105 protein-coding genes, 4 tRNA genes and 5 pseudogenes (2 of these 114 only partly in view) are annotated in these 113,748 nt (G+C 69.8%); 51 read left to right on the top strand and 63 right to left on the bottom strand.

All coding sequences use genetic code 11. The annotated features are described in order from the left end of the window. Together cutA and OG966_RS13185 are read left to right on the top strand one after the other, a co-directional pair. On the top strand, positions 1-124 hold the 3' end of the coding sequence (gene cutA, locus OG966_RS13190; RefSeq protein WP_326649775.1) for a divalent-cation tolerance protein CutA. It extends 209 nt beyond the left edge of the window; 124 of the gene's 333 nt are visible here — the last part of the coding sequence; its start codon lies beyond the left edge, outside the window; its stop codon occupies positions 122-124. Beyond that, on the top strand, positions 121-600 hold the full coding sequence (locus tag OG966_RS13185) for a gamma-glutamylcyclotransferase family protein (protein ID WP_442806694.1): 480 nt from the start codon (positions 121-123) through the stop codon (positions 598-600). The genes cutA and OG966_RS13185 overlap by 4 nt, the downstream gene beginning before the upstream one ends. A gap of 7 nt (positions 601-607) precedes the next feature. Here the strand turns inward: OG966_RS13185 and OG966_RS13180 are convergent, their stop codons facing one another. The 3 genes from OG966_RS13180 to OG966_RS13170 form a co-directional block, all read right to left on the bottom strand. Further along, positions 608-2,803, bottom strand: a complete 2,196-nt coding sequence (locus tag OG966_RS13180) for a molybdopterin oxidoreductase family protein (RefSeq protein ID WP_326649774.1) — start codon at positions 2,801-2,803, stop codon at positions 608-610. Between the two features lie 229 nt (positions 2,804-3,032). Then, positions 3,033-3,614: a TIGR03086 family metal-binding protein gene (locus OG966_RS13175; protein ID WP_326649773.1), complete on the bottom strand. Its 582-nt coding sequence runs from the start codon at positions 3,612-3,614 to the stop codon at positions 3,033-3,035. Between the two features lie 72 nt (positions 3,615-3,686). Then, positions 3,687-4,364 (bottom strand): SanA/YdcF family protein, encoded by a 678-nt coding sequence (locus OG966_RS13170; RefSeq protein ID WP_326655179.1) that lies wholly within the window; start codon positions 4,362-4,364, stop codon positions 3,687-3,689. Positions 4,365-4,687: 323 nt separating this feature from the next. Between OG966_RS13170 and OG966_RS13165 the strand changes: the two genes are divergently transcribed. The 5 genes and pseudogenes from OG966_RS13165 to OG966_RS13145 all read left to right on the top strand — a co-directional run bounded on the left by OG966_RS13165 (position 4,688) and on the right by OG966_RS13145 (position 11,767). Further along, complete coding sequence (locus OG966_RS13165) at positions 4,688-5,683, top strand: sirohydrochlorin chelatase (RefSeq protein WP_326649772.1); 996 nt, start codon at positions 4,688-4,690, stop codon at positions 5,681-5,683. A 47-nt stretch (positions 5,684-5,730) separates the two neighbouring features. Continuing rightward, complete coding sequence (locus tag OG966_RS13160; RefSeq protein WP_326649771.1) at positions 5,731-7,071, top strand: deoxyguanosinetriphosphate triphosphohydrolase; 1,341 nt, start codon at positions 5,731-5,733, stop codon at positions 7,069-7,071. A gap of 139 nt (positions 7,072-7,210) precedes the next feature. Further along, positions 7,211-8,473: an NAD(P)/FAD-dependent oxidoreductase gene (locus OG966_RS13155; protein ID WP_326649770.1), complete on the top strand. Its 1,263-nt coding sequence runs from the start codon at positions 7,211-7,213 to the stop codon at positions 8,471-8,473. A gap of 34 nt (positions 8,474-8,507) precedes the next feature. Further along, on the top strand, positions 8,508-10,412 hold the full coding sequence (gene dnaG, locus OG966_RS13150) for a DNA primase (RefSeq protein ID WP_326649769.1): 1,905 nt from the start codon (positions 8,508-8,510) through the stop codon (positions 10,410-10,412). A 105-nt stretch (positions 10,413-10,517) separates the two neighbouring features. After that, a pseudogene (locus OG966_RS13145) lies at positions 10,518-11,767 on the top strand (RNA polymerase sigma factor). A gap of 21 nt (positions 11,768-11,788) precedes the next feature. Here OG966_RS13145 and OG966_RS13140 read toward each other — a convergent pair. The 4 genes from OG966_RS13140 to OG966_RS13125 all read right to left on the bottom strand — a co-directional run bounded on the left by OG966_RS13140 (position 11,789) and on the right by OG966_RS13125 (position 17,314). Continuing rightward, positions 11,789-13,711: an ABC transporter ATP-binding protein gene (locus tag OG966_RS13140; RefSeq protein ID WP_326649768.1), complete on the bottom strand. Its 1,923-nt coding sequence runs from the start codon at positions 13,709-13,711 to the stop codon at positions 11,789-11,791. After that, complete coding sequence (locus OG966_RS13135) at positions 13,708-15,441, bottom strand: ABC transporter ATP-binding protein (RefSeq protein ID WP_326649767.1); 1,734 nt, start codon at positions 15,439-15,441, stop codon at positions 13,708-13,710. Before OG966_RS13135 ends, OG966_RS13140 begins: the two co-directional genes overlap by 4 nt. Positions 15,442-15,532: 91 nt before the next feature. Further along, positions 15,533-16,978: an FGGY family carbohydrate kinase gene (locus OG966_RS13130; RefSeq protein ID WP_326649766.1), complete on the bottom strand. Its 1,446-nt coding sequence runs from the start codon at positions 16,976-16,978 to the stop codon at positions 15,533-15,535. A 36-nt stretch (positions 16,979-17,014) separates the two neighbouring features. Then, positions 17,015-17,314, bottom strand: a complete 300-nt coding sequence (locus tag OG966_RS13125; RefSeq protein ID WP_326649765.1) for a YtxH domain-containing protein — start codon at positions 17,312-17,314, stop codon at positions 17,015-17,017. A gap of 173 nt (positions 17,315-17,487) precedes the next feature. On the opposite strand from OG966_RS13125, the gene OG966_RS13120 reads away from it, so the two are divergent. The 3 genes from OG966_RS13120 to OG966_RS13110 all read left to right on the top strand — a co-directional run bounded on the left by OG966_RS13120 (position 17,488) and on the right by OG966_RS13110 (position 17,902). Further along, positions 17,488-17,560, top strand: a tRNA-Asn gene (locus OG966_RS13120). 5 nt (positions 17,561-17,565) lie between these two features. Then, positions 17,566-17,638: transfer RNA gene (locus tag OG966_RS13115), tRNA-Asn, on the top strand. 190 nt (positions 17,639-17,828) lie between these two features. Continuing rightward, positions 17,829-17,902 (top strand) — tRNA-Ile (locus tag OG966_RS13110). A gap of 693 nt (positions 17,903-18,595) precedes the next feature. On the opposite strand, the gene OG966_RS13105 is transcribed toward OG966_RS13110, so the two are convergent. Further along, positions 18,596-19,504 carry a GlxA family transcriptional regulator gene (locus OG966_RS13105; protein ID WP_326655178.1) on the bottom strand — a complete coding sequence of 303 codons (909 nt, stop codon included), beginning with the start codon at positions 19,502-19,504 and terminating at the stop codon, positions 18,596-18,598. A 140-nt stretch (positions 19,505-19,644) separates the two neighbouring features. Between OG966_RS13105 and OG966_RS13100 the strand changes: the two genes are divergently transcribed. After that, complete coding sequence (locus tag OG966_RS13100) at positions 19,645-20,238, top strand: MBL fold metallo-hydrolase (protein ID WP_326649764.1); 594 nt, start codon at positions 19,645-19,647, stop codon at positions 20,236-20,238. A 198-nt stretch (positions 20,239-20,436) separates the two neighbouring features. Here OG966_RS13100 and OG966_RS40795 read toward each other — a convergent pair. Together OG966_RS40795 and OG966_RS13095 are read right to left on the bottom strand one after the other, a co-directional pair. Then, positions 20,437-20,523: pseudogene (locus tag OG966_RS40795) on the bottom strand (Arm DNA-binding domain-containing protein); the annotation flags it as partial. A gap of 99 nt (positions 20,524-20,622) precedes the next feature. After that, on the bottom strand, positions 20,623-21,807 hold the full coding sequence (locus OG966_RS13095) for an alpha/beta hydrolase family protein (protein ID WP_326649763.1): 1,185 nt from the start codon (positions 21,805-21,807) through the stop codon (positions 20,623-20,625). Between the two features lie 150 nt (positions 21,808-21,957). Here OG966_RS13095 and OG966_RS13090 point away from each other — a divergent pair, with 150 nt between their 5' ends. After that, positions 21,958-22,569, top strand: a complete 612-nt coding sequence (locus OG966_RS13090; RefSeq protein ID WP_326649762.1) for a TetR/AcrR family transcriptional regulator — start codon at positions 21,958-21,960, stop codon at positions 22,567-22,569. Between the two features lie 169 nt (positions 22,570-22,738). Here the strand turns inward: OG966_RS13090 and OG966_RS13085 are convergent, their stop codons facing one another. Further along, positions 22,739-23,131 carry a nuclear transport factor 2 family protein gene (locus OG966_RS13085; protein ID WP_326649761.1) on the bottom strand — a complete coding sequence of 131 codons (393 nt, stop codon included), beginning with the start codon at positions 23,129-23,131 and terminating at the stop codon, positions 22,739-22,741. A 99-nt stretch (positions 23,132-23,230) separates the two neighbouring features. Here OG966_RS13085 and OG966_RS13080 point away from each other — a divergent pair, with 99 nt between their 5' ends. Further along, positions 23,231-23,674: a MarR family winged helix-turn-helix transcriptional regulator gene (locus OG966_RS13080; RefSeq protein ID WP_326649760.1), complete on the top strand. Its 444-nt coding sequence runs from the start codon at positions 23,231-23,233 to the stop codon at positions 23,672-23,674. Positions 23,675-23,982: 308 nt separating this feature from the next. On the opposite strand, the gene OG966_RS13075 is transcribed toward OG966_RS13080, so the two are convergent. Then, positions 23,983-25,221 carry a heparan-alpha-glucosaminide N-acetyltransferase domain-containing protein gene (locus OG966_RS13075; protein ID WP_326649759.1) on the bottom strand — a complete coding sequence of 413 codons (1,239 nt, stop codon included), beginning with the start codon at positions 25,219-25,221 and terminating at the stop codon, positions 23,983-23,985. A gap of 45 nt (positions 25,222-25,266) precedes the next feature. Continuing rightward, positions 25,267-25,935 carry a DoxX family protein gene (locus OG966_RS13070; RefSeq protein ID WP_326649758.1) on the bottom strand — a complete coding sequence of 223 codons (669 nt, stop codon included), beginning with the start codon at positions 25,933-25,935 and terminating at the stop codon, positions 25,267-25,269. A gap of 50 nt (positions 25,936-25,985) precedes the next feature. On the opposite strand from OG966_RS13070, the gene OG966_RS13065 reads away from it, so the two are divergent. Then, the gene (locus OG966_RS13065) at positions 25,986-26,648 is read left to right on the top strand and encodes a TetR/AcrR family transcriptional regulator (RefSeq protein WP_326649756.1); all 663 of its coding nucleotides are present in this window, start codon (positions 25,986-25,988) and stop codon (positions 26,646-26,648) included. A gap of 66 nt (positions 26,649-26,714) precedes the next feature. On the opposite strand, the gene OG966_RS13060 is transcribed toward OG966_RS13065, so the two are convergent. From OG966_RS13060 to OG966_RS13045, 4 genes are all read right to left on the bottom strand, one after another. Then, a complete protein-coding gene (locus OG966_RS13060; protein WP_326649755.1) occupies positions 26,715-27,518 on the bottom strand; it encodes an SDR family NAD(P)-dependent oxidoreductase in 804 nt (267 codons plus the stop codon). After that, positions 27,511-28,152 carry a carboxymuconolactone decarboxylase family protein gene (locus OG966_RS13055; RefSeq protein ID WP_326649754.1) on the bottom strand — a complete coding sequence of 214 codons (642 nt, stop codon included), beginning with the start codon at positions 28,150-28,152 and terminating at the stop codon, positions 27,511-27,513. The genes OG966_RS13060 and OG966_RS13055 overlap by 8 nt, the downstream gene beginning before the upstream one ends. 181 nt (positions 28,153-28,333) lie before the next feature. After that, positions 28,334-28,750 (bottom strand): VOC family protein, encoded by a 417-nt coding sequence (locus OG966_RS13050; RefSeq protein WP_326649753.1) that lies wholly within the window; start codon positions 28,748-28,750, stop codon positions 28,334-28,336. 484 nt (positions 28,751-29,234) lie between these two features. Beyond that, complete coding sequence (locus tag OG966_RS13045) at positions 29,235-30,680, bottom strand: glyceraldehyde-3-phosphate dehydrogenase (RefSeq protein WP_326649752.1); 1,446 nt, start codon at positions 30,678-30,680, stop codon at positions 29,235-29,237. A gap of 249 nt (positions 30,681-30,929) precedes the next feature. Between OG966_RS13045 and OG966_RS13040 the strand changes: the two are divergent. Continuing rightward, positions 30,930-31,016, top strand: a pseudogene (locus tag OG966_RS13040) (MerR family transcriptional regulator); the annotation flags it as partial. Positions 31,017-31,064: 48 nt separating this feature from the next. On the opposite strand, the gene OG966_RS13035 reads toward OG966_RS13040, so the two are convergent. Beyond that, entirely contained in the window at positions 31,065-31,484 is a 420-nt protein-coding gene (locus OG966_RS13035) for a TOBE domain-containing protein (RefSeq protein ID WP_326649750.1), read from the bottom strand. A 135-nt stretch (positions 31,485-31,619) separates the two neighbouring features. On the opposite strand from OG966_RS13035, the gene OG966_RS13030 reads away from it, so the two are divergent. The 4 genes from OG966_RS13030 to OG966_RS13015 all read left to right on the top strand — a co-directional run bounded on the left by OG966_RS13030 (position 31,620) and on the right by OG966_RS13015 (position 37,490). Then, positions 31,620-32,015 carry a TOBE domain-containing protein gene (locus OG966_RS13030; protein WP_326655177.1) on the top strand — a complete coding sequence of 132 codons (396 nt, stop codon included), beginning with the start codon at positions 31,620-31,622 and terminating at the stop codon, positions 32,013-32,015. Between the two features lie 84 nt (positions 32,016-32,099). Beyond that, entirely contained in the window at positions 32,100-32,909 is an 810-nt protein-coding gene (modA, locus tag OG966_RS13025; RefSeq protein WP_326649749.1) for a molybdate ABC transporter substrate-binding protein, read from the top strand. 108 nt (positions 32,910-33,017) lie between these two features. Next, a complete protein-coding gene (locus OG966_RS13020) occupies positions 33,018-34,946 on the top strand; it encodes an ABC transporter permease (RefSeq protein WP_326649748.1) in 1,929 nt (642 codons plus the stop codon). Between the two features lie 546 nt (positions 34,947-35,492). Then, positions 35,493-37,490 carry an RICIN domain-containing protein gene (locus OG966_RS13015; RefSeq protein ID WP_326649747.1) on the top strand — a complete coding sequence of 666 codons (1,998 nt, stop codon included), beginning with the start codon at positions 35,493-35,495 and terminating at the stop codon, positions 37,488-37,490. Positions 37,491-37,525: 35 nt separating this feature from the next. On the opposite strand, the gene OG966_RS13010 is transcribed toward OG966_RS13015, so the two are convergent. Beyond that, positions 37,526-38,314 carry a VOC family protein gene (locus OG966_RS13010; RefSeq protein WP_326649746.1) on the bottom strand — a complete coding sequence of 263 codons (789 nt, stop codon included), beginning with the start codon at positions 38,312-38,314 and terminating at the stop codon, positions 37,526-37,528. Positions 38,315-38,437: 123 nt separating this feature from the next. Continuing rightward, the gene (locus OG966_RS13005) at positions 38,438-38,647 is read right to left on the bottom strand and encodes a hypothetical protein (protein ID WP_326649745.1); all 210 of its coding nucleotides are present in this window, start codon (positions 38,645-38,647) and stop codon (positions 38,438-38,440) included. 361 nt (positions 38,648-39,008) lie between these two features. On the opposite strand from OG966_RS13005, the gene OG966_RS13000 reads away from it, so the two are divergent. Then, positions 39,009-40,262: an MFS transporter gene (locus tag OG966_RS13000; protein ID WP_326649744.1), complete on the top strand. Its 1,254-nt coding sequence runs from the start codon at positions 39,009-39,011 to the stop codon at positions 40,260-40,262. An 83-nt stretch (positions 40,263-40,345) separates the two neighbouring features. Here OG966_RS13000 and OG966_RS12995 read toward each other — a convergent pair whose 3' ends face one another. The 3 genes from OG966_RS12995 to OG966_RS12985 all read right to left on the bottom strand — a co-directional run bounded on the left by OG966_RS12995 (position 40,346) and on the right by OG966_RS12985 (position 44,098). Next, positions 40,346-41,824, bottom strand: coding sequence for a carboxyl transferase domain-containing protein (locus tag OG966_RS12995; protein ID WP_326649743.1), 1,479 nt, complete (start codon positions 41,822-41,824; stop codon positions 40,346-40,348). After that, positions 41,817-43,226 (bottom strand): acyl-CoA synthetase, encoded by a 1,410-nt coding sequence (locus OG966_RS12990; protein WP_326649742.1) that lies wholly within the window; start codon positions 43,224-43,226, stop codon positions 41,817-41,819. The genes OG966_RS12995 and OG966_RS12990 overlap by 8 nt, the downstream gene beginning before the upstream one ends. A 248-nt stretch (positions 43,227-43,474) precedes the next feature. Continuing rightward, positions 43,475-44,098, bottom strand: a complete 624-nt coding sequence (locus OG966_RS12985) for a LysE family transporter (RefSeq protein ID WP_326649741.1) — start codon at positions 44,096-44,098, stop codon at positions 43,475-43,477. Positions 44,099-44,168: 70 nt separating this feature from the next. Between OG966_RS12985 and OG966_RS12980 the strand changes: the two genes are divergently transcribed. Further along, the gene (locus tag OG966_RS12980) at positions 44,169-44,594 is read left to right on the top strand and encodes an Lrp/AsnC family transcriptional regulator (RefSeq protein WP_326649740.1); all 426 of its coding nucleotides are present in this window, start codon (positions 44,169-44,171) and stop codon (positions 44,592-44,594) included. 168 nt (positions 44,595-44,762) lie between these two features. On the opposite strand, the gene OG966_RS12975 is transcribed toward OG966_RS12980, so the two are convergent. Both OG966_RS12975 and OG966_RS12970 read right to left on the bottom strand, forming a co-directional pair. Further along, complete coding sequence (locus OG966_RS12975; RefSeq protein WP_326649739.1) at positions 44,763-45,806, bottom strand: rod shape-determining protein; 1,044 nt, start codon at positions 45,804-45,806, stop codon at positions 44,763-44,765. A gap of 124 nt (positions 45,807-45,930) precedes the next feature. Further along, positions 45,931-46,503, bottom strand: a complete 573-nt coding sequence (locus tag OG966_RS12970) for a hypothetical protein (RefSeq protein WP_442806693.1) — start codon at positions 46,501-46,503, stop codon at positions 45,931-45,933. A gap of 133 nt (positions 46,504-46,636) precedes the next feature. Here OG966_RS12970 and OG966_RS12965 point away from each other — a divergent pair, with 133 nt between their 5' ends. Beyond that, complete coding sequence (locus tag OG966_RS12965) at positions 46,637-47,353, top strand: SCO2400 family protein (RefSeq protein ID WP_326649737.1); 717 nt, start codon at positions 46,637-46,639, stop codon at positions 47,351-47,353. A gap of 8 nt (positions 47,354-47,361) precedes the next feature. Here the strand turns inward: OG966_RS12965 and OG966_RS12960 are convergent, their stop codons facing one another. After that, positions 47,362-47,802 (bottom strand): MarR family winged helix-turn-helix transcriptional regulator, encoded by a 441-nt coding sequence (locus OG966_RS12960; RefSeq protein WP_326649736.1) that lies wholly within the window; start codon positions 47,800-47,802, stop codon positions 47,362-47,364. Positions 47,803-47,893: 91 nt separating this feature from the next. Here OG966_RS12960 and OG966_RS12955 point away from each other — a divergent pair, with 91 nt between their 5' ends. Then, a complete protein-coding gene (locus OG966_RS12955) occupies positions 47,894-48,913 on the top strand; it encodes an NADP-dependent oxidoreductase (RefSeq protein WP_326649735.1) in 1,020 nt (339 codons plus the stop codon). 67 nt (positions 48,914-48,980) lie between these two features. Then, positions 48,981-49,409, top strand: a complete 429-nt coding sequence (locus OG966_RS12950) for an organic hydroperoxide resistance protein (protein ID WP_326649734.1) — start codon at positions 48,981-48,983, stop codon at positions 49,407-49,409. An 82-nt stretch (positions 49,410-49,491) separates the two neighbouring features. Here OG966_RS12950 and OG966_RS12945 read toward each other — a convergent pair whose 3' ends face one another. Continuing rightward, positions 49,492-52,032, bottom strand: a complete 2,541-nt coding sequence (locus OG966_RS12945; protein WP_326649733.1) for a M14 family zinc carboxypeptidase — start codon at positions 52,030-52,032, stop codon at positions 49,492-49,494. A gap of 215 nt (positions 52,033-52,247) precedes the next feature. Between OG966_RS12945 and OG966_RS12940 the strand changes: the two genes are divergently transcribed. Next, the gene (locus tag OG966_RS12940) at positions 52,248-53,048 is read left to right on the top strand and encodes an EI24 domain-containing protein (protein ID WP_326649732.1); all 801 of its coding nucleotides are present in this window, start codon (positions 52,248-52,250) and stop codon (positions 53,046-53,048) included. Here the strand turns inward: OG966_RS12940 and OG966_RS12935 are convergent. After that, on the bottom strand, positions 53,045-53,761 hold the full coding sequence (locus OG966_RS12935) for a carbon-nitrogen hydrolase family protein (RefSeq protein WP_326649731.1): 717 nt from the start codon (positions 53,759-53,761) through the stop codon (positions 53,045-53,047). The two genes, OG966_RS12940 and OG966_RS12935, sit on opposite strands and share 4 nt — an antisense overlap. Positions 53,762-53,844: 83 nt before the next feature. On the opposite strand from OG966_RS12935, the gene OG966_RS12930 reads away from it, so the two are divergent. Continuing rightward, positions 53,845-54,453: a LysE family translocator gene (locus OG966_RS12930; protein WP_326649730.1), complete on the top strand. Its 609-nt coding sequence runs from the start codon at positions 53,845-53,847 to the stop codon at positions 54,451-54,453. A 70-nt stretch (positions 54,454-54,523) separates the two neighbouring features. On the opposite strand, the gene OG966_RS12925 is transcribed toward OG966_RS12930, so the two are convergent. Next, complete coding sequence (locus OG966_RS12925) at positions 54,524-55,975, bottom strand: hydrolase (protein ID WP_326649729.1); 1,452 nt, start codon at positions 55,973-55,975, stop codon at positions 54,524-54,526. Positions 55,976-56,385: 410 nt separating this feature from the next. Then, the gene (locus OG966_RS12920) at positions 56,386-57,651 is read right to left on the bottom strand and encodes a pyroglutamyl peptidase (protein WP_326649728.1); all 1,266 of its coding nucleotides are present in this window, start codon (positions 57,649-57,651) and stop codon (positions 56,386-56,388) included. A 436-nt stretch (positions 57,652-58,087) separates the two neighbouring features. Between OG966_RS12920 and OG966_RS12915 the strand changes: the two genes are divergently transcribed. Next, positions 58,088-58,366: a hypothetical protein gene (locus OG966_RS12915; RefSeq protein ID WP_326649727.1), complete on the top strand. Its 279-nt coding sequence runs from the start codon at positions 58,088-58,090 to the stop codon at positions 58,364-58,366. Positions 58,367-58,413: 47 nt separating this feature from the next. Here the strand turns inward: OG966_RS12915 and OG966_RS12910 are convergent, their stop codons facing one another. Beyond that, entirely contained in the window at positions 58,414-59,334 is a 921-nt protein-coding gene (locus OG966_RS12910; RefSeq protein ID WP_326649726.1) for an SGNH/GDSL hydrolase family protein, read from the bottom strand. Between the two features lie 262 nt (positions 59,335-59,596). On the opposite strand from OG966_RS12910, the gene OG966_RS12905 reads away from it, so the two are divergent. Then, positions 59,597-60,091 carry a DUF3145 domain-containing protein gene (locus tag OG966_RS12905; RefSeq protein ID WP_326649724.1) on the top strand — a complete coding sequence of 165 codons (495 nt, stop codon included), beginning with the start codon at positions 59,597-59,599 and terminating at the stop codon, positions 60,089-60,091. A gap of 81 nt (positions 60,092-60,172) precedes the next feature. Here the strand turns inward: OG966_RS12905 and fabF are convergent, their stop codons facing one another. The 5 genes from fabF to OG966_RS12880 all read right to left on the bottom strand — a co-directional run bounded on the left by fabF (position 60,173) and on the right by OG966_RS12880 (position 65,030). After that, a complete protein-coding gene (gene fabF / locus OG966_RS12900) occupies positions 60,173-61,435 on the bottom strand; it encodes a beta-ketoacyl-ACP synthase II (RefSeq protein WP_326649723.1) in 1,263 nt (420 codons plus the stop codon). 78 nt (positions 61,436-61,513) lie between these two features. Continuing rightward, positions 61,514-61,762 (bottom strand): acyl carrier protein, encoded by a 249-nt coding sequence (locus OG966_RS12895; protein WP_078077492.1) that lies wholly within the window; start codon positions 61,760-61,762, stop codon positions 61,514-61,516. A 55-nt stretch (positions 61,763-61,817) separates the two neighbouring features. Continuing rightward, positions 61,818-62,819, bottom strand: a complete 1,002-nt coding sequence (locus OG966_RS12890) for a ketoacyl-ACP synthase III (RefSeq protein ID WP_326649722.1) — start codon at positions 62,817-62,819, stop codon at positions 61,818-61,820. A 16-nt stretch (positions 62,820-62,835) separates the two neighbouring features. Then, positions 62,836-63,756, bottom strand: a complete 921-nt coding sequence (locus OG966_RS12885; RefSeq protein ID WP_326649721.1) for an ACP S-malonyltransferase — start codon at positions 63,754-63,756, stop codon at positions 62,836-62,838. A gap of 89 nt (positions 63,757-63,845) precedes the next feature. After that, on the bottom strand, positions 63,846-65,030 hold the full coding sequence (locus tag OG966_RS12880; RefSeq protein WP_326649720.1) for a PucR family transcriptional regulator: 1,185 nt from the start codon (positions 65,028-65,030) through the stop codon (positions 63,846-63,848). Between the two features lie 91 nt (positions 65,031-65,121). Here OG966_RS12880 and OG966_RS12875 point away from each other — a divergent pair, with 91 nt between their 5' ends. After that, entirely contained in the window at positions 65,122-65,802 is a 681-nt protein-coding gene (locus OG966_RS12875; RefSeq protein ID WP_326649719.1) for a pirin family protein, read from the top strand. 28 nt (positions 65,803-65,830) lie between these two features. On the opposite strand, the gene OG966_RS12870 is transcribed toward OG966_RS12875, so the two are convergent. Further along, entirely contained in the window at positions 65,831-66,649 is an 819-nt protein-coding gene (locus OG966_RS12870; RefSeq protein ID WP_326649718.1) for a serine hydrolase domain-containing protein, read from the bottom strand. Positions 66,650-66,659: 10 nt separating this feature from the next. Next, positions 66,660-67,158 (bottom strand): annotated as a pseudogene (locus OG966_RS12865) (GNAT family N-acetyltransferase). 86 nt (positions 67,159-67,244) lie between these two features. On the opposite strand from OG966_RS12865, the gene OG966_RS12860 reads away from it, so the two are divergent. Next, positions 67,245-67,700, top strand: coding sequence for a MerR family transcriptional regulator (locus OG966_RS12860; protein ID WP_326649717.1), 456 nt, complete (start codon positions 67,245-67,247; stop codon positions 67,698-67,700). 6 nt (positions 67,701-67,706) lie between these two features. After that, on the top strand, positions 67,707-68,723 hold the full coding sequence (locus tag OG966_RS12855; RefSeq protein WP_326649716.1) for an aldo/keto reductase: 1,017 nt from the start codon (positions 67,707-67,709) through the stop codon (positions 68,721-68,723). 172 nt (positions 68,724-68,895) lie between these two features. Here OG966_RS12855 and OG966_RS12850 read toward each other — a convergent pair whose 3' ends face one another. Then, positions 68,896-69,765 carry a DUF4429 domain-containing protein gene (locus OG966_RS12850; RefSeq protein WP_326649715.1) on the bottom strand — a complete coding sequence of 290 codons (870 nt, stop codon included), beginning with the start codon at positions 69,763-69,765 and terminating at the stop codon, positions 68,896-68,898. Between the two features lie 75 nt (positions 69,766-69,840). Continuing rightward, on the bottom strand, positions 69,841-71,052 hold the full coding sequence (locus tag OG966_RS12845) for an alpha/beta hydrolase (RefSeq protein ID WP_326649714.1): 1,212 nt from the start codon (positions 71,050-71,052) through the stop codon (positions 69,841-69,843). 140 nt (positions 71,053-71,192) lie between these two features. Between OG966_RS12845 and OG966_RS12840 the strand changes: the two genes are divergently transcribed. The 3 genes from OG966_RS12840 to OG966_RS12830 are packed head-to-tail and all read left to right on the top strand — an operon-like array spanning position 71,193 to position 72,289. Next, on the top strand, positions 71,193-71,540 hold the full coding sequence (locus OG966_RS12840; protein ID WP_326655574.1) for a hypothetical protein: 348 nt from the start codon (positions 71,193-71,195) through the stop codon (positions 71,538-71,540). Between the two features lie 26 nt (positions 71,541-71,566). Then, positions 71,567-71,932 (top strand): peptidase inhibitor family I36 protein, encoded by a 366-nt coding sequence (locus OG966_RS12835; RefSeq protein ID WP_326649713.1) that lies wholly within the window; start codon positions 71,567-71,569, stop codon positions 71,930-71,932. Between the two features lie 48 nt (positions 71,933-71,980). Then, positions 71,981-72,289 (top strand): small hydrophobic protein, encoded by a 309-nt coding sequence (locus tag OG966_RS12830; protein ID WP_326649712.1) that lies wholly within the window; start codon positions 71,981-71,983, stop codon positions 72,287-72,289. 98 nt (positions 72,290-72,387) lie between these two features. Here OG966_RS12830 and OG966_RS12825 read toward each other — a convergent pair whose 3' ends face one another. Together OG966_RS12825 and aceE are read right to left on the bottom strand one after the other, a co-directional pair. Next, complete coding sequence (locus tag OG966_RS12825; protein WP_442806692.1) at positions 72,388-73,194, bottom strand: potassium channel family protein; 807 nt, start codon at positions 73,192-73,194, stop codon at positions 72,388-72,390. Positions 73,195-73,292: 98 nt separating this feature from the next. Continuing rightward, entirely contained in the window at positions 73,293-76,025 is a 2,733-nt protein-coding gene (aceE, locus tag OG966_RS12820; RefSeq protein ID WP_326649709.1) for a pyruvate dehydrogenase (acetyl-transferring), homodimeric type, read from the bottom strand. Between the two features lie 457 nt (positions 76,026-76,482). Here aceE and OG966_RS12815 point away from each other — a divergent pair, with 457 nt between their 5' ends. The 6 genes from OG966_RS12815 (at position 76,483) to OG966_RS12790 (ending at position 80,995) form a co-directional block, all read left to right on the top strand. Continuing rightward, the gene (locus OG966_RS12815) at positions 76,483-76,911 is read left to right on the top strand and encodes a DUF3052 domain-containing protein (RefSeq protein WP_326649708.1); all 429 of its coding nucleotides are present in this window, start codon (positions 76,483-76,485) and stop codon (positions 76,909-76,911) included. A 111-nt stretch (positions 76,912-77,022) separates the two neighbouring features. Continuing rightward, positions 77,023-77,481: a peroxiredoxin gene (locus OG966_RS12810; RefSeq protein WP_326649707.1), complete on the top strand. Its 459-nt coding sequence runs from the start codon at positions 77,023-77,025 to the stop codon at positions 77,479-77,481. A 119-nt stretch (positions 77,482-77,600) separates the two neighbouring features. After that, a complete protein-coding gene (locus OG966_RS12805) occupies positions 77,601-78,176 on the top strand; it encodes a TerD family protein (RefSeq protein ID WP_326649706.1) in 576 nt (191 codons plus the stop codon). A 211-nt stretch (positions 78,177-78,387) separates the two neighbouring features. Continuing rightward, on the top strand, positions 78,388-78,963 hold the full coding sequence (locus tag OG966_RS12800) for a TerD family protein (RefSeq protein WP_326649705.1): 576 nt from the start codon (positions 78,388-78,390) through the stop codon (positions 78,961-78,963). Between the two features lie 69 nt (positions 78,964-79,032). Then, on the top strand, positions 79,033-80,160 hold the full coding sequence (locus OG966_RS12795) for a DUF475 domain-containing protein (protein WP_326649704.1): 1,128 nt from the start codon (positions 79,033-79,035) through the stop codon (positions 80,158-80,160). A gap of 97 nt (positions 80,161-80,257) precedes the next feature. Then, complete coding sequence (locus OG966_RS12790; RefSeq protein WP_326649703.1) at positions 80,258-80,995, top strand: TerD family protein; 738 nt, start codon at positions 80,258-80,260, stop codon at positions 80,993-80,995. Positions 80,996-81,025: 30 nt separating this feature from the next. On the opposite strand, the gene OG966_RS12785 is transcribed toward OG966_RS12790, so the two are convergent. Beyond that, a complete protein-coding gene (locus tag OG966_RS12785) occupies positions 81,026-81,811 on the bottom strand; it encodes a TerD family protein (protein WP_326649701.1) in 786 nt (261 codons plus the stop codon). 177 nt (positions 81,812-81,988) lie between these two features. Here OG966_RS12785 and OG966_RS12780 point away from each other — a divergent pair, with 177 nt between their 5' ends. Genes OG966_RS12780 through OG966_RS12770 form a run of 3 tightly spaced genes read left to right on the top strand, consistent with a single transcriptional unit; the run spans position 81,989 to position 86,545 of the window. Further along, positions 81,989-83,152 (top strand): HpcH/HpaI aldolase/citrate lyase family protein, encoded by a 1,164-nt coding sequence (locus OG966_RS12780; RefSeq protein ID WP_326649699.1) that lies wholly within the window; start codon positions 81,989-81,991, stop codon positions 83,150-83,152. Position 83,153: 1 nt separating this feature from the next. Beyond that, complete coding sequence (locus OG966_RS12775) at positions 83,154-85,721, top strand: phosphoribosyltransferase (protein WP_326649698.1); 2,568 nt, start codon at positions 83,154-83,156, stop codon at positions 85,719-85,721. After that, positions 85,718-86,545, top strand: coding sequence for an HAD family hydrolase (locus OG966_RS12770; RefSeq protein ID WP_326649697.1), 828 nt, complete (start codon positions 85,718-85,720; stop codon positions 86,543-86,545). Before OG966_RS12775 ends, OG966_RS12770 begins: the two co-directional genes overlap by 4 nt. 104 nt (positions 86,546-86,649) lie before the next feature. Here OG966_RS12770 and OG966_RS12765 read toward each other — a convergent pair whose 3' ends face one another. The 5 genes from OG966_RS12765 to OG966_RS12745 form a co-directional block, all read right to left on the bottom strand. Next, the gene (locus OG966_RS12765) at positions 86,650-86,874 is read right to left on the bottom strand and encodes an FmdB family zinc ribbon protein (protein WP_326649696.1); all 225 of its coding nucleotides are present in this window, start codon (positions 86,872-86,874) and stop codon (positions 86,650-86,652) included. A gap of 47 nt (positions 86,875-86,921) precedes the next feature. Beyond that, positions 86,922-87,620 carry a FadR/GntR family transcriptional regulator gene (locus tag OG966_RS12760; protein WP_326649695.1) on the bottom strand — a complete coding sequence of 233 codons (699 nt, stop codon included), beginning with the start codon at positions 87,618-87,620 and terminating at the stop codon, positions 86,922-86,924. Then, entirely contained in the window at positions 87,617-88,201 is a 585-nt protein-coding gene (locus OG966_RS12755) for a DUF4383 domain-containing protein (RefSeq protein WP_326649694.1), read from the bottom strand. Before OG966_RS12755 ends, OG966_RS12760 begins: the two co-directional genes overlap by 4 nt. A 337-nt stretch (positions 88,202-88,538) precedes the next feature. Beyond that, positions 88,539-89,912, bottom strand: coding sequence for a hypothetical protein (locus OG966_RS12750; RefSeq protein ID WP_326649693.1), 1,374 nt, complete (start codon positions 89,910-89,912; stop codon positions 88,539-88,541). A 71-nt stretch (positions 89,913-89,983) separates the two neighbouring features. Further along, positions 89,984-90,748 (bottom strand): DUF4097 family beta strand repeat-containing protein, encoded by a 765-nt coding sequence (locus OG966_RS12745; protein ID WP_326649692.1) that lies wholly within the window; start codon positions 90,746-90,748, stop codon positions 89,984-89,986. Positions 90,749-90,947: 199 nt separating this feature from the next. Between OG966_RS12745 and OG966_RS12740 the strand changes: the two genes are divergently transcribed. After that, positions 90,948-91,022: transfer RNA gene (locus OG966_RS12740), tRNA-Val, on the top strand. 111 nt (positions 91,023-91,133) lie between these two features. Here OG966_RS12740 and OG966_RS12735 read toward each other — a convergent pair. The 3 genes and pseudogenes from OG966_RS12735 to OG966_RS12725 form a co-directional block, all read right to left on the bottom strand. Further along, a complete protein-coding gene (locus tag OG966_RS12735; protein ID WP_326649691.1) occupies positions 91,134-91,931 on the bottom strand; it encodes a bestrophin-like domain in 798 nt (265 codons plus the stop codon). A gap of 506 nt (positions 91,932-92,437) precedes the next feature. Further along, positions 92,438-93,160, bottom strand: coding sequence for a hypothetical protein (locus OG966_RS12730; protein WP_326649690.1), 723 nt, complete (start codon positions 93,158-93,160; stop codon positions 92,438-92,440). Between the two features lie 477 nt (positions 93,161-93,637). Next, positions 93,638-94,216 (bottom strand): annotated as a pseudogene (locus OG966_RS12725) (site-specific integrase); the annotation flags it as partial. Positions 94,217-94,941: 725 nt separating this feature from the next. Here OG966_RS12725 and OG966_RS12720 point away from each other — a divergent pair. After that, the gene (locus tag OG966_RS12720) at positions 94,942-96,138 is read left to right on the top strand and encodes an Ig-like domain-containing protein (RefSeq protein ID WP_326649688.1); all 1,197 of its coding nucleotides are present in this window, start codon (positions 94,942-94,944) and stop codon (positions 96,136-96,138) included. Between the two features lie 91 nt (positions 96,139-96,229). On the opposite strand, the gene OG966_RS12715 is transcribed toward OG966_RS12720, so the two are convergent. The 4 genes from OG966_RS12715 to OG966_RS12700 form a co-directional block, all read right to left on the bottom strand. Further along, entirely contained in the window at positions 96,230-97,282 is a 1,053-nt protein-coding gene (locus tag OG966_RS12715; protein ID WP_326649687.1) for a fatty acid desaturase family protein, read from the bottom strand. A gap of 432 nt (positions 97,283-97,714) precedes the next feature. Further along, a complete protein-coding gene (locus tag OG966_RS12710) occupies positions 97,715-99,352 on the bottom strand; it encodes an FAD-dependent oxidoreductase (RefSeq protein ID WP_326649686.1) in 1,638 nt (545 codons plus the stop codon). A gap of 105 nt (positions 99,353-99,457) precedes the next feature. Further along, positions 99,458-100,861, bottom strand: a complete 1,404-nt coding sequence (locus OG966_RS12705; RefSeq protein ID WP_326649685.1) for an MFS transporter — start codon at positions 100,859-100,861, stop codon at positions 99,458-99,460. Between the two features lie 112 nt (positions 100,862-100,973). Then, complete coding sequence (locus tag OG966_RS12700; RefSeq protein ID WP_326649684.1) at positions 100,974-101,357, bottom strand: VOC family protein; 384 nt, start codon at positions 101,355-101,357, stop codon at positions 100,974-100,976. A 276-nt stretch (positions 101,358-101,633) separates the two neighbouring features. Here OG966_RS12700 and OG966_RS12695 point away from each other — a divergent pair, with 276 nt between their 5' ends. Next, positions 101,634-102,785: a serine hydrolase domain-containing protein gene (locus tag OG966_RS12695; RefSeq protein ID WP_326649683.1), complete on the top strand. Its 1,152-nt coding sequence runs from the start codon at positions 101,634-101,636 to the stop codon at positions 102,783-102,785. Between the two features lie 165 nt (positions 102,786-102,950). Beyond that, on the top strand, positions 102,951-103,217 hold the full coding sequence (locus OG966_RS12690) for a DUF2277 domain-containing protein (protein WP_326649682.1): 267 nt from the start codon (positions 102,951-102,953) through the stop codon (positions 103,215-103,217). Here OG966_RS12690 and OG966_RS12685 read toward each other — a convergent pair. From OG966_RS12685 to OG966_RS12665, 5 genes are all read right to left on the bottom strand, one after another. Next, positions 103,171-103,830 (bottom strand): DedA family protein, encoded by a 660-nt coding sequence (locus tag OG966_RS12685; RefSeq protein WP_326649680.1) that lies wholly within the window; start codon positions 103,828-103,830, stop codon positions 103,171-103,173. The genes OG966_RS12690 and OG966_RS12685 overlap by 47 nt on opposite strands. A 195-nt stretch (positions 103,831-104,025) precedes the next feature. Beyond that, entirely contained in the window at positions 104,026-104,499 is a 474-nt protein-coding gene (locus OG966_RS12680) for a DoxX family protein (RefSeq protein WP_326649679.1), read from the bottom strand. Positions 104,500-104,558: 59 nt separating this feature from the next. Continuing rightward, positions 104,559-106,553: an FAD/NAD(P)-binding protein gene (locus tag OG966_RS12675; protein WP_326649678.1), complete on the bottom strand. Its 1,995-nt coding sequence runs from the start codon at positions 106,551-106,553 to the stop codon at positions 104,559-104,561. Between the two features lie 147 nt (positions 106,554-106,700). Continuing rightward, on the bottom strand, positions 106,701-108,389 hold the full coding sequence (locus tag OG966_RS12670) for an alkaline phosphatase D family protein (protein WP_326649677.1): 1,689 nt from the start codon (positions 108,387-108,389) through the stop codon (positions 106,701-106,703). Between the two features lie 102 nt (positions 108,390-108,491). Beyond that, positions 108,492-109,145 (bottom strand): HNH endonuclease family protein, encoded by a 654-nt coding sequence (locus OG966_RS12665; RefSeq protein ID WP_326649676.1) that lies wholly within the window; start codon positions 109,143-109,145, stop codon positions 108,492-108,494. A gap of 166 nt (positions 109,146-109,311) precedes the next feature. Between OG966_RS12665 and OG966_RS12660 the strand changes: the two genes are divergently transcribed. Both OG966_RS12660 and OG966_RS12655 read left to right on the top strand, forming a co-directional pair. Then, entirely contained in the window at positions 109,312-110,052 is a 741-nt protein-coding gene (locus tag OG966_RS12660; protein WP_326649675.1) for an ABC transporter permease, read from the top strand. A 239-nt stretch (positions 110,053-110,291) separates the two neighbouring features. Continuing rightward, positions 110,292-110,876 carry a TMEM165/GDT1 family protein gene (locus tag OG966_RS12655; RefSeq protein ID WP_326649674.1) on the top strand — a complete coding sequence of 195 codons (585 nt, stop codon included), beginning with the start codon at positions 110,292-110,294 and terminating at the stop codon, positions 110,874-110,876. 91 nt (positions 110,877-110,967) lie between these two features. Here the strand turns inward: OG966_RS12655 and OG966_RS12650 are convergent, their stop codons facing one another. From OG966_RS12650 to OG966_RS12640, 3 genes are all read right to left on the bottom strand, one after another. Beyond that, on the bottom strand, positions 110,968-111,645 hold the full coding sequence (locus OG966_RS12650; protein ID WP_326649673.1) for an HAD-IA family hydrolase: 678 nt from the start codon (positions 111,643-111,645) through the stop codon (positions 110,968-110,970). A gap of 190 nt (positions 111,646-111,835) precedes the next feature. After that, positions 111,836-112,063 (bottom strand): hypothetical protein, encoded by a 228-nt coding sequence (locus OG966_RS12645; protein ID WP_326649672.1) that lies wholly within the window; start codon positions 112,061-112,063, stop codon positions 111,836-111,838. 6 nt (positions 112,064-112,069) lie between these two features. Continuing rightward, positions 112,070-112,393: a peptidoglycan-binding domain-containing protein gene (locus OG966_RS12640; RefSeq protein WP_326655176.1), complete on the bottom strand. Its 324-nt coding sequence runs from the start codon at positions 112,391-112,393 to the stop codon at positions 112,070-112,072. On the opposite strand from OG966_RS12640, the gene OG966_RS12635 reads away from it, so the two are divergent. Continuing rightward, entirely contained in the window at positions 112,287-112,823 is a 537-nt protein-coding gene (locus tag OG966_RS12635; protein ID WP_326655573.1) for a hypothetical protein, read from the top strand. The two genes, OG966_RS12640 and OG966_RS12635, sit on opposite strands and share 107 nt — an antisense overlap. Before the next feature lie 329 nt (positions 112,824-113,152). Further along, positions 113,153-113,748, top strand: the 5' portion of a protein-coding gene (locus tag OG966_RS12630) for an MDR family MFS transporter (protein WP_326649671.1). It continues 1,453 nt past the right edge of the window; 596 of the gene's 2,049 nt are visible here — the first part of the coding sequence; it begins with the start codon at positions 113,153-113,155; the stop codon falls past the right edge of the window.

The following is a 113,748-nucleotide window of genomic DNA, read 5'->3' as shown; positions in this document are numbered from 1 at the left end:
CGCGCTGGAAGCGCATCTGACGGCCGCGCACGACTACGAAACGCCGGAGATCATCGCGACGCCGGTGGTGCGCGGCAGTGCGGCGTATCTGGCATGGATCGACGAGGAGACCGTGGCGCCGTGACGGAGTCCGAGTCCGGGATCGAGCCCGGGTCCGGGTCCGGGTCCGGGATCGAGCCCGAGCTCCCGTTCTTCGTATACGGGACCCTGCGCCCCGGTGAGTGCAACCACGACCTCTTCCTGCACGGCCGCACTGCCGCGGAGGAGCCGGCGCTGCTGGCCGACGCGGTGCTCTACGAGGGCCCGGGCTATCCGTACGCCCTGCTCGACGCCGGTGGGGGCACGGTCGCGGGTGAGGTGGTGACGGCGGCGTCGGGGGAGTACGAGGAGCTCCTCGCCGTACTCGACCGGCTGGAGGAGTACGTCGCGCCCGGCCACCCGCGCAATCTGTACGAGCGGGTGGCCCGCGATGTCGTCCGGCCGGACGGCACGGCGGTCCGTGCCTGGGTGTACGTGGCGGCGCCGGGCCTGGCCCGGGAACTCCGCGCGAGTGGCACCTGCATCCGCGGCGGCGACTGGTGCGGCCGTACGAGCGGCTGACCCGCGCCTACCGCTGCTGTTCCTTCTGCTGTTCGTTCTGAGGTTCCTTCTGCCGTTCATCCTGGTGTGCGCGTTCCACCCGGACCGCGCACACCTTGAACTCCGGCATGCGCGAGGTCGGGTCGAGCGCCGGATTCGTCACCGAGTTGACCCGGCCCTCGCCCGGCCAGTGGAACGGCATGAAGACGGTGTCCGGACGGATCCCGGTGGTGATCCGCGCAGGCCCGACGGCCCGCCCGCGCCGCGAGACGACGGCGAGCGCATCCCCCTCGACGGCGCCGACACGTTCGGCGAGCTGTGGATGCAGCTCCACAAAGGCCCCGGGCGCGGCGGCGTTGAGCTCATCGACCCGCCGGGTCTGCGCCCCGGACTGGTACTGGGCGACGACCCGCCCGGTCGTCAGCAGCACGGGATACTCGGCATCCGCTTCCTCTGCCGCGGCCCGATGCCCGACGGCGATGAACCGGGCACGCCCGTCGGGAGTGGCGAACCGCTCGAGGAAGAGCCGTGGCGTACCGGGATGGGCGGTTCGGGGTACGGACGAGCCCTCGGCCGCAGGTCCACGGTCGCCCCCGGCCGCAGCGGGTTCCTCCGGGCACGGCCAGAACACCCCGTCCTCCTCCACGATCCTCCGGTACGTGATGCCCGAGTAGTCCGCCGGGCCGCCCGCCGACGCCCGGCGGAGTTCCTCGAAGACCTCCTCCGGATCCGCCGGAAAGCCTTTCTCGTGGCCGAGCAGGCTTGCCAGGCTGCCCAGAACCTCCAGGTCGCTCCGTACTCCCGGCGGCGCCGACACCGCCTTCCGGCGCAGCAGGACCCGGCCCTCCAGGTTCGTCGTCGTGCCCGTCTCCTCCGCCCACTGGGTGACCGGCAGCACCACATCCGCCAGCGCCGCCGTCTCCGACAGCACCACGTCCGCCACCGCCAGGAAGTCCAGCGAGCGCAGCCGCTCCTCCACATGCCCGGCGTGCGGCGCGGACACCACCGGGTTCGAACCCATCAGCAACAGCGACTTCACGTCCCCGCCCAGCGCGTCCAGCAGTTCGTACGCGCTGCGCCCGGGGCCCGGCAGCGTCTCCGGCTCCACTCCCCACACCCCGGCGACATGCGCCCGCGCCGCCGGGTCGTCCAGTTTGCGGTAGCCCGGCAACTGGTCCGCCTTCTGGCCGTGTTCGCGGCCGCCCTGCCCGTTGCCCTGACCGGTCAGACAGCCGTAGCCGGACAGCGGCCGTCCCGCCCGGCCCGTCGCCAGACAGAGGTTGATCCAGGCGCTCACCGTGTCCGTGCCCTTGGAGTGCTGCTCGGGCCCGCGCGCCGTGAGTACCATCGCGGACTCGGCGTCGCAGAACACCCTTACCGCTTCCCGCAGTTCGGGCACGCTGACGCCCGTGACGCGCTCGACGAACTCGGGCCAGTGCGCCATCGCGGCCGCCCTGGCGTCCTCCCAGCCACTCGTGCGCTCGCTGACGAACTCCTCGTCCGTCCGTCCCTCCGCCACCACCACATGCAGCAGCCCGAGCGCGAGCGCCAGATCGGTTCCCGGCCTCGGGGCCAGATGCAGATCGGCCTGCTCCGCGGTCCGTGTACGGCGAGGATCGACGACGATGAGCTTGCCGCCGTTCTCCCGGAGCTCGGTCAGATAGCGCAGCGCGGGCGGCATCGTCTCGGCGAGATTCGAGCCGACGAGGATCACGCATCCACTGCGCGGTATGTCCTCCAGCGGGAACGGCAGCCCGCGGTCGAGGCCGAACGCCCGCTGGTGCGCGGCCGCCGCCGACGACATACAGAAGCGCCCGTTGTAGTCGATCTGCGAGGTGCCGAGCACGACCCGGGCGAACTTCCCTAGCAGGTACGCCTTCTCGTTGGTCAGGCCGCCGCCACCGAAGACGCCGACCGCGTCGGGGCCGTAGACCGCCCTCGTACGCCGCAGGCCCGCGGCGACCGTGCTCAGGGCCTCCTCCCAGGTGGCCGGCTCGAGCCTGCCTGTGGCGGGGCGTCGGACCAGGGGCTCGGTCAGGCGCACCCGGGAGGAGAGCAGTGCGGGCGCGGTGCGGCCCTTGCCGCACAGGGCGCCACGGTTGACAGGGAAGTCCGGTCGCTCCACCACTTCGACCGCCCCGGCTCTGCCGCGCAGACTCATGCCGCACTGCAGGGCGCAGTAGGGACAGTGGGTCGCGGTGGTGTCGTCGAGCGTGTCGGGCATAGCGTCAGCGTGCGACGCCCGTGTTACGCGGGCGGGCGCACCGCATTACGGTCCGGGTACGCCCGTCTCCGACTGCGCCCCGCTGCCCCGTGAGGCGCCGCTCACCTCGGCCTCTTCAGGCACAGGCCTTCTTCGGGCCCGGTTCTCTCCCAGGCACGGTTCTCTCCCGGGCACGGGTGTCTTTCACGCATGGGTCTCTCTCTCATGCACGCGTGGGTCGGTCACGGCGTCAGTCACGGCGCCCCAGCAGGGCCAGCAGCCTGGTCTGGTGGCTGTCGCCCGGCGGCGGCTCGATGGGCGGGGCGAACAGGCCGGACTTCGACAGGCCCGACGCGTACGGCGTGACTTCGTCCAGCGCGAAGCTCACCAGCGCGGCCGGCAGCCGCTCCGGCGCGCCGATCCCACGAGAGAGGTCCCAGGTGTGCACCACGGCATCCGTGATCATCTGGGCGCAGTACGCGACGGCCGGTGTCTCCCCGTACGACAGCTGTACGGTCTGCTCCAGCGCCCCTGGAGCCGCGAAGGCTTTGCGTGCGGCGCGTGCGGCGGCGTCCCAGGCGGCCTTCGGCTTCCTGCCGAGTACATCCCCTTCGTACGCGTCGCCGACTTCCTCGACGCCCGATCCGTCGGTCACCAGGGCGGGCACCCAGAGCTGTTCCGCAGTGAGGTGGTTGACGAGATCGCGTACGGACCAGTCGGTACAGGGCGTCGGAGCGTCCCACTGGTCGACCCCTACGGCGTGCACGCGCTCGGTGAAGAGCGCGAGCGCTTCGGTGTGCCGGGTGAGGAGGGTTGCCACATGGTTTTCCATACGGCTCACTGTCGCGCTCCGTGGATGCCGACGCGAGTCCGTCGGCCGCCGTGGCGCTCGTGTCGCCGCGTGTCACCCGGCCGCTGCGGCCAGCGCTTCCTTCACACCGCGCTCCTTGGCGCCGAGGAATCGCGGATCCGGCGTGAGCGTGGCGTCCAGCGCCGCCTTGCCGGCGGCGAACATCTCCCGCGTCCCGCCGTAGTACCAGGTCGCGTCATGGGGCTCGGTGACCCCGACGCCGTACGATTCGACTCCGGCCGCCTGGCAGAGGGCGACGGCCCGCCGGATGTGGAAGCCCTGCGTCACCAGGACCGCCCGCTCCACGCCGAAGATCTTCTTGGCGCGGACGCACGAGTCCCAGGTGTCGAAGCCGGCGTAGTCGCTGACGATGCGCCCGTCCGGCACTCCGCGAGCGCTGAGATATGTCCGCATGGCATCCGGCTCGTCGTACTCGACCCTGCTGTTGTCGCCGGTGACCAGCACGACCTTGACCTTGCCCGCCCGGTACAACTCGGCGGCGGCGTCGAGCCGGTGCGCGAGGTAGGGCGTGGGCCGGCCCTTCCACAGCCCGGCCCCGAAGACGACGGCGACATCCTGTGCGGGCACCTCGGCGACGGTGCGGACCCGGCTGTCGGCGGCGGCATGCATCCAGGTCGCGGGCGCGAGCGCGAACACGCACGCGAGCATGATCGTCTGCACGATCCGTCGCTGGGTGCGCCGGGCGCGCGGCAGCTTCGGGAGCCGCAGCAGCTTCGGTCCTGATGACTTCGTCGGCTTCGGAGCCTTGGCTGCTTTCGGTGTTTTCGGCGCTTTGGGTGTTTTTGACGCCTTGGATGCCTGCGATGCCTTCACGCCTGGTCAGACGCGGATCGGGGCCGATTGGTTCGGTCCACGGCACCGGAGGTTGCCGTCGCGTCGCGGTCGGGGCCTGTCGCCGGCCACGCGGCCGGCAGTGATCTCGATCACGGTCGGTGCCGGGTCTGACAACGCAGTCGGGCAGCCGGTGAGCCCGTGGAAAACACCCGTCACCCTCACGCAACGACCCGGCAACCTGAGCCCGTCAGGATCGGTTCATGACGGAGTCGGCACACCTTGGAGAGTCCCTGCCCTTCGACACCACCGCGCAGCTTCTTACGCGCATCACGGCCCAGCTCGGCACCCAGCTCAGCCACGTCACACTGAACGGAACCCGCAGGCCTATGCCTCTGACCGACCGGCCGCCCGCCCTCGTCGCAGTCGCCCACGGCAGCCGCGACCCGCGCGCCCTGCGCACCGTGACCACGCTCCTTGACCAGGTCCGCGAACTGCGTCCCAGGCTCGATGTCCGTCTTGGTCACATCGAGCTGAACGAGCCGCTGCTCTCCGACACGCTCGCGGCGCTCGGCGGCGAGAGACGCGAGGTGCGCGATGTCCGTGAGGTGCGCGATGTCCGCGAAGTGCGTGAGGTGCGTGAGGTGCGCGATGTCCGCGAAGTGCGTGAGGTGCGTGACAGGCTGAGCGGCGCCGGGGCCGTCCTCGTACCGCTGATGCTGAGCCGCGGCTATCACGTCAAGCACGATCTGCCGCAGGCCGCCGCGGCCGTCCCCGGCGCGGACATACGCATCGCCGCCCCGCTCGGCCCGCACCCCCTCCTCGTCGAGGCGCTCTGCTCCCGTCTCGCCGATGCGGGCTGGCGTCCCGAGGACGGCACCAGCCGCAGCGCCGGAGTCGTCCTGGCCGCCGCCGGATCCCGTGACCCGGACTCGGTCGCCGACGCCCGCCGCACCGCCGACCTGCTCAGCGAGCGCCTCGGCGGAGTGCCCGTCGTCGCCGCGTATGCCTCCGCCGTCTCGCCCACCGTCCCGGCGGCCGTGCGCGCGCTCACCGCCCGCGGCCGTCACCGGATCGCCGTCGCCTCCTACTTCGCGTCCCCCGGCCTCTTCGCCACCCGCAGCGCCGCTGTCGCGCCCTGGATCGCCGCCGCCCCGCTCGGTGCGCACCCCGCCCTGGCCCGGCTGCTGCTGCAGCGTTACGACGACGCCGTGAGCACGCCGCACGCCTCTCAACGGCGCGAACTCACTCCGGCCTAGCCCACCCGCAGCCCCCGGCTGTGGCCGGCTCCGGTTACCTTCGGTGCATGGAAGGCACCACCAGCACCACCTCAAACGACCCCGCCGGCCACGACGCGTACGACGAGGCGGCCACCGCGCGCTGGGCGGCCGAGCCCGACAAGCGTCCGGGCCGCACCGCCTTCCAGCGCGACCGCGCGCGCGTGCTGCACTCCTCCGCGCTGCGCCGCCTCGCAGGCAAGACCCAGGTGGTGACCCCCGGCACGCGCAACCAGGCATGGGACGCCAGCCCGCGCACCCGGCTCACCCACTCCCTGGAATGTGCCCAGGTCGGTCGGGAACTGGGCGCGGCGCTCGGCTGCGACCCCGATCTGGTGGAGGCAGCCTGCCTCGCCCACGACATGGGCCATCCGCCCTTCGGGCACAACGGCGAGCAGGCGCTCAACGACTTCGCGAAGGACTGCGGCGGCTTCGAGGGCAACGCCCAGTCGCTGCGGCTGCTGACCCGTATCGAGCCCAAGCGGTTCGTCCACAGCGAGGCGGTGACCTCTGCCGCTGCCGCGACGGGCGGCGATCTTGTCAGCGTCGGCCTCAACCTCACCCGGGCAGCTCTGGACGCCGCCACCAAATACCCCTGGCCGCGCGGCGGTCACCCCACCGATCCCGGCTCGGTGAAATTCGGCGTGTACGAGGACGATCTGCCGGTCTTCGAATGGGCCCGCCAGGGCGCACCGGCGTACCGCAAATGTTTCGAGGCCCAGGTCATGGACTGGTCCGACGACGTGGCGTACTCCGTGCACGATTTCGAGGACGGTCTGCACGCCGGCCATTTCGACCCCGGTCTCCTCCTCGCCGAGCCGGAGCGGAGCGACATCTGGGCGGTGGCGATCGGGCGGTACGTACCCCGGGACACCGATCCGCAGGAGCTGGCCGAGGCCCTCGACCGGCTCGTCGACCAGGAGTGGTGGCCGCACCACTACGACGGCTCTGCCGTCGCGCAGGCCCGGCTGAAGGATGCGACGAGCCAGCTCATCGGCCGTTTCTGCCTCGCCGCCGAGGCCGCGACGCGCCAGGCGTACGGATCGGGCCGGCTCACCCGGTACGCCGCCGAGCTGGTCGTCCCGCGCGCCACCCGCAACGAATGCGCGGTCCTCAAGGCCGTCGCCGACCTCTATGTCATGCAGCGCGCCGAACAGGAGGCCATCCGAGCCGACCAGCGCATCGTGCTGGCCGAGCTGGCCGAGGCGCTGACGGCCGGTGCCCCGGAGAGTCTCGACCCGCAGTTCCATGCCCTGTTCGACGCCGCGCCGGACGACCGGGCGCGCAAGCGGGTGATCGTCGACCAGCTCGCGTCCCTCACGGACGCATCCGCGCGTACGCTCCACACCCAGCTCACGGCCCGCCGTTGAGCTGCCCGGAGCGCAGGGCGGAGCCTTGTCGGCACGTCCGAGATGACACGCCCAGGGATGACTCCCTCTTCCGCCATCACGCTCCGTGCGGGACGCTCGCTGAAGGCTGAACGGCGTAGAAGCAAAGAGGAGGCATCAAGTGGTCGACGCACATCGGACATTCGTCATCGTCGGCGGTGGACTGGCCGGAGCCAAGGCCGCCGAGACCCTCCGCGCCGAAGGGTTCACCGGACGAGTGATCCTCATCGGTGACGAACGCGACCACCCCTATGAACGCCCGCCCCTGTCCAAGGGCTATCTGTCGGGCAAGGAGGAGCGCGACAGCGTCTTCGTCCATGAACCCGCCTGGTACGCCCAGGCCGACGTCGAACTGCACCTCGGTCAGACCGTCGTCGCCATCGACCGCGATGCCAAGTCCGTACGGCTGGGCGAGGGCACCGTCCTCCACTACGACAAACTCCTGCTCGCCACCGGCGCCGAGCCGCGCCGCCTCGACATCCCCGGCACCGACCTGGCCGGCGTCCACCATCTGCGCCGCCTCGCCCACGCCGACCGGCTGCGCCAGGTGCTCACCGTCCTGGGCCGCGACAACGGCCGGCTCGTCATCGCGGGTGGGGGCTGGATCGGCCTGGAGGTCGCGGCGGCCGCCCGCGGCTACGGCGCCGAGGTCACCGTCGTCGAGCCGGCGGCCACCCCGCTGCACCACGTCATCGGCCCCGAGCTGGGCCAGGTCTTCACCGAGCTGCACCGCGAGCACGGTGTCCGCTTCCACTTCGGCGCCCGCCTGACCGAGATCACCGGGCAGGACGGCATGGTGCTCGCGGTCCGTACCGACGACGGCGAGGAACACCCGGCTCACGACGTTCTCGCCGCGATCGGCGCCGCCCCCCGCGCCGCACTCGCCGAGAGCGCCGGCCTCGCGCTCGCCGACCGGGGCCACGGCGGCGGTATCGCCGTCGACGCGGGCCTGCGCACCTCTGACCCCGACATCTACGCCGCGGGCGATGTCGCGGCCGCCCACCATCCGCTCCTCGGCTCCCGGCTGCGCGTGGAGCACTGGGCGAACGCCCTCAACGGCGGCCCCGCCGCCGCCCGCTCGATGCTCGGTCAGGACGTCTCGTACGACCGCATCCCGTACTTCTTCTCCGACCAGTACGACCTGGGCATGGAGTACTCCGGCTGGGCGCCGCCCGGCTCCTACGACCAGGTCATCCTCCGCGGCGACGTCGGAAAGCGGGAGTTCATCGCCTTCTGGCTGAAGGACCGCAGGGTGCTTGCCGGGATGAACGTCAATGTGTGGGACGTCACCGACCCCATCCAGCAGCTGATCCGCGGCGGAACACCCGTGGACCCCGAAGCCCTCGGCGACCCGTCCGTACCGCTCACTTCCCTCAACAGCTGACGGGAGTGTCGCAGCGCCACCGTAGACTTCACGCGTGGCAGGCAGGATCAACGATGACGACGTGAAGGCGGTACGGGACGCGGTCCCGATCGACGCCGTCGTTTCCGAGTACCTCCAGCTGCGCAATGCCGGCGGCGGAAACCTCAAGGGCCTCTGCCCCTTCCACGACGAGAAGTCCCCCTCCTTCCAGGTCAGCCCGAGCAAGGGTCTCTTCCACTGCTTCGGCTGCCAGGAGGGCGGCGACACGATCGCCTTCGTGATGAAGATCGACCATCTCTCCTTCTCGGAGACGGTCGAGCGCCTCGCCGCGACGGCGGGCATCACCCTGCGCTACGAGGAGGGTGGGTACAACCCCACCCATCAGCGCGGCGAGCGCATCCGCCTGGTGGAGGCGCACAAGATCGCCGCGCAGTTCTACATCGAGCAGCTGGAGAGCGGGCCGGAGGCCGAGACCGGCCGCAAGTTCCTCGCCGAGCGCGGCTTCGACCAGGCCGCGGCCCAGCACTTCAGCGTCGGCTACAGCCCGCAGGGCTGGGACCACCTCACCCGCTTCCTGCGCGGCAAGGGCTTCAGCGACAAGGAGCTGATCCTCTCCGGCCTCTCCCAGGACGGCCGCCGCGGCCCCATCGACCGCTTCCGCGGCCGGCTGATGTGGCCCATCCGCGACATCTCCGGCGATGTCGTCGGCTTCGGCGCGCGCAAGCTGTACGAGAGCGACAACGGCCCGAAGTACCTGAACACGCCTGAGACGGGCATCTACAAGAAGTCCCAGATGCTGTACGGCATCGATCTCGCCAAGAAGGAGATCGCCAAGACCAGCAGGGCCGTGGTCGTCGAGGGCTACACCGATGTCATGGCCTGCCATCTCGCCGGCGTCACCACCGCCATCGCGACCTGTGGCACCGCCTTCGGCGGCGACCACATCAAGATCCTTCGCCGGCTGCTGATGGACAACGCCACCGCCGAGGTCATTTTCACCTTCGACGGCGACGCGGCCGGCCAGAAGGCCGCGCTGCGGGCCTTCGAGGACGACCAGAAGTTCGCCGCGGAGACCTCCATCGCGATCACCCCGGGCGGTATGGACCCCTGCGAACTGCGTCTCGCGGAGGGCGACGGCGGGGTGCAGAAACTGGTCGAAACCCGCACGCCGCTCTTCGAGTTCGCCATCCGCCACAGCGTGACGCGCCACAATCTGGAGACGCCCGCGGGCCGGGCCGCCGCGCTGGACGAGGCCGCGCCGATTGTCGCCGGCATCAAGAACATCGCCATCCAGCACGAGTCGGCCGTGCAGCTCGCGGGCATCCTCGGCATCCTCGACACCCAGTTCGTCGTCAAGCGCGTCGCGCAGCTCGCGCGCTGGGCCCGCGACCGCGGTGGCCGCGGCCCGGCGATGCAGTCCCGGACCCCTCAGGCGTACGAGCGGCAGGGCGCCCACCAGATCCCCGCGGGCCCCGCCCTCAATCTGCGCAGCCCCACCCACCGCACCGAACGCGAGCTGCTCAAACTCGCGCTCCAGCACCCGGGCCTGGTCTCTCCGGCCTTCGACGCGTACGGCGTCGACGAGTTCACCGCCCCGCCGTACGCCGCGGTCCGCCAGACCATCGCGGAGGCGGGCGGCGCGGAACAGGGCACCCAGGACACCCCCGACTATCTCGCCCGGGTCCGGGACGCCGCACCGAACGACACGGTGCGGGCCATGGTCACCGAGCTTGCCGTGGAGGCCATCCACGCCAGGACGGTCGACGAGATCTATGCCGGCACCCAGTTGGTCCAGGTCCGCCTGCGCGCGGTCGACCGCCGTATCGGCGACGTCCAGGGCACCCTCGCCCGACTCGGCCCGAACGCCGAACCCGAGCACCACACGGCCGTCGCGAACGAACTCTGGGTGCTCCAGCAGTACGCCCAGTCCCTCCGCAACCAGGGCGCTGACGCTCTCTAGCCGTCCGCGGATCCCCCCTCGGTAACCACCCGGTCACGCACGGGACTCAAAAAGTCACCGCACGCCCCTCGTGGCAGCGATGTGTCGTACCCCACACTGGGTGCGGTGCCTGAGTCCTCGGAGTGTGGCCGGTCGATCCACAGTGGCCCCCTGACCCCCGCGGATCCGCTCATCGTGTACGGGACGGAAAGTGGCCCGGCCGCCTCCGTCCCGCTGCCGCACACCCCCGAACCGGCAGCGATCACCTGGAGGTCGCCCCCGTGCAGACCCAGACCCTGACCGAGACAGACTCTGCCGCGGCAGTCTCCGCGCAGGTCCCCGCGCAGAGCCGGGCCGTACATCACCCCGAGGCGGTGCCAGAAGCTGTCCCTGAGACCGTTGTCGAGGATCCGGTGGAAGTGCCCGTACCTGAGTCGCGGGCCGGCGGCCGTGTCGACAGCGGCGGGCCCTCGTCCGATCTCTTCCGGCAGTATCTGCGGGAGATCGGCAGGATCCCGCTGCTCACGGCGGTCGAGGAGGTCGACCTGGCGCGCCGCGTCGAAGCAGGTCTGTTCGCCGAGGAGAAGCTCCTCAGCACTCCTGACCTTGACTCCCAACTAGCCATTGACCTGGACAAGTTGGTCGTCATGGGCCGGATGGCCAAGCGCCGGCTGATCGAGGCCAACCTCCGGCTCGTCGTCTCCGTCGCCAAGCGTTATGTCGGGCGCGGACTGACCATGCTCGACCTTGTCCAGGAGGGAAACCTGGGCCTGATCAGGGCAGTTGAGAAGTTTGACTACGCCCGCGGCTACAAGTTCTCCACCTACGCCACCTGGTGGATCCGCCAGGCCATGTCCCGGGCCCTCGCCGACCAGGCACGCACCATCCGGGTGCCGGTCCATGTCGTCGAGCTGATCAACCGGGTCGTACGGGTCCAGCGCCGGATGCTCCAGGAGCGCGGTTACGAACCCACTCCCGAAGAGGTCGCCGTCCACCTCGACCTGCCCTCCGAGCGGGTCAGTGAGGTGCTGAGGCTCGCCCAGGAGCCGGTCTCCCTGCACGCCCCCGTGGGGGAGGAGGACGACGTCGCGCTCGGCGATCTCATCGAGGACGGCGACGCCGCGTCGCCCGTCGAGTCCGCAGCCTTCCTGCTGCTGCGCGAACACCTCGAGGCGGTCCTGTCCACCCTTGGCGAGCGGGAACGGAAAGTCGTACAGCTGCGGTACGGACTGGCCGACGGCCGGCCGCGCACGCTCGAAGAGATCGGCCGGATCTTCGGCGTGACACGCGAACGCATCCGCCAGATCGAATCCAAGACCCTCAACAAGCTGCGCGACCACGCCTTCGCCGACCAGCTCCGCGGCTATCTCGACTAGGACGCCCAGGACCGCGCGGGGCTACTCCACCTCCACGACCGCCTGCGCGAACTGGGCCGCGTACAGCCGCGCATACGCGCCGTTCGCCGCCAACAGCCCGTCGTGCGTACCCTGTTCGACGATCGCGCCGTTCTCCATCACCAGGATCACATCCGCGTCCCGGATGGTGGAGAGCCGGTGTGCGATGACAAAGCTCGTACGGCCGTGGGCCAGGCGCGCCATCGCCTTCTGGATCAGTACCTCGGTGCGGGTGTCGACCGAACTGGTCGCCTCGTCCAGCACCAGGATCACCGGGTCGGAGAGGAACGCCCGCGCGATGGTGATCAGCTGCTTCTCGCCCGCGCTGACGCCCGAGCCCTCGTCGTCGATCACCGTGTCGTAGCCGTCGGGCAGGGTCCGTACGAACCGGTCCGCGTGGGCGGCCCGCGCCGCCTCCTCGATCTCCTCCCGGGTCACCTCGCGGGAGGATCCGTAGGCGATGTTCTCCGCGATGGTGCCGCCGAACAGCCAGGTGTCCTGGAGCACCATGCCTATCCCGGACCGCAGTTCCTCACGCGACATCTTCGCGACGTCCACGCCGTCCAGGCTGATCCGGCCGCCCGTCACCTCGTAGAACCGCATCAGCAGATTCACCAGCGTGGTCTTGCCCGCGCCGGTCGGCCCGACGATCGCGACCGTGTGACCGGGTTCGACGCTCAGCGACAGATCCTCGATGAGAGGCTTCTCCGGCTCGTACCGGAAGGCCACCTTCTCCAAAGACACCTGACCGCGCAGCTGCTTCGGCCGCTCGGCCGATGGGGAGTCCGGCTGCTGCTCCTGCGCGTCCAGCAGCTCGAAGATCCGCTCGGCCGAGGCGACGCCCGACTGCACCAGGTTCGCCATCGACGCGACTTGGGTCAGCGGCATCGAGAACTGGCGCGAGTACTGTATGAACGCCTGCACATCGCCGATCGACAGTGTGCCGGTCGCGACCCGCAGGCCGCCGACGACCGCCACCAGCACGTAGTTGAGGTTGGAGACGAAGAACATCAGCGGCTGCATGACGCCGCTGTTGAACTGGGCCTTGAAACCGGCCTCGTACAGCGTCTCGTTCTGCTCGGCGAAGGCCTGCGCCGACTCGTCCTGCCGTCCGAAGATCTTCACCAGGGCGTGGCCCGTGTACATCTCCTCGATATGGGCGTTGAGCTTGCCCGTGGACTTCCACTGCTGCACGAACTGCGGCTGCGAACGCTTGCCGACCCTCGTCGCCACAAAGACCGACACCGGCACCGTCACCAGTGCGACCAGCGCCAGCAGAGGCGAGATCCAGAACATCATCGCCAGCACGCCCACGATGGTCAGCAGTGAGTTGATCAGCTGTCCCATGGTCTGCTGCATGGTCTGCGAGATGTTGTCCATGTCGTTCGTCGCCCGGCTGAGCACCTCGCCGCGCTTGGCCCGGTCGAAGTACGACAGCGGCAGCCGCGACAGCTTCGCTTGTACGTCCTCGCGCATCCGGTACATGGTCCGGTTGATCACCCGGATCGACAGCCTCGTCGACACCAGCATCAGCAGCCCGGCGGCCACGTACACGGCCAGCGCGACCAGCAGCACATTGGCTACGGCGTCGAAGTCGATGCCGTTGCCGGGCGTGAAGTCCACCCCGGACAGCATGTCGGCCAGCCCGCCGTCGCCCTTGTCCCGCAGGCCCTCGATCGCCTGGTCCTTGCTGGTCCCGGCCGGCATGCCGCGGCCGACGACCCCCGCGAAGACCAGGTCCGTCGCCTGCCCCAGAATCTTCGGCCCGACCACCGCCAACGCCACGCTCAGCACACCCGCGCCGAGCATCGTCCACAGCGTGGCCCGCTCCGGCGCGAGCTGCCGCAGCAGCCGCTTGCCCGAGCCCTTGAAGTCCATGGACCGCTCGGTGGGGCCCATCATCATGCGTCCGCCCGGCCCGCTCATGCGGCCTCAGCCTCCGTCAGCTGCGAGAGCACGATCTCGCGGTAGGTCTCGTTGCTCTCCATGAGCTCGTGGTGGCTTCCCGTCCCCACGACCTGCCCCTCGTCCAGCACCACGATCCGGTCGGCGTCACGGATGGTGGACACTCGCTGGGCGACGATCACCACGGTCGACTCCGCGGTCTCGCTCGCCAGTGCCCGGCGCAGCGCAGCGTCCGTGGCGTAGTCCAGCGCGGAGAAGGAGTCGTCGAAGAGGAAAATCTCGGGCCGCTGCACCAGTGTCCTGGCGATCGCGAGCCGCTGCCGCTGCCCGCCGGAGACATTGGTCCCACCCTGGGCGATCGGCGCGTTCAGCCCGCCTTCCAGCTCCCGTACGAAGTCCGCGGCCTGCGCCACTTCGAGCGCCTGCCACAGCTCTTCGTCACTGGCGGCGGGCTTCCCGTAGCGCAGATTGGTGGCCACGGTCCCGGAGAAGAGATACGGCTTCTGGGGCACGAGCCCCACCGTCCTGGCCATCAGCGCCGGATCGAGCTCGCGCACATCCACGCCGTCGACGAGAACCTCGCCGCCCGTCACATCGAACAGCCGCGGTACGAGACCCAGCAGGGTCGACTTGCCACTGCCCGTCGACCCGATGATCGCGGTCGTCTCGCCGGGCCGCGCCACCAGTTCGACGCTCCGCAGCACCGGCTCCTCGGCCCCCGGATAGCGGAACTCGGCGCCCCGCAGCTCCAGATGTCCGCGTCTGCGCAGCTGCCGTACCGGCTCGGCCGGCGGCACCACACTCGAATCCGTGCCCAGGACCTCCTCGATCCTCTCGGCACAGACCTCGGCGCGCGGCACCATCATGAACATGAAGGTGGCCATCATCACGGCCATCACGATCTGCATCAGATAGGCGAGGAACGCGGTCAGCGCGCCGATCTGTATCGCACCGCTGTCGATCCGGTGAGCACCGAACCAGACGACGACGATGGACGACACATTCACCACCGTCATGACGGTCGGGAACATCAGCGCCATCAGCCGGCCGGTGGACAGCGACACGTTCGTGAGCTCGGTGTTGGCCTCGCGGAAGCGTTCCTTCTCGTACTCGTCCCGTACGAAGGCGCGAATGACGCGGTTGCCGGTGATCTGCTCCCGCAGCACCCGGTTCACGGTGTCCAGACGCTCCTGCATGGTGCGGAACAGCGGACGCATCTTCTTGACTATCAGCGACACCGCGATGCCCAGCACAGGCACCACGGCCAGCAGCACCGCCGACAGCGGCACATCCTGGCCGAGCGCCATGATGATGCCGCCGACGCACATGATCGGCGCCGACACCATCAGCGTGAACGCCATCAGGACCAGCATCTGGACCTGTTGGACGTCATTGGTCGTACGCGTGATCAGCGACGGCGCACCGAAGTGCCCGACTTCCCGCGCTGAGAAGCTCTGCACCCGGTCGAAGACGTCCGCCCGGACATCCCGCCCGAGCGCGGCCGCGGTCCTGGCGCCGTAGAAGACGGCTCCGATATTGCAGAAGACCTGGACGAGGCTGATGGCGATCATGAGCGCGCCGATTTCCAGGATGTAACCCGTGTCCCCCTTCACGACACCGTCGTCGATGATGTCCGCGTTCAGGGTGGGCAGATAGAGGGTGGCGCTGGTCTGCAGCAGCTGGAGAGCCACGAGCAGGGCGATGGGTTTCTTGTACGGACGCAAGTGCGTCCGCAGTAGTCGTATCAGCACGCGCAGTCTCTCGAGGTCGGCAAGATCGGGGGGTCACCCCATCTTCCGGCACTCCACCCCTGGAACCTCAAGCGATTAACCCAAGGCGGGGTCAAGAAGTCGGGTTGAACGCCCCCGGATGAATCTGGTCCCGCGTCGCACCGTACTGCTGGCGAACCGCCTGACCCACCGCCAGATTCTCACCGGGCTCGAAGACCTGCGCGGCCGCGCCCTGCCAGGCCGGCGGAGCGCCCGGAGACAGCGTCCCCTGCGAGACGCCGAGCGACCAGGCGGCCTGCCGGGCCGCACCCAGTGCCGCATAGTCGGCGGGCTGCGGTACGACGACCTGCGCCCCGAAGATCGCGGGCGCCGCGGCCTGTACGGCGGGCAGCCCGGCGGCCGCACCCAGCAGAAAGACCCTGCGCACGTCGACCCCGCGCCCGCGCAGCACATCCATCGCGTCGGCGAGCGAGCAGAGCATGCCCTCGAACGCGGCCCGCGCCAGATGCTCGGGCTTCATCGACTCGCGCCGCAGACCGCTCAGCGTCCCCGCGGTGTGCGGCAGTTGCGGAGTCCGCTCGCCCTCCAGATACGGCAGCAGCACAAGCCCGGACGATCCCGGCGTCGACTTCATCGCCTGCGCGGAGAGCTCGTCGAGGTTCTCCAGACCCAGCAGCTCGGCTGTTCCGCGCAGCGCCCGTACGGCGTTGAGTGTGTGCACGACCGGCAGATGCATCCCGGTCGCGTCGGCGAACGACGTGATCATCCCGCTCGGATCGGCCAGCGCCTCATGGTGCACGGCCATCACGGAACCCGAAGCCCCGAGCGACACCACCGCGTCGCCGACCCCGACGCCGAGCCCGAACGCCGCAGCCATCGTCTCGCCGGTCCCGGCCGAGATCAGCAGCCCCTCGGGCGTCATCCCCGCGGCCTCGGCCGGACCGAGCACCTCGGGCAGCGCGCACTGGTGCCCGAGCGCGAGCTCCACCAGATCGGGCCGGTAGGACCCGCTGCCCGCGGACCAGTACCCGGTGCCGGAGGCGCCGCCGCGGTCCGTGGTCCTGCGGACGGGCCGGCCGAGCAACTGCCACACCAGCCAGTCGTGCGGCTGCATCACCAGCGCGACCCGCTGCGCGAGCTCCGGCTCGGAGCGCGCCATCCAGCGCAGCTTCGACACCGGCTGCGCGGCCTGCGGCACCGAGCCGACGGCTTCGGCCCATGCCTGCCGCCCGCCCAGCGCGTCGATCAGATCCGCCGCCGCGACCTGCGCCCGTTTGTCATTGCCGAGCAGTGCGGGCCGTACGAGATTGCCCTGCCGGTCCAGCGCCAGCAGTCCGTGCTGCTGCGCGGACACCCCGATGGCCTGTACGCCTTCCAACAGCCCGCCGGTCGCGGCCTCACCGAGCGACAGGAGCCAGGCCTGCGGATCTATCTCGGTGGCCTTCGCCTCGACGGGGTGCGGTGCGTACCCCTGGCGCAGCACGGCGCCCGTGTCCGCGTCACAGACGACGATGCGCGTGAATGCAGACGAACTGTCCAGCCCGGCGACTATCCCCATGTCAGACGATTCTGCCGCACCCGCAGGGGTACCGCGTCACGTGTTGCTTGTTCCCCACTCGTCCTCACCGGCCGCGGTCCGCTCCCGCAGCGACCGCACCCGCTCCGCAACCGAGTCGGGCACCCGCTCCCCGACCTTTTCGCTCACCGCGTGGAATGCCTTGCCCGCCACCTCGCGGCTGCCCTGCGCCGCGGTCTCGGCGGCGTTGCGCACCGCGGGGTTCTGAGCGATCTGGCGCGCGGACTTCTTGAGCTGCTCATAGCGCTCGCGGCCGGCCCGGGTGCCGAGAACGTAGCCGAGGGCCAGTCCGATGACGAACGTCAGCTTGTACCGCATGGCTGCCACCCTTCCCTTGCGTCGGTGCTGCCCGTCTACCCGGCGAGGCCCGAGATCACCCCGGGCATACCGATTGGCGGAGCACCCCCCTGCTTGCGCTAATGTATGTGTCGCAGCGAGCACACGCCCCCCGGGACGCCCCGAGGTGGGTACGTTCGGTGCACATGCAGCAATCCCCTGTAGCTCAATTGGCAGAGCAGCCGGCTGTTAACCGGCAGGTTACTGGTTCGAGTCCAGTCGGGGGAGCGCGATCCCCTGTAGCTCAATTGGCAGAGCATTCGGCTGTTAACCGGAGGGTTGCTGGTTCGAGTCCAGCCGGGGGAGCGGAAACCGGAAGAGGACCCTTCGGGGTCCTTTTTCGTGTGCCCTCGACGACTTCCTGATGTCTTCTGGAACCGGGCAGCGGGCAGCACAGTCCTCATGATTGTGCGTTGCCGACCATCCGAGGCAGGAGATCGTATGAGCGGCTATGCTGCGGCAGACGGCGCGCACATATGTGCGCGACGCGCCGTTAGGGGCGGTAGCTCAGCCGGTTAGAGCAGCGGACTCATAATCCGTCGGCCGTGGGTTCGAGTCCCACCCGCCCCACTGCGCGCTACGCGTGGAGAAACGATCTGACCAGTGTCTTCGCTGGTCGGACGGATCTTGCTGGTGATCGTGACGGCCCGTTTCTGCCGTTGTCCACTCAGTGTGTGGACAGTGTGTGGACAGAGGCGGCAACGACACGCCCCAGCCGCGTGTCCCTACGCGGCTTCCTTGGTTCGCCGTCGTGCCGTAGCAGGGCGCCCACTGCCCAGAGGTCGCCGTAGCTCGCCACATGGGCGAGCCCAGCTTCTCCTGCACGACCTCGATGTCGTTCCCTGCGAGCAATGAAAGGCTCGCTGAGATGTGCCGGGCATCGTGGAGGCGGAGCGGGGGCAGCCCGGACAGCTCAGCCAGGCGCTTGCATCGCCGGCTGACCCAGTCCGGGTGAATCGGCTCACCGTTTCGTCTGTGCGGAGATCCGCAGCCACAGGTCCGCGAGGCTGACCTCGGTCCAGGGCAGCGCGCACGTTGATGCGGTGCATCGTCGCGGCGCTGGTCGGGAGACACGCGCGGTGTGACGTCGACCGATAGGTGTCCTGCGGAGCGACCTTGACCGATTGCCACCGAAGTCCGACGACCGGGCAGTTCGTCCCGGCCAAGAGCGACTGGACGGGGATCCGCAGCTCACCTCGCAGCCAGGTGACTGTGGGTGCGGGAGAGCGGCCTGCGCAGAACGGCGTCGGCTCGCCCGGCTCGCTACGGCGCGTTGGTGAACGAGCGGCGGTAGGAACGGGGCGGCACACCCCGGCGGCGCACGAACTGTTCGCGCAGGACGGCCGCGCTTCCGTATCCGACCCGGTGGGCGATCTCCTCGATCGGCAGGTCCGTGGTTTCCAGGAGTTCCTCGGCGCTGCTCAGTCGCAGGCTCCGGAGCCAGGCGTGCGGTGTGGTGCCGGTCGCGGCGGCGAAGCGGCGGGCGAAGGACCGTTTGCTCATCACTGCGCGTCGGGCCAGTTCCGCGACGGGAAGCGGTTCGTGGAGGTGCTCGCGGGCCCAGGCGAGCACCTCGGCGAGACGCTCGTCCTGGCAGTCCTCAGGGACGGGGGAGGTCAGATACTGGGCCTGACCGCCGTCCCTGTGGGAGGGCAGCACCATGTCGCGGGCGACGGCGTTGGCCATCGCGGCCCCGTACTCCCGCCTCAGCAGATGCAGGCACAGATCGAAGCCGGCGGCGGCTCCCGCACCCGTGGTGATCCGCCCTTCGTCGATGTACAGGGCGTCGGGGTCCACAACGACGTCCGGGTGGCGGTGGGCCAGCAGTTCGGCGAACCGCCAGTGCGTGGTGGCCCGTCGGCCGTCGAGCAGACCGGCGGCGGCGAGCGCGAACGTGCCGACACAGTGGGCCGCGACCAGTGAGCCGCTCTCGTGTGCGGCCGAAAACGCGTCAAGCACAGCGGGACCGGGTGGCGTACGGAAGCCGGCCCATGGCAAGGCGATCACCAGATCCGCGGCAGTCAGCCGGTCCAGGCCATGCGCGACCATGAGCGGCACGCCGAGGTCGGTAGGGACCGGCCCGGGCCGGTCGGTGCACAGCACGAAGTCGAAGCCGGGCAGCCCCTCCCCGTGAGGGCCGAACACCTCGGCGACGATGCCCACGGCGAGCATGCCGACACCAGGGGGAACGTACGCGGCAACAGTCACGAAAGGCGGCACGGGAGCAGTGTGGCACGAGTGGCACGAATCCTGCGATGAGGGGCAGCAGTGCCACTCGTCAGCGGCCCGGCCTGCCCGGAACGATGGGGGACATGACAGACGCACCGCTCGGCCGCAGCGCCGTGTACACGATCCTCACCACCGGCTACGTCGGCTCCACCGGTCCCGGCGTCGCCGCCACCGTCTCCTACGTCACCGACGGCGACCGGCATGTGATCTTCGACCCCGGCATGGTGGCGAGCCGCGACCACATCCTCGGCCCGCTCGCGGAGTTGGGGCTCGGCCCCGACGACATCACCGACGTGGTGCTCAGCCACCACCACCCGGACAACACCATGAACGTGGGCCTGTTCAGACGGGCCAGGGTCCACGACCACAAGGTGGAGTACCTGGGCGACCAGTGGAGGAACCGGGACGCGGAGGGCTACGAACTAACCCCGTCGCTGCGGCTGATCCGCACGCCGGGACACAGCCTCGAGGACATCACCCTGCTGGCCGGCACGGACACGGGCGTGGTGGCGTTCGCCGGCGACCTGTGGTGGCACTCGGACGGCCCCGCGGACGACCCCGTAGCCCCGGACCGCGAGGTACTGCGCGCCTCCCGGCTCCGCGTGCTGGCCGCCGCGGACCTGATCGTGCCCGGCCACGGCGGCCCCTTCAAGGCCGACATCACCGCGCCACGCTAACTGTCCTGTCCACGGTTCTCTGCGATTGATGTGTCCGAGGTGGGCGACCAGGTAGTTGGTGATGTGCTCTTCGTAGCCGTGTCTGGTGGTGCGGGCGAGACACTTCTTGCCCTTGGTCCAGCGCACCAGGTATTCGCCGAAGGTCTCGTTCGACGGGACGTCGGTGCCGCGGTCGGTGTCACGGTAGAGCTGTGCAGCCTCGGTCTTGGCGTCGTCCTTGGTGGTGAAGCCACCGCGCCGGACGCGGCGTCGCTTGCCGTTCTCGCCCTCAAGCTCGTTCCAGATGGGGAACCGGCTGGTGGCGGAGACTTCGAGAGTGGTGAGGAAGACCGCGAAGGGCGCCGGGACGCCCGTCCGAAGTCCCGCCGATCCGGCCCGGGGAGATCAGGACCGGTCGGATCGTGAACCGTCCGCGAGAGCTGCACTGTCGTCGAGCCAGTCGTAGACGCGGGCCAAGGTTGTGCGCATGGCGCCGGGGTGGCAGCGCGCGCCGGCGCCTTCCTCGGCGGTGAACTTCAGCAAGGTCTTGGGGCAGGTCAGGTGGTCATGGAGCTGCTGAGGCTGCCCCTTGAAGAACTCGTCCTCGGAGGCGTCGCACACGAGCGTGGGGCATTGGATCTGCTCTGCGATGCCGTGGCGGAGGGTGTAGTCGAGGTAAGCGGCGCTGAAGGCTCGAGGGGTGTCTACGCCCATCACGTACATGCCGTGATTCATCGCCCAGCGCGCGGTCGCGTTGGTGGCCATGATGTGCTCGAGCCTGGCATCGAGTTGAGGGTCGGAGTCCGCGCGCAGGCGCCGTTCAACTTCGTCACGGTCGCCAGGGATGTGCCGAACGGATACCTCGCCGAGGTCGTAGACGCCGTCGAGGGTCACCAGCGCGGCCAGCCGGTGTTCGAATGCCGCCGCCCTCGGGGCAAGCAGACCGCCCATGCTGGAACCGAGCAGCGCGATACGGCTGTTGTCGACCTCCGGCAGGCCCTCGGCGAAGTCCACCACCGGACCGATGACGTTCTCCCAGTCCGGACGGAAGACCAAGCCCTCGCGGTGCAGCGGTCCCGGTTGTTCAGGTCCGTCGAAGGCCAGCACGGTGTACCCGCGCTCGACGCCCGCCAACGCGCCGCTGAAGGGCGTTTCCCCGGCGGTGCCGTCGAAGCCGCTGTGCATGATCAGGGTCGGCCGCGGTCTCCCGCTGGTGTCAACCCGGTAGAGGTAGCCGGGCAGGGTGGTGCCCTCGTAGGGGATGCGGACCGGTTCGATGCGGGGAGTGAACAGCGCCGCTGCCGCTTCGAAGCAGGCCACGCTGCGGTCGTAGGCGTGGTCGTGGCGTGGGTCGCACGGGTTGCCGTGCAGGAAGAACTCGGACGACCGGTAGTAGTTGGATGCCCGCAGGAACCCGTCCCGGGCGCTGACCGGGTGACCTGTGTCCAGGGCCCGCTGGGCCTCGCCGGCCACGCGGTCGGCGGTGGCGAGCCACCCGTCGTGCCAGCTGTTGTAGTTGCCCTCCGTGATTCGCTCGCTGGTCGAGACCACCTCACCGAAGTCGGCTCCGCCGTAGGCGATGTGGCTCATTGACCGCAGCGTCTCGAACCAGAACTGGGGGGGCACCGGGGAACAGTAGGTTCTGCACAGCCACTCCTTAAAGCACAGATATGTGCGTCTGGTGTGACCGTAGACGCCGCAGGGCAACAAAGCAAATGAATGTGCTTTAAGGTGGGGGGTATGAGCCCGACTCAACCGACCTCACGTCCCGGCGGGCGCTCCGAACGAGTTCGCTCGGCCGTCCATCAGGCAGTCATCGACCTGCTGTCCGATCCGCACGTCGTGGAGCCGACCATCCCGGTGATCGCTCAGCGCGCCGGCGTGAACCACACCAGCATCTACCGGCGCTGGGGCAGCCGTGAGGCACTCTTGGCCGACGTGGCGATCACCCGACTCGAAGAGGAATGGCCGCTGCCGGACACCGGCACCCTGCGCGGAGACCTCACGGAGTGGGTGGCAGCAGGCGTCGCCAGCGTCTTCAAGCCCGAAGGCCGGCTGATCGTGCGGGCCCTGGCGCTGTCGCTGCCGGGCAGCTCGGAGGCTCAAGCGGAACGCGCACAGCACTTCGAACGCCGGGCCGGCGCTATCCAGCGCATCCGCGAGCGTGCTACCGCCCGCGGCGAAAACCCTCCGCCTCTAGACCAGATCCTCGACCAGCTCATCGGGCCGCTCTATGTTCGGGCCATCTTCGGAAGCGCGCCGCCTCCTCCCGGCTATCCCGAACTACTCGTGGAAAGACTGTTTGCCGGCATGAGCACCTCGGCATGCCTGGATACACACGGCGCGCACTGAGAACCGACGCGGCACCTGCCACGGGAAGTGCCATCTCTCGCGAGCCGCCGGCGGGGGCAGGTCCTGGCCCGCGCGGGATTTCGTACATGCGTGGGGGACGGATGTTCCTTGCCTTACGGCGTCGCCGTGAACTCCCGTCCCCCGCAGGCCAATTGTCGCGCGCCGGATCCTAGCGGGCGCTGCCGATGTTGCGATCGGTGTCGGAGCCCTGGACCATCAGGGTGCTCTCCTCGATGCGGCTGAATCGGCCGTCGGGTGCGAGGTCGGCGAATACGTAGACCTCCATGCGTACGGTCGAGCCGTCGGTCTTCGTGATGTGGGCGGTGTGGCGGTCGGCGTACTTGCTGCCGTCGCGCAGCTCTTCGTGCACCTGGATCTGCCCGTCGGCGACGATGGTGCGCAAGTGGGTGATGTGCTCAAGGAACCCGGCGCGGTCATCCCACTTCCCGTCCGTGCGCTGACGGTACTCCGGGGCGAAGTGGCGGTCGGCGGCCTCCTGCACGGTGATGTCGCGGTTGAAGAGCGGGTCGGTAATGGCGGCCTCTATACCGGTGCGAGTCATGGGACTTCCTTTCGGGGGATGGGAGCAGTGCGTGCGCGACGCACGCATCTCCTTTGCTGTAGCAGTCAAAGCGTGCGCTGCGCACGCTATTCTTGTGGTGTGGAGAACGAAGTAGGACATGAGATCGCAGACGCGCTGGGCATCCTGCTCAGGCGCACTACTCGCGCGCAGCTGCACAGGCAGCTCACCGAGGGCATGGGCGAGGCGGTGGACGAACTGACCTACCCGGTACTCAGCGCACTGGCCCGGACCGGACCCCGCAGCGCGGCCGACCTGGCTCCCGAGGTCGGACTCGATCGCTCCGGTGTCACCCGCCGTGCCACTCGACTGGAGGCCGCCGGCCTCATCCGCCGTGAGGCGGACCCCAACGACCGGCGCGCACACCTGCTCGTTCTCACCGAGCAGGGCCAGGTCACCGTGGCGGAGCTGCGTGCACATCTGGCTGCTCACATCATGGCGAGCCTGTCCTCATGGCCGCCGGGTGAGGCCGAGAGGTTCGCCCACCACCTGCGCCGCTTCACGGTCGAAGGCCCGTTTGCGTAGCAGAGGCAGGGTTCAGCCCAGGGCTTCCGGGCTTTCCGTCCGGCCTCTGCAGTTCTCGGTCACCGTCGGCGCCTTCACCGCAGGCCCCTGACGCGAAGACATGCTCGTCCGATGGCGAGACGGGATCCTCAGCATGCGTCCCGGCGTCGACAAGGGCGCCCCCACAAAGAGACAAGCCCGTGCAGTGAAAGCGTCTTCGCATCGGGACGGAGATGTGCGCCCAGCGCGGTGCCGCAGCCGCGCGCTTTGCTGGTGAGGAGGGCAGGGCGGCGGTGAGGTTGACGAAGGTCAGGGCGGGCCGTGGCACGTCATCCGCGCAGGGTCAATGACTCCTGGGTCGTTCTGCTCTCGGGAGTGGGTGCCTTACGGACCGGCGTGATCGTCTGGAGGGCCCATTCCAGCGGCCCGCGCCCGAGCGAAGTGCCGCGGAAGGCATACGCCCAGATGGCACACCCCACCAGCGAGACCCCGCAGAAGGCGCCCAGGGTCGGCCAACCGTGCTGCGGTTGCAGCTCGGCCCGCGCGAGGACGTGAAGGGTGTACACCGACAGGCCCATCGTCCCGACGACGGCCAGCGGGCGCAGGAGCAGTTCGAGCACGTGATGGCGGCAGGCGGCCACTGCGAGGCCGATGAGTAGCCAGCCGGCGCCGATGTTGGCGATGGTCTCGAAGGGCGTCTGGCTGTAGGGATCGTCGACCAGCAGCCAGGCCCAGGAGGTGCTGGGTATCGCCCCGGCCTGTCGGGCAAGCACGGCCTCCACCGGATCGGGGAAGTTCATGGCGAAGGCGTGGCTGTGGGCTATGGCATCCAGCAACGCCGCGCGTCCGCCGGCCGGCCCAAGAGCCAGCGCGGACAGCCCATGCCCGGCCAGGACGGCCAGTGCTCCCCAGCCGATGAGCCGACGGGCTGTTCCGGGCCGGGTCAGGTTCGCCACCCGGCCCAGCGCCATGCCGACGATGACATAAGGAAAGTAGGTGAGCCAGGGGTAGGCGCCGGACACCAGCAGCGTGTCGAGCGCCTCAATGAATCCGGGCCAGCTGGTGACCGCATCGAATCCGGGGTAGCCGCCGCGTCCGGCGGCGCGGTGTCCCAAGTACGGTCCCAGTGAGTACGACAGGACCGGACCCAGCACCACGGAGATTGCCGCGACCGCGATCAGTGCGCGGGTGCGCAGGCGGGCCAGCGGTTCCGCTGTCAGGAAGTACACGGCGAAGAACGTCAGGATCACCGCAATCCCGGACCTCAGCTCCGCTAACGCCATGCCGAGCACCGCGAGTACGGCGCAGCGTACGAGCGTGGCGCGCAGTGTGCCGGTCAGCGGTGGACGGGGCTGGGTGCCGCCCCGGGAGAGGGTCAGCGAAAGTCCCGCAATCAGGGTGAAGACGGCGGGCGCGCGCCCGTCGAAGGCGACCAGCAGATAACCCGCGCCCTCGGGCTTCGCCGGGGGGCCGATGTGCGCGGCGAACATGGCGAATACGGCAATGGCGCGGGCCGAGTCCACGCTGAGCAGCCGCCTGTTGGCCGAGGTTGCTGTACGTTCCTGCATTCTTGCTGCCCGCTCCCGCGTTTGCTCGTATCAACGGGCGGCCGTTCAGGGACGGTCTGCGACCGATGCCGACTGATGTCCGTGCGCCCATGCGGTCGTTAAGAGGACGAGCCGGCTGCGCAGGTTGCCTGGTACTCCAGCCGGAGTTCTTGGTGCCGGTGGCGATGCGCGGTCGGGCCCATTCGCGGAGGGGGCGCCGTACCGAGCGGGCCGAGCCGCAGGTAGGCCGCTCGGTACGGGGCCCGTGCGGGCCAGTTCCGGTTCGCGATCGCCGAAAGCCGATGCAAGCCGCTTACCTACGCGGTGTGCACGCCAGGGCGCAGCTGGGCATTCCCCCGCCACAGCCCCTCCAGCGCGTGGGGGCCACGCAGCGATGCCGCACACAAGGGACGTCGAAGCGAGCAGCAGAACGCCCGAGGCAGAGGCCACCACAGCGATCGGATCCCTGGCCCGCAGGTGCGTCAGCACGGCGCCGGACATCAACGCGCACAGTCCCGCGCCGGCCGCGATGCCCAGCGGCCGGACCGCCAGTCCGACAAGCAGCCCCAAGCCCCCCGCGGCCTCCAGCACACCGATCGCCCGCCACAGCGAGGGCGACATGCCGAAGTGGTCGCGGTACTGCAGGGACCGGCTCAGCCCGTAGATCTTGATCCCCCCGGTGAGGACAAATACCGGGCCGACGGCTACAGCCAGGATGATGCGCAAGACGTCCACAGGTCACCTTTCGAGCAGTGGGCAGTAGCGGATGGGATACTGCTGGGGCGATGACCGATCCCACGACAACGACCGGCCCCCTTCCGACGATGCGCGACGACCAGCGCGAGGCATCCCGGCGCAGACTGATCGACGCGGCACTGGGGATCCTCGCCGAGGAGGGCTACCGCGGCCTCACGGTGAAGAAGGTCGGTGATCGCGCCGGGGTCAGCCGGGGCATGGTCAGCTACCACTTCGAGTCCAAGGCGGGGCTCGTCGAGGCCGTCATCAACGACATCCGCGAGGTCTTTGTCGACCGTCTCCGGGCACTCCCCGGGTACCACCGGATGACCGGGCTCGAGGCCGTACTGGCCAAGCTCGAGCAGTACTTCTCACGTCTGGCCGAGCCGGGCCCCAGTGTCCGGGCACGTGCGCTGCTGGTGCTGCTCGTCGAGGCGGTCGGCAGCCCGGGGGACACCGCCAAGGGGCTCTTGGGCGGCCAACTCGACTTGGTCCGCACCGGCGTGGAGGACGACATCCGACGGGGGGTCGCCGACGGCACCATCCGCTCCGATCTGGACCCCCGCGCGCAGGCATTCCTTCTGGAGAGCCTGGCGCGCGGCGTGCTGCTCCAGTACCAGCTGGACTCCTCTCGTGCCCGCCTGGAGGAAATCGGCCGCGCGGCCCACGACATGGTGCTGCTGGCACTCACTCCGGACCGGAGGACCGGCTGACCTCGGCGGCCGGGGTCGTCTGCGGGAGTCTGACCGAACACCGGCCGGCCGGCCGCCGAACCGAGGTCAGACCGCACTCAGGCCGCCGTCCACCACCAGCTGCTGGCCCGTGATGTACGAGGCGCGATCGGAGAGCAGGAACGTGACCGCGTCCGCCACCTCCCATGCGGTGCCCTGCCGGCCGAGCGGGATCCGGGCGAAGGACGCGGTCCTGGAAGTACGGGCGGCTGATGCCTGACGGCCCATCGGGGTGTCGATCAGGCCAGGTACGACCACGTTGGCGCGGATGCATCGCGGCGCGCCTTCCTTGGCGACGTGCCGGGTGAGACCCATCAGACCCGCCTTGGAACTGTCGTACGCGGGCGAGCCGGTGGCGGCGCGCAGTCCGCCAACGGATCCGATGAAGACGATCGCGCCGCCGTTCATCGTCGGCAGGCCGTACTTCGCGGCCAGGAAGGGCGCGCGCAGATTGAGTGAGAGGACGCGGTCCCAGTCCTCGGGCGAGGAGCCGGCCAGGCCAACGCCGAGCCCGACGCCTACGTTGACCACGAGGGCGTCCAGGCCGCCGAGTTCGCGGGCGGCCTCGGCGACCAACGCGGCGGTCTGCTCGGGGTCGGTGGCATCAGCCACCAGGGCGACGCTCGGGGAGCCCTCGGCGGTGACGAGCCGGGCGGTCGCTGCGGCCGCATCGGGTGCGATGTCGGCGCACGCCACACTCGCTCCCTCACGGGCGGCAAGGACGGATATCGCGCGCCCGTTGCCGACGGGTGCCTGCGGATCCCCGTCCGGACGGGTGCCCGCGCCGATCACCAGGAGCTTGCGGCCGGCCAGACGGCGCGCCTCCTTCTCCGGTCTCCGCTGCTCATCCATCGGCGCGCGCCCCCTTCCCGGTGCCGGTCCGGTCGAAGCCCGGCTCCAGCTGCACGCCGACGGAGTTCAGGAAGAACGCCAGCATGTGGTACTGGCCGATGAGCATGGTGATCTCTATCAGCTCTGCCTCCTCGTAGTAGGACGCGAGAGCTTCCCAGGGCACGGTCGAAATCCGTGCGTCGCGGTGCAGTTGGTCGGCGGCCCGGAGCAGATGGCACTCGAGGTCCGTCCACCCGACGGCGTCCGGGCCCCGGGTGATGCGCCGGACGTCCGCGGCCGAGACCCCGGCGGCCTCGGCCAGCGGCAGATGGCGTCCCCACTCGTAGGCGGCCCCGGTGTTGTGCGCGGTGCGCAGGATCAGTAGCTCCCTGATCCTTCCCGGCAACAGCCCTTCGCGGAGCAACTGCCCGCCGAACGGCATGAACCGCGCATAGAGGTCCGGGTGGCGGGCCAGGGTGGTGAAGATGTTGGGCACCCGGCCTCCCGGGTCCCGTGGAGCGTTGGCCAGAAGCCGGCGCACCCGCGCGTCCCAGCGGTCCTCCGGCAGCGGCGCGATGCGGGGGAGGCGGCGGCTGCCACCTGGGAGGTGGTCAGGGGGTGGTGCGTCAGGTACCTCAGTCGCGGCGTCGTCCATACACGCACAGTAGAAACTGGCTGAACGTTTAGCAAGTGAAAAGCCCGAACGTGGTGGCGGCGCTGCGCGGGTAGTGCAGCCCCGGACGGGTGTCGCGACCTGGCTGAAGGCGCTGTCAGCCCCGCGAGCCCTACTGGAGCCGCGTCGGCGGCCCTGGCCGCCGACGCGCCCGACGTACGGATCAGCTCTGTTGCTCACTGATGTTGACCATCCACGTGACACCGAACTTGTCCGTGCACATACCGAATACGTCGCCCCACATCTGCTTCTCCAGGGGAACGGACACGTTGCCTCCGGCGGACAGCTTGGCCCAGTAGCCGCGCAGCTGGTCGGCGTCGTCCCCGCTCAGGCTCACGGCGAAGTTGTTGCCCGGCTTGTACTCCATGCCGGGCGGGTTGTCGGCGCCCATGAGCGCGAAGCCGCTGTCCGTCTCCAGCAGGCTGTGCATGACTTTGTCGGCGTATCCGGGGGGCGCCTCGGAGCCGAAGGCGCCGTAGGTGTTGACGGACAGGTTGCCGCCGAGGACCTCCTTGTAGAACTCCATGGCTTGCTTGGCTTCACCGGAGAAGCTGATGTACGGGTTGAGACGAGAGGCCACAACTACCCCTTTCGTGACTGGCTGTCAGTGCGGGCAGCCTAAGGGCGTCATGGGCGAAGTCGGACGACCAGAGGGTTGTGGTCGCTCGTCTGGTCGGCGAACTCGGCATTCGTGCGCACGATGTCCTGGCCGAACCTCGGGCCACTGGGTCATGCGTTCGGGCGGCCCTGGGAGTCGCCCTGAGAGGCGAACCCGCCGGCGAGCGGCTTGCGCGGCGGCTTCGACAGCCGCCGGACGGAGATATGACGGGTTCTGTGGGGCGCTCGGCTTACCTGCGAAGACGCCGCGCGGCCCGGCCCGCGAAGTGGGTCGGCTCGGCGAGGCCGACGACCCACTTGCGGGGCCCACCGGAAGGCAAGGCGTACGGACCATGCCGCTGCCGGTGGCGGCCGACGGCGGGAGGGCGACCGGATGCCGATCGGGATCCGGTCGCCCTCCCACCGCCGCCCCTTCCGCCGGGACGCCGGATCGGACAGTACGCCGATCAGACCGCCGGGGCCGGGTAGGTCGGGTACTCCACCCCGGAGACGTGCTGGACGATGCGGATGACCTGGCAGGAGTAGCCGAACTCGTTGTCGTACCACAGGTAGAGGATCGCGTTGTCGCCCTCGACCTTGGTGGCGCCGGCATCGACGATCGAGGCGTGGCGCGAGCCGATGAAGTCGCTCGAGACCGCGTCGGGAGCGGTGATGAAGTCGATCTGGCGCTTGAGCGGCGAGGTCAGCGACACGTTGCGGAGGTAGTCGAGGACCTCCTCGCGGGTGGTCTCGCGCGCGAGCTGCAGGTTGAGGATCGCGATCGAGACATCCGGCACGGGGACGCGGATCGAGCTGCCGGTGATCTTCGCCTCGAGGTCGGGCAGCGCCTTGGCGACGGCGGAGGCGGCGCCCGTCTCGGTGATGACCATGTTGAGTGCGGCCGAGCGGCCGCGGCGGTCGGAGCCGTGGTAGTTGTCCAGCAGGTTCTGGTCGTTGGTGAACGAGTGGACGGTCTCCACGTGGCCGCGCAGGACGCCGTACTCGTCCGCCATCGCCTTCAGCGGCGGGACGATCGCGTTGGTGGTGCAGGAGGCACAGGACAGGATCTGCTCGTCCGGCTTGATCGTGTCGTGGTTGACGCCGTGCACGAGGTTGGGGACGTCGCCCTTGCCCGGCGCGGTCAGGACGACTTTGTCGATGCCGGGGCGCAGGTGCTTCGACAGGCCCTCGCGGTCGCGCCACTTGCCGGTGTTGTCGATGAGGATGGCGTCCTTGATGCCGTACGCCGTGTAGTCGACCTCCGACGGGTCGTTGGCGTAGATCACCTTGATCTCATTGCCGTTGGCGATGATCGTGCTGTTCGCCTCGTCGACCGTGATCGTGCCCTGGAACTGGCCGTGGATGGAGTCGCGGCGCAGCAGCGAGGCACGCTTGACGATGTCCTGGTCGCCGCCCTGGCGGACGACGATGGCGCGCAGCCGCAGGCCGTTTCCGGAGCCCGCCTTCTCGATGAGCAGGCGGGCGACGAGGCGGCCGATGCGGCCGAACCCGTAGAGGACGACGTCGCGCGGCTCACGGCGCTCGATCTTGTTGTCGCCGGTGGCGCCGGCGACGGCCCCGGCGGTGAACTCCTCCACCGAGAGACCGCGGTCGTCGGTCTTGTACGTCGCGGCGAGCATGCCGATGTCGATCTGGGAAGGGCCGAGATCGAGCGTGGTGAGAGCCTGCAGGAACGGCAGGGTCTCGGTGACGGTGAGCTCCTCACCGGCTATCTGCCGGGCGAATCGGTGCGTCTTGAGGATGCTGACCACCGACTTGTTCACCAAGGAGCGGCTGTGAAGCAGGACCGTGACGTCCTGCTCCCGGTGTAGCTTCCCGATTACCGGGATCATCGACTCCGCGATTTCCTCGCGGTTCTTCCAATTGGTGAACGAGTCCACGGTGGTAGTCACAGGTTCATCTTTCGAGCTAGGCGGTGCTCATATGCTAACGTCCCGCCATTTTGATCATTCAAGCCGTGCCACTTGAGCGGGATGCGGTGATCGGGCCCCGTGGACGAACCGGGACACAGCACCCACTCCTCCTCGCCCCGAAGCGGGTACCCGACGTATCTGCCGGGCGGTGCGAAGGGGACGGCTGAGGTGACGCTGGGCGAGATCTGACGTGCGGGCGGGCTGCGGCTCCTGGCCTAGAGTGCGGGCGTGCCGTCGTACAGCATTGGCCGGGCAGCGAGTCTGCTGGGCGTGAGTTCGGAGACCGTCCGCCGCTGGGCCGACGGCGGGCGTCTGGGTGGGAGCCTGCGCCGTCCCGGCGGAGCCGGTGCGGCAGGGTTGACCTCAGACGCTCGCGAGGGCGACTTCGGTCGACTTGATCAGCGCGACGACGGGGGACCCGGCGGCGAGACCCAGGTCGGTGACCGCGTCCATGGTGATCGCGGAGGTCAGCTCGCCGCCGGCGACGGTCACCTTGACGCCTGCCATGGCGCCCCCGGTGGTGACCTCGGTGACAGTGCCGGGGATCCGGTTGCGGATGCTCAGCCCCTGGACCGCACCTGTGGCGAGAGCGACCTCGGTGGACTTGATCAGGGTGCGTACGGAGGAGCCCGGGGCGAGGCCCAGCTCCTTGACGGCCTCCAGTGTGATCGCGGCCGTGATCTCCTGGCCGCCGTCGAGCCGGACCTTGACGGTCGCCATCACCTCGCCGGGCGTGACGGAGACGACCGTGCCGGGGATCTGATTGCGGATGCTCAGGCTCATGAATCCACCGTAGCCACGGGACCCGGCAGCGGTCGGGTGCCGCGCTTGGGGCTTCCTCCAGACGCTCCGGCATTTGCTACAGATGTGAGCTCGAAGGCTTGTAAATGCTGGCTGATACTGCCTACGGTGCCGCATATGCAGTCCTACACAATCGGCCAGGCGGCGCGTCTGCTGGGCGTCAGCCCGGACACCGCGCGCCGCTGGGCGGATGCCGGCCGGGTCGCGACCCACCGTGACGAAAGCGGCCGCAGGCTCATCGACGGCCGCGATCTGGCCGCGTTCTCCATCGAGGTCGCCCAGAGCGGCACCGGCGAGGAGGACGCCTCGTACACCTCGGCCCGTAACGCGTTCCCCGGCATCGTCACCGCGGTCAAGCTCGGCGATGTCGCCGCACAGGTCGAGATCCAGGCCGGCCCGCACCGGCTGGTCTCGCTGCTGACCCGGGAGGCCGTCGAGGAGCTGGGACTGGAAGTCGGCATGCAGGCCACCGCCCGCGTGAAGTCGACCAGCGTGCACATCGACCGCGCCTGAACCACCCTTCGCATCCATCCCTTGCAGCGGCGTCGCCCGTCCTCGACGCGGCCTGTTCCCACCGCTTCACCAAGGAGACCCGCCATGCCGTACGCCTTCAACGGGCGCCGTACCGCCGCCGCCATACTGACCGCGGCCCTGCTTGTGCCGCTCGCCGCCTGCGGCAGCGGCGACGACAGCAAGAAGGAGAGCGGAGCGAACGCCGGCCAGTCCGCGACCGGCGCGTCCAAGGCCAACCTGACCGTGCTGGCCGCCTCTTCGCTGACCAACGTCTTCAAGACGGCCGGCGCCGGGTACGAGAAGTCGCACCCGGGCACCAAGGTGAAGTTCTCCTTCGCCGGGTCTCAGGAGCTGGCCGCACAGGTCAAGCAGGGCGCCCCCGCCGACGCGCTGGTCACCGCGGACACCAAGACCATGGACGGTCTGAAGTCCGACACCAACGCCGCGACGGTCATCGCCAGGAACCGTCTGGTCATCGCCACCGTCGAGGGCAACCCGAAGAAGGTCGACGACCTCAAGGACCTCGCCGACACCAAGCTGAAGGTCGTACTCGCCGCGCCCGAGGTCCCGGTCGGCCGCTACAGCAAGAAGATCCTGGACGCGCAGAAGATCGTCGTGAAGCCGGTCTCCCAGGAGCCCAACGTCCGCGCCGTGCTCAGCAAGGTCGAGCTCGGTGAGGTCGATGCCGGTCTCGTCTACAAGACGGACGCCGCCACGGCGACCGGCAAGGTCGACGCCGTCGAGATTCCCGACGCGCAGAACGCCATCGCCGAGTACCCGGCCGCGACCCTGAAGGTGTCCAAGAACAGTGAGGCCGCCGCCGCGTTCGTGGCCTGGCTGTCCACGCCCGAGGCGCAGAAGATCCTCCAGGACGCGGGCTTCCAGCAGCCGTAACCGTCGTGCGTGGGCTGCCCGGTGCGGGGGCCGGGCAGCCCACGACCGTCAATCGACCCTCCGGAACACCCGGTGTCCCCGGGGACACCGATACCCCAGGAACACCTGATGAGACGCCTTCGCACCCGCGGCAACCGCACCCCTGTCGCGCTCGCCGTGCCCGCGCTTGCCGCGATCGCGTTTCTGCTGATGCCGCTGATCGGCATCCTCGCCCGTACCAGGTGGGGCGATCTCGGCAGCCATCTCACCAGTCCAGGTGTCACCGAGGCCCTGCGGCTTTCGATGCTCGTCTCCTTCTGGGCGCTGGGCCTCTCGTTGCTGCTCGGGGTGCCGCTGGCCTGGCTGCTGGCCCGCGTCGAATTCCCCGGCAAGGCGCTCGTACGCTCCCTCGTGCTTCTCCCGATGGTGCTGCCGCCCACCGTCGGAGGTGTCGCGCTCCTCCTCGGGTTCGGCCGCCGCGGACTGCTCGGCCCGTGGCTGGAAGACACCTTCGGCATCACCCTGCCCTTCCACACCTCGGGCGCCGTCGTCGCCGCGACGTTCGTGGCGATGCCCTTCCTCGTCATCAGCCTCGAAGGCGCGCTGGGCGGGCTGAGGCCGCGCTACGAGGAGACCGCGGCCTCCCTCGGAGCCTCACCGGTACGGGTGTTCTTCACCGTCACGCTGCCCATGGTGGCCCCCGGGCTCATCGCCGGAGCCGCCCTCACCTGGGCGCGGGCGCTCGGTGAGTTCGGCGCGACCATCACCTTCGCCGGCAATCTGCCCGGTACGACGCAGACTCTGCCGCTTCAGGTGTACCTGCTCCTCCAGGACGAGCCGGAAGCGGCGACCTCCGTCTCCCTGCTGCTGCTCGCCATCGCCATGCTGGTGCTCATCGCCCTGCGCGGACGCTGGACCGGAACGCCGAGCGACCGTTCACGCAAGCCCGCGCCTTCGGTGAACGACGCGGAACCGCCGCCGCCCGCGCCCCCCGAAGACCTCGAGTCCGCCGCGCCGCAAGACCGCTGGTCGCTGCACGCCCATGTCACGGGCTTCAACCGGCTGACCCTGGACGCCGAACCGGGCACCACCATCGCCGTCGTCGGCCCCAACGGCGCGGGCAAGACCACTCTGCTGCGCGCCCTCCTCGGCCTCACGCCCCGCGCGCACGCGGCCCTGCGCCTCGGCGAGACCGACGTCACCGAGCTGCCCCCGCACCGCCGCGGGGTCGCCTGGGTCCCGCAGGACGGTGCGCTCTTTCCCCACCTCACAGCCCTCGCCAACACGGCGTACGGGCTGCGCGCCCACGGCGTCCCGCGCGCCGAGGCCCGCCGCGCCGCCCAGCAGTGGCTCGACCGGCTCGGCGTCGGGCACCTCGCACACCGCAAACCGGCCCAGGTCTCCGGCGGCCAGGCCCAACGCGTCGCCCTGGCACGGGCGTTGGCCGCCCGGCCGCGCCTGCTGCTCCTGGACGAACCCCTCGCCGCACTCGACCAGACCACCCGCGCCCAGGTGCGCCACACCCTGCGCACTCACCTCGACGGCTTCGGCGGTGTCTGCCTGATGGTCACCCACGACCCCGTCGAAGCCGTGTCGCTGGCCGACCGGGTTCTCGTACTCGACGAGGGCCGCGCCCTGCAGGACGCCCCACCCGCCGAGGTCACCCGGCATCCCCGCTCCCCGTGGGTCGCCAGGATGCTCGGCCGGAATGCCTGGCCAGGTATCGCGACGGCGGACGGTCTCGCGCTCTCCGGCGGCGGCCTGCTCGTCGTCGCGGATCCGCTGCCCGCGGGCACCGAGGCTCTCGCGATCATCGCTCCGGAGGCGGTCTCCGTACACCGCGACAGGCCCGGCGGTAGCCCGCGCAATGTCTGGCCGGGCACCGTCCGGGAAATCACGGCCATCGGCAGCCGGCTGCGCATTCTGATCGCCTCCGGACAGGCACCGGACCTCGTCGCCGAGATCACTCCGCAGGCCGCCGCCGAACTGGGCCTTGCCGACGGGACTTCCGTATGGACCAGCGTGAAGGCGACAGAGGCCGTCATCGTGACGCTGTGAGAGCCGGAGCCGGAGCCGGAGCCGGAGCCGGAGCCGGAGCCGGAGCCCCAGCCGCAGCCCCAGCCGCAGCCCCCAGCCGCAGCCCCAGCCGTGGCTGTTGCCGCCGAGCTGGAACCGGCCGTGTTGCCGCGGCGGTGGAGTACCTCGTCGCGCTCTCTACCGTCTACGTAGTACTCAGAAGCGCTCATTTATGATCAGGGGCGAGCGCGAAGCCGGGTGCACTCGAACACTCCGACCCCGCGCTGTGCGCCGCTGTGAAGTGCGGTCCTTTCCTGTTCTGGTGCACCGTGAATGGTCGCCGTCCGGAACTCTTGTTCCACACAGGTGGGTTGTGTCAGGGTGAGCTTCCTCACGTCCGAACATGACGTTTCTGTTCAACCGTTCGAATTACCCGCGGTAAGTCACTGCGAAAACATCGGCGCGACTCCTCCGCAAGGTATGTACCAATCAGCCATGCCCTTTCAACTGCCCCGAAAACGATGGCGGTTGACCGGGATTGAGAGGCCTGCAACCCCCCACTGCAATGCCCTGGATGGAAAGACTTCTATGCAGAATCCCCGTACTCCGGGTCCCGTCCCTCCCACCCGCACCGGCCTCAGCTCCGGGGACTCCGACGAAGGGCTCGCGGCCACGCTGCGGGCCGGCGGCGGGAAGGACGAGGCCCGTCCCGTAGCAGTGCTGCTGGCGAGGCACTGGCAACCGGTCGTCGACTATGCCTCGATCTGCACCCCCTCGGCGAAAGCCGCCTCGATGCTGGCCGCGGCGGCGTTCAGCAAGGTGCTGGAGAATCTCAGGAAAGCAAGGTCGACAGCGGCTCTCCGTCCCCTTCTATTGTTGACTGCTCGTCAAATCGCGAAGGGCTGGGCGAACGACCGGCATGTCGTCGCACTGCCCGAACTCCAGTATCCGGACGGCGGCCGCACTCTAAGAGTCGACATGTTTACTCTGCCGGAGAATCGGGAGCTGGTCTCCCGCGCTTTCCACGCAATGCCGGGACCCGTCCAATGTCTGCTCTGGCATGCCGAGGTCGAGGCGGAGGGGATATCCGTACCGGCGGGTTTGTTGGCCATTGACCCGCGCACTGCCGGGGTCCAACTCGAACAGGCGCGTGAGCTCTTCCGTGCGGGCTGTCTGCGGGCTCATGTCGAACTCGCGCCGGACAAGGACTGCCGCCACTACAGCCGCCTCCTCGATGTGTCACTGCGCCGCGGCGGCACCCTGATACCGGACATCCAGAAGCATCTGGCGGAGTGTCAGTACTGCCGCTACGCCGCCGAACAGCTCAACCATCTGGACGGCCGGCTCGCCGTGCTGCTGGCCGAAGCCGTGCTCGGCCAGGCCGCCCGCGGCTACCTGGAATCACGACCGGCCCGCAACGGTGCCCGGGCGCAGGCGAAGGCGCAGGGCGGAGAAGGCCCGGTCCGCAGTACGGGCCGGCACTCGAAGGCCGGACGCCCGCGCGCACTGCCCCGTATGACCTTCCCCGGCAGGCACTTGATGCTGGCCCGGCCGAAGGTTGTCCTCACCGGTCTCGGGCTGCTGGTGACCGGCGCGCTCGTCGTGACCGCCGTCTCGGCGCTCTGGTCGAACGACAGCGACTACGCGGGACCGTCGGTCCCGAGCGGCTCGGTCACCGACACCTCGCCTCCCGCATCCGGATCCCAGGTGCCGTCCGGCCGTTCACCGCAGCCGTCGACCACGTCCGCCGCCCTCCCGGCGGGCCCGCTGAACACCAGGCTGCGCAATGCCGACGCCGGTCTCTGCCTCGACATCCGTGACCGCAGGGCGGTGCCGGGTGCCGAGGCGGTGATGGCGGTGTGCTCGAGCACCGTGACGCAGACGTGGGTGTACGAGGACGACGGGCTGCTGCGCAGCTCCGCCGCCCCGGATCTGTGCCTGAATTCCCATGAGCTCGACGGTGTGGCCGTTCTGGACGTCTGCGCCGCGGCGTCGGCCGCGAACGCCGCGGACGTACGCTACGACCTGACCATCCAGGGCAATGTGATCCCCCGGTGGAACGACGGACTGGCACTCGTCCCGATCTCGCCGGATCCGGCAACGACCGTGGTGGTCAAGGTCCGTGACGGATCCGCGGCGCAGCGATGGGTGACTGACAACGTTGCCGCCGACACCCGCAGGATCCGGCCGAGCGCCGATGTGGGCTCACCGTCCACCAAAGAGGTCAACGCCTCGCCGCAGACCGGCGAGTACTGCGCCTCCCCGAGCTGCCAGGGACCCCCGCCGCCCGCGGGCGGGACAGAGCCGCCGGTTCGGGTGCCGTCGGATCCGGACGCCGAGCAGCCGCGGTCCGGCGTCCGGCGGGTCAGTAACGGTTCGTCCGACGAGAAGCGGGTCGACCGGCCTGCACGAAAGGCTCTCGGGCTGCACCCCGCCATTGGGCGGTGGCCGGCTGCCCCGGTCGGCCTCCGCCTCCCGGACGGGGCCGACTCGGCGCGGTCCGACCTCGATGGGCCGGGCCACGGCCGGACCGAGGCCGACCGGACCGAGGCCGGTCGGGAGGAGACCGGTCACGCCGCCGGATGACGACTGGTCGTCCGCGGTTCCGTGCGTGTCCGGGGTCAAGACACCTCGGGCATCTCGCCCTTGGTGGTCTGCAGGTCGATCACGGAGAAGACGGCTCCCTGCTGGTCCGCGACCGTCGCCATGCGGCCGAAGGGGCTGTCCGTCGGGCCGAAGTGCACTCGCCCGCCGAGCTTGTCGACCGTGGCGATCGCCGCGTCGCAGTCCGCCACGGCGAAGTACACATTGACGTACGGCGGGAAGTCGGGCAGGAAGTCGTCGGTCATCCTCATCCGGCCCGCCACCGGTCGGCCGTCGATGTTCCAGACGTGGAAGTCGACGGTCTCGTGCTTCATCTTCTGTACCTCGAAGGGGAACACGGTGGTGAAGAAAGCGTCCGCCTTGGCGGCGTCCCGCGTGGTGACCTCGGCCCACGCGAACGAGCCCGGTTCGCCGGTCTTCTCGAAGCCCTTGTGGCTGAGCGGCTGCCAGACGCTGAAGACCACACCGCTGGGGTCCTGGGCCGTCACCATCGTGCCGAAGTCGCCGACCTGCGTGGGCTCCATCATCAGCGTTCCGTCGTTCTCACGGATCTTCGCGGCCGTCGCGGCGGCGTCCGTGGTGGCGAAGTAGAGGTTCCACGCCGCCGGGCTGTCCATGCCGGGCATCTGCGGTACGACGGCGGCCACCCGCTTGCCGTCCGAGCGCGCCTGCGTGTAGTTGACGAACTCTTCCGAGCCCTCGTCGTAGGTCCAGCCCATCAGCTCGCCGTAGAAACCCTTCGCGGCTTCCACGTCGGGGAACATCGCGTCGGCCCAACAGGGCGTGCCTTCCGGTAGCGCGGCCATGGTTCCCAGCCTCCAGGTCGAGGAAACTTCCCGTTCTTTTCACGCTATTCGCCGATGAGTGTCGGCGCGCGTCGACCCGGCTCCCCGGCCAGTGGCGCACTGGCGTGGCGCGGGCCGCGGCCGTCACTTCCCGGCGTGACGGTGGAGCCGGAGCCACTCGCGTGCGGTGTGCCGGCGCTCCTGGCGTGCGTGGTGCCGGACGGTCGTCCTGGTGCGGCCGCCGAGGGGGAATGCCGCGACGCGTTCGTCCCGGTAGCCGTTGAGCAGACGGATCGCGAGCGCGGCCGCGATGATCATCGCGAGGATCGCCAGCACGGTGACGAGGTTGTCCATGACCTCACTTCCCACCCTGCCCCGGGCCGGCCGAACCGGCCGGGCGTTGTTGAAGCGCCGATGTGGTGAAGCGCCGAAAACCACACCGGCACGACGGCCGGTGTGTGAAATGTCCTCGGTATCACCAGCGTACGCCCGACCCTGCGCATCTCGCGGGTGCGGCGGCGGCCGACGCTGTACCCGCATCACTGCGGGCGCGCGGGCGGCGGAGGCCTGGCCACCAGTCCCACCTGCCCCGGTCCCCGGACAGACGGCCGGAAATGTAAGGGGTCCACTCCCGGCGCGTCCATATACTGCCCGTCATGCCGACGACCAGCCTCGCCAGCCGCACCGCCCTCCACGCGCACCGCAGCCACTCCATATGACCGACACCGCCCGGCCTCCGCGCCGACGCATACTCGCCGACCTCACTCCCCTCCGCAGCTCCGCCGACTACCGGCGGCTCTGGTTCGGCAGCACGATCTCCTGGGTCGGCCAGGGGATGACCACTCTCGCGATCTCACTCCAGGTCTACGACATCACCCGCTCCACCTTCGCCGTCGGCCTCGTCGGGCTCTGCTCCCTCGTACCGCTCGTGGCGTTCGGGCTCTACGGCGGTGCGATCGCCGACACCGTGGACCGGCGCAAGCTCGGGCTCTTCTCCGCGAGCGGGTCCGCCGTGCTGTCGGCCGGACTCGCCACCGCCGCCCTCGCCGGGTTCCACCACGTCTGGTTCCTCTACGCAGTCGTCGCGCTCCAGGCCATGTGCGCGGCCGTCAACTCCCCGGCCCGCAGCGCGATGATCCCCCGGCTGCTGCCGCCCGAGCAGCTGCCCGCCGCCAACGCGCTCACCTCGATGACCATGACCTCGGGGACGCTCCTCGGGCCGATGCTCGGCGGGCTCATCGTCGGATTCGCCGGGTACCAGGCCGCGTATCTCATCGATGCCGTCGCCTTCTCCGCGTCCCTGTACGCGATGTGGCGGCTGCCCTCGATGCGCCCGGACCGCCTCGCGGGCACCAAGAGGGCGTCCGTCCTGGACGGGCTGCGTTTCCTCGCCACCCGGCCCAACCTCCGGATGACGTTCTTCTCGGACTTCTGCGCCATGATCCTGGCCCATCCGCGGGCGCTCTTCCCTGCCGTCGCCGTGGTCTGGTACGGCGGTGACGCACGCACCACCGGACTGCTGGTCGCCGCGCCCGCCCTCGGCGCGCTGCTCGGCGGGGTGTTCTCCGGGTGGCAGGGCAGGATCCGGCGGCACGGGCTGGCGATTCTGCTCGCCGTCGGCGCCTGGGGTACGGCGATCGCCGTCTTCGGGCTCACCCGCAACCTCTGGCTCGGACTGCTGTTCCTCGCCCTCGCCGGGTTCGCGGACACCGTCTCGATGGTCTTCCGCAACACGATGATGCAGTCGGCCGCCCCGGACGAGATGCGCGGCCGTCTCCAGGGCGTCTTCATCGTCGTCGTCGCGGGTGGCCCGCGGCTCGGCGACTTCCTGGCCGGCAGCGTCGCCGATCTGACCTCGCCGGCCGTGACCGTGACGGGCGGCGGTATCGTCTGTGTGCTGGCGATCTCCCTGCTCGCGCTGAGCCGTCGCGGCTTCGTCCGGTACGACGCCCGCAACCCGACGCCCTGACGGGCTCTCAGGCGGTCACGGGGTGGCCGGTGGACGAGCCGGGTGCGCGCGAGGAGCCGGCGGCGTTCCCGGAGCCGGGCATCTCAGCCTGCTGAGGATGGTGGACCGTCCGTCGGCGCCGCGTTCCGGCTGACGGGGTCCAGGGCGACGATCCCGCGCACGACGCCCAGCTCCACCAGGTCCTGTGGCCGCAGCCGCAACTGGTCCGCGGTGCGGGCCACCTGTTCGGGCCCGCGCTTGAGGATCGCGGCGGCGAGCTCCGGGGCGATGACGGAGAAGTAACTGTCCGGTGTGGCCCAGGTGTTGCCGGGAGCGGCGAGCGCGAGCGCCCCGCCCGAGCCGCCCTCGCCGATGAGAAGGCTGGTCAGCGGAGTACGGGCGGCGGCGATCGCCGAGAACAGCTCGGCGATCGCCGCGCCCGCGCCGGCCCGCTCGGCCTCGGCGTCATTGGCCGCGCCCGGGGTGTCGATGAGCGTGAGCACGGGAATCCCGACCCGGTCGGCGAGCCGCACGACACGGGCGGCGGTCCGGTAGCCGGCGGGCCTGGTCGGGGTGCCGCACTGGGCGACGTATGCGATGGCCCGCCCGTCGCGCAGCCCGACACCGCAGAGCAGCCCGGGGTCGGTGCCGCCGCAGCGGTCGCCGTGGAGGGGGCGGCGGCGCGTGAAGTACCGATCGAGATACGCCTCGGCATGGGGCCGCCCGGGCGTGCGGGCCTGCTGGACGGCGTCCCACCCGGTGTGGGGGAGGGGAGCCCCGCCGAGGGCGTACGGGGGTGGAGCGGGCTCGACGCGGGACGGGCCGGCGACCGCCGGGGTGCCCGCTGCCCGGGCGGCGCCCTCGATGTCCTGCCCGCCCGCGGAGGTGCGCTCGGCCTCCGCTCCCGCGAGCCCCGCGCCCAGCGCTCCCGCCCAGTACGCGAGCACGTCCCGCAGATCCTCGCCGCGCACGATCGCGTCGATCTGGCCCGAGGCCAGTTGGCCTTCCGCCGTGTACGCCGCCGGGTCCGCGTCGGGCGGCCGGACGCGGGAGCCGGCGAAGCCCACCTGCGCGGTCGGCAGGGCCAGGATCACGTCCGCGCCCGCGCCCAGTGTGGCCCAGCCGCCGCCCGTCGTCGGGTCGCGGAGGACGGCGATGTGCGGGATACCCGCGTCGCGCAGCAGCACCGACGCCCGGGCCACGCGCTGGAGTTGGTGGAGAGCGATCATGCCCTCCTGCATACGGCTGCCGCCCGTCGAGATCAGCGAGATCAGCGGTCGCCCCCGTTCGCGCGCCGTGTCGTACGCCGCCTCCAGGCGGTCCCCGGCGCGCTTGCTCAACGAGCCGCCCATGAAGCCGAACTCGAAGGAGACCACCACACATCGGCGGCCGCCGATCGTGGCCCCGCCGTACACGACGGACTCCTTCGAGCCCGTACGCTGGGCGGCTCTCGCGCGCGCCGCGTCGTAGCCCTCCCAGGCGATCGGGCCGTCCGGAACGCACGGCCGGCCGACGGGCTCGGCCTCCGTGAAGTCGTCGCAGACCAGCGCGATCGCCTCGCGGGCGGTCGCCCGCTCACCCATGGAGCGCCCGCTTCATGATCTTGCCCATGTCGTTGCGGGGCAGCGCATCGAGGAAGCGGACCTGGCGCGGGCGCTTGTGCGGCGCGAGCTGCGCGGCCACATGTGCGGACAGCTCCTCCGGCGCGGGCGGCGCCAAGGGGTCCGCCGGCACGACCCAGGCGATGATCCGCTCACCGAGGTCCGGGTCCGGCTCACCGGTCACCGCAGCCTCGCGCACCCCAGGATGCTCAAGCAGCGCGTTCTCGATCTCGCCCGCGCCGATCTTGTATCCGCCGCTCTTGATCAGGTCGGTGGCCTTGCGGCCGACGATCCGTACATAGCCGTCCGGGTCGCGGCCGGCCATGTCGCCGGTACGGAACCAGTCGCCGTCGAAGGCCGCCTCGGTCGCGTCGGGCCGGTTCAGATACTCCGTGAAGAGGTTCGGTCCGCGCACCTGGATCTCGCCGATGCCGTCGCTTTCGTCGACCAGCCGCAGCTCGACGCCGCGCAGCGGGACGCCGACCGTACCCGGACGTGCCTCGCCGTCTGCGCGTACCGAGGTGTTCATCAGCGTCTCGGTCATTCCGTAACGCTCGATCACCCGCCGTCCCGTCGCCGCCGCGATCCGCTCATGGTCGTGCAAAGGCAGCGCGGCCGACCCCGACACCAGCAACCGCGCACCCGCCAGCGCCTTCACCAACTCGGGCTCCGTGCCGAGCACTTCGGCCAGTCGGTGATACATCGTCGGTACGCCGAAGAGCATGGTGCCGCCGTCCGCGAGCTCGCGCGCCACGCCTTCTGCCGTGAACTTCCCCAGGTGGCGCACCTCCCCGCCGCGCCGCAACGGGCCGAGGATGCCCAGGATCAGACCGTGGACATGAAAGAGCGGGAGGCCGTGCACGAGGACGTCGTCGGCGGTCCACTGCCAGGCGTCCTCCAGCGCATCGAGAGTCGCGGAGATCGCGCGGCGCGGCAGCACGGCGCCCTTGGGCGGGCCCGTCGTCCCAGAGGTGTAGACGATCAGAGCGGCCGCCTGGGGGTCCGGCTCCGCGGGCAGCGGACCGGCAGTACCCGCGACCGCGATGTCGATGCGTTCCAACCCGCCCAGCGCCGAAGGCAGTTCGTCGTCCGGCCCGGCCAGCACCAGCGACGGCACGCTGTCCGCGACGATATGTGCCAGCTCGCGCTCACCCGTCTTCGGGTTCAGCGGCACGACAGGTACGGCGGCCAGCAGCGCGGCCACCACACCCACGGCCGTCTCCAGCGTGGGCGTGGCCCAGACGGCGACCCGCCGGGCGGCGGAGATCCGGCCCGCCAGCGAACCCGCCGCACCGGCCAGCTCGCCGTACGTCAGCGCACGTTCGCCGAAGCGGAGGGCGCGCCGGTCCGAACCGGCCGCCAGCGCCGGGAAGAGGTCACTCACTCGTCGTCCTCCATCTGTCGCCATCTGTCGCCATCTGTCGCCATGTGGTGCCGCACGGGACTGCCCGTCCGCGCTGCCGGGCCGCTCCATTCTCCCCGCTACCCGGGCGTAACAAGGTGAGTGGGTATCGGTGTTGGCGGTGCGTACCGGGCTCGTTCCGCTCTGCGTCGATCCGCCCCTGCGAGCGGCGGACATCGCCGGGCGCGCCGGGCAGCCCCGTACGGATCAGCTGCCCGGGAAATGACCGGCTAAGGCAGTGGCAGCGCCACCTTCACCGCGTACACCGCGACGAGGCCGTATCCGATCCGGAAGGTCCATGCGCGGGCGGAGTCCGAGATCCGCGCGCCCGCGAGGCCGCTCGCCGCCACCAGCAGCTGCTGCCACACCATCGAGGCGACGAACACCCCGCACACGAAGATCAGCCCGGCCGTACCGCCGCTGAGAGCCGCGCCCTGAGCGGTGGTCAGGGCGGCGAAGTACAACGCGGTGGTGGGGTTGATCAGAGTGAGCGCGGCGAACCGTGTGAACGTCCGCACCGGGCCGGCTCCGCCTGTGCTTCCGCCCTGCGCGGCGGGCCCGGCGGTGCGGGAGGCGAGCAGCCCCCGCACCGCGATCACCGCCAGCACCGCGGCCGACACCAGCCTGACCCAGGCCTCCACGCCGGAGAGCGCGGAGGCGACCAGTGGACCGAGCGCGGTCGCCACGGCTGCGTACGCGAGGTCGACGACCGCCACAGCGGCAGCCGCGGCCACGGCGCCCCGGCGGTCGCGCATGCCCTCCTGGACGAGCAGCACGCCCATCGCCCCCACGGGCATCGCCACACCCAGGCCGGCTGCCGCGCCCGCCACAGCCGTCGTCCACATCTCGCTCATGCCGCACACCTTCAGGCCCCGCCTGAGGTCCGCGCGGCCGAATTCCGGCCCGAACTGCGACAATCGCGGTATGGACCGACTGGACAGCGAAATCCTCGGCATCCTGCAGGAGGATGCGCGGATCTCCTACCGCGATCTGGGGGTACGGGTCGGGCTGAGCGCCAACGCCGCCGCCGACCGGGTCCGTCGTATGCGCCGTGAGGGTGTGATCCGGGGCTTCACGACGCTGGTCGACCCGGCGGCCGACACCCGCGCGGGCCTGATCGTCTTCATCGATGTCACGCTCCGCCTCGACACCACCAACGAGGACTTCGAGAAGGCCGTGCTCAAGTTCCCGGGCATCACCGAAGTCGTCCATGTGACGGGCGAACACGACTATCTCCTGCGAGCCCGCGCCGCCGATCCGCCCGCTCTGGACGGCCTGCTGCGCCGCCTCAAGCGCGAGGCCGGCGTGGCCCAGTCCAGCACCCGGATCGCGCTGAGGTCCGCCCGCTAGCGCGGGGCCTGCCGGCTGATCCCGGCGGTGGACAGCCCGGTGATCCGGCCGCGCCCGGGGGCGATGACCCCGGGCGCGGCGTATCGCGCACCGGTCGGGCCGGCGGCGGAAGCCGACGATCTGCGGTCGCGCGCAGTTCGAGGCGGTGCCGACGCTCCATGCGCGCCCTCAGCCGGCTTCGCCCAGTGGATCGAGGACCCTCGGCTGGATCTTGCCCTCCATCATCGCGCCGAGGCCGAGCACGGCGCAGATGTCGGGCCGTTCGGCGATGCCCACCGGCATCCCGGTCGCATCGCGCAGCATCTGGTCCAGGCCCGGCAGCAGCGCGCTGCCGCCGACCATCATGATTCCGCGGTCGGCGAGATCGGCGACCAGGTCCGGCGGGCAGTCGCGCAGCACCTTGCCGATGCCGTCCAGCACGGAGGTGAGCGGAGTGTGGATGGCGTTCCGTACGGCGGCGGTGTCGACCTTCACCGAGCGGGCGAGGCCGGTGGCCACGTCCCGGCCGTGGATCTCTGTCGACGAGGGCCCGTGAGTGTTCAGCCCGTTGCCGTGCAGGGCCAGCTGGAGGGGCCGGACCGACTGGCTGGGCAGCATCAGTTCGTGCTGGTGGCGCAGGTGCTGGATCACCGCGTGGTCGATGGCATTACCGCCGACCGGGATTCGCTCGGCGGTCACGATCGCGCCGAGCGAGAGCACGGCGACCTGCGTGGTGGCTGCCCCGCACACCATGATCATGGTCGCGGTGGGCTCCTCCACGGGCAGCCCGCAGCCGACGGCCGCGGCGATCAGGGTGTCGACCAGCTCGACCCGGCGGGCACCGAGGCCGACCAGGGTCTCGACTGCGGCGCGTTGCGCCAGCGGGTCGCTGTCGTGCGGGGTGCAGGCGGCGGCGCGCAGTCGCGGCTTGCGGCGCAGCTGGCGGCTGAGCTTCTCGCCGAGGAGATGACGGAGCATCCGCTGGGCCATGTCGATGTCGACGACGGTGCCGCCGGAGACAGGGCGGGTGACGCGGATGTAGTCGGGCGTACGGCCCGTCATCTTTTCGGCGAGTGCGCCTACGGCGATAAGCGCCCCCGTGCGCGTGTTCACGGCGGCCACGCTCGGCTCGTCGACGACGAGCCCGGCCCCCTTCACGAACACCCGAGTCCTCGCGGCCCCCAGGTCGACGGCGACATGGCAACGGCGCAACTGCTCAAGGCTGACGGTCACAGCGGATCCTCCCGAGTGCGGTACTTGATCGCATCGTGCGATCGCCTCGAGCGGTGCGCGCGCTGGGTGAGCCGGTCGGGGGTACGGAGCTGACGACCCGCCAGATTCGTTCGGCCGATCGGCCTCAGGCCACCGTCAGCCGCTGCAACAGACCCCAGGTGAACTCCGCGACGCACGACTCGCCGCCGGGCAGGGTGAACCCCAGCCTCCATCTGGTCGGTGCCGACCCCTCCATCGGCCTCGCCGGGGGGAAGGCTCCGGCCACCTCGTCCACCGTGCACGACCAGGGCTTCAGATCCTCCACCGTGCGCAGCTCGGGTCCCGGCGCCCCCGGGGCGCGTACCAGCCACTCGTTCCACACCGCTCCACTGTCCGTGGCCAGCACCTCGAAGCGCAGATCGGGCCAGAGCGGTACGGGCCACAGCAGTGCGTCGCACTCCAGGTCGCCGATCCTTCGCCGTGCGGACTGTTCCGGCGCACCGAGCACCGAGCGGTAGCGGGCGAGCGCACCGCGGGTTCTCGGGGCGCGGAGCATCGCCTGCCAGCGGCGGTTGGACTCACGCATCTCGGCGAGCGAGGCGCCCAGTTCGAGGCGGGCGTCCTCGACGAGCCCCGGTTGGTGGTCGGCCATCCGGCGGAGCAGTACCAGCTGGAAGTCGCGCGGCCCGAAAGGTGCGGCAGTGGTCATGCCAGACATCCTGCCCCGTCGGGCACCGCGAGCCACGAGCGGTCCCAGCGAGCTGACGCGCCGCGGAAGTGAAGATTCCACACAAGATCCTCACAGGGCGCTCCACCTCTGGTACCCCCGCGCCGCATAGCCTGCGGGCGCCATGGATTACTGCAACCAGTGTCGTAGGCACCTCAACGGGGCCCTGGCCTGCGCCGGATGCGGTACGCCCGTTGAGGAGCTCAGGCGTCACCACCCCAGCGCACCCGCGGCGGAACACGTCTATGAACTGGACGAGGTCTCCGAGCCGGTGGGCCATCGGCGTGCGCGCCGACAGCCTCCGCCGCGCCGCAGATCCGCAGGTACCCGCCGGGCGCGCAAGCGGCGGGGCCGCAAGGTGCTGCTCGGCACGGTCGGCCTGGTGCTGGCGGCAGGCGCGCTGAGTCTGGCGGAGCTGGCCACCGAGAACAAGGGCGACGACGGTGCCGCCACCGCCGTGAAGGAAGACCCGAGCGTCGAGACGGAGCCCGCACCCGAGCCCACGGACGTCGATGTGACCCCCGAGGGTCCGGATCCGGTGACGGAGCCGCCCGTCTCCGCGTCCGCTGCGGTACGTCCGACGGGAACAGGGCCCGGCACGGGTGCCGGCAGCGGCAGTGGCTCCGGCAGTGGCTCCGGCAGTGGCGGTGACGGAAAGCAGGCCACGAGCGGCCCGGCGTCGCCCTCGTCCTCCGCCGCCCAGCCCTCCGGCAGTGCGCAGCCCTCGTCCTCCGGGCAGCCGAGCCCCTCGGCCCCGGGCGGCGGAACGCCGCCTTCCGACGAGCCGACGCCGACGCCGAGCCCCACGCAGTGCAACCGCTTCCTCTGGTGGTGTCTGTAGGGCCTCGCCTAGGGCGCGGAAGTCTCCTCGCCCAGCATTCGCTTGAGCAGGTCCCGCAGCACCGTCCGCTCCTCGTCGGAGAGCCCCGCCAGCGGCTCGCGCGCGAAGTTCAGCGATTCTCGCAGTCGGCGGGCGGTGACCCTGCCTTCCTCGGTCGGGGCGGCGACCTTGACCCTGCGGTCGTTCGGATCGGGGCGGCGCTCCACCAGTCCCCTGGCCTCGAGCCGGTCGATGATCCCGGTGACGTTCGACGGCTCGCACTTCAGCTTCTGCGCGATACGGCGCATCGGCGTCGGCTCCACGGTCAGCAGCCCCAGCACCCGCGCCTGGGCCCCGGTGAGTGAGTGCTCGGCCGCGGCCTGCTCGTACTCCGTGTAGTAGCGGGCCACGACGGTGCCGATGAGCTCGACGACTTCGACGGTCAGGGGATCAGTTCGTGGAGTGGCCATGAGCGCAAGGATACCCAGTTACTTGACAACATGAAATATCCAGGAGCATTGTTCTTTCAGAAGGTGAAGCTTTTTCTAGGAGGAACGCAGCATGTCCGCACTTCCCGCATCCGGCCGTGAATGGCACCTCGTCGCCCGCCCGCACGGCTGGCCCAAGGCGGAGGACTTCGCTCTGCGTGAGACCCCGGTGACCGCGCCGGGCGAGGGGCAGATCCTCGTACGCAACCTGCACTTCTCGGTCGACCCGTACATGCGCGGCCGGATGAACGACGTCAAGTCCTACGTCCCGCCGTTCAAGCTCGACCACCCGATGGACGGCGGCGCGGTCGGCGAGGTCATTGCCTCGAACGCCGAGGGCTTGGCAGTCGGTGACCACGTCCTGCACGGCCTCGGCTGGCGCGAGTACGCCACGGTGAACGCCAAGCACGCCACCAAGGTCGACGCCTCGCTCGCCCCGCTCTCCGCCTACCTCGGCGTGCTCGGCATGACGGGCCTCACCGCCTACGCCGGACTCTTCGAGGTCGCCTCCTTCAAGGAGGGCGACGTGGTCTTCGTCTCCGGCGCGGCCGGCGCCGTCGGCAGCCAGGTCGGCCAGATGGCCAAGCTCAAGGGCGCTTCCCGCGTCATCGGCTCGGCGGGCTCGGACGAGAAGGTCAAGCTCCTCGTCGAGGAGTACGGCTTCGACGCCGCCTTCAACTACAAGAACGGCCCCGTCGGCGAGCAGCTGAAGGAAGCCGCCCCCGACGGTATCGACGTCTACTTCGACAACGTCGGCGGCGACCACCTCGAGGCTGCGATCTCCTCGCTCAACGTGCACGGCCGGGCGACCATCTGCGGCATGATCGCGCAGTACAACAACACCGAGGCGACCCCCGGCCCGCGCAATATGGCGATGATCATCGGCAAGCGCCTGCGCCTCCAGGGCGTCCTCGTGGGCGACCACGCCGCGCTCCAGCCGCAGTTCGTCCAGGAGGTCGCCGGCTGGATCGCCTCCGGCGAGCTCAAGTACAACGAGACGGCTGTCCAGGGCATCGAGAACGGCTTCGACGCCTTCCTCGGCCTCCTCCGTGGTGAGAACACCGGCAAGATGATCGTTTCGCTCACCCGTTAGGCTCACCGCCAGACCGCCGCGATCCGTGGGCGCGAGTCGCGGCGACACCTCAGGAGGAACCTTCCGCATGTCCATCCAGAACATAGACGTCCTCTACACCGCCGTTGCCACCGCGGAGAACGGCCGTGACGGCCGTGTCGCCTCCCACGACGGCAACCTCGACGTGGTCGTCAACCCGCCCAAGGAGATGGGCGGCAGCGGCGCCGGCACCAACCCGGAGCAGCTGTTCGCGGCCGGCTACAGCGCCTGCTTCCAGGGCGCGCTCGGTGTCGTCGCCCGCCTGGAGAAGGCCGATATCTCGGGCTCCACCGTGACCGCCTCGGTCGGCATCGGCAAGAACGAGGCCGGCGGCTTCGGCCTGGAGGTCGCGATCACCGCCTCCATCCCGAACGTCGACGAGGCCACCGCCCGGGCGCTGGTGGAGAAGGCGCACCAGGTGTGCCCGTACTCCAACGCCACCCGCGGCAACATCAAGGTCGAGCTCGCCGTCGCCTGACAACGGCACAGCTGAAGACCGAGGGCCTCACTCCCGCAGGGAGTGGGGCCCTCGGCCGTATCACCGGGTCGCTTCGCCGCCGCTACAGCAGCAGTGCCCGGCCGATCTGCGCGAAGACACCCTTGGGGTGGTCGCGGAACAACGGCTCGGTGCCGAACAGCACAACCGGTGCGCCCGTCTTCGCTGTGCCGCTGACGATCGACGCCTTGCCGGCCGCGTCCTTCGGTCCGCCCGTACCCTCTTCCACCGGCCGCCAGTGGCCCGCGACGAGAGGGTTCCCGGAGCCGTACGACTGATCGACGCGCACCCCGGGGCCGAGATCGGTGAACCAGAGCGGCGAGTACACGAAGCTGTGCGCGGGCGCGCCGCCGGTGACCGGGCTGCCGGCCGCGTTGACCACCCGGACCACGCCGTTCGCGTCCCCGTTGCCCGCCACCGGCTTGGCCGCGAGCAGTCCCGCCTCGGTGTTGAAGGCAGCGCCGTCCGCACCGAGAGCGACCACGGCGCCGCCGCGGGCGAGGAAGGCGTTCAGCGCGCCGCGGGCGGCCGGGTTCAGCTCCCCGTACTGCAGACCGCTGGACACATACAGGACATCCGCCTTCGACCAGTCGTAGCCCGCGTTCAGCGCGCCCGTCGAGACCGGCCGGGTCTCGAAGCCCATCTCGCGCAGCGCGAACAGCTCACCGGCGGTCACGGCCGCGGCCACCCTGGTCCGGTGCAGCCGGGCTGTGCCCTTCTCCTTCGTGGCCGAGAAGGCGACCCCGTGACGGTCGGCGAGTACGGCCGCCGCACGACGGGCCGAGCCGGGCACGATCGCCGAACCGTCCGCCGCGCGCCGCACCGTCACGCCCTGTTCGAGCAGCGAGTTGAGAGCCGTGAGCTCCTTCGGGTCGTCGAGCCGCAGCCGCAGATCCCCGAACGGGGCGACATATCCGGTCGGTGACGCGGCATGGACCGGACGCCCCACCACATGGAGCGCACCGGTGGCGACCTTGTCCGCACTCGCGCCCCACAACAGCCCGAGGCTCCAGCCCGAGATGTCGTACATCGTGGAGACGTCCGCGCTGATGTCCCGGCCCTCGGCCAGGATCACATTGGCGATGCCGCGCTTGGGCTGGCGCATGTCGACGACGTACGAACCCGCCGGATAGCCGCGGCCCGCCAGCCGGAACGGCAGGACCGCCCGCTCCACCCGTACGTCATTGGCGACCAGATGGTCCACCAGCCGGGCCGCCGCGGTCGCCGACCTCTGCTTGCGTCCCGCCGGAATCACATACGCCCGCGGGAAGGCCGTGGTGTACACGTCCTCGGGACCGATGCCCGGCACCCCCGGCACGGTCTCCTCCGACACCGGCCGCTGCGCTTCGCCCGCCGCGCCCCGCCGGAACGTCTCGATCTGGTCGGCGATCACCGAAGCGCGGTGCGTACGTGTGTAGTCGAGGGTCGCGCGCATCGCCGCGCCCGCGATGTCCTTGTTGATCCGGGCACGGCGGCGAAGCTCGGCGACCGGGAGGGTGTCGTACTCCTCGTTGTTGACCGCCATCGGGAACTCGATGGTGTGCGCGGCGATCGCGCCCTGGAAGGGCATGTACTGCGGGGTGAAGATCGGCGGCCAGTCGTCCCAGCCCTCCTTCTGGTCCCGGAAGGGGATGACGGCGGGCTCGACGCCGTCCTTCGCCGGGGTGTAGCCGAGCCCGTTGACGGCCTTCTCCATGCCCAGGGCATTCGCGTAGGCATTCTTCAGGAAGAGGTCGTACTCGTAGTTCTCGCCGTGCGGGGGAGTCGTCGGCTCGATCAGCGTGCCGTTGACATACCCGTGCAGATCGAGCATGACGGCCGGCTGCTTGTCGATGGCGATCTGCCGGATGGCGCGTGCCTCGGGCTGGGAGCCGGTGATGAAGTCCCGGTTGAGGTCGAAGCCGTTGGCGTTGGCGCGGGTTCCGGCGATCCGGCCGTCCGGGTTGGCTGTCACATTGAGATAGATCCGGTTCTTGGCGAGCAGCTCGGTGGTCGTGCCGTCCTTGGCCTTCGCCAGGTCCTCGATGAGCTTCAGGGCGGCGTCCGTGCCCTCCCACTCATTGCCGTGGATGTTGTTGTTGATGAAGACGGGCGTCTTGTACGAGGACTTGATCCGCTTGTCCTTGGCGGCGGCCGATGGCGAGTTCTCGATCAGCTCCCGCATCCGCTCCTGCTCGCGGGCCTGGTGGGAGCTCTCGGGCGCGGTGACGGTGACGAGATACAGCTGGTGCCCGCCGGCGGACCGCCCGGCGACCTCGACGCTGACCCGGTTGCCCAGCTTCTGCAGTGCGTTCAGCCGGGGTGCGAGCGAGTGGTACGGCGCGAGGCCCAGTTTGATCGACTTGTCCGCCGGGTTCACGGGCGGCGGATCGAGGACGGTTCTGCGGGGATATGCACTGCTTTTGGCGAGCTTGGGGGCTGCGGTCCCCAGCGCGTCGGCGGCGGCCGAGAGCGGAGCCTTCGCGACTGCGGTGTCGCGTCCGCCCCCTTCGCGTACGGGATGCGGGCCGTCGCGACCGGGTGCGGCGGTCGCCGCTCCGGGCGCGAGAAGCACCGCCCCGGCGAGGACGGCGGTGGCGATCAGGACGGGACGTGGCAGACCCATGCTTACGTGCCTCCGGAGTGTGGGAATCGATCGGCACAACGATCAGTACGCAGGGGTCTACCGGTTCAACTCCCGAACAACAAGAGGCACTTGCGTGAGACACCCGGGCCGGAGCACGGCTCAGGCCGTGGTTCGCAGGTGGAGAACGGGACTCATGGGACCCTTCCGCCGTCCTCTCCGGAATGCAGAATCCGGCACCCCGATAAGGTGGGCGTATGCATGATCTTGGGGTGGGCTTCGGCTACTTGATGAAGGGCCAGCGCTGGGTCGGCGGGCACGGCCGGTGGTTCGGCTTCGGGCTGCTGCCCGGCCTGGTGACCCTGGTGCTGTACACGGCCGCGCTCGTCTCTCTCGGCTACGGCGCGGACGATCTGACCGCCTGGGCGACGCCGTTCGCCGACGACTGGACCTCTCCCTGGCAGGGCCTGTTCCGCGGCTTCCTCACCGCGCTGGTCTTCACCTTCGGGCTGTTCCTCGCGGTGATCACCTTCACCGCGGTGACGCTGCTGGTCGGCCAGCCCTTCTACGAGTCCCTCTCCGAGCAGGTCGACCGCAGCGAGGGCGGCGACGTCCCCGAGTCCGGGCTGCCGCTCTGGCGGGAGCTGTGGATCTCCGCGCGCGATTCGCTGCGGGTCGTTGCGCGGGTGGTGCTGTACGGCGTACTGCTCTTCGCGCTCGGCTTCATCCCGGTCGTCGGCCAGACCGTCGTCCCGGCGATCGGCTTCTGCGTTTCGGGCTTCTTCCTCGCGGAGGAGCTCACGGCGGTGGCGCTCCAGCGGCGCGGCGTCGAGCTCAAGGAGCGCCTGGCGCTGCTGCGGGGCCGACGGCTGCTCACACTCGGCTTCGGCGTGCCGCTGACCCTGGCCTTCCTCGTGCCGTTCGTGGCGGTGTTCCTGATGCCGGGCGCGGTGGCGGGCGCGACGCTGATGGTGCGGGACCTGGAGGCGCCGCCGGACGACGCCGCCGCACGGGCGTCGGCTCCGGCGTCGGCTCCGTACAGCTTCAGCAAGGACTAGATGGGCAGGTCCGCGAGCGCGAGACCGGGGTCCTCGGTGCCCGCGTCGGCGATGCGCCGTCCGTCCGGGCCCCAGACAGCGCTGCCGCCCCGGCACTCGCCTGCCTCGTTGTGCCCCAGGACGTTGGCGAGCACCACATACAGGCCGTTCTCCCGGGCCCGCACCGGATAGACCTGGTCGAACGAGTCGTTCTCGGTGTCCAGCACCGAACTCGCCAGATACGCCCGGCAGCCGTCGGCCTCCGCCCGCTCGGCGATGTCCGGGAAGCGGTTGTCGTAGCAGGTCGCCAGCGCGAACCGGACGCCGTCCAGGGTGAAGCGGCCGTCCTCGGTGCCCGCCGCGAAGATGTCGTTCTCGACCCCGTGCAGATGCAGCTTGTCGTAGCGCGTGAGCAGTTCGCCGCACGGCCCGATGACGAGCGAGGTGATGCCGGGCCGCCCGCTCTCCGTCCGCACCGGGCCACCCACGACGGCCGCGGCCGAGCCGGCCCGGCATGCCTCCCGTACCGGCTCGAGGCGCTCGTCGTCCTCGGCCGGCCAGAGCCCGGGATCCTTGCGGATCAGCCCCGGCTCGTATCCCGTCAGCGCGAGCTCGGGGAAGACGACGAGCCGGGCGCCCCGACCGGCCGCCGCACGGATCAGACCGCATATGGACCGGACATTCGCATCGATATCGCCAGGTACGGGAGTGAACTGCGCGGCCGCTGTCTTCATGCGTCCCATCATCGGCGTCTCACCATCCGGGAGGAAAGCCGGATTCGATTGATCGTGCGGTCGGTGCTGGCGAGCATCGGCGCATGACCGAACTGATCGCCGTCGCCGTCATCACCGTCCTCGCCGTCATCAGCCCGGGCGCAGACTTCGCGATGGTCGTCCGCAACAGCTGTCTCTACGGCCGTACGACGGGGCTGTTGGCCGCGGCCGGTGTCGCCGCGGGTGTGCTCGTCCACGTCACGTACACGATGCTCGGCGTCGGCCTGCTGATCGCTTCGTCGACCGCTCTGTTCACCGCGATCAAGCTGGTCGGCGCGGCGTACCTCGTCTATATCGGTGTCCGCACCTTCCTCGCCCGCGCCGACCTCGCCGTCGACCTGGTGTCGAAGCCCGAACTGACCCGGCTGGGCGCGCTGCGCACCGGATTCCTCACCAACGCGCTCAACCCGAAGACGACTCTCTTCGTGGTCTCCACGTTCACCCAGGTGGTGGGCCCCGGGACGCCGGTGTGGCAGCAGGCGGGCTACGGGCTGTTCATGTCCTTCGCCCATCTCGGCTGGTTCGGTCTCGTCGCGCTGTTCTTCTCCCACTCCCGGCTGCGCACGGGCATGCTGAGGTGGCAGAAGGTACTCAACCGTTCGATCGGTTCGGTGCTGGTCGGCCTGGGCGTCACGCTCGGATTCGCTCGCTGACCGCCGCGGCCATGTCGACCGCGGCGGCCGTGCGCCTCGAACAGCGCCTCCCGGTGGAAGCGCGCGCAGGTCAGCTCACATTGAGCGCCGTGTCATCGATGACGAACGACGTCTGCAGCTGAGAGCCTTCCGTGCCGGTGAACTTGAGGGTGACGGTCTGCCCGGCGTACGCGCCCAGATTGAAGCTGCGCTGGGCGTAGCCGCTCGCGGCATTGAGGTTGGAGTACGTCGCGAGCGTGGCCAGCACCGAGCCGCCGCTGTTCAGGACCTGGACCTTGAGAGTGTCGTAGGACGTGCTCGTGGTGGTCTCGGCCGTGTCGATGTGCAGATAGAAGCTGAACGTGGCGGCCGAGCAGCCGGACGGGACGGCCACCGACTGGGAGAGGGTGTCGGTGTGGGCGGAGCCGTAGCCGCTCAGCCAGGCCTTGTACGAGCCGGTACGGGCGGCCTCACCGCTGTCGGTGGTGATGACACCGCTGCTGGCCGACCAGGACGTACTGCCGGACTCGAAGCCGGGGTTGGCAATCAGCTGGGCGGCGGTGCAGGTGCCGCCTCCGCCACCACCACCGCCGGTGCCGCCGGAGAGCCACTCGGTGGCGTTGAGGGCGAGGGCGGCGTTGGTGCCCGCGGTGTCGTTCCAGCCGTCGTAGAGGGTGTTGCCGGACTGGCCGGTGCCGTCGTCGATGGGTGAACTGTCGCCCCAGACCGCGACCCGGCCGCTGCCGAAGGTGCTGGTGGCGAAGAAGGCGCCGGTGTTGCCGGAGTAGCCGGTCCGGTAGACCAGGCCCTTGACGGCGGGGTTGTCGGCCGGCTTGAGCGTGACGGTCGTACCGCTGCGGATGATGCTGCCGGTGACCTTGCCGAAGGAGCCGTTGAGCACCGGGTTGGTGGAGTCGGTGATGGCCCTCGGGTTGTCGGTGGAGACCGACAGTGTGTCGACGGAGAAGCCGAACGGATCGGTGCTGTCGACGCTGTTGTTGCTCATCAGGTCGTTGATGACCTCGACCGCGTCGTAGCCGTCGTTGTTGCGGTCGGCGCCGGTGTGGTCGGAGACCAGGAAGAGCCCGCCGCCGTTCTGCACGAACCTCATGACCGCGGTCTTCTCGGCGGCGCTGAGCAGGACGTTCGGCTCGGGCAGTACGAAGGTGTCGAAGTTCTGCAGGTCCAGCGCGGCGCTCGTGCCGTAGGTGATGGTGTTGCCCGAAGGCAGTGTCTTCAGCGAGTAGTCGCCGGTCTTCTGCAGCGCGACACCCCAGGCGGAGAGGGCGCCGGTCCAGTCGGTCTCGGCGGAGGGCGTCGCATCCTGCGCCAGCGGGTCGGGCTGACTGGTGCCGATGATCCAGTCGGCGTTGCCGGCGGTCTCGGCCTTGCTGTTGTCGAAGAGGATCCGGTGCGGGGTGGCGGCGGCCGCCGTGGGGGCGGTGGCAGCCTGGACAGCGGTTCCGGCGATCAGGGCGGCGAACACGGCCAGGGCGCTGGTGAATGCACGTCTGTATCTTCTGGGGTTTCTGGATCCGAGCATCCGGCGTACCTCCATGAGGGGTGGGGGAGAGGCGGTGCGGGCGCTGATTCTGCGCGCGTAGAACAGCGCCCGGCGGACAGCTGGGCAACGCGCGCTTGAACGGTACATGGCGGGATTGGGGCTCGACAACGATCGTGCGGCCGGTGAGCTGGTCGGCGGCCCCATCTCAACGACGGCCGCGGACCACGCCGTTGGCGCTGCCGCCCCGGTCGGCCGGCCCTGCCGTGGCGTGGCGCGAAGCCGCCGCCCGTGGGGACGGCTCCCGTCGGAGGGAGTCCGCAGGCGCCGGTGCCGGGCTGCCCGGCGGCGCATCGCCTACGCGGCGGCGGGCACCGCGCTCGGATCCGGGGCCCGCCTCGCCGGTGCATCGAGGGCGGTGCGAGGCTGCCGCCCTCGACGCACCGGACCCGTCAGCCCGTCGTCTCCGCCGTCACGCGGATGATCGACCGGACCTGCGCAATGATGTCCAGTCTGTTCTGCACGAACTCCGGGTCCGTGATCTCCGTCGTGTTGCCCGACCCGAACTGCAGCACCGGCGTGTGCACATGACCGCCCGGGATGGTGAGCCCCAGCCGGTCCCGCAGCAGCGTCGCCCGGTACGCGATCTCGTTCGAGAGATAGTTGCCGCCGCCACCGGCGCGCGCCGTCGAGCCCGGCGTCGGGCCGTCGGGGCGTACGACCGGTGCCGTCCCGCCCGCCGGTATCTCCGTCACCGACGTATTGTCGAACACCGGGAAGTGCCCGGTGCCGGCCGCCACGATCGCCGCGTGCGGAAGCGTGGTCGTCGTCCACTGCGGCTGCGACACCGGGTCGCCGACCGGCACCGTCTCCAGGCGCGAGAGGTTCTCGTTGTCCAGGGACCCGCCCCGCCACGCGCCGTTGGTCCGCTCGATGTCGAAGCGGCCCACCCTGCCCTGGCTCACGGTGGTGAACAGATCCGCCTTCGGGAGTTGCGGGCGCAGCGTCCGTTCGACCGTGCCGTCCGCGAAGTCCTGCCAGCGGACCGGGAAGACGGCCGTCTCGATCCGGGCGAATCCCTCGCCCGTCCGTATCCACGTCCCGTCCAGCGCCAGCGCGGTCGCGCCGGACGGATTGCTGATCCGGATGTCGCGGTCCAGCGTGAACGGGTCGAAGCCCGTCATCACGATGCGCTTGAAGCCCTTGCCCGCCGGGAGGTTCATCGAGTCCTGGCCGCGCGAGGAGCGTTCCAGACGGTCCAGCAGCTTCGCCCGCTGTGCGTCCGGGAGTCCGAACTCCGGCTGCCACTGCCGCAGTTCACGCGTCATCCCCAGCCGCGCCCAGTACAGCGGGCGGTCGTCGTCGCGGCTCAGATCGCCGCGCGCGGGGCCGCGTCCCTGCGCCCGGTCCACTGCGCGGTCCCACAGCCGTGATCCCTGCCGTACCACGGCCCGCTCCGCCTGCCGGTACGACCTCACATCCGCCAGCGCACGGGTGAACTCCGGTGCCACGGCGTCGAATCCGCTGCGCCGCAGGATCTCCTGGGGTACGGCCGAGTCGAGCCGTGCTTCCTCGACGGTGGCCGGCTGCGCGGGAGCCGGCTGTGCCGGAGCCGGCCGCGCGGGAGCGGGCCGGGCGGAGGCGAGCGGTGAGCCGGCGAGGGTGAGGGTGACGAAGGCGACGCCAACGACGTGCAGGCGGACGCGTATTCGGGACACGGGAATCCTTCCGTCGGGTGGCGGAAGTATCGCCTTCCGGCCGTGACCGTGGCTAGCGCGTCACTTCGGCCACAGCAGCCTCAGCAAGTCCCCGAACACCTCAGGCATGTCGACCCCGTCCGGCCCGAGCGGCCACGGGTACCGCAGCCCGTCCATCACCGCGGGCCGGCAGTCCGCGAAGTCCTTGCCGGGTGGTCCTCGGTCACGCTTCCGCCTCTCTGCCGACGGCGAGATCCGGTGGGGCGCCGTCCAGGGGGCGGTGAACCACGCCGACCGTTCGAGGCGTTCTGCGGAGCACCGCGCTAACGCTGCCGCGTCCTCGTTACCGAGGGTGAGGAGGTCGAGGTCCTCACCCGCGCGTCAACAAGGTGATCGCGTCAACAAGGTGATCGCGTCAACAAGGTGATCGCGTCAACAAGGTGATCGCGTCAACAAGGTGTCGGACACGCCACCCTCCGCCGTCCTGTTCTGCCCGGACCACCTCGGCCCGCAGTGCGACGCCGACCAGCTGATCGCCGAGGCCGTCCAGGCCGCCCGTGCCGCCCGTGCCGCCGGCACCGCGGTGGTCGTGGTCGCGAACACCCGCCGCGTCGGAGTGCGTCGACCGCAAGGACCTGAGCCGCCCGGCCGCCAGGACGATCTCGTACGGGCCGTGGCCGCCGCCAATCCGGAAACGACATCGCGCCGGTCCGCTTCCCAGCCGTGCCCCCGCTGAGCCGCCACGCCGGACGGATGGCCGGCGAAGCGGCCCGTGCCCCAGGTTCAGGGCCGCGGCGGTTTCGCGGCGGTGACATTGCGGTACGCGATCTCCGCGAGCCGCTCCTGTCCGTTCCTGCTGGGGTGGAACCAGTCCCAGCGGCTCAACTGCTCGCCGCTGAACCGGTAGTCGAAGACCGCCCCGCCGTCGTAGCGGCAGCGCAGATCCTTCGCGCAGACCTGCTTCAGTACCTCGTTGTACGCCACGACCCGCTCATGCACCATCGCCCGCCGCTGCTGGGCCTTCGGGCTCACGTCGTCCGAGTCGCCGAGCATCGAGGAGCAGATTCCCAGCTTCCAGATCTGCCGGCCCAGCGGGTTGCCGCGCCCGGTCGACCACAGCCGCTTCAGGTCCGGCACGCTCGACACGTACACCTGCGTCTTGGGTGCCGTACGCCGTAACCGTGCCATCGACGCCTTGAACGACGCCCGGAACTCGTCCACCGACGTCATCTTCTCCGCCGAGTCCCGGCAGGCGTCATTGGCGCCGACCATCACCGTCACCAGCTCGGGTTTCTTCGCCGCCGCCTGCGCCATCTGCTCGGGCAGGTCACCGGCGTCGGCCCCGGAGCGCGCGAAGTTCCAGCTCCGCTGCGCGACCGCCGCGGGCTCGCCGATCAGCCGCAGCGCCAGGCTGCGTACCTTGGCGTCCGTGCCGGTCGCCCAGGACACCTCCGGGCAGTCCGAGAAGACCACACAGGCGTCGAAACCACGGGTGATGGAGTCACCGACGGCGGCAATCGAATCGGGGCTGCGGTCCCAGACCGGGGTGGGGCTGGGGGACGGCCGCCGTTTGGCGGGCGCGCCGTTTCCTCTGGCATCCGACGAGGAGTCACATCCGGCCAGCGCGCCGGTCGTCAGGAGTGCGGCTGCCGTCAGGACTGCCGCGGCGCCGCGCGAGCGGCGTGTCCGGCTGGTCTTCCGCATCCCCGGTTTCCCTCCGTATCACCGGGCCCCTGACGTCTTGTCGGGTGAAAGCTTGGTGCGTACGGGCCCCTGGACCGACACTACGTCACCCCTTGGCCACCTACTCACGGTAGCTTTTTCCCCGTCGACCCAGAGGCATCGTGCCCGTCGGCTCCGGTAAATTACATCACGTCACATACTGTCCCTTTTGTGGAGTTTGACTGCCGATGCTGTTTACTGAGGCCGCTGGGAAGGCGATTCTCGTCCCACACTGGAGGTCCCGGTGACGACACGCGGCGTTCTGTACGTTCACTCCGCACCGCGCGCGCTGTGCCCGCACGTCGAATGGGCGGTCGCGGGTGTTCTTGGTGCGCGGGTCCAGCTCGACTGGATCCGGCAGCCCGCATCGCCCGGCACCTGGAGATCCGAGTTCTCCTGGCGTGCCGAGGTGGGCACAGCCTCCAAACTCGCCTCCGCGCTGCGCGGCTGGCAGATGGTGCGCTTCGAAGTGACCGCTGAGCCATGCTCCACGGCCGAGGGCGAGCGCTACAGCGCCACGCCCGACCTCGGCATCTTTCACGCCGTCACCGGGATACACGGCGACATCCTGATCCCCGAGGACCGGCTGCGCGCCGCGCTGGCCCGCTCGGCGCAGGGCGAGACGGAACTCGAGGCGGAGATCGCCAAGCTGCTCGGCAAGCCGTGGGACGACGAGCTGGAGCCGTTCAGATACGCGGGCGAGGGCGCGCCGGTCCGCTGGCTGCACCAGGTCGTCTGACGGGCGTACGGGAAAGGGCCCCCACCACGCGGTGGGGGCCCTTTCCCGTACGCACCAGGAGTGCGGAGACGGTACGCGGACTCAGACGGTGCGGAAGGCCAGGACCACGTTGTGGCCGCCGAAGCCGAACGAGTTGTTGATCGCGGCGATCGTGCCCTCGGGAAGCTTGCGGGGCTCGCCACGCACGATGTCCGCGTCCACCGCCTCGTCGAGGTCGTCGATGTTGATGGTCGGCGGAGCCGTGCGGTGGTACAGCGCGAGGACAGTGGCGACGGTCTCGATGCCGCCCGCGCCACCCAGCAGATGGCCGGTCATCGACTTCGTGGCGGAGACCGCGACATGGTCGAGCTCGTCGCCCAGCACCTTGCGCAGGGCCTTGATCTCGGCGATGTCTCCCTGCGGCGTCGACGTGGCATGCGCGTTGAGGTGCGCGACCTCGGACGGCTTGAGGTCCGTGGCGTCCAGCAGGTTCTGCATCGCGGTGGCGATGCCGCGGCCGGTCGGCTCGGGCTGGGCGATGTGGTGGCTGTCCGCGGACAGACCCTGGCCCAGCACCTCGCAGTAGACCTTCGCGCCGCGCTTCGCGGCGTGCTCGGCCGACTCCAGGATGACGACACCCGCGCCCTCGCCGAGGACAAAGCCGTCACGGCCCTTGTCGTAGGGGCGAGAAGCCTTCTCGGGCTCGTCGTTGTGCTTGGACATCGCCATCATGTTGGCGAACGCCGCGATGGGCAGCGGGTGGATTGCCGCCTCCGTGCCGCCGGCGACGACCACATCGGCGCGGCCGGTACGGATCATCTCGACGGCGTAGCCGATCGCCTCGGCGCCCGACGCACAGGCGGAGACCGGGGTGTGCACGCCCGCCTGGGCGTTCACCTCCAGGCCGACGTTGGCGGAGGGGCCGTTCGGCATGAGCATGGGGACGGTGTGCGGGGAGACGCGGCGTACGCCCTTCTCCTTGAGCACGTCGTACTGGTCGAGCAGAGTCGTTACGCCACCGATGCCGGAGGCGATGACCGTACCCAGCCGCTCGGGCTGGACTTTGTCGTCCTCACCGGCCGGAGCCGTGTAGCCGGCGTCGGCCCAGGCCTCGCGGGCCGCGATCAGCGCGAACTGCGCCGAGCGGTCGAGCTTCCGGGCCAGCGGGCGCGGCAGAACCTCGCCCGGGTCGACCGCGGCGAGCGCGGCGATACGGACCGGGAGGTCGGCGAAGCGTTCGCCCTCGAGGGCTTTGATACCGGAACGCCCGGCAAGCAGACCTTCCCAGGTCGATGCGCTGTCGCCACCCAACGGTGTGGTTGCGCCGATACCGGTGACGACCACGGTGCGATTGGTCGAGCTCACAGGAATTCTTTCTCCACGTGTAGGGGGTGCTGAATTGTCACGGCGCCACCGCCGGGTGGCGACAAACGCGATTCAGGCTCAGGCCTGGTGCTTGGCGATGTAGTCCGCGGCGTCGCCGACGGTCTTCAGGTTCTTGACGTCGTCGTCCGGGATCTTGACGTCGAAGCGCTCTTCGGCTGCGACGACGACCTCGACCATGGACAGCGAGTCGACGTCCAGGTCGTCGGTGAAGGACTTGTCCAGCTGGACGTCCTCGACCGGGATACCGGCGATCTCGTTCACGATCTCCGCGAGACCGGTGACGATCTCTTCCTGAGTGGCGGCCATGTGGCGCTCCTTCGGTTTGTTTCAGAGGGTGTGGCGTCCGGAAGATCCGGTGTGCCTAGGGGAGGGTAACGACCGTCGCGGCGTAGACGAGACCCGCCCCGAAGCCGATGACGAGCGCGGTGTCACCGCTCTTCGCCGCCCCGGTCGCCAGGAGCCGCTCCATGGCGAGCGGGATCGAGGCGGCCGAGGTGTTGCCGGTGGTCTCCACGTCACGGGCGACCGTGACGTGCTCCGGCAGCTTCAGAGTCTTCACCATCGAGTCGATGATCCGCATATTCGCCTGGTGCGGAATGAAGACGTCCAGGTCGTCGGCGCTGATCCCGGCCGCGTCCAGGGCCTGTTGCGCGACCTTCGCCATCTCGAAGACGGCCCAGCGGAAGACCGCCTGGCCCTCCTGCGTGATGGCCGGGAACTTCTCGACGGTGCCGTTGCGGTAGTCGTCCCACGGCACGGTCTGCTTGATGGTCTCGGACTTGTCGCCCTCGGAGCCCCAGACGGTCGGGCCGATCTTCGGCTCCTTGGACGGGCCGACGACGACCGCGCCCGCACCGTCGCCGAACAGGAAGGCCGTCGCACGGTCCTCCAGGTCGGTGAGGTCGCTGAGCCGCTCGACGCCGATGACAAGTACATATTCCGCCGAGCCCTCGACGATCATGCCCTTGGCCAGGGTCAGGCCGTAGCCGAAGCCGGCGCAGCCCGCGGAGATGTCGAACGCGGCCGGCTTGATCGCGCCGATCTTGTCCGCGATCTCGGTGGCGACGGCAGGGGTCTGCTTGAAGTGCGAGACGGTGGAGACGATCACGCCGCCGATCTGCTGCGGGGTGATTCCGGCGTCGGCGATCGCCTTGCCGGAGGCCTCGACGGACATCGCGGCCACGGTCTCCTCGGGGGAGGCCCAGTGGCGGGTGGCGATGCCCGAGCGCGAGCGGATCCACTCGTCGGAGGAGTCGATCGTCTCGAGGATCACCTCGTTGGGCACGACCCGGGTCGGGCGGTAACCGCCGACACCCATGATCCGTGCGTACGGGGCGCCCTTGCTGGGCTTGATCTTCGACATGCTCTACGGCTCCTTGTCAGGCAGAGTGCTCGGTGAGCAGCGTGCGGGCCGCGTCGAGGTCGTCGGGGGTCTTCAGCGCGAGCGTCTTCGCACCCGGCAGCGCGCGCTTGGCGAGGCCGGTGAGCGTGCCGCCGGGACAGACCTCGATCAGGGCCGTGACGCCCCGCTCCTTGAAGGTCTCCATGCACAGGTCCCAGCGGACCGGGTTGGCGACCTGGCCGACCAGCCGGGCGATGACGTCGTCGCCGCCGGAGACCGTCTGCCCGTCCCTGTTCGAGACGTACGGGACGGCCGGGTCGGCGACCGTGAGGCCGGCCGCGGCCTCCTGGAGGGTCGCGACCGCGGGAGCCATGTGGTGAGTGTGGAACGCACCGGCCACCTTCAGCGCGATGACACGGGCCTTCTCCGGCTTGTCCTCGGCCAGCGCGGCGAGCTGCTCGGCGGTGCCGGCGGCGACGATCTGGCCGGCGCCGTTCACATTCGCCGGGGTCAGGCCGAGCTTCTCGAGGTGGGCGACGACCTGCTCGTGGTCGCCGCCGAGGACGGCCGACATACCGGTCTCGGTGACCGCGGCGGCCTCGGCCATCGCCAGGCCTCGCGTGCGTACGAAACGGAGCGCGGCGGCGTCCTCAAGGACACCGGCGAACACAGCGGCGGTGATCTCACCGACGCTGTGACCCGCGACGGCACCGGGCCTTTGGGCCGCCCCGTCGAACAGCGCGGCGGCCGACAGCAGGCCGGCGGCGACGAGCAGCGGCTGTGCCACGGCGGTGTCGCGGATTTCGTCCGCGTCGGCCTTCGTGCCGTAGTGGGCAAGGTCGAGCTCAATGGCGTCGGACCAGGCCGCGATGCGGTCGGCAGCGCCGGGGAGGTCGAGCCAGGGAGTCAGGAAGCCGGGCGTCTGAGCGCCTTGGCCGGGAGCGACGAGTACGAGCACCCTCACACTCTCTCTTGCGGACGGCCTCAACCGCCCGTGGGGACAGGGACGAAGAACCGTCAGGGGAATTGTTGGTGTTCGACAAAAGTCTAGGACTGCGAATCCCCGTCGGCCAGACGCCCCAGGATCAGCGCGATTCGCAGAGTGAACGCGGAGCGCACATCGGAGGGTGACCATCCGGTGACGTCGGTCACACGTCGCAGCCGGTAGCGCACGGTGTTGGGGTGGACGAAGAGCATCCGCGCCGCCCCCTCCAGACTGCTTGCCTGTTCCAGATAGACGCTCAGAGTTTCCAGTAGCGCCGAGCCCGCTTCTTCCAACGGTCTGTAGATCTCCTCCACCAACTGCTCGCGCGCGGCAGGGTCTGAGGCGATCGCTCGCTCCGGCAGCAGATCGTCCGCGAGAACGGGGCGCGGTGCGTCCTGCCAGGCGGAGCCCGCCTTGAGCCCGGCGGCCGCGGCCTGCGCGGACCTGGTCGCGGCGAGCAGGTCGGGGACGACGGGCCCAGCGACGACGGGTCCGGCCGCATACGGTCCGATCAGCGCCTTGGCGACGTGCAGCGGATTGTCGCTGCCGCCCGCGATGACGACGAGCCGGTCGCCGAGGACTCCGGTCAGGACCTGGAGCTTGGCGTGCCGGGCAGCGCGGCGGATCGCCTCGACGGTGAGCTCACTGTCCCCGTCGGGTGCGGTGCCGAGGATGACGCAGACATGTTCGGGTGAGTTCCAGCCGAGCGCGGCGGCGCGGGAGACCGCGCCCTCGTCGGCCTCGCCGGACAGTACGGCGTTCACCACGAGGGATTCCAGGCGGGCGTCCCAGGCGCCGCGGGCCTCGGCGGCCTGCGCGTACACCTGGGCGGTCGCGAAGGCGATCTCGCGTGCGTAGACGAGCAGCGCCTCGCGCAGGACCGACTCGTCGCCGGGGGCGGCGACCTCCTCGATCGCCGCCTCCATGACCTCGATGGTGGTGCGCACCATCTCGACGGTCTGGCGCAGCGTGATGGCCCGGGTCAGCTCGCGCGGAGCCGTACCGAAGACATCGGTCGAGATCGCCTGCGGGGTCTCCGGATGCCGGAACCACTCGGTGAACGCGGCGATGCCGGCCTGGGCGACCAGACCGATCCAGGAACGGTTCTCCGGCGGCATCGCCCGGTACCAGGACAGCGTCTCGTCCATACGCGCGATGGCGTTCGCGGCGAGTCGGCCGGAGGACTGCTCCAGACGGCGAAGAGTCGCGGAATGCGGGTGGGCGGGGTTCGCTGCAGGTTCGGGCACGGGGACAAGAGTGCCTTATCGGGACGGGTGCGCGGAGTGGCGGGGCTCCGGACCGTCCAACCGGGCGGTGCCGCGGGGCTACGGTGGACCCGTGATTGACGTACGGCGCTCCGCCGACCGCTTCCGCGGCGGCGATCCCGCCTCGGGCATCGAGTCCCTGCACGCTTTCTCCTTCGGGCGCTTCTACGACCCGGACAACATCCGCTTCGGCGCGATACTCGCCTGCAACGAGGAGCGGCTCGAGCCAGGCGCGGGCTTCGACGAGCATCCCCACAGCCACACCGAGATCGTCACCTGGGTCGTCGATGGCGAGCTCACGCACCGCGACTCGGCGGGCCACGCGAGCGTGGTGCGGCCCGGTGACGTCCAGCGGCTCAGCTCGGCGGGCGGCGTGCGGCATGTGGAGCGCAACGACGGGGACGCGCCGCTGGTCTTCGTGCAGCTGTGGCTCGCGCCGCTGTCGCCGGGTGGCGAGCCGTCGTACGAGATCGTGCACGGCATCGCGGACTCGACTCCCTACGCGCTCCCGCAGGCGGGCGCGATGCTGCACGTACGCCGCCTCACCGCGGGCGAGCGCACGGCGGTGCCGGACGCGGCCGCGGTGTACGTCCATGTGGTGCGGGGCGCAGTCCGGCTGGGGGGCGAGGAGTTGGGCCCGGGTGACGCGGCGCGAATCAGGGACGCGGAGGGCCTGGTGCTGGCTGCGGTGGGGACCGCCGAGGTCCTGCTCTGGGAGCTGAACGAGGCGAATTCAAGCCCCGAGAGAGTTTGAGGCGCGGGTGCCGGGGGTGGAGCCCGGTTCACCCTCGGCGCAGCTCGGCCAGCACCGCGTCCGTGAACGGCGGCCACGCCTCGACGGCCCACGGCCCGAAGGCCCGGTCCGTGAGCGCCACGCACGCCGCGCGCGCGTCCGGGTCGATCCACAGGAACGTGCCGGACTGGCCGAAGTGGCCGAAGGTGCGCGGCGAGGACGAACTGCCGGTCCAGTGCGGTGACTTGCCGTCCCGGATCTCGAAGCCGAGACCCCAGTCGTTGGGCTTCTGATGGCCGTAGCCGGGCAGGATGCCGGACAGACCGGGATGGACGACCGTCATCGCCTCCAGGACCGTGCGGGCGTCCAGCAGCCGCGGGGCCTGCACCTCCGCGGCGAACTTCACCAGGTCCTCGGCCGTCGAGACGCCGTCCCTGGCCGGAGAGCCGTCCAGCGTGGTCGCCGTCATACCCAGCGGCTCCAGCACCGCCTGGCTCAGATACTCCGCGAACGGGAGCTCCGTCGCCTTGGCGATATGGTCGCCGAGCACCTCGAAGCCCGCGTTCGAGTAGAGCCTGCGGGTGCCGGGCGGGGCCGTCACACGGTGCTCGTCGAAGGCGAGTCCCGAGGTGTGGGCGAGCAGATGACGGACCGTGGAGCCTTCGGGACCGGCCGGCTCATCGAGCTCGATCGCCCCCTCCTCGTAGGCCACGAGCACCGCGTACGCCGCGAGCGGCTTGGTGACGGAGGCCAGCGGGAAACGGTGCGAGAGGGGGCCGTACGAACCGGCGACGGTTCCGTCCGCTCGTACGACGGCGGCCGCCGCGGTGGGTACCGGCCAGTTCTCGATCATCGCCAGACTCTGCATGCGTACGAGCCTAAAGGGTGAGGCGCATCGCAGGATCAGGGGTGCGGACGAAGCCGAGCGAGGCGTACAGCGGCTCGCCGTCGGAGGAGGCACGCAGGTCGATCCTGGACACGCCGCGCTCGCGGAACCAGCCGAGCAGCGCCTCCATGCAGGCGCGGGAGTAGCCGCGGCGCCGCAGATCCGGGTCGGTCGCGACACTGCTGTGCTTTCCCGGGGGACACCCCCGGACCCCCGTCATAGCCGCTCGTGCCATGCGGATTGCCGGGTCCGCCGAGTCGGTACTCGATGGTGCCGACCGCGCAGGCCGCGAGGCCTCCGGGGCGCTCGACGACGAAGACGGTCAGATCGGCGTCGGAGTCGGAGTCGGCGAGCTTCTTGCGGAGGGTTTCGACGGCGGCGGGCTGCCGGCTGACGTCGGGACTGGGACCGTGATGCGAGTCCTGCATGACCTTGCGGAGGCGAACCAGCTCTTCGGCGTCTGCGGGTGTGGCACGGCGTGCGAGGCTCATGCGCAGGAGGCTAATCGGCACTGCGCGGAAACTGCCATCAGATTCTGCTTGCTTCGAGTGCACTCGAAGGTTCTAGCGTTGAGGGCATGACGGTGATCGAGAGCACGTCTGCAAGGACGGAAATCTGCGTATCCGCTCCCCGTGCGCATCCCCGCCCCGACGGGCAGGACCGCTACACGATCAGCGAGGTCGTCGCCTTCACCGGGCTCACCGCACACACCCTGCGCTGGTACGAGCGGATCGGGCTGATGTCGAACGTCGACCGGTCGCACACCGGACAGCGGCGCTTCACCAACCGTGACCTGGACTGGCTCGCCTTCGTCGGCAAGCTGCGGCTGACCGGGATGCCGGTCGCGGACATGGTCCGCTACGCCGAACTGGTGCGCGAGGGCGAGCACACGTTCGAGGCACGGCAGGAGCTGCTGGAGCGGACGCGGCGCGATGTGCGGTCGCGCATCGCGGAGCTCCAGGACACGCTCGCCGTCCTGGACTACAAGATCGAGTTTTACGCGGGCGCCCACCGGGCGCCGGAGAGGGTCTGAACCCTGATGAGCAACAGCAAGATCGCACAGGTGCGGCTCGGGACCGACGGACCGCTGGTCGGTGTGCAGGGCCTGGGCTGCATGGGTATGAGCGAGTTCTACGGAGACACCGACGAGGCGGCGGCCAAGGACACCCTGGAGGCGGCGCTCGAGGCGGGCGTCACACTCTTCGACACCGCGGACGTGTACGGGCGGGGCGCCAACGAGGAGTTCCTCGCACCGTTCTTCGGCGCGCACCGCGACGGGATAACCCTGGCCACCAAGTTCTCCATCGAGCGGACGGACGACCCGCACTACCGGGGCATCCGCAATGACCGGGCGTACATCCGGCAGGCCGTCGAAGAGAGCCTCAAGCGGCTGAAGACCGATGTCATCGATCTGTACTACATGCACCGCCGCGATCCGGCCGTGCCGTTCGCCGAGTCCGTCGGCGCGATGGCCGAGCTGGTCGAGGAGGGCAAGGTCAAGCACCTGGGGCTGAGCGAGGTCACGGGCGCGGAGCTGCGCGAGGCGCACGCCGTGCACCCGATCGCGGCCCTGCAGTCGGAGTGGTCGCTGTTCAGCCGGGACGTGGAGCGCAGCGCGGTGGGCGCGGCGGCGGAGCTGGGTGTCGCCTTCGTGCCGTACTCGCCGCTCGGCCGCGGCTTTCTGACCGGGGCGTTCGCGGACGCCGGCAAGGACCTGTCGGAGGGCGACTTCCGTAAGTTCCAGCCACGCTTCACCGGCGACAACGCCAAGGCCAACGCGGCGCTCCTGGAGCCGGTCCACAAGATCGCGGCGGCGCACGGCGCGACGGCCGCCCAGGTCGCTCTCGCCTGGGTGCAGCAGCGGGCCGAGGTGCACTCGCTCGCCGTGGTTCCGATCCCGGGCACCCGCAAGCGCAGCCGGCTGCTGGAGAACCTCGGCGCGACCCGGCTGACGCTGACCGCCGAGGAGCTGGCGTTGCTCGAGCCGATCGCCGGACTGGTGGCGGGAGACCGCTACCCGGACATGTCCTCGACGTCGGCGGCGCGCGAGGTCTGAGCCGGTCCGGAGCGCGAAGACGCGAAGCCCGCCGTGAGCAGTCCTGCCACTGCCCGGCGGGTGTTCGTCTCCCTTCGGCCACGTAGATCCGAAGGCGCGCGAACCGTCCCGCGGACGGTCTCCCGCACCGGCAGCCGCCGCCAGGTGACCACCCGCTACGAGACGCGGGCGCTCACAGCCGCGCGAGCAGCTCCGCCTTCTTCGTGCTGAACTCCTCGTCCGTCACCAGCCCCGCCTGGTGCAGCTCCCCGAGGTGCCGTATCCGCTCCGCGATGTCGGCCGGGTCGCGCCGGCCGGCCCGCAGCGCCATCGCCGGTGCCGAGTCGCTGTTCTGTACGGATTCGAGCACCGCGGCCGCGAACGGCAGCGACTCGTGCACCGGCCCGTACCTGATCCCGAAGAGCACCGCGGCCGGGTCCTGGTCCACCTGCGAGTGCCCAGCTCCCTCGTCGCAGGGCTCCTCGCCGTGCCGCAGCAGCCGCAGGTACCCGTCGAACGCCTCCGGCGAGCGCCATTCGACCCCGCTCAGCTCCGTCACCGGAAAACTCTGGTCGCCCGCCCGCCACTTGGCGGACGACGCGCCCGTCCGCGACCAGCGGAAGGAGACCTGCGAGCCGTCGAAGGAGGCCTTGCCGTCGTACGCCTTGAAGTGCAGCGGGGCCTCGGGCGCGGCCACGGCGTACCGTTCGGTGGGCCGGTCCGCGTCGGTCGGCAGCAGCGCGCGCAGCTCGTCGGCGTAGTACTCGGCGAGCGTCTCGCGCTCCGCGGGCAGCACCAGGCGGTACGGGTCGCAGCCTTCCTTCAACTGCCCCGCCGCGGCCTCCATCAGCGGATCCGCTCCGTGTCTGGGCACGGCGTGCAGCACCACCGTGCCCCGCTTGCCCGGCGCGAGGGTCACCGACGCCAACGCCTCGTGGGGGATACGGCGTTCGCGAAGCGTCTGGAACAGCTTCGGCGTACGGCCCCCCCGTTCGAAGCGGATGAGCACGGAGTCGGTCTCGAACTCCCAAGTGGCTTGAATTCCGGCCAGAACGTCACCCATACGCCTCATCGTATGCGGCGTGCGCCCGCGCGTCGCCCCTCGGCGCTCACCCCGATCCACGGAGTTCTACGCGCGTCAGGCCGCTTCCTCGCCGTAAATACCGCTGCGGCAGGTGTCGTTGTCGCTCGCACAGGTCACGCTGTGGAAGGAACCGACGCCTATCTCGGCGAAGTTGCTGACGCTCTCGGTTCCCGGCTCGAAATAGCCTGCGTGTCCGATCGCGCCGGCCGCCGACATCACCCGCGCCCCGAACGCCGGCGTCACCGGGTCCTCGCCGTGGCCCAGCCCGCCGACCTCCATATGCGGTACGCCCCGGATCCAGTCGTCGCTGTCCCGCATGGCCCACACCCGGGCCCGTGAGCGGAGACCGGCCACATTCTCGGCCCGCATTCCCGGGCTGCCGGCGACCGCTATGTCGCCCACCCGCTCGGGCAGCCGGCCGGCGGCGACACCGCACACCACGGAGCCGTAGCTGTGGCAGAACAGCGCGACCTTGGCGTTGCCGGGCAGCGCGGAGGTGAGCGCGGTCAGCCGCACCGCGCCGTTCTCGGCGAGCCGGCCGATGGCCGAGTCCATGCCGACACCGACGGGCGCGGTGTAGTCGGCCCAGGCAATGACGGCGGTACGGGTCCGGGGCGAGGCGGCCCGCTCGGCGGCGTACAGCGACTGGGCCATGCCGACGGGCGCGGAGTACTTGCGAGTGGACCGCTGGAAGGTGAGCAGGTTGGTGTCGACACCGGGGACGATCACGGAGACACGCTGGGCGCGGTCGAGGTCGCCGAGGACCTCGGCGACCTTGCCGGGGCCCGATGGATCGAAGGCGAGGATCTGCCGGTCCGCGCTCATGAGTGCCTCGAAGCGGTTCATCCGGCGGATCGCGTCGTGGTGGCCGTCCGCCGTGAGGTTCGGGTCGCTCACCCGCTTGCTTTCCAGCTGGAACGAACGCGCGAGGGCTTTGCGGTTGGCGCGGTAGCGCAGGGTGACCGGGGCGCCGTTGAGATTGCCGATCACGAGTGGGTACCGGTCGGTGAGCTCGGTCCGCTGCAGGGGACCGAGCGAGGCGAAGAAGGCGGCCAGCCGCTGCGGAGGCGTGTCGGTGCCGGGCAGCTCACGCGCACCGATCCGGGCCTTTGCCCATCCGGCCAGTTCGGCCTGGAGGGCATCACGGGGGCCGCTCTGATGCCGTACGGCGGTCCAGCCGCTCGTCGCCAGCATCATGAACACGACCGCGAGGGCGAGCAGAGTGCGCCATGCGGTCAAGGTGGGGGAGGAGTCGAAGGAAGTCACTGCGGGACACCCTAGGAGACGCGCGAGGGGCCCCGCGAAGACCGTGAGGCAGATCACGTGTTCCGCGCGGAAAGAGGGGAAGGACGTCACATTCCGTGCGCCTGGGGCGTACGCTCCGGTGCGCTCCGCGGTCCGCTTTTATGTTCTCCTTACGCCAGTTCTCGGCGAGCGCGGCCCGAGGCGGTCCGGACCCGGCCGGCGTCCTGGCGCTCGTACCCGGCGTACTGATCCTCGAGGACCAGCGCGCAGAGAAGGCCCGACATGTCGACCTGTCGACCGACACCGGCAGCCTTCCGATGCCGGTCCGGTTCGCCCTGCTCGGCCTCGGTCTCGCGCCGGTCCTGGTCGGTGCGGCCGAAGCCGGGGTCAACAGGGCGCGTACGACAGCCCCGCAGGGCCCACCCGGCGGAGCTGTCGCCTATCCGGGTGATGTGCTCCGGCCCCTCTTCCCCCGAGCGCCGAGCGCAGGTCAGGGTGCGGTCAAGTGATCCGTACGACACGGGGGTTGACCGATATGCGTAAAATCTTCACGGCCGGAATCCTGGCCGCAGCAGTACTGGCGCCGCAGACGACAGCGGCCACCGCCGCGGCGCCGCGCCTCGGGGAGTGCGCGGCCGGCCAGTTCTGCCTCTGGGAGAAGGCGAACTTCAAGGGCGCACGCCAGGTCCATGAGCTCTCCGGCACCGATATCGAGAGCTGTGTCCCGCTGCCGCCCGGCACCACCGCGGAGGCGCTGGCCAACCGCACCGGACGGCCCGTCACCACGTACCAGTCGGCCGAGTGCGAGGAGACGGGCGAGTTCGAGACCTACCCGGGCGGCGGCACCTGGGCGCCCCAATCCCCGTACCAGATCAGAGCCTTCAAGGTCTGGGAGCGCTGAACGGGGGTACCCGCTGTGCGGGCCCCGATTCGACAACCCCAGGGAGTGATGATGGCGGGCTTCGGACACACCACGCGCAAGCACCCTCGCTCACGCGGCCGGACGTGGTCGCGGAGCGGGCCGGACCGCGCGGTACTCGGAATCATCGGGCTGATCTGCGCGATCGCGGGATTCTTCGTGCTGGGGATCATCCTCGGTCCGATCGCGATCGTCTGCGGCTGGCTCGGCATGGGACGTCGCTGGAACGGCGCACAGCCGGTCCCGGCACTGGTCGGCGTCGTGCTCGGTGCCATTGACACCGTGCTGGCGATCGTCTGGCTGACGGGAGTGTCAGCCATGGGCAACGGCCTGTTCTGACGGCCTCTCAGGCGGCCCCTCGGGGCTGCCGGCAGCCCCGGCCCCGGGACACACCTGCACCCGGCCGATCGGGGAAACCGGGCCGTCGGCCCGACCGGTCAGATCGCCGCCTTGTCGGGCGTGGCAGCAACACCGTCCCGAACCGGCACCACGCCGGGAACGGACGCCGCCGCCGCGCCCGACAGTCGTCCGACCTCGACCCGCAGCTGCCTGACCTCCTGGGTCAGCGCTTCGAGGAGCGCCGTCTGCCGGCGCTCCTCCGCGTCGTCCCGCTCGAAGCGGGAGATGAACCACGCCGCGATATTGGCGGTGACGACACCGAGCAGCGCGATCCCCGCGAGCATCAGCCCGACCGCGAGCACCCGCCCCAGACCCGTCGTCGGCGCGTGATCGCCGTACCCGACCGTCGTCATCGTCGTGAACGACCACCACACGGCGTCGCCCAGCGTCTTGATGTTTCCGTTGGGCGCGTCCCGCTCCACATGGAGCACGGCGAGCGAGCCGAACATCATCAGCCCCACCACCGCGCCACCGACATATGTCGTCAGCGTGATCTGCGGCGCCATCCTGGCCCGCCGGCCCACCAGCAGCAGCGTGGAGACGACCCGCAGCAGCCGCAGCGGCTGCACCAGCGGCAGCAGCACCGCGATCAGATCCAGCGGATGGCTGCGTACGAAAAGCAATTTGCCGGGCGCCAGCGTCAGGCGTACGAGGTAGTCGACGGCGAAGGAGCCCCACACCACCCACTCGATGACCATGCAGACCGTGTGCACCCAGCTCTTCGCGTCGGGCGTCACGATCGGTATGGCATAGGCGACGGCGAACGCCAGGGCGAGCGCCAGCAGGGGTGTCTGCATGCGCTGTTCCCACCGGACCTGCGCTGTTCGCTGTTTCATGCCAGGCATCGTAGGGCTGTGCTTTTCCGGGGGACGGCCCCCGGGCCTCCGATGCGAAAGGGCGGCGGAGCCTCATGGGTTCCGCCGCCCTTCACCGAACCATCCGCTTACGCGTCGCCGCCGGCCGGGCCGGGGTCCGCCGCCGCCACATCCAGCAGTTGGTAACGGTCCACCGCCTGCTTCAGCACCGAGCGGTCGACCTTGCCGTCCCGCGCGAGCTCGGTGAGCACCGCGAGCACGATCGACTGCGCGTCGATGTGGAAGAAGCGACGGGCCGCACCACGCGTGTCGGCGAAGCCGAAGCCGTCCGCCCCCAGCGACTGGTACGTGCCGGGCACCCAGCGCGAGATCTGGTCAGGGACCGAGCGCATCCAGTCCGAGACCGCCACGAACGGGCCCTCGGAGCCCTGCAGCTTCTGCGTGACGTACGGGACGCGCTGCTCCTCCTCCGGGTGGAGCAGATTGTGCCGCTCCGCGTCGACGGCCTCACGGCGCAGCTCGTTCCAGGACGTCGCGGACCAGACGTCGGCCCTGACGTTCCACTCCTCGGCGAGGATCCGCTGAGCCTCGACCGCCCACGGCACGGCCACACCGGACGCCATGATCTGCGCGGGGATCGCACCGGCCTCGCCCGCCTTGAAGCGGTGGATGCCCTTGAGAATGCCGTCGATGTCGACATCAGCGGGCTCCGCCGGGTGCTGGATCGGCTCGTTGTAGACGGTGAGGTAGTAGAAGACGTCCTCGCTGTCCGGGCCGTACATCCGGCGCAGGCCGTCCTTGACGATATGCGCGATCTCGTAGCCGAAGGCCGGGTCGTACGCGACACAGCCCGGGTTGGTCGAGGCGAGCAGCTGTGAGTGGCCGTCCGCGTGCTGCAGACCCTCACCGGTCAGAGTCGTACGTCCCGCGGTCGCGCCCAGTACAAAGCCGCGCGCCAGCTGGTCGGCCATCTGCCAGAACTGGTCGCCGGTCCGCTGGAAACCGAACATCGAGTAGAAGACATAGACCGGGATCAGGGGCTCGCCGTGCGTGGCGTACGCCGAACCGGCGGCGATCAGCGATGCCGTGCAGCCGGCCTCGGAGATGCCGTCGTGCAGCATCTGGCCGGTCGGCGACTCCTTGTAGGCGAGCAGCAGCTCGCGGTCCACCGCTTCGTACTGCTGGCCCAGCGGGTTGTAGATCTTGGCGCTCGGGAAGAACGCGTCCATGCCGAAGGTGCGGTACTCGTCGGGTGCGATCAGCACGAATCGCTTGCCGATCTCCTTGTCCCGCATCAGGTCCTTCAGGATGCGGACGAACGCCATGGTCGTGGCGATCGACTGCTGGCCCGACCCCTTCCTGGCGGTGGCGTAGGTCTTGTCCTCCGGCAGGTCCAGCGGCTTCGCGCGCACCACACGGGTCGGCACATAGCCGCCGCACGCCTTGCGGTGGTCGTGCATGTACTGGATCTCTTCGGAGTTCCGGCCCGGGTGGTAGTACGGCGGCGCGCCGCTCTCCAGCTGCTGGTCCGTGATCGGGATGTGCAGCCGGTCGCGGAAGCGCTTGAGGTCGTCGACCGTCAGCTTCTTCATCTGGTGGGTCGCGTTGCGGCCCTCGAAGTTCGGACCGAGAGTCCAGCCCTTGATCGTCTGCGCGAGGATCACCGTCGGCTGGCCCTTGTGCGCCTTGGCCGCCGTGTAGGCCGCGTAGACCTTCTTGTGGTCGTGACCGCCGCGTCCCAGGTGCAGGATCTGCTCGTCGGTCATGCCCTCGACCATCTTGCGCAGCCGCTGGTCGCTGCCGAAGAAGTGCTCACGGATGTACGCGCCGGTCTCGGTGGCGTACGTCTGGAACTGGCCGTCCGGCGTGGTGTTCAGCTTGTTCACCAGGATGCCGTCGCGGTCCTGCGCGAGCAGCGGGTCCCAGGAGCGGTCCCAGACCAGCTTGATGACGTTCCAGCCGGCGCCGCGGAACTGGGACTCCAGCTCCTGGATGATCTTGCCGTTGCCGCGTACCGGGCCGTCGAGGCGCTGCAGGTTGCAGTTGACGACGAAGGTCAGGTTGTCCAGGCTCTCGCGGGCCGCGATGGACAGCTGGCCGAGCGACTCGGGCTCGTCCATCTCGCCGTCGCCGAGGAACGCCCACACGTGCGACTTGGAGGTGTCCGCGATGCCGCGCGCCTCCATGTAGCGGTTCATCCGCGCCTGGTAGATCGCACCGAGCGGGCCGAGGCCCATCGACACGGTCGGGAACTCCCAGAAGTCCGGCATCAGCCGCGGGTGCGGGTAGCTGGACAGCCCGTTCGGGAACTTGGACTTCTCCTGGCGGAAGGCGTCCAGCTGGTTCTCGTCGAGCCGGTCCAGCAGGAAGGCGCGGGCGTAGATGCCGGGCGACGCGTGGCCCTGGAAGAAGATCTGGTCGCCGCCGTCGCCCCCGTCCTTGCCACGGAAGAAGTGGTTGAAGCCGACGTCGTAGAGGGACGCGGAGGAGGCGAAGGTGGCGATGTGCCCGCCGACGCCGATGCCCGGGCGCTGCGCGCGCGAGACCATCACCGCGGCGTTCCAGCGGGTCGCGTTGAGGACCTTGCGCTCGATCTCCTCGTTGCCGGGGAAGAACGGCTCGTCCTTGGTGGCGATGGTGTTGACGTAGTCCGTGCTGCGCATCTCGGGCACGGCCACGCGCCTCTCGCGGGCACGCTCGATCAGGCGGAGCATCAGGTAGCGGGCGCGCTCCCGGCCCCGCTCGTCGACGGCGGCGTCGAGGGAGTCCAGCCACTCCTGGGTCTCTTCAGGATCGAAGTCCGGAACCTGACTGGGAAGGCCGCCAATGATGATCGGATTGCGATCGGATCCGGAAGCCACGCTATTCCTTCGCTGTTCGGGGGCACTGCCTCTACGGGACGTACGGGATGTCTGCGCGGTGTCGCACCGCCTCCATCGTGTACCGCGAGGAGGCAAACGTCATCTCTACCGAGGGGTAACCCGTGTTCTCGGAGACATCCGGCCCGAACCCCGGTTCCGGGTTCGGGCAAATCGCAACCTTACGCCCAGGGCGTCAATGCGTTTGGTCCGGCTGTTCGGCTCCGATTGACTCACCGAAGCGAGGAAAAGACGTAAAGGTGGTCGAATGGTGTGGCAGGAACAATGACAGGGGTCCGAGCGTGCCTGGAGTTGCGTCGAGACGGCCGCAAACGTCACCGTTTCGGCGGTCTGGACGGCCGGGTACTTGCGCGATCGGTCCCGCCCGTGTGGACTACGGCCAACGCCACGCGCACGCGCGGGGCTGCAGCATTTTCCAAACATGATCAGGAGGCAAGCCGTGAGCGCGACCGCGGACCACGCGGAGGAGCGGACCAACCCGGCCGTCAGGCTGGGGTTCGAGCCCGGACAGGTGGTCCAGGAGATCGGCTACGACGATGACGTCGAGCAGGAACTCCGTGAGGGCATCGAGGCTGTAATCGGCCAGGAACTCGTCGACGAGGACTACGAGGACGTCGCAGACGTCGTCGTGCTCTGGTTCCGTGACGACGACGGCGACCTTACGGACGCGCTGGTGGACGCCATCGGCCTGCTCGACGAGGGCGGCGACATCTGGTTGCTTACGCCGAAGACCGGCAGGGACGGTTACATCGAGCCGAGCGACATCAACGAAGCCGCGCAGACCTCCGGTCTCTCCCAGACCAAGAGCATCAATGCGGGCAAGGACTGGTCGGGCACCCGACTGAGCGCACCCAAGTCCAAGCGCTGAGCGCCGAGCGCCCGAAGGCCCCCGTCGACGTAGGTCGGCGGGGGCCTCTGCGTAGGGTGGACACCACCCGAACGGACCACCAGGCTCCGCCCAGCGAAGGGAAGCACCGTCATGGCGATCGAGGTCGGCACCGAGGCCCCGGATTTCGAGCTGAAGGACAACCACGGCAAGGCCGTGCGTCTCGCCGACTTCCGCGGCGAGAAGAACGTGGTGCTCCTCTTCTATCCCTTCGCCTTCACCGGTGTGTGCACGGGCGAGCTCTGCGCGCTCCGTGACGAACTGCCCTCGTTCGTCAACGACGACACCCAGCTGCTCGCGGTCTCCAACGACTCGATCCACACGCTGCGCGTCTTCGCCGAGCAGGAGGGCCTCGAGTACCCGCTGCTCTCGGACTTCTGGCCGCACGGCGAGACCTCGCGCGCCTACGGCGTCTTCGACGAGGAGAAGGGGTGCGCCGTGCGCGGAACCTTCATCATCGACAAGGAGGGCGTGGTCCGCTGGACCGTTGTGAACGGTCTGCCGGATGCCCGCGACCTGACCGAGTACATCAAGGCGCTGGACACTCTCTGATTCATCGGGCGCCCCGCGCCAAAGGGTGTTTTGCGCGGGAACCGGTCACTAGGATCCATTCGTTGATCCGATACCAACGCACTACGGGGCCCTGGCCCTGAAAACCAATGGAGGGACTCGTGGGAGTCAGCCTCAGCAAGGGCGGCAACGTCTCGCTGACCAAGGCCGCGCCCAACCTGACCGCGGTCACCGTGGGCCTGGGCTGGGATGTCCGGACCACCACCGGCACCGACTTCGACCTCGACGCCAGCGCCCTGCTGACCAACGCCGAGGGCAAGGTCGCCACCGACGGCAACTTCGTCTTCTTCAACAACCTCAAGAGCACCGACGGCTCCGTCGAGCACACCGGTGACAACCTCACGGGCGAGGGCGAGGGCGACGACGAGCAGATCAAGGTCAACCTCGCTTCGGTCCCGGCCGACGTCGAGAAGATCGTGTTCCCGGTCTCGATCTATGAGGCCGAGGCTCGCCAGCAGTCCTTCGGTCAGGTGCGCAACGCGTTCATCCGCGTCGTCAACCAAGCCGACAACAACGAACTGGCCCGCTACGACCTGAGCGAGGACGCCTCGACCGAGACCGCGATGGTCTTCGGCGAGCTCTACCGCAACGGCCCGGAGTGGAAGTTCCGTGCCATCGGCCAGGGGTACGCCTCCGGCCTGCGCGGTATCGCGCAGGACTTCGGTGTGAACGTCTGAGCCAGCAGTACCTCCGCTTCCGGCGCCGCACATCTCCGTGCGGCGCCGGACGTGCCTGAACACCGCCGAGCCTCGAAAGGCTCAGAACGCCCGAAGGCCGCAGAACCTCGCCGGCCGCAGCACTTCGCCGGCCGCAGAACTTCGAACACCCGCAGAACCTCGAACACCCGCAGAACCTCGCGACACGTCATCCAGGGGAGGACCCACGATCATGGGCGTCACGCTCGCCAAGGGAGGCAATGTCTCCCTCTCCAAGGCCGCACCGAACCTCACGCAGGTGCTGGTAGGGCTCGGATGGGACGCGCGCTCCACCACCGGAGCGCCCTTCGACCTCGATGCCAGTGCACTGCTCTGCCAGTCCGGCCGGGTACTCGGCGACGAGTGGTTCGTCTTCTACAACAACCTCACGAGCCCCGACGGCTCCGTGGAGCACACCGGCGACAACCTCACGGGCGAGGGCGAGGGTGACGACGAGTCGCTGCTGGTGGATCTCACCAAGGTGCCGGCCCATGTCGACAAGATCGTCTTCCCGGTCTCCATTCATGAGGCCGACAACCGCGGCCAGACGTTCGGGCAGGTCAGCAACGCCTTCATCCGGGTGGCCAATCAGGCGGACGGCCAGGAACTGGCCCGCTACGACCTGAGCGAGGATGCCTCGACCGAGACGGCGATGATCTTCGGCGAGCTCTACCGCTACGGCGGCGAGTGGAAGTTCCGTGCAGTGGGGCAGGGGTACGCGTCGGGGCTCCGAGGCATCGCTCTAGACTTCGGGGTCAACGTTTCGTAAAGCCACGCACTGGAATGGGGAAACCCGGACTTGGTGCGGGGCCACCCGTACTAACACGATTGGGTACCAGTGGTTCTGAAAACCTTCGGCTGGTCGTTCGCGGTCACCGCGATCGGCCTGGTCGCAGCGGTGCTCTACGGCGGGTGGACCGCGTTCGGGGTCGTCCTGATCCTGTCCATCCTCGAGATCTCGCTGTCCTTCGACAACGCGGTGGTCAACGCCGGAATCCTGAAGAAGATGAGTGCATTCTGGCAGAAGATCTTCCTCACGATCGGCGTGCTCATCGCCGTGTTCGGTATGCGACTGGTCTTCCCTGTCGTGATCGTCGCCATCAGCGCCAAGCTGGGCCCGATCGAGGCCGTGGACCTGGCGTTCAACCAGCCCGAGCGCTATGAGCAGTTGGTCACCGACGCGCACCCGTCGATCGCGGCCTTCGGCGGTATGTTCCTGTTGATGATCTTCCTCGACTTCATCTTCGAGGACCGTGACATCAAGTGGCTGGCCTGGCTGGAGCGGCCGCTGGCCAAGCTCGGCAAGGTCGACATGCTGTCGGTCTGCATCGCGCTGATCGTGCTGATGGTCAGCTCGATGACCTTCGCCGTCAACGCCCACCAGCACGCCGGGCACGCGGACAAGGCCCAGACGGTGCTGATCTCCGGTATCGCAGGTCTGATCACGTATCTGATCGTGGGCGGGCTCTCCGGCTTCTTCGAGAACCGGCTCGAGGAGGAGGAGGAGCGCGAGCACGAGGCCGAGGAAGAGGCCAAGAAGGCCGGCAAGCCGGTCTCGGCCGTCGTGATGGCGGGCAAGGCCGCGTTCTTCATGTTCCTCTACCTCGAGGTGCTGGACGCGTCCTTCTCCTTCGACGGCGTCATCGGCGCCTTCGCCATCACCAACGACATCGTGCTGATGGCGCTCGGCCTCGGTATCGGCGCCATGTACGTCCGTTCGCTCACGGTCTACCTGGTCCGCCAGGGAACCCTCGACGACTACGTCTACCTGGAGCACGGCGCGCACTACGCGATCGGCGCGCTCGCCGTGATTCTGCTCGTCACCATCCAGTACCAGATCAACGAGATCATCACGGGTCTGGTCGGCGTGGTGCTGATCGCCTGGTCGTTCTGGTCCTCGGTGCGCCGCAACAAGGCGCTCGAGGCGGCGGAGAACGAGCCACAGGAAACCCCCGCCGGGGTGTGACCCGGCCGGGATTGAGGAACGCTCTGAGCGGGGCGGCTCCGAGGCACCGGCCTCGGCGCCGCCCCGCGGGGTTCATCGATGCGTGTGGGGGTGGGGTATGGCCTTCTGGGACAGCCTGTGGCGGGGGCGGTCACCGCAGTTCGACTCGGGGAGTGCCGCGACCAATTCCATCGAGCTGACCAAGCGGCACCCGACGGTCTCGCTCACCAAGCAGGGCGCGGCCACCGGCAATCTGCGCGTCAACCTGTCCTGGCGGATGCGCACATCCGATATCGAGGGCAGGTCCAAGCAGAGCGGCAGACTGCTGCGCCACCCCTTCAAGCTCTTCCAGCCCGATGTGGTCCAGGCGCACACCCAGGGCGTGGTCAACGTGGACCTCGACCTCGGCTGTCTGTACGAGCTCACGGACGGCAGCAAGGGCGTCGTGCAGCCGCTGGGCGGCTTCTTCGGCGGTATCAACGAGCCGCCCTATGTGAAGCTCAGCGGCGACGACCGGTTCGGCTCTCCCTCGGGCGAGACGCTCTACGTCAACCTCGACCACCGCGAGTCGATCAAACGGCTGCTGTTCTTCGCGTACATCTACGACCAGACACCGGCCTTCGACCGTACGCACGCGCATGTGACGCTCTACCCCAGCAACGGCCCGCGGGTCGAGATCGAGCTCGACGAGCGCGCGCCACAGGCCCGTTCCTGCGCGGTGTTCTCCATGGAGAACGTCAAGGGCGAGCTGATCGTGCGCCGTGAGGTGAAGTTCGTGTACGGATTCCAGGCGGAGCTCGACCGGCTGTACGGCTGGGGCCTGCAGTGGGGCCGCGGCTACAAGAACCGGGTCTGAGGCGGCTGCCCGCGGCTCAGACCCGAATACTCAGGCCCGAATGAACTGCGGGCCCATGGGCGGCAGCCGGAAGTTCGGGTCAGGAGCGTGCGCGGCCGCCGCGGCGGGCTGCGGGTAGCCGTACCCGGGCTGGGCCGTGGCGGGCTGGGGATAGCCGTACGCGGGCTGCCCCGAGGCCGGCTGCGGATACCCGTACGCGGACTGGGCCGGGGGCGGGGACGGCGGCTGGAGGGGTGGCTGGGCCGGCGGCTCGGCCGCCGCCTCCGCCTCGTCCACCGAGATGCCGAACGCCGTGGCCAGGCCGACCAGGCCGGTCGGATAGCCCTGCGCGACCGCACGGAACTTCCAGCCGTCCCCGCGCCGGTAGAGCTCACCGCAGATGATCGCGGTCTCCTCGCCGGTCTCCGGCTTCACATCGAAGACGGCCAGCGGGTCGCTGTCGGCCAGGGCGGCGTCGTAGAGCAGTATTCGCAGATCCCGTACATGCTGGAAGGTGTCGCCGTCCGAAGAGGCGGCGAGCACCACCTGGTCGACCGACGGGTCGAGGGCGGCGAGATCCGCCTCGACGGTGTCGGTCAGCCGCTCGGCGATGCGCTTCTTCGGCAGCCGCCGCACCAGCCCCGAAGGGTGGCGCGGCTGGTTGTAGAAGACGAAGTCCTCGTCAGAGCGCACACGGCCGTCCTGGCCGAGCAACAGGGCCGAGGCGTCCACATCGGGGACCCCGGTGCCCGGGGTCCAGCGCAACACGGCCCGTACGGCCATGGCATCGAGAGGGACGTTCGAACCCTTCAGCATCGCGTGCGTCATGTCCGTCATCCTGCCTTCCCGGAGGCCCTGCGGACAACGCGGGGCCCCTTGTTCTCCGGCCAGGACATAGGCATGGTGCAAGCGGGTTACCTGGAATTCATGGGCTTGGGGAACTCTTGACACACAGTCGTACGTACTATTACCGGCCACGTCAGTTGGGCCGCCAAGGCAGTACGGGGGAAATAAATGCGTCACTTCGGGCATCTTTCGCCTGCTGTCCGGGAGAGTCTCTTCCATCAGGAGCCGTGCGAATTCACGGCAGCCTCGCCCGGCCGCCTGCTCGCCACCGCGCTCGGTGCCACCCTCTACAGCCCCGCCACCCGGCCGAAGCTTGCCGACGACGTGCTCAAGCAGATCGGCCGCGGAGTCGTCTCCATGGTCCTCTGCCTGGAGGATTCCATCGACGACGCGGAAGTCGCCGAGGCCGAGGAGAACCTGATCCGGCAGTTCGCCGACCTCGACGCGCGTGACGCGGAGCTGCCGCTGCTCTTCATCCGGGTCCGCGAACCCGGGCAGATTCCGGATCTGGTGGACCGGCTCGGCCGCTCGGTCCGGAGACTGGCCGGATTTGTACTACCGAAGTTCACGGAAGAGCGGGGCGTGGCGTTCCTGGAGGCGCTCTCCTCCGCGGAAGCAGCGAGCGGACAGCGGCTCTTTGCCATGCCCGTACTGGAATCTCCCAGCCTGCTCCACCTCGAAACCCGCGCCGAGACGCTCGCCGGGATCGCCCGCACCGTGGACAAGTACCGCGAGCGGGTCCTGGCGCTGCGACTCGGCGTCACGGACTTCTGCTCGGCCTACGGACTGCGCCGCTCGCCCGATATGACCGCGTACGACGTCCAGATCGTCGCCGCGGTCATCGCCGACGTGGTGAACGTCCTGGGACGGGCGGACGGCACCGGCTTCACGGTGACCGGGCCGGTGTGGGAGTACTTCCGGCTCCAGGAGCGCATGTTCAAGCCGCAGCTGCGCCGAAGCCCCTTCATGGAGGGGCGGGCGGAGGAACTGCGCACCGCGCTCATCGAGCACGACCTGGACGGCCTGCTCCGCGAGATCGAGCTGGACCGGGCCAACGGTCTGCAGGGCAAGACCTGTATCCATCCCTCGCATGTGCTGCCCGTGCACGCACTGTCCGTAGTCAGTCACGAGGAGTTCAGTGACGCGCAGGACATCGTGCGGCCGGAACGGGGCGGCGGAGGCGTGATGCGTTCCGCGTACACGAACAAGATGAACGAAGTGAAGCCCCACCGGGCCTGGGCCGAGCGCACGCTGCTGCGTGCCGAGGTCTTCGGCGTGGCCAAGGAGGACGTCGGCTTCGTGGAGCTGCTCACGGCCGGGCTCTCGGGCTGACATGACGAAGGAAGAGACTGTAAGCGTGGTGTGGTCGGGAACGTGGGTCGCTGAGCGGCTCGGCGTCGGGCTCGCAGGAGACGAGACGCTGAGCGGCCTGCTGGGACTGGCCCTGCGCCGCAATCCCAAGCGGGCGCATCTGCTGGTGTCGAACGTGCTGGGCAAGCATGTGCCGCAGTCGCCGGCGGTGGTGTACGACGCGGGATACCGGCTCGGACGTCGCGTGCGCGATCTGCTCGGCGACGCGGAGGCGGCCCGCGCGGTCGTCCTGGGTTACGCGGAGACGGCGACCGGACTGGGGCACTCGGTGGCGGACGGCCTGGGCCTGGCGCCGTATCTGCACTCCACGCGCCGCCCGGTCGAGGGCGTGCCGCGGGCGGGCGGCTTCGAGGAGTCCCACTCCCACGCGACCTCCCACCTCCTGCTGCCCGAGAACCCACGGCTGCTGGCGGGTGCGGGCCCGCTGGTCCTGGTGGACGACGAGTTCTCGACGGGTAACACCGTGCTGAACACGATCCGCGACCTGCACGAACGGTATCCGCGGGACCGGTATGTGATCGTGGCGCTGGTCGACATGCGCTCGGAGCGGGACCGGAGCCGTTTGACGGAGTTCGCGGAGGAGCTCGGCGCACGGGTCGATCTGGTGGCACTGGCTTCGGGGACGGTGAAGCTGCCGGAGGGCGTCCTGGAGAAGGGACGGGCGCTGGTGGCCGAGCACGAGGCGGGTGGCGATCCCGTAGCGGCCGCGGACGCGGCTGGACACATGGTCCCGGGCGCGCCGGAGGCGGCCGGGCAGTCGGTGGCGCACGCCGCCGTGCAGGTGGAGCTGGACTGGCCGGCCGGTGTGCCCGACGGCGGGCGGCACGGCTTCACGCCGGACCACCGCGAGCAGCTGGAGGCCGCCCTGCCGGGCATGGCCGCCCGCCTGGCCGAGGTGCTCCGTGTCCCGGCCACCGCCCGGCCCCGTGTACTCGTCCTCGGGTTCGAGGAGTTGATGTACGCGCCCCTCCGGCTCGCCACCGCCCTTGAGCAGGTGCTCGACGCCGATGTTCGGTACTCCACCACCACCCGCTCACCCGTCCTCGCCGTCGACGATCCCGGCTATGCCATACGCAGCCGCCTCGTCTTCCCCGCCCATGACGACCCCGCCGACGGCCCCGGCGAGCGGTACGCCTACAACGTCGCGGGCGCCGGCTTCGACGCTGTCGTCGCCGTCGTCGACTCCGCCGCCGACACGCCCCGACTGCACGCCCCCGACGGCCTGTTGGCCCGGCTCGCCGAGCACACTCCGCACGTCGTGCTGGCCGTCGTCCCCTCGTATGTCCCCGATGTGTCCGACGCATCCGATGGACCCGACGTATCCGATGGATCCGACGAATCCGAAAGGGCCTTCATGCTGCCCGAGCCCCTCCGCGGCCCCGCCTTCTCCTCGTACGCCCCCGAAGACGTCGGCTGGCTGCTCCAGGACCTCTCGGACGTCGAGCTGGAGGCCCCGACGGAGGAGCGCGAGGAAGCGATACAGAGCGGCGGCGCGCACTACGCCGAGTCGCTGCCCGTCGAGTACCAGCCCAGCGCCCAGTACCAGGAGCTGTTCAAGGCCGCGCTGGAGACCTCCGCGGCCCGTATCGCACGCGCCGTCGGCACCGTGACCGAGACCGTCCTCGCGGAACTCCCCCAGCGCCTTCGGCGTGGGAGTGACGCCCACGAGCCGCGCCCCGTGCTCGTCTCGCTGGCCCGCGCCGGCACCCCCGTAGGCGTACTGATGCGCCGTTGGGCACAGCACCGGCACGGCCTGGACCTGCCGCACTACGCCGTGTCCATCGTGCGCGGCCGCGGCATCGACACCAACGCCCTGCGCTGGCTCAAGGAGCACCACGACCCGGCCGACGTCGTCTTCGTCGACGGCTGGACCGGCAAGGGCGCGATCACCCGCGAACTGGCCGACGCGCTCAAGGAGTTCGAGGGCTTCGACCCGGAGATCGCGGTCCTCGCCGACCCCGGCGGCTGCGTCCGCACCTACGGCACGCGCGAGGACTTCCTCATCCCCTCCGCCTGTCTCAACTCCACCGTCTCCGGCCTGATATCGCGTACGGTCCTGCGCGCGGATCTCGTCGGCCCGCACGACTTCCACGGCGCGAAGTTCTACCGCGAGCTCGCCGACGGCGATGTCTCGCAGCACTTCCTGGACACCGTCGCCGCCCGCTTCGACGAGGTGGTGGACGCCGTCGACGCCGAGGTCAAGGAGCTGCTGTCGGCCGACCGCCAGCCCACATGGGAGGGCTGGGCCGCCGTCGAGCGGATCAGCGAGGAGTACGGCATCCACGACGTGAACCTGGTCAAGCCGGGTGTCGGCGAGACGACCCGTGTCCTGCTGCGCCGCGTCCCCTGGAAGATCCTCGCCAAGCGCGGCGCGGGCGCCGACCTCCTGCATGTGCGGCTGCTCGCCGAGCAGCGCGGCGTACCGGTCGAGGAGGTCGACGAACTCCCGTACACATGCGTGGGGTTGATCCACCCGCAGTACACCCGCGGAGCGACCGGCGCGGACGGCAAGGCGGTGTCGGCACTGTGAGCACCCCGGAGGCCACCGCGGCGAGCACCCTCGTCGCGAGCGATCTCGACCGCACCCTGATCTACTCCGCCGCCGCCCTCCAGCTCCGCATGCCCGACGCGGGCGCGCCTCGCCTCCTCTGCGTCGAGGTGTACGAGGGCAAGCCGCTGTCGTATCTCACCGAGACCGCGGCGGGCCTGCTGACGAGGCTCGCCGCCGACAGCGTCTTCGTACCGACCACCACCCGCACCCGCGAGCAGTACCACCGCATCCAACTCCCGGGCCCCGCACCGCAGTTCGCGATCTGCGCCAACGGCGGGCACCTCCTCGTCGACGGCGTCTCGGACCCGGACTGGCAGCGGCGGGTGGCGGCCACGCTCGCCGACGAGTGCGCCTCGCTCGCCGAGGTCCGCGCTCATCTCATCGCCGCAGCCGACCCCGCCTGGCTGCTCAAGGAACGGATCGCCGAAGACCTCTTCGCCTATCTGGTCGTCGAGCGCACGCTGCTGCCCGATGGCTGGGTGAAGGAGCTTGCCAAGTGGTCCGAGGGCCGCGGTTGGACCGTCTCGCTCCAGGGCCGCAAGATCTATGCGGTACCGCAGCCGCTCACCAAGAGCGCGGCGGTGCGCGAAGTGGCCCGCCGCACCGGGTCAGAGCGGATCCTCGCGGCCGGCGACTCCCTCCTCGACGCCGATCTGCTTCTCGCCGCGGACCGCGCCTGGCGGCCCGGCCACGGCGAGCTGGCCGACAGCGGCTGGACCGCCCCGAACACCGACGTACTGACGGAGAAGGGCGTCGCGGCGGGCGAGGAGATACTGCGCCGCTTCCTGCGGAAGCTCGGCTGAGCGGACAATACGGCGGTCCGGGCCCGGTCGCCTGACCGAGCCCGGTGGCCCGGCCGAGCCCGGTCGGCCGCTTCGGCCCGGGCCGGCCGGGCCGAGCGTGCCGTTCAGCCGCCGCAGCAGCCGCCTCCGCAGCAACCCCCGCCGCCCCCGCCGCCGTTGGACGCGGGCGCCGGCCCGGACTTCGTACCGCCGACGGCGACCGCCGAGAGCAGTTTGACCGTGTCCGGGTGACCGGCCGGGCAGCTCGCCGGATCGGAGGACTGGGCCATCGGACGGTTCACTTCGAAGGTGTCGCCGCAGGTCCGGCAGCGGTATTCGTAACGAGGCATGGCCCCAGGCTAGCGGCAGCCGGGCGGGTTCCTCCGGGCCGGGAGGTCTACGGATGGTGGCGCATGGCCATGTCGAGCAGCTCCAGCGTGGCCATATAGGCGCCGTCGACGTCCTGGTCCCGTACGCGCTCGAAGACGGCGGCGTGCACGTCGACCGGATCCTCGGTCGTCCCTGCCAGGTGGACCCGCCGGTCGCGCTCGATCAGCACCGGGATGATCACCCGGCGCAGCTGCGCGAAGAACCGATTGTGCGAGGCGGTCAGCAGAGCGGTGTGGAAGGAGGCGTCGGCGCGTACGGCGAGGACGGCATCGTTCCAGCCCACTCTCATCGCGGCCAGCGCGGCGTCGAGCGCGGCGAGGTCCTCGTCGGTCCGGTGCACGGCGGCGAGCGAGGCGGCCGCCGGCTCGATGGAGCGGCGCAGCTCCAGCAGGTCGGCGAAGAAGTCGTTGGACACGCCTACGGCGAGCTTCCAGCGCAGTACGTCTGTGTCGAGGAGGTTCCAGTCGTCCCGGGGGCGTACGTGGGTGCCGCGCTTCTGCCGGGCGCCGAGCAGCCCCTTGCCTGTGAGCACCTCGATCGCCTCACGGAGCACGGCCTGGCTGACGTGCAGCTCGGCCATGAGCGCGGGCTGATCGAGGGTGTCGCCCTCGGCGTAGGCCCCGCCGACGATCCGGCGGGCGAGACCCTCCACCGCAGCCTTGTGCACCCCACGCCCCGCGTGGGCTCCGTCGACTTTGCGGTTCATCCGCTTTCGTGCTGCTTGGCCCGGTCAAGAGCCGCATCCCCTGTGCCGGCCTGCTTGAGGCCGCGCTGTTCCTGCGCGGCCTGATCGGGATGGCGGGTCCTCCAGTAGGGGTTGTCGTGCGGGAGGGTGGCGCTGACCCGTCCGTACATTCCGAAGAACATCAGCATCACGCCCACCACAAAGCTGAACAGCACGTTCTGGATCTCGAAGGCGAGGGGGTTGAAGCTCGAGTCGAGCAGGGCGAGATTCGCGAAGCCGCTGAGGATGAAGGCGATGCCGAGGACCATGTTCAGTGTCGAGGCGAAGTTTCCGCCGATGATCATCCCGACGAAGAGCAGCAGTCCGACACAGATGGACAGCACGCTCAGCGTTCCGTTGGTGTTCAGGCCCGCGACCGTGGCCCCACCGGTGTCGAAGAAGCCGATCTTGTCGATCAGCCCGAGGATCCCGAAGGCGAGCAGCACCAGGCCCATCAGACCCGCGCCTACGCGGTAGAACTTGCTGAGCCGGTGGTCGACGGGCAGATGCTCGTCCAGCCTGGTGCGGTGGCGGGGTTTGGGGTGCAGTACGTGTGTGGCCATGTCCGGTCTCCTTTGGAGGTACCCGTACACCTCCCAGGATCCGCCCGCGCGCGGGCCCGGACAAGCCAGGCGCGGGGGGATCCGGCCGGGGTGGGCCCGATGCCCGCCGGAGGCGGGCGTGACCAGGGGCCAGGGGCCATGGGCCGCCGACGGCCTCAGGTCGTCGAGACCTCGGGCCTCAGGTCGTCGAGACCTCGGGCCTCAGGTCGTCGAGACCTCGGCCTCAGGCAGTCGGACTTCGGGCCTCAGGCAGTCAGACCCGGCACGGGCGGGGCCTCCAGGCCACGGACCTCAGATCTTCGGACCGGGCACGGCGCGCTCTGTCAGTCTCAGACCCTCAGGTGCCGCTCGCGCCCCGGTCCTCGCGGATCTGCTCGACCACGTGCGCCACCGTGCGCCGGACCGCCTCGGTCTCTGTCAGGAAGTGCCAGTAGTCGGGATGGCGTCCCTCGAGCCCGGCGACGGCCCGCTCCAGCCGCGCCACCGAGTCGTCCAGCGGCCGTGCGTGACGGGGGTCCGGGGTGTTGCGCCCGGCCATGGCGAGGCGCTGCGCGTCCCGGATCGCGAACCGGGTCCGCTCGATCTCCTGCTGAGGGTCCTTCGCCACGGCGTTGAGCCGCTGCAGCCGGTCACCGGCGGCCGACACGGCCTCATCCGTGGCGTTCAGCAGCGCTCGCACCGTGCTGAGCAGGGCCGTCGCATCCGCCCACCGCTGCTCGTCGCGTGCCTTGCCCGCTTCCTTGAGCTTCTCCTCGGCCTGGCGGACGCTGATCGCCGCCTGCTCGGGGACGGGCTGCAGATCCTGCCAGCAGGCGGCGGAGAAGCGGCGCCGCAGCTCGCTCAGGACCGGCTCGACGGATCCGGCGCGGTTGGTGAGAGCCTGCGCCCGGGTACGGAGTGACACCAGGCGCTTGTCGGTCTCGGCGGCACGCTCGGGCAGCCTGTCCGCCTCGGCCCGTACGGCTTCGGCGTCACGCAGCACCCGGTCGGCACGCTGCAGGGTCTCGGCCACGCCGTGCCGGCCCGCGCCCTGGTTGAGCATGGTCAGCTCGGGGCCGAGCGCGGCGAGCCGGGCGGCGAGATCATCCGCTCGCAGACCGGAGCTCCGCGCCGAATCGAGAGCATTGCTCGCAGAAAGGAGCGCCTGCCGCGCCCGCTCCACGGCGGGCGCCAAGCGGGCCAGCTGCGTCTCGGCCTTGTCGAGCAGCGGCCCGAGCCCCTGCGCGTAACGGTCGAGCTCGCCCTTGACCCGTACGAGATCGTCCTTGGCCCGGTTCAGCTCACCGCGCGCCTGCGAAGCCACCGAGGCCTCCAGATCGTCACGGTCGAGATCATGTGCGTCGACGGCGGTGATGTACGCAAGGCTCACTTCGTCGATCCGTCGCCCCAGCGCCGCGAAGTCCTCAACGGCCCGGCGCGCACCCGGCGAACTGTCCACCGCCGTGATCGTCTCTATCGAGATACGAAGATCGCGCTGAGCGGTGTCCAACTCGACGAAAGCAGCGGCGGCGGCGTCCTTCGCGGCCTGTGCGTCGGCCCGCTGGCTCTCACCGCGCCCGCCGAACCAGCGCCGCGTCCCCCCTCCGGCGAACGCACCCGGCAGCGCCGCGACGACAAACGGCACGGGCAGGAGCATCAGCACCAGGACATCGCGGACGGCTCTCGCACTCGCTTTCGCTCTTGCGTGCGGCTGCGCGTGTGTCGCCGTCACATCCCTCTCCCGTGCCGAATCGCCCTGCCCGGTTCATTCTCCCACCAGGTAAGGACGAACACACGGGCCGGTTAGTTCACACTTCGCACGGTGACTTCGCCGTTGTCGCTGCGCGCCTTCACCACATGCGGGCTGCCGCCGGCGGTCGGCACATCAACATTCGCATCGCCGTTGCCGCTCGTGGCGGTGACGGCGTAGGGGGCCCCGGCGCGCGGCAGCTCGATGACGACCTCGCCGTTGTCGGTGACGGTCTCGACCCGGTCCGGCGCATCGGTGAGCCCGAGCCGCACCATCCCGTTGCCCGATCGGGCGGTCACTGTCCTGGCGGTGACGCGTTCGGTGACGATCTCGCCGTTGTTGCTGTTCAGATCAAGGGGCCCGCTGGAGTCCCGTACCGTCACCTCGCCGTTGTCGGAGCGGATCTTCAGCGCAGTGTCGAACCCAGTGGCGGTCAGCCGGCCATTGCCGTCCTCGACGGTGACGGCGACGCCGCGCGGTACCTTCACTGAGTGCCGCGACGCGCAGTCGCCGGCGATCCCGTCGCACTTGACGCGGAGGGTCAGCGTCCCGTCCTTCATATCCCATGAGGCCTTGGGCCGGCTCCCCCGGGACCCGTCGACCTGCCGGGAAACCTGCACGTCCTTCACATCGGCCGGCACCAGCTTGATGTCGGAGTTGTCGGTGTCGATGGTCAGCGTCTTCCCGGTGAGGGGGAAGGAACGGCTCTCGACGGGCGCCTCTCCGGCATCGGCGCTCGCGCACCCGCTGAGAGCGACCGCGACGACGACGCCGGAAGCGGCGAGGAGGGTGTGGGTGCGGATGTGGAGTGCGGCCACGGTGATCGTTCCCCCAGGTAGTTCTGCCGGTGTGCCACCAAGCTATGAGCCCGCGGGCGGCGGAACGATCCGGGCGGCCACCGTTTCGGGGTGGGGGTAGCCCCCGTACGCGGGGCTACGGGATGCGCCGGTGAGGGGCCGCAGCGGGAACGGGTTTGCAGGGCGGCCCCGTCTGCCATGTACGCTGTTCCTCATTCACGGGTGCGTAGCTCAGGGGTAGAGCGCTGCTCTTACAAAGCAGATGTCGGCGGTTCGAAACCGTCCGCGCCCACCAGTGCAAAGGCCCCCAGCCGATCATGGCTCGGGGCCTTTGGCAGCCACCGTTGACTGTGTGGATGTCGATGGCGCCGCCCGAGGGGCCTGACCTACTGATCGCGCCCGTTGCCTACGGCCCGCCGTCGAAGAAGCCGGACTTCAGGTCCCCGATGATGGCGTCGAGTGGATGCCCACTGACGATCAACGGTCCGCTCCAGGGCGCGCTGAGTGCGAAGAGCAACGCCAGGCTCAGCCCGACCACACTCGCAACACCTACGATCAGCAGTGACGTTCGCAGGCTACTGCGGAAGACCAGTGCGCCGGAGTTCACGATCAAGGCCAGTCCGCTGACCACAAGCGTGACGACGTAGAGCGCGGGAACGTCGCGCGAGGCGGCCGCAACACGGGCGCGACGACTACTGGTGACACCGTCCACGGAAACCACCAGCTCCGTGCCTGTCGGGGTTCCCACCTCGGGCCGGGCCGCCTCGGCGCGCACACTCCGCTCCAGCCGTGCGATCGCGCGAGCGGTGGCGGGGTCGTCACCGGACGCCGCTGCTGTAGCCTCCCACTCCCCGGCACGCGTGGTCCGCAAGTAGTCCAGCAGTGCCGCATGGATCGGCTCCGACTGGACTCGCGGACTTGTCGCCGCCCATGCCAGACGGGAGGCCGCGGCCGCCTCGTCGCTCACCACCCCGTCGGCTGCGCGCAGGTAGCCGGCCTCGCTGGCCAGTGTGAGTGCCGCAAAGATCGCGAAGGCAGCGCCGAGTGTCGGCATCAGGGGCGTGGCGATCTGCGGCACCCGATCCCGTTCCTCCACCGGTACGAGCGCCCGGACGCCGACCCGCGCCACGGCCGCGACCAGTAAGGCAAGTAAGAGCCCGCCCACAACCAGCACCACCGCCGGCAGCGAGGTCAACCAGTTCACCACATCACCTACAGCGCGTTACCGCGAGCGCCACACGGCGGCGGCACATCGGCCCCCGCGACCTGGAGCTCCTCGGCGATCACTTTTCATGAACGCTCCATGATCACAGGTCGAAGACCTTTGACGCTCGCGACGCCCGGCACGGCATCTCGCCAAACAGCTGAATACGGCCCAGTGCGAGGCTGTACTGACAACGACCGCCGCACCCGTCTCACTTTCCGTCTCATCCAGCCTCGTTCACCGTCGTTCAGCCGAGACCGGAAGCCGATCCCAATCCGGTGGCGAGCCGCCCCAAGTAGTGGCGTCGAACTCGCCGGGTGACCAGCCCCTGATAAGGCGTGCCCGATCCGTGCCCGACAGGCCGGTCAACCACGGTCAACAGCGGACCCCAGGGCGAGCCGAAGGGTTTCCCGTTGCATCCGTTTACGCTGGTCAGAGCACGAACGAGGCCAGCAGACGCGGCGATTCCCAAGCTCAGTGCCTGGAAGCCACCGTCACGGCTTGCTCTAGAGCTCCGCATCCCAGCGCGCTCGCAGTGACGCCCCACCAGCGAGACTGTCGTCGAGGAACCCGGATAGCTCGTGCAGAGCATCCAAGACACGTTGGAGGTTGGGGCGACGCTCGCCGTTGGCGACAGCAAGGTGGAACCAGACTAGGGGGTCAGCCCACACCCTCCGATCTGGTTGTGAAAGGAGGTCGCAGAACTCTCTGTAGCTCCTGAGTCGTCCTTCGGGTTCGAGGATGACGTCGGTGCCGATGCTGGACTGTGTCGCGTAGTAGACGTCACAGCCCGCGAAAGCTACATGGACCTTCAGTATCAGGGCGGCCAGTCTTGTGTCGTCCTTGCCCGGCAGGCGCAGGAACGGTATGTCGTGACGGGTGCGAGTCATCTGAGCGAACAGGCAGGCAGTCATCCAGACGCTGGATACCAGCGCAACGCCCGTTCCAGCGAACCAAACGGCGCTTCTGCCATCGATCTCCTGCGGTTCGTTGAGGACCTGAGCAGGTCTGTAGAAGCCGTGCCGGTCGACAGAAGTGGCATAGAGGGAGAGTCGGTGGTGTGCTTCCGCGGTGTGCCATCTGAGGGGGTTGAGGTACGACATGTTGTGGGTCTCACGTTGAATGCGCTTGCTATCCCGCCGTTGCTGTTGGCCAGTCAGCCACACGAGACCCATGGAGATGGCGCCGGAGGTTAACGCCGAGACCAGCGTTACCGAGAGGGTGTCCACGCAACTGTCTCCTTCGCGCATGCCCGTACAGCGGCAGAAACAGGCTTGTCCTGAAAGGACCTGCTGGGCCGGACGCCCGGCTGTAGCTGCGCCATCACGTGCCCCGTGCCTATGAGGGCGGCGTGCCGTGTGCCGTAGCGTACGGGAGGGCATGGTCTGAAGAGACGCCTGCGCGACCAGAATCGTCACCGCGAACACCCGAACGGTCGCTGCAGCGATGGCAGGCATGCACGGACGTATACCCGGCCTGTGGCACGGGGCTCTGTACCACAAGCGCACCAGATCCAGCGGGGAATCACGGTGAAAGCCACAACGCCCGACAAGGCGTCAGCCCAGCCATTCACCCAGGTCAGCACCCCAACTATCCGCAAATGAACGTAGTTTCCCAAGCTCAGAGCGCGAGTTCGATTCTCGTCACCCGCTCCACGCGAAAGCCCCAGGCCAGCGGCCCGGGGCTTTATTGTTGTCTAGACCGCGTTAGACGTCGTGCACCAGATCCGCACCAGAAGGCTGGTCACGGCCCTTCTGACGAGCGGCTCGCACGAGCTTGTCGAGGTCGCCCGCGACCTCCTGCTGCCGCTCTAGATCCGAGTGCTGGTAGATCAGCGCGGCTTTCTCGGAGGACTGCCCGGCGCGGACCATGTTGCCCTTGAGCGTGGCCCCGGATCGGTTCGCGAGCGTGTGCCCGGTGTGACGAAGATCGTAGAAGCGGAAGCCCTCCGGCATGCCGACGAGCGTCCGGGCCCGGCGCCACTTCCGTCCGAAGGTGGAGCGCCGGAATGGCTTGCCCTTCTCCCCAACGAACAGCAGCCCTTCCGGGCCCTTCTCCGCGTACCAATCGAGATGCCGCCGAAGGTCGGTCCGCAGAAAGGCCGGCAGGACGACGAGCCTCTTGCCCGCATCCGATTTGGTGTCGCCGGGCGCCCGTCGACCCGTGGTGAGTTCAGGCTCGGCCGTGCGCACCCAGATGCCGACGTTCTCCAAGTCGACGTCCCGGCGCCGCATGGCTGCCTGTTCCTCGGGCCGCGCCGGGCCGTACGCGGCGATGTAGACCATGGCTGACGTCGGTGGGCGACCGCCCGGCCGGGGTCGGTTGTCGTGTGGGTGAGTTTCATGCGGCCGACGGTCCGCACCCCCGCTGCGCACCGTGGTGGGTGCCCATAGTTCCGACAGCCGAAGAGCCCGTGATGGTACGCCGCGCGCCCGGCACTACGTGAGCGCGCCTGGAATCGACGCCCGCGGCTCGGTCTGAACGGCTTCCGGTATGGATGCCGAGTGGCGACCACCTCGAAACGCGACTCAAACCGGCGACGCGTACATCGATCACCGGAAAAGACTCACCAAGTCGATATAAGGGGGGCAAACACATTTCGCAAGAGGAGTTTCAGTGTATGCCCGCCGCGACAGCCAGATTCCAGTGACCAATCGTATTCGCAGTCGGTGCGCCGAGGTGTGCTACATGCTCCTCGGCGCAATCACACTCGTCCTGTTTCCCCAAGCCTCGTCGGCGTACGCTGCCCCAATCAGCTCGTCAGGACCGCTGACTCGATCGACATCAGCAGGGAGTTGAACTGCTCCGTCAATCACGCATCGGATGCCTATCCCGAGTGGTTCGCCGGCAATGCTGCGGCACCTTCATCGCGCTGAACGGCACGCTGTACGGACCAAGCTCGGTGCCGGCAGGCGGCAGCACTGGACCGCGCACGCCGTACTCGCAGGTCAGCCAGGCGGGGACCTCTGGCTCAGGGACCGAGGCCGATCCGTACCGAGTGGTGACCGTGGTGAATGCCGGAGCCGGTGTAACGCTCACACAGACCGACAGTTATGTCGTCGGCCGAGAGTTCTACGACACGAAAGTAACGGTCCAGAACAATTCCGGGGGCCAGCGCGCCGGCAATATCTACGCGGCAGGGGACTGCTACCTGCAGAACAGTGACTCCGGCTACGGGCACGTCACCGGAACGGCTCCGGCCTGCAGCAGCACCCCCGGTGCCGGGGCTCGTATCGAGGGACTTCTGCCACGCGCGGGCGGAAATTCATACGTCGAGGATTGGTATTACAATGTCTGGGCGCAGATCGGCTCCCAGCAGCCCTTCTCGAACTCCTGCCGGTGCGATCAGAACATCGACAACGGGATCGGTGTCAGCTGGGCGGTGAATATCGGAGACAGTGAAAGCGCCACTTATCAGTGGTCAACGATCTTCTCCCCCACGGGGACTGCACCGCTGGCCATCAAAGCCTCCGCAGAAAACCCGGTATCGGAAGCCGGGGCCAACAACAGATACACAGTCACTGTCCAGAACCCCAACACCTTCCCTTCGACGGTCAGCAGCGTCTCGGTCGAACTGCCTCAGGGATTCTCTTACCGATCCGGGACGACGACGGGGAGCACCACAAATGACCCGACCATCTCCGGGCAGACCCTGACCTGGCAGGGCCCGTTCACAGTGGCCCCGGGGGCCGGCGCCACCATCAGCTTCGGCGTCACGGTCAGCACCGTGCCCGGCAGGTACACCATCGATGCGAACGCAACTTCGCCCGATACGGAGTTGACGGGGGCGGTGGATGCGGCTCCCATCGCGGTCGTCGTGGCACCGGTCATCACCAGTCCCACCGACGGATCACACCTGAAGGGCTGCCGCACGCGTGTGGGTGATGACGTCGAACGGAAGGGCTCGAGCTGCGTGCTGAGGTTCGCCGGTACTGGTGAAGCCGGTGTCAGGATCACCGTCACCGAAGGCGGGTACGAGATCTGCTCGGCCACCGTGAGCGAGTCCGGGGAATGGGCGTGCACGGCGAATGTGGCGAGCAGGAGCGGGAAGCACACCTTCATCGCCATCGCCACGGACGCCAGTGGCAACGTCACCACGGCTGAGCCGGCGACCGTGACCCTCGAGCCGAGGCGCCATCCCCGCAAGGAGCAACCCCACAAGTCGTACGTCAAGGACCGGACCCGGTACGCACGGGAGACCGTGTGACTCCGTGAGGTGATGCTGCCCCATCCGCGTTGCCCAGTTCCCGCTCGGTCTGTCGGCGCTTCCCATGACGTGGTGCCGACGTCGAGCGGGTCTAGGCGGGGGCGGCGTGCCGGATCGGCGCTCCGGCCTGGTGGAGGCTGGCGAGGGCCTGTCGGTAGGAAGTGATCAGGCTGGTCTCCAGGTAGTTCACTCCCAGGTCCTGGCAGTGGCGGCGGACGATTGCCTGTGCCCTGCGCAGATGCGGGCTGGGCATGCTTGGGAACAGATGGTGCTCGATCTGGTAGTTCAGTCCGCCGAGTGCGACGTCGGTGAACCATCCACCGCGGACATTGCGTGAGGTGAGCACTTGGCGCCGCAGGAAGTCGGGGCGGTCGTCGCCGGTCAGGATCGGCATCCCCTTGTGGTTGGGGGCGAAGATCGAGCCCAGGTAGACCCCGAACAGACACTGGTGAACCACAAGGAACGCAATGGCCATGCCGGGCGGCAGGACCAGGAACAGGGCCCCAAGGTAGAGGGCGAAGTGCGCGAACAGCAGACTTCCTTCCACCACGCGGTTCTTCAGCGAGCGGTCGGCCAGCGACTTCACACCCGACAGGTGCAGGTTGAAGCCCTCGAGAGTGAGGAGAGGGAAGAAAAGGAACGCCTGAAAGCGCCCGAGCACACGGGGCAGCCCTCTTGCGGCGTGGGCCTGATTCTGCGACCAGACCAGGATGTCGGGGATGAGGTCGGGGTCCAGTTCCTCATGATTGGGGTTGGCGTGATGGCGCGTGTGCTTGTCCTGCCACCATCCGTAGCCCATCCCGATACCGGCGTTTCCGGCGATACGGCCGATTCGTTCGCTGGCCTTGCGGAGCCGGAACACCTGCCGGTGCGCCACGTCGTGCGCGAGGAGCGCAACCTGGCCGAAGACGACGGCGAGGAACGCCGCCACCGCGAGCGTCCACCAGCTGTCGCCGACGAGGACGAACGCGATCCACCCGCAGACGTAGAGGGCAGTGACCGCCGCGATCCGGGCCGCGTAGTAGCCCGGGCGTCGGCCCATCAGGCCGGCGTCGGCAATCTTCCTCGACAGTCGGGAGAAGTCACTCCCCGCCTCTTGTCGGATTTCAGGCGGGGGAGGGTGAATAACGGTCTGCGAATCCATGGAACGAGCTCCCTCAAGGGGTGTCGGATGCGGTCGGCACTGACGGCCGTAGTGGTCAGGAACGACCTTGATCCATCGCCCCGTACTAAGCGGCGCTCGCTACCGGGAGAAAACGCCCTGTCGGAGGGCACCATCCGGGCAGCAAAGCAGGCCGACTCTTCAGAGGGTCTCGGCGCGCACACCGCGCGCACGTCAGTCACCGCGGGCTCTCCGGACATAACGGGCCCTTCCAGGGCCCACGGGTCACAGCGACCGACTCACCCCTCTCAACGAGTGCCGGCCACCGTGGGTTCCCGGGACACGAACCGACGCCTCAGCCGCGGGCTCACTGGTCATCCTGGCCGGGGCGAAAGCAGTCGGCACAGGGCTGGGCGGTCGGCTCTACGTTATGAGGCCGGCTTCAGTGCCGGATGACGCGAAGCACGAGTCGGCTCAGCCGCCCAGGTACTCGTGCACCAGGCGAACGGCCGTGGCTCCGTCGCCCACCGCCGAGGCGACACGCTTGATCGAGCCCTTCCGTACGTCTCCCGCCGCAAATACACCGGGCACGCTCGTCTCCAGCGGCATGGGGTCTCTGTCGAGTGGCCACCCCGCCGGGGATTCCTCGCGGATCTCGCGCCCGGTCACCAGGTAGCCCTGCCCATCTCGCGCCATGCTGTCCGGGAGCCACTGCGTGTGCGGTTCACCGCCGATCATGATGAACAGTGCGGCTGCCGGAACCCGCTCGACGGTGCCCGCCGTGCGATCCCCGAGCGTCAGGTGTTCCAGGCGCTCATCGCCGCCACCGTCGACCACCTCCGTCCGATGGCGGACGATGATGTTCGGCGTCGCCTCGATGGCACGCACCAGATAGGCCGACGCTGACTTCGCGAGGCTGTCGCCCCGAACCACCAAGGTGACCGTGCGAGCGTGCTTGGCCAGATGCATCGCGGCCTGGCCGGCCGAGTTCCCGGCGCCGACGATGAAGACGTCCTGGTCTCGCATCGCGCGGCTCTCGCCCACGGCCGTGCCGTAGAACACGCCGGAACCGACCAGGGCTTCCAGGCCCGGCACGCCGAGCCGCCGCCAGTCGGCACCTGTGGCGATCAATACCGCGCGTGCGCTGACCTCGGAGCCGTCCAGCATGTGCACCACCGGCCGGTCGCCGCGGCGTTCGAGCGCGATCGCCTGTTGCGCGAAGACGATGTGCGCTCCCATCAGCCACGCCTGTTCGCAGGTCTGCTCCATGAGGTCGCCGCCGGCAATGCCGTGGGGGAACCCTGGATAGTTCCTGATCATCGGGCTCGTCCCGGCCTGCCCACCTGAGATGGCCTTTTCGAGCAGCACGGTGTCCAGTCCTTCGGACGCGGCGTAGACGGCCGCCGTCAGGCCGGCCGGCCCGGCACCGACGATGGTGACGTCGGAGACATCCATGTCGTTCGTGACGCTGACCCCGAGCGCGCGCGCGAGATCGGGCAGGCTCGGATCGATGAACGCCTGGCCGTCATGGCGGATCACCACCGGCAGGTGCGACGCGTCGATGCCGGCCTCCCTCAGCAGACGCCGTCCGGCCTTCTCCTCGGCCGGGTAGACCGTGCACGGCAGGTTGAAGCGCGCCATCACATCGCGCAGCTGCAGCACACGGCGGTCGCCCTTTCGGGCGACGACGCGGAACAGCTGGAATTTCGGTTCCTGATCCCTCGTCCACGCGGACAGGTACTCACCCACCGCGCGGTACAGCGTCTCGTCGTCCGCCCACGGCCGCACGATGTGGTAGTCGGCGCGGCCGAGTGCGATCGCCTGTACGGCCGGGCTGGTCGACGAGTAGTCGCGATCCACGAGCAGCACACGCTTGGCGCGCGGATACAGCTCATGTGCCCGCGTGAGGACATCGACGGAGCTGTCGTCCACGAGAAGCAGTGCGACGGGTGCCTCGGCCCGCGCCAGTTCCTGTATTGCGGTGAGGGCAGCTTCCGGCGAGCTCGCGCCCTTCACCGTGAATGCTCTGCCGAACCGTCGTGTGAGGTCGGAGAGCACCACACCGAGCGAACTCGGGTTGCGATCCACCACGAAGATGACCGGCCACGTCACCTGTACAAGCCTAATGGCGGCCGGCGGCTCGTGCGCGGTCACGGCTCGGTCGCCGCGACGGTGGTTGTCCGGCCTCGGGACCGCCCCCTATCGGTTGGCCGCGGCTCATGCTCCTTCGGATTTCGTCGGCACGCACAGCCACGCCAGGATTGCGGCGGTCAGGTAAGCGAGTGCGCCGATGGCCATGCTGGTTCTCACCCCTGCGTTGTAGTCCGTCGCCGTGGCCAGCAGGGTGCCGCCCAGGGCTACGCCGGTGGCGCTACCCACCTGACGGGTGGTGTTGAACAGTGCGGAGGCGGTTCCCGAGTAGCCGGCGGGGGCGGCGCCCATCACGGTGGCGGTGGCGCCCGTGAGAGCGAAGGAGGTGCCGAATCCCGCAGCCATCATCGGGGCCACGAGCAGCGGGTAGGGGGAGCCGGGTCCTGCGGCCCATCCGGCCAGCCCCAGGGCTGCCAGGAGCATGCCGGAGACAACCAGCGGGCGATGGCCGGTTCTTCGGGCCAGTCGCCCGGACAGGACGGAGGCGAACATGGTCATCGCTACCGCCGGGAACAGCGCTGCCCCGGTGCCGAGGGCGCTGAAGCCGCGCTGGCGCTGAAAGTACAGGCTGGCAGTGAACACCATGCCGTAGAAGCCGAAGTTGAACAGCGCACCGATGAGGGCTCCGCCGCTCATCGCTCGGGAGTGCAGCAGGCTCGGCGGGAGCACGGGGTGTCGGGCCAGGCGCTCACGCACGACGAGCGTGGCGGCGGCCAGCGCGGACAGGCCCGCCGCGGCAAGGACGGCCGGATCGGTCCAGCCCCGCCGGCCGGCCTCGTTGAGCGCGGCGGTCAGCAGCGCGACCGCCACCACGATCGCGCACTGCGCCGGCCAGTCCAGGGGCCGGTCGGCGCGCCTGGGCGATCGCGTCACATGCCGCAGCGTCAACGCCAGGCAGACGATCCCGGCGGGCAGGTTGATGAGGAACACCCAGCGCCAGCCCACCGTGGTGACGACCAGCCCGCCCAGCAGCGGCCCGGTGGAGGCGGCGATGCCCGCCATCGAACCCCACAGCCCAAAGGCCCGCGAGCGTGCGGCCGGTGCCGGGTATGCCTGCTGGAGCAGGGCCAGTGAACCGGGCACGATCAACGCCGCGCCGAGCCCCTCCAGCAGCCGGGCGGCAACCAGGAACGGCGTACTCGGTGCGATCGCGCACGCGGCCGAGGCCACGGTGAACACAGCCACGCCCGAGCAGAAGACACGCCGGTTGCCCAGCCGGTCGCCCAGCGCGCCGCCGGTCAGCAGGAGTCCGGCGAGGACCATGGTGTAGCCGTTGGTGATCCATTGGATGCCGGTGAGCGACGCCGACAGATCCCGGCCGATCACCGGCACAGCGACGTTAATGATCGTCACATCCAGGATCACGATGAAATACCCGGCGCACACCGCCACCAGAGGCGCCCAGGACCGCTGCCCGGACTCAGGAGGCGGCGCGGGCTCACCTCCACGGGCCGACTCCGCACTCGCCACTTCCCCAGCCCCGTCCCGGCCGCAGAGGTCATCCGTCGAAATGCACGATAAGGGGCATATTGCACATATCGCGAGGATCGGGCGCGGTAGGTCGGGGATCAGCCCGGCTGGTTCAGGACGGGTCGGCGGCCCGCTCGGCGGCGCTGCGCTCGACGCAGAACTCGTTGCCCTCGATATCGGCGAGAGTGGCCCAGCCGGAGCCGTCGGCGCGGCGCTGGTCGCCCACCAGGGTGGCGCCGAGGGCGAGCAGGCGCTCGACCTCCTCGTCACGGGTGCGGTCCGTGGGCCGGATGTCGAAATGGATCCGGTTCTTGGCCGTCTTGCCCTCGGGGACGGCGATGAACAGGAGCGAGATGCCCTGGGCCTCGACCAGGGCCTCGGGGTCGCCGGGTTGGTCCTCGTCGCTGATCTTGGTGCCGAGCACCTCGGCCCAGAAAGTGCCGAGCCGGTAGGTGTCGGCGCAGTCGATGCTCACGTGGTCCACAAAAGAAGCCATGGCCAAGACTATGACGGACAGCCAGATGAGCTCCCAACAGGTTTTGGGCTCGGTGCTTGCGGTGCTGAGGAGCGCCGGCGCCGGCGAAGAGCCCTGGATGAGTTCTGCGGCAAGAGGCTTGTCGTTGCCCCGCGGGCTGATCACGGCGTGAAGGGACGGCTCCGGCGGTGCCCGGTTTGCTCGGGGAGGGGCCGGGGGGTCCGCGACAGGGGGAATTTCCTTACGGTGCCCCGTGGTTGGCGTCCGGTGAGTGTTGATGATCACTGGGGAGGATCAATGTCCGAGGCCGGCGTGCAGGGGACTGTCGCGGAGGGTTTCGAAGGCGTAAGGGAGGAGTTCGACGCTGTATTTGCCGAGGGGATCACCGAGTCCGGCGCTCAGCTCGCGGCGTACGTGAACGGGCAGCAGGTGGTCGACCTGTGGGCCGGAGACGGGATGGCGGGCGACTCGCTCACCGGCGTCTACTCCGTCACCAAGGGCGCGGCGCATCTCGTCGTCGCACTGCTCGTGCAGGACGGCCTGCTCGAGCTCGACCGTGAAGTCGCTTCCTACTGGCCTCAGTTCGCGGCCGAGGGCAAGGGCCGGCTCACGCTTCGGGAGCTGCTCGGGCACCGAGCCGGACTGATCGGCGTCGACGGCGGGTTCAGCATCGCGGAGCTGGCCGACGACCGGCTGCTCGCCGCGCGGCTGGCGGGCCTGCGGCCGTACTGGGAGCCGGGAACGGCGTACGGGTACCACGCCTTCGTCATCGGCGCTCTCACCGGCGAAGTGGTACGCCGCGTCACCGGGCGCTCGATCCAGGAGCTGTACGAGGAGCGGGTGAGGGCCCCGTACGGGCTCGACTTCCATCTCGGGCTGCCCGAAGCGCTGGAATCGCGCTATCTGGACGTACTGCCGATGCGGACCACACCGGAGCGGCTCGCCGAGCTCCGGGCGGACGCGCCGGCCCCGGACAGTCTCATGGCGATCGCCTTCGGCTTGAACGCCGAGCCGCCCACCGACCTGGTGGAGCTTGCCAACACGCGCGCGGTGCGGGCCCTCGGCCAGGCCTCGGCGGGCGGGGTGGGGAACGCCCGCGGGGTCGCTGCGATGTACGCGGCGGCCATCAGCGAGGTCGACGGCAGGGCGCCCATGCTCAAGCCGGACACGATTGCGGAGTTCGCCCGGCTCCACTCGGTGGGCACCGATGTGGTCACTGGTGAAGAGGATCAGTTCGGCCTCGGCTTCCAGGCGCTCGGTGTGCAGTACCCGTTCCTGGGCGAGGATGCCTTCGGTCACGGCGGAGCGGCGGGAGCGCAGGCATTCGCGGATCCGGCCAGTGGCGTCGCGTACGGCTACGTGCGGCGCCGCTTCCCCTTCCCGCCCGGCGGCGGTTCCGTGGAGAACGACCGGCTCGCCGCGGCAGTCGTCAGGGCCGCCACCACCTGACCGCAGAACGTACAGATGCACGCCCAAGGCTCCTTCGCCGGCAGACGGAGGGGCCTTGGGCATGGGCAGCGGTCGGGTGGTCGGTCGGCCGGCCGGGGAGGGCGGTCAGGTCGCCGGACTCCGAAGGCCTCGCCCTGCGGCCGGCGCACGGGGCACACTGAACACATGTGCCGCAGTATCAAGACCCTCCGCCCGCCCGTGCTCCCCGAAGAGGCCACTGAGGAGGACATCCGCGCCGCAGCCCTGCAGTTCGTGCGCAAGGTGTCCGGATTCCGGGCCCCAGCCGCGCACAACCGTGAGATCTTCGAGCAGGCCGTAGACGAGATTGCCGAGTCGACCCGCAAGCTGCTCGAAGGGCTCGAGGTCCGTGGGTCCGGCGGGGCCGCTAAGCGGCCGGTTCAGGAGCCGGTTCAGGAGCCGGACGCCGCATGACGTAAGCGGCCAGCGCGCCCGCCGCGAACAGCGCGAGCACCGAGACCGCCGCGCCGACCCAGCTCGCGCCGAGCCATTGGCCGCCGAAGTAGCCGAGCCCCACGCTGTAACCCGCCCATGCCACGCCCGCGAGGGCCGACCAGGGCAGGAAGTCCTTCACCTTGCGGTGCGCCGCGCCCGCGCCCAGTGAGACGACCGAGCGGCCGGCCGGGGCGAAGCGGGCGATCACGACGAGGGCGCCGCCGCCGCGGCTGAGGGCCGCGCCAAGACGTTCCTGCGCGGTGGTCAGCCGGCGCGAGCGGGCGATCGCCCGGTCGAGCCGGTCGCCGCCACGCCAGGCCAGCCGGTAGGCGACGAGGTCGCCGAGTACGGAAGCGGTGGCGGCGCAGAGGACCAGGACGAGGAGTGAGGGCACCTCGTGCGGGACCTTTCCGGCCGCGGTCTCGACGGACCCGGTGGCGGCGCTGGTCGAGCCCGCCGCGGCGGCGGTCGCCGCCGTGATCACCAGGACTCCGCTGGGCAGCACGGGCAGGAAGACGTCGAGAAGTACGGAAAGCGCCACGACGGCATAGATCCATGGGCTGCCGGTCAGCAACCCCACGCTCTCGAGCACCCGAACTCCCCGGTTTCGTAACAACGCCGCGACGTCGCAGGGGAGCGGCAGGGGCGGCAGTACAGCTGTACAGCGTACGCCTGGGGTTCGACTCGAGATCGCCAGGGGGGAGCCGATGTTGGGATCATCACGTTCCGCGGATTGACGCAGCGCCCGGACCCTCCGAAGAGGATCCGGGCGCTCCGGAAAGAGCGGCTATGCGGCGGCCGCCGCGGCCTGCACCTTGGGCTCCTCGTCCGTCGCCCGGCTCGCGTTGCGGACGAACAGCCGGTCCAGCGCGAACGCGCCCGGGCCGGTGAAGACCAGCAGCAGGAAGGCCCAGCAGAACATCGCCGCCCCCTCGCCGCTGTTCTGCAGGGGGAAGAGCGCGTTGGGCTGGTGGACGTCGAAGTACGCGTACGCCATCGAGCCGGAGGCCACGAAGGCGGCGCTGCGGGTGCCGAGGCCGAGCAGCACCAGTGCGCCGCCCACCAGCTCGATCACCGCCGCGTACCAGCCGGGCCAGGTGCCGGCCGGGATGGTGCCGCCACCGCCGCCGGCGCCGCCGAGGACGCCGAAGAGCGAGGCGGCGCCGTGGCAGGTGAAGAGCAGGCCGACGACGATGCGGAACAGGCCGAGCGCATAGGGCTGGGCCGAGTTCAGCCGGGTGGGAAGCGAGGGATGTGCCATGGGGGGCTCCTTCGGTCTGGGGACGTGAACCGACGAGGGAAGCCCTAGGTTAGGCGGACCTAATCAATGCTTGCAAGTTCAACATTTGGTCGTGGGCTGATTTCCGCCCTGGATTCCGTTTCCCTGCCGGGATCCAAGTCCTGCGGCATGACGAGCGTGCGCAGGGCGGCGCGCGCCACCGCGTCCGCGTCCGACAGGGTCACCGAGTCGACGCCGGGCCTGGCTCCGGCCGCGGTCACCCAGTGCACGCCCTCGGTGGGAACGCCGATCGCGAAGCGTCGCGGGTGCGGACGGCCCTGCCGGTTGATCAGACGGTACGGGCGTGGTGTTACGTCCAGCCCTCCGGTTTCGTAACCGTCGATGGAGTGCGGGCGGCAGTGGCCGGTTTTCAGCAGCCGCTCCAGCAGTTCGTCACAGGTCCGCCGGAGGTCGGGTTCCGGCAGTCGCGCCTCGATGAGTGTCGTCGCCGTCACGAAAGAGCCGGGGACATCAGGCGATTCGGCGGTGAAGGCTCCGTCCAGGGCGTCGTGCGAGCCGGCGTCCGCCATCCCGATCGTGGTGCGCGGACCGACCACCTCCAGGACGCCGGCCTCGATCAGGGCCGTCATCTCCTCGATCCGGCGGCGCGGCGGGCCGATGGAGAGAAACGCGTTCAACGGGGTGTACCAGCGGTCGAGATGGTCGCGCCGGGAGGTGCCGGAGAGACCCGCGTGGTCCACGATCAGACGGAGCTCGTTGCGCAGATCGCGCAGTACGTCGAGGGCGGCCTTCAGTGGACCCGCGACATTGCCGAGCGCGGCCTGCGCGGCGTCCTGTCGCAGATGGCCGAGGAGCCAGATGCGGTGCTCGGCCGGCGAGGCGAAGCGCTCACCTGCGTGCGGGCGTGAAATCCGGTCCCAGGACCAGCGGTCCGCCTCCGTGACCCCGAACGCGTCCAGTACGGCGGCTTCTTGGGCGCTGCCGTGGGGCGCGTCGAGGAAACGGTCCCTGAAGCCGTGAGGAGCGGAGCCTTGCGGATCGGCGAGCAGTGCCTCGTAGTGGACCGTCTCCACTTCCTTGGCCACCAGCGGCCATATCTCGGTCAGGAAGTCCGGCGGATCGCCCTCGCCCGCGCGCTTGCGGAAGACCGCGATCACATCCGGGGTGAGGACGAGGGGTTCATGCCGGCCGGATGGGCCCTTGGCGTTGTCGCCGCGTGCCTGGTACGGGACGCCGCGCCGCGATCCCGCGTACAGCCGCGGCTCACGGCCCGAGGGCCGGTAGACGAGCTTCCCGCCGTCGGCGCGTACGAAGGTGCCGCCGCGGCCCGTCGTCAACAGGGCCATATGGTCGAAGAAGTTGAGCCCCAGGCCGCGCAGCAGCACCCGTTCACCCGGGGCGACGCCCGAGAGGTCGAGGTCCGCGGGGTTGGCGGGCCGGAAGTAGCGCAGGCGCGGGTGACGGGCGGCGTACTCGGCGAGATGCGCCTGCGACTGGCGGCAGACCACCGGGAGATGGCCCTGCGCGAGGATCACCGCGCTGAGCCCGGTGAGGACGGTGCCGTCGTCGAGTGCGAGGGTCTGGAAGGCCGCGGCGCCGGTGGGCACCGCCACCGCGTCCCGGTCGTCCTCCAGCCGTACCGCCCGCGACCGGTGGACCGCCACCCGCACGGTGTCCGGTGCGCCGGACACCGCCCGGCGGAAGGCCCATTCCAGATAGCGGCCGTAGCAGGCCCGCGTCGGGTAGTCGTCGGGGCCGAGGGCCTCGTCGGTGTGTGCGGCCGCCCATTCGTACAGGCTCGGGCCCGGGAGTATCGGCCCCTCGCAGACAACGCTGTCGTCCGTGAAGAGAGTCACCTGCGAGGCCACCGTGTTCATCAGCAGTTCGGCCGGCTGGTCCGGGCGCCAGACGCGGCCGGGGCCCGGTGGCGCGGGATCGACCAGGTGGACCGTGAGCGGGGTCCCCGGGGCGAGTTCGCGGGCGGACGCGCAGAGTCGTTCGAGGACGGAGGTGCCGCGGGGGCCTGCGCCGACGACCGCGACGGCGGTGGCGCGACTGGACGAAGCTGCGGACAAAACGGGAACTCCCGGAGCATGTGGGGGGAATGGCCTGTTCGCGTGCACTGCGCTCGTCCAGGGGGGCCGGTCGGGCGACGGGTGGGAGGGATCGTCCGGCACATCATGCCGCTGGTGCGCCCGGAGTCGAACCCCCGGGGCGGAGGATCACGCTCCGCTGTGGGAAGCATCACGGTCCGCGGTCAGTTCCCGTTCCTCCACCGTCACCAGCTGTGCGCCCGCGGTCTGCTCGCTTCCGAGCGCCCGCGCCTGCTCCAGCCGCAGCCCCGCCGAGCGCCCCCGAAGCGTCAGCGTCATCAGCTGATTGCCGAACCACGGACCGCCGGTCCTGCGCCAGCTGACCGGCGGCTTGCTCACCCGGCCGTGGCGGGCCAGGGCACGGCCGAGTCGCCGCCCGGTCCGGCTCCAGCCGAAGCGGAAGCCGACCTGTATCGAGCGGGGGATGGAGTTGTGCACCGGCGAACAGGTCAGCTGCAGCACCCGCGCGTCCGGCTGCGCGCGGTCCGGCCAGGAGGGTTCCGCGACATACGCATGGTGCACATCGCCCGAAAGCACACATACCGTCGCCGGGGCGCCGTCCCCGCTGCCCGCTTCCGCGAACAGTCGCGCCAGCTCGGCGAAGGAGTCGGGGAAGGCCGCCCAGTGCTCCAGGTCCGCCCGTCTGCGCAGATCCTCGCCGAACCGTGCCCAGCGCCCGCCGCGGTCGCCCCGGCACAGCGCGGCGTTCCAGCTTTCCGCGTCATGGATCAGCGGCGGCAGCAGCCAGGGCAGTGAGGTGCCGATCAGGAGATGGTCGTACGTCTCCCGCCCGGCCAGCGCCTGCTCGCGCACCCAGCCGGCCTCACCCGCGTCGAGCATCGACCGGTTCTTCTCGTCGAGGACCCGGGCGGCGCGTGTGTCCACCATCAGCAGCCGGGTCCGGCCGAAGTCGCGGCGGTAACTCCAGCGCACTGAGGCAGGATCGGCGTCCGCCCCGGTGGCGAAGCTCTTGAGGAGGTCGGTTCCGTCGGGGGCTGCCCGCACCGCGGTGTACAGCTCGTCCGACTCCAGCTCCGCGGGCGAGAGATTGCCCAGGTGCTGGTAGACCCAGTACGACATCAGTCCGCTGAGGATCCGGTCCTGCCACCACGCCGTCTCGCGCATCTCCGCCAGCCAGGAGGCGCTGGTGTTCCAGTCGTCGATCACATCGTGGTCGTCGAAGATCATGCAGCTGGGGACCGTGGAGAGCAGCCAGCGCACCTCGGGGTCGCTCCACGACTCGTCGTAGAGCCGGGAGTACTCCTCGTAGTCCGCGACCTCCGCGCCGGGCGGCTCGGACAGATCACGCCGGGTCGCGAGCCAGGACCTGGTCTCCTTGGACGTCTCGTCCGCATAGACCTGGTCGCCCAGCAGGAGCAGCACATCGGGGCGTTCGGCGGTGGGATCGGCCGCCAGCCTGAGGGCGAGGGTGTCGAGCGCGTCCGGCCCCACCGGGTCGTGCCCGTCGTCGGGCGCGGCCGACCAGCGGCAGGAGCCGAAGGAGACGGTGATGCCGTCGGAGGGGACTTCGGGCGTACGGATCGTGCTGTCCGGGAAGAGGGAGCCGGCCGGTGGCCAGACCCGCTCGTCGTCGAGCAGTACCTCGTACGCGGTCGTGGTGCCCGGCGTCAGACCGGTCACCGGCACCAGCGCGTAGTGGTGGCCTGCGATCCGGAACGTACGCGAAGCGCCCCGCGCGCCGTCCGCGCACCGGACCTCGGCCGTGCACGGGCGGTCGGCCTCGACCCAGACGGTCGCGCTCCCGCCGGATTCCCAGTCGACATACCGCAGCAGTGGTCCCAGGCGCAGATCGGCCATATGTTCCCTCCTCTGTCGTCCCGTACGGTACGGAACGACAGAGGTCGACGGCCAGGTTCCGGCGGTACCGATCGTGATCGTGTCCGGACCGTCAGCGGCTGGTCAGCAGCCGTTCAGGATGCCCTGGAGCGCGCTCTTCTCGGCCGAGTCCACCTTCAGGTTGTAGTAGTGCTTCACGTCCACCCACATCCGGGCGTACATGCAGCGGTACGAGGTGCGCGAGGGCAGCCACTCCGCCGGGTCCTGGTCACCCTTGGACTGGTTGACGTTGTCGGTGACGGCGATCAGCTGCGGGCGGGTGAGGTCGTTGGCGAAGGCCTGGCGCTGGGCGGTGGTCCAGCTGCTCGCGCCGGACTTCCAGGCCTCGGAGAGCGGCACCATGTGGTCGATGTCCACGTCGGCGGCGGCGGTCCAGGTGGCCCCGTCGTACTCGGAGAACCAACTGCCGCTGACCGCCGCACAGCTGGAGTCCTGGACGACGTTCGTACCGTCGCGCTTGAGGACGACCTCACGGGTGTTGCATGCGCCCGACTGAGTGATCCAGTGCGGGAACTTGTCGCGGCTGTAGCCGGTGGAGGAACCCTCGGCCGCCACGGTCAGCTGACCGAGGTAGGTGCGGGCGGTGGCGGCGCTGACGGGGGCGGGCGGGGATGCCTGGGCGGCGGGGGCGGTGGCGAGCAGACCGGTGGTGGCGAGAGCGGCGGTGGCGGTGAGCACGGCTATACGGCGGGTTTGACGCGCGTAGACACCAGACATGCGAACTCCTTTGATGTGGGGGGAGCTTGGCCGTTCGGGCGAGGCCATGCTTGCGGCGCAAGGTTTCCGTGGGGTGGGCGCCAGGTAACAGGGTGGCGACATGGGCACGTCAGATCAAGTGTTCTGACGCACCGACACATACCGGGCCGCGGCGTAGGGTTGTCTGGTGCTGCTGACGGTCAATGTCACTTTCGGGGTCGTGCTGGCCGTCCTGCTGGTGGTCGCGGCGACGGTGGCCGCGGTCGCCCACCTCGGGCGGGCCCGCGAGATCGTCGTCGCGGGCGTAAGGGCGGCGGTCCAACTCGCGGCCGTCTCCCTGGTGATCGGATGGGTGGTCCGTTCCGTACCGCTGCTGCTCGGCTTTCTGCTGCTGATGTACGCCGTAGCCGTATGGACGGCGGGCCGGCGCATCACCGGGAACCGGACCTGGTGGTGGGCCTGGCTGCCGATCGCCGCGGGCGTCGTGCCCGTCGTCGCCGCGCTGCTGCTCACGGGCCTGGTGCCGCTGAAAGGCATCGCGCTGATCCCGGTGACAGGCATCCTCATCGGCGGCGGGCTCACCGCGACCGTGCTCGCCGGGCGCAGGGCGCTGGACGAGCTGGGACTGCGGCGGGGCGAGGTGGAGGCGGGGATGGCGCTCGGGCTGCTCGACCGTGACGCCCGGCTCGAGGTGGCGCGGAGTCCGGCGTCCGACGCGCTGGTGCCGGGCCTCGACCAGACCAGGACCGTGGGGGTTGTCACACTGCCGGGCGCGTTCGTCGGCATGCTGCTGGGCGGGGCATCACCCGTGCTGGCGGGGGCCGTGCAGCTGTTTGTGCTGGTCGCGCTGATGGCGGTGCAAGCCGTGTCGGTGTCGGTGGTGCTGGAACTGGTGGCGCGGGGGCGGCTCTACCGGGATACGGCCTGACGGCCGTATCCCGTACCCTGGACCGAGCAGAAGGGGAGTAGCTCTTCGCCGGAACGTCGACATACTGCTGGGCCTCGTGCCCGGCCGGCGCCCGGAGGCGGCCTCGTCGAGGCCCGCCGGCGAGACCTTCGGCCGCAGTGCCCATGTACACATTCATGGCGCTGCCGTGCCGAAGCGACCCCTGAACATTCAGGACTTCTCGGCAGGGCCGCGCCCCGACCGATTGAGGACTCCCACCCGTGATCAGCTTCACCGTCATGGCGATCACCTTCGGCGTCGTCTTCCTCGCCGAACTCCCCGACAAGACCGCGCTCGCCGGTCTCATGCTCGGCACCCGCTACCGCGCCTCGTACGTCTTCGCGGGCGTCGCGGCCGCCTTCGCCGTCCATGTCGCGCTCGCGGTCGCGGCCGGCAGCGTACTGACTCTGCTGCCGCACCGGCTGGTGCAGGCGGTGGTCGGCCTCCTCTTCCTGGCGGGCGCGTTGTTGCTGCTCATGAAGAAGGGCGACGGGGACGAGGAGAACATCAAGGCCCCGGCGGACCAGTCCTTCTGGAAGGTCTCGGGGGCGGGCTTCATGCTCATCCTGGTCGCGGAGTTCGGCGATCTGACCCAGGTCATGACCGCCAACCTCGCCGCCCGCTACGACAGCCCGCTGTCGGTGGGCGTCGGCGCGGTGCTGGCGCTGTGGGCGGTCGCGGGCATGGGCATCCTGGGCGGCCGGACGCTGATGAAGTACGTACCGCTGCGGCTGATCACGAAGGTCGCGGCCTGTCTGATGCTGGCGCTGGCCGGCTTCAGCCTCTTCGAGGCGCTCGCTCCCTGACGCGCGCTCCCTCATCGACTCGCGCGCTGTTGGCTCGCGCCGTGGTTGGCGCCGCTGTTGGCTCGCGCCGCCGAGCCTGAGGACTGGGCTGTCAGGCCGCCGGGGGTGCCACCCGCAGTTCGATGGTGCCGTCAGGGCACTCGGTCACGGTCAGGTGCGTGAGGTCCGGGACATGGGCGTCCGGGGAGAGGGCCGCCGCGCGGGGGCCCACGCCCACCACGCGCATACCCGCCGCGCGGGCTGCATGAATGCCCGCCTCGGAGTCCTCGAAGGCGATGCAGTCCGCCGGGTGGAAGCCCAGCTCGGCCGCGCCCTTGAGGAAGCCTTCAGGGTCCGGCTTGCTCGCGCCGACGCGCTCGGCGGTGACCCGGATCCGCGGCATCGGCAGACCGGCGGCGGTCATCCGGGCCTGGGCGAGTGCCTCGTCCGCCGAGGTCACCAGGGCGTGCGGCAGCCGGGCGACGGCGGCCATGAAGGCGGCGGCGCCCGCGACGGGGACCACGCCGTCGATGTCCGCGGTCTCCTGGGCGAGCATCACGCGGTTGTCGGCGTAGTTCTGCTCCATGGGGCGGTCCGGGAGGAGTACCGCCATGGTGGCGAAGCCCTGTCGGCCGTGGACGACCTTGAGCGCCTCTTCCGGGTCCAGGCCGTGCTCGGTCGACCAGAGTCGCCAGCAGCGCTCGACCACGGCATCCGAGTTGACGATGGTGCCGTCCATGTCCAGCAGGAGGGCGTGGGCGCTCAGAACGGACGGGGTGGCTGCCGGCATCGGCGTACTCCAGGGCGCGGGAGAAGAGAAACAAGTGGCTCCGCCCGCCGGTCAGGGAATACGGGCGGAACCACTTTGTTTCTTCACGATACAAAACTGGCGCGGGTAGCGCCACCCGGCCCCGGTCCGCGGGACGCCCCGGTCCACCCGGCCCCGGTCCGCGGGACGCCCCGGTCCACCCGGCCCCGGTTCAGGGGACCGCGTGCAGCGCCACCGCGGCGGCCGGCGGAGAAGGCTTCGGGCGGCGCGGTTCGCGCACTCCGGCGGACGGCGGACCACCGCCGGGGCCGCCGCGTCCCTCCGCGCGACGGCGCAGCAGCAACCCGGAGATCAGGATCAGCGGAAGTACGGGCAGGGCGAGCAGGAGCCAGGACCTCTTCATCACCTCACGGTCCGCCGCCGACGCCGTGTGCGCCATAGCCCGTCAGGGCTCCTGGGTTTCGGACTCCAGCGCGCGGCGGGTGTTCGGGCCGTACGCGCCTCTGGGATCGCCCCTGACGTGCCGGTCCCGCTGGAAGGCCCGCACCGCGTCCTCGACGCTCTCGCTGTACGTGCCGTCCATCGGGCCCGTGTACAGCGACGCCTCGGCCAGCCGCTGCTGGAGCTCCGTGACCTCAGGCCCGCTGTCCCCGCTCCGCAGCGTGTCCGATGTCCGCCAGCTCGTAGCCTGGGGCGTCGAGCCGGTGGCCGACGCCGACGTGGACGACGCCGACGAGGGCGCCGCCGCCGGGGCCGCGGGGCCGGACAAGCCGGCGGACGCACGCGGCGCGAACCGCGCCGCCGAGGCCGTACCGGACGGGGAAGCCGACGCCTGGCCGGACACGGATGCGGACCGGCTCGGCGACGAAGAGGGCCCGTCCGGCAGGACGGCAATGCTCGGCATGCTTGTCTCCCTGTCCGGCAGCGCCTTCTCGCGCTCGTTGCCCCCGGAGAAGAGCCCTGAGGCGACCGCCGCGGTCCCGGCCACCGCAATCGCCGCCGCGACCACCATGAGCCCGGTGTTCCGCCGCCGTGGGCGGCGGTGCCGAGCCGGGGTGAGGTCCACGGAAACGAGCGCGTGCGGCTCGTCGCCCGCCGCCGGATCCACCACGTACGGCAGCATCAGCGGGACCGTCGCCGGGCCGGGCTCCCCTCCGCCCCCGGTACCGCCCTCGTCCACGCTCCGCAAGGTCACATAGGGCCGTATGCGGAGCGGATCGAAGTGCCCCGGCGACGCGAGGCCCGGCTGCCGCTCCGCCCCCGGCGTGCCCGCGGCACGCTCCGCGCAGTGGCACCCCGGACCGGCTCTGCCGCCGGCACCCGGCGGCTCACCGCATTCAGGACACATGTGTCCGGTCATGGCAGGTTCCCTCCCCAATAGCTGCCAGCGATTATGCAGCGCCCGCCGCGACGGCCCAACGGCCCCTGGGGCCGCTCGGCAGGCCATATCCGGGCAGACCGATCAGGATGGAGAATGTCCGAGAACGGGCGGCGGGTCGGGCCCGGAAGCGGAACCGAGGTGATCGCCATGTCCCAGGAAGTGAGCACACCGGCCGTGAGTCCGGCCCCGGGTGAGGGCCAGAAACGGCAGACCGTCATGGTCGCCATCGGTGCACTGCTGCTGGGTCTGCTGCTCGCCGCCCTCGACCAGACCATCGTCGCCACCGCGTTGCCGACCATCGTCAGTGAACTCGGCGGCCTGGAGCACCTTTCGTGGGTGGTCACCGCGTACCTGCTGGCCGCGACCGCTGCCACCCCCCTGTGGGGCAAGCTCGGTGACCAGTACGGCCGGAAGAAGCTGTTCCAGACCGCCATCGCCATCTTCCTCGTCGGCTCCGCGCTCTGTGGCATCGCCCAGAACATGCCTCAGCTCATCGGCTTCCGCGCTCTGCAGGGACTCGGCGGCGGCGGACTGATCGTGCTGTCGATGGCGATCGTCGGCGATATCGTCTCGCCGCGCGAACGAGGCAAGTACCAGGGCCTGTTCGGCGCGGTCTTCGGCGCCTCCAGCGTCCTCGGCCCGCTGCTCGGCGGCTTCTTCACCCAACACCTCAGCTGGCGCTGGGTCTTCTACATCAACCTGCCGGTCGGCGTCGTCGCGCTGCTCGTCATCGCTGCCGTACT

Source organism: Streptomyces sp. NBC_01750, assembly GCF_035918095.1.
In the GTDB taxonomy this organism is placed as follows: domain Bacteria; phylum Actinomycetota; class Actinomycetes; order Streptomycetales; family Streptomycetaceae; genus Streptomyces.
This window is presented reverse-complemented; position numbering and strand designations above follow the sequence as displayed.

Coding starts and splice junctions, on each gene's coding strand:
- OG966_RS12810 (WP_326649707.1), top strand. CDS start 77,023: ATGGCGATCGAGGTCGGCACCGAGGCCCCGGATTTCGAGCTGAAGGAC.
- OG966_RS12910 (WP_326649726.1), bottom strand. CDS start 59,334: ATGCGGAAGACCAGCCGGACACGCCGCTCGCGCGGCGCCGCGGCAGTC.
- OG966_RS12980 (WP_326649740.1), top strand. CDS start 44,169: ATGGACCGACTGGACAGCGAAATCCTCGGCATCCTGCAGGAGGATGCG.
- OG966_RS13020 (WP_326649748.1), top strand. CDS start 33,018: ATGAGACGCCTTCGCACCCGCGGCAACCGCACCCCTGTCGCGCTCGCC.
- OG966_RS13085 (WP_326649761.1), bottom strand. CDS start 23,131: ATGACTCGCACCGGTATAGAGGCCGCCATTACCGACCCGCTCTTCAAC.
- OG966_RS12690 (WP_326649682.1), top strand. CDS start 102,951: ATGTGCCGCAGTATCAAGACCCTCCGCCCGCCCGTGCTCCCCGAAGAG.
- OG966_RS12715 (WP_326649687.1), bottom strand. CDS start 97,282: ATGGATTCGCAGACCGTTATTCACCCTCCCCCGCCTGAAATCCGACAA.
- OG966_RS13030 (WP_326655177.1), top strand. CDS start 31,620: ATGCAGTCCTACACAATCGGCCAGGCGGCGCGTCTGCTGGGCGTCAGC.
- OG966_RS12840 (WP_326655574.1), top strand. CDS start 71,193: ATGTTCTCCTTACGCCAGTTCTCGGCGAGCGCGGCCCGAGGCGGTCCG.
- OG966_RS13000 (WP_326649744.1), top strand. CDS start 39,009: ATGACCGACACCGCCCGGCCTCCGCGCCGACGCATACTCGCCGACCTC.
- OG966_RS12965 (WP_326649737.1), top strand. CDS start 46,637: ATGGATTACTGCAACCAGTGTCGTAGGCACCTCAACGGGGCCCTGGCC.
- OG966_RS12935 (WP_326649731.1), bottom strand. CDS start 53,761: ATGAAGACAGCGGCCGCGCAGTTCACTCCCGTACCTGGCGATATCGAT.
- OG966_RS12645 (WP_326649672.1), bottom strand. CDS start 112,063: ATGGCGCACACGGCGTCGGCGGCGGACCGTGAGGTGATGAAGAGGTCC.
- OG966_RS13035 (WP_326649750.1), bottom strand. CDS start 31,484: ATGAGCCTGAGCATCCGCAATCAGATCCCCGGCACGGTCGTCTCCGTC.
- OG966_RS13015 (WP_326649747.1), top strand. CDS start 35,493: ATGCAGAATCCCCGTACTCCGGGTCCCGTCCCTCCCACCCGCACCGGC.
- OG966_RS12860 (WP_326649717.1), top strand. CDS start 67,245: ATGACGGTGATCGAGAGCACGTCTGCAAGGACGGAAATCTGCGTATCC.
- OG966_RS13005 (WP_326649745.1), bottom strand. CDS start 38,647: ATGGACAACCTCGTCACCGTGCTGGCGATCCTCGCGATGATCATCGCG.
- OG966_RS12665 (WP_326649676.1), bottom strand. CDS start 109,145: ATGTCTGGTGTCTACGCGCGTCAAACCCGCCGTATAGCCGTGCTCACC.
- OG966_RS13060 (WP_326649755.1), bottom strand. CDS start 27,518: ATGGATGAGCAGCGGAGACCGGAGAAGGAGGCGCGCCGTCTGGCCGGC.
- OG966_RS12970 (WP_442806693.1), bottom strand. CDS start 46,503: ATGTCTGGCATGACCACTGCCGCACCTTTCGGGCCGCGCGACTTCCAG.
- OG966_RS12790 (WP_326649703.1), top strand. CDS start 80,258: ATGGCCTTCTGGGACAGCCTGTGGCGGGGGCGGTCACCGCAGTTCGAC.
- OG966_RS12780 (WP_326649699.1), top strand. CDS start 81,989: ATGCGTCACTTCGGGCATCTTTCGCCTGCTGTCCGGGAGAGTCTCTTC.
- OG966_RS13140 (WP_326649768.1), bottom strand. CDS start 13,711: ATGAGCGGGCCGGGCGGACGCATGATGATGGGCCCCACCGAGCGGTCC.
- OG966_RS12945 (WP_326649733.1), bottom strand. CDS start 52,032: ATGGGTCTGCCACGTCCCGTCCTGATCGCCACCGCCGTCCTCGCCGGG.
- OG966_RS12775 (WP_326649698.1), top strand. CDS start 83,154: ATGACGAAGGAAGAGACTGTAAGCGTGGTGTGGTCGGGAACGTGGGTC.
- OG966_RS12835 (WP_326649713.1), top strand. CDS start 71,567: ATGCGTAAAATCTTCACGGCCGGAATCCTGGCCGCAGCAGTACTGGCG.
- OG966_RS12650 (WP_326649673.1), bottom strand. CDS start 111,645: ATGCCGGCAGCCACCCCGTCCGTTCTGAGCGCCCACGCCCTCCTGCTG.
- OG966_RS12870 (WP_326649718.1), bottom strand. CDS start 66,649: ATGCAGAGTCTGGCGATGATCGAGAACTGGCCGGTACCCACCGCGGCG.
- OG966_RS13090 (WP_326649762.1), top strand. CDS start 21,958: ATGAGCCCGACTCAACCGACCTCACGTCCCGGCGGGCGCTCCGAACGA.
- OG966_RS12955 (WP_326649735.1), top strand. CDS start 47,894: ATGTCCGCACTTCCCGCATCCGGCCGTGAATGGCACCTCGTCGCCCGC.
- OG966_RS13175 (WP_326649773.1), bottom strand. CDS start 3,614: ATGGAAAACCATGTGGCAACCCTCCTCACCCGGCACACCGAAGCGCTC.
- OG966_RS12800 (WP_326649705.1), top strand. CDS start 78,388: ATGGGCGTCACGCTCGCCAAGGGAGGCAATGTCTCCCTCTCCAAGGCC.
- OG966_RS13180 (WP_326649774.1), bottom strand. CDS start 2,803: ATGCCCGACACGCTCGACGACACCACCGCGACCCACTGTCCCTACTGC.
- OG966_RS12940 (WP_326649732.1), top strand. CDS start 52,248: ATGCATGATCTTGGGGTGGGCTTCGGCTACTTGATGAAGGGCCAGCGC.
- OG966_RS13125 (WP_326649765.1), bottom strand. CDS start 17,314: ATGCGGTACAAGCTGACGTTCGTCATCGGACTGGCCCTCGGCTACGTT.
- OG966_RS12890 (WP_326649722.1), bottom strand. CDS start 62,819: ATGTCGAAGATCAAGCCCAGCAAGGGCGCCCCGTACGCACGGATCATG.
- OG966_RS12855 (WP_326649716.1), top strand. CDS start 67,707: ATGAGCAACAGCAAGATCGCACAGGTGCGGCTCGGGACCGACGGACCG.
- OG966_RS13160 (WP_326649771.1), top strand. CDS start 5,731: ATGGAAGGCACCACCAGCACCACCTCAAACGACCCCGCCGGCCACGAC.
- OG966_RS12850 (WP_326649715.1), bottom strand. CDS start 69,765: ATGGGTGACGTTCTGGCCGGAATTCAAGCCACTTGGGAGTTCGAGACC.
- OG966_RS12960 (WP_326649736.1), bottom strand. CDS start 47,802: ATGGCCACTCCACGAACTGATCCCCTGACCGTCGAAGTCGTCGAGCTC.
- OG966_RS13065 (WP_326649756.1), top strand. CDS start 25,986: ATGACCGATCCCACGACAACGACCGGCCCCCTTCCGACGATGCGCGAC.
- OG966_RS12950 (WP_326649734.1), top strand. CDS start 48,981: ATGTCCATCCAGAACATAGACGTCCTCTACACCGCCGTTGCCACCGCG.
- OG966_RS12930 (WP_326649730.1), top strand. CDS start 53,845: ATGACCGAACTGATCGCCGTCGCCGTCATCACCGTCCTCGCCGTCATC.
- OG966_RS13105 (WP_326655178.1), bottom strand. CDS start 19,504: ATGCTCGCCGTGGGCATCGTCGCCGAGGTGTTCGGCCCTCACGGGGAG.
- modA (WP_326649749.1), top strand. CDS start 32,100: ATGCCGTACGCCTTCAACGGGCGCCGTACCGCCGCCGCCATACTGACC.
- OG966_RS12765 (WP_326649696.1), bottom strand. CDS start 86,874: ATGCCTCGTTACGAATACCGCTGCCGGACCTGCGGCGACACCTTCGAA.
- OG966_RS13165 (WP_326649772.1), top strand. CDS start 4,688: ATGACGGAGTCGGCACACCTTGGAGAGTCCCTGCCCTTCGACACCACC.
- OG966_RS12995 (WP_326649743.1), bottom strand. CDS start 41,824: ATGGGTGAGCGGGCGACCGCCCGCGAGGCGATCGCGCTGGTCTGCGAC.
- OG966_RS12785 (WP_326649701.1), bottom strand. CDS start 81,811: ATGACGGACATGACGCACGCGATGCTGAAGGGTTCGAACGTCCCTCTC.
- OG966_RS13100 (WP_326649764.1), top strand. CDS start 19,645: ATGACAGACGCACCGCTCGGCCGCAGCGCCGTGTACACGATCCTCACC.
- OG966_RS13010 (WP_326649746.1), bottom strand. CDS start 38,314: ATGGCCGCGCTACCGGAAGGCACGCCCTGTTGGGCCGACGCGATGTTC.
- OG966_RS12895 (WP_078077492.1), bottom strand. CDS start 61,762: ATGGCCGCCACTCAGGAAGAGATCGTCACCGGTCTCGCGGAGATCGTG.
- OG966_RS13095 (WP_326649763.1), bottom strand. CDS start 21,807: ATGAGCCACATCGCCTACGGCGGAGCCGACTTCGGTGAGGTGGTCTCG.
- OG966_RS13130 (WP_326649766.1), bottom strand. CDS start 16,978: ATGGGGATAGTCGCCGGGCTGGACAGTTCGTCTGCATTCACGCGCATC.
- OG966_RS12760 (WP_326649695.1), bottom strand. CDS start 87,620: ATGAACCGCAAAGTCGACGGAGCCCACGCGGGGCGTGGGGTGCACAAG.
- OG966_RS12755 (WP_326649694.1), bottom strand. CDS start 88,201: ATGGCCACACACGTACTGCACCCCAAACCCCGCCACCGCACCAGGCTG.
- OG966_RS12925 (WP_326649729.1), bottom strand. CDS start 55,975: ATGCTCGGATCCAGAAACCCCAGAAGATACAGACGTGCATTCACCAGC.
- OG966_RS12830 (WP_326649712.1), top strand. CDS start 71,981: ATGATGGCGGGCTTCGGACACACCACGCGCAAGCACCCTCGCTCACGC.
- OG966_RS13055 (WP_326649754.1), bottom strand. CDS start 28,152: ATGGACGACGCCGCGACTGAGGTACCTGACGCACCACCCCCTGACCAC.
- OG966_RS12695 (WP_326649683.1), top strand. CDS start 101,634: ATGTCCGAGGCCGGCGTGCAGGGGACTGTCGCGGAGGGTTTCGAAGGC.
- OG966_RS12700 (WP_326649684.1), bottom strand. CDS start 101,357: ATGGCTTCTTTTGTGGACCACGTGAGCATCGACTGCGCCGACACCTAC.
- OG966_RS12825 (WP_442806692.1), bottom strand. CDS start 73,194: ATGCCTGGCATGAAACAGCGAACAGCGCAGGTCCGGTGGGAACAGCGC.
- OG966_RS12985 (WP_326649741.1), bottom strand. CDS start 44,098: ATGAGCGAGATGTGGACGACGGCTGTGGCGGGCGCGGCAGCCGGCCTG.
- OG966_RS12670 (WP_326649677.1), bottom strand. CDS start 108,389: ATGGCCGATCTGCGCCTGGGACCACTGCTGCGGTATGTCGACTGGGAA.
- OG966_RS13075 (WP_326649759.1), bottom strand. CDS start 25,221: ATGCAGGAACGTACAGCAACCTCGGCCAACAGGCGGCTGCTCAGCGTG.
- OG966_RS12680 (WP_326649679.1), bottom strand. CDS start 104,499: ATGGCACATCCCTCGCTTCCCACCCGGCTGAACTCGGCCCAGCCCTAT.